The following is a 112694-nucleotide window of genomic DNA, read 5'->3' on the forward strand; positions in this document are numbered from 1 at the left end:
CGTTCAATCCTGATGGCCTCGACGCAGTGACGCGTTCGGTACTGGTGTCCTCGACCGGTTGAGACCGTCGGCGTCGGGGGTTCCCGGAACTGTTTTACGCGCCGCGAGGCGACGGTTAGCCAAGAATGAGTGAGCTTGAGGACGAATATCGCCTCGATTATTTCGAGGAGAACGGGTTCGTGCGGAAGTCCTGCACGGACTGTGGGGCGAACTTCTGGACGCGAGATCACGACCGCGAGACGTGCGGCGAGCCGCCGTGCGAGGATTACGCGTTCATCGACGACCCGGGGTTCGACGAGCCGTACAGTCTGGAGGAGATGCGGGAGGCGTTCCTGTCGTTCTTCGAGGCGAACGACCACGAGCGCATCGAGCCGTATCCGGTCGCGGCGAACCGCTGGCGGGACGACGTCCTGCTGACGCAGGCGTCGATCTACGACTTCCAGCCGCTCGTCACGAGCGGTGAGACGCCGCCGCCCGCGAACCCGCTCACGATATCCCAGCCCTGCATCCGGATGCAGGACATCGACAACGTCGGGAAGACGGGGCGGCACACGATGGCGTTCGAGATGATGGCGCATCACGCGTTCAACGCTCGCGAGGACATCGAGGACCCCGAGCAGTACGCGTACGAGGGCGAAGTGTACTGGAAGGACGAGTGCGTCGAGTACTGCGACGAGTTCTTCGAGTCGATGGGTGCGAACCTCGACGAGATCGTGTACATCGAGGACCCGTGGGTCGGTGGCGGGAACGCCGGGCCGGCCATCGAGGTCATCTACAAGGGCGCCGAGTTGGCGACGCTCGTCTTCATGTGCATGGAGCTCGACCCCGACGGCGAGTACGAGCTGAAGGACGGGAACACGTACTCGTTCATGGATACGTACATCGTCGACACCGGGTACGGCCTGGAGCGGTGGACGTGGATGAGTCAGGGGACGCCGACGGTGTACGAGGCGGTGTACCCGGACATGATCGCGTTCCTGAAGGAGAACGCGGGCATCGAGCTCTCCGACGAGGAGGCGGAGCTCGTGCATCGCGCGGCGAAGCTCGCCGGCCACATGGACATCGACGAGGCCGAGGACATGGAGAGTGCGCGGGACAACATCGCGCGGAAGCTCGACGTCCCCGTGAGCGAGCTCGAGGCCCTCATGGAGCCGCTGGAGGACATCTACGCCATCGCCGACCACTGTCGGACGCTGGCGTACATGTTCGGTGACGGCATCGTGCCGAGTAACGTCTCGACGGGGTATCTGGCGCGGATGGTGCTCCGGCGGACGAAGCGGCTCGTGGACGGCGTCGGCGTGGACGCGCCGCTGGACGAACTCGTGGACATGCAGGCAAAGCGCCTCGAGTACGAGAACCGCGACACCATCCGTGACATCGTTCGGACGGAGGTCGAGAAGTACCGGGAGACCCTCGAGCGCGGCGGTCGGAAGGTCGAGCAGCTCGCCGAGGAGTACGCGCGGAAGAGCGAGCCGATTCCGACGAGCGAGCTCATCGAGCTCTACGACTCGCACGGTATCCAGCCGGATATGGTCGAGGAGATCGCGGCGGAGTCGGGTGCGGACGTGAACGTCCCGGACGACTTCTACTCGCTGGTCGCGCAGCGTCACGACAGCGAGGAGGCGTTCGAGGAGGAGGGGAGCGAGGGCGACGACCGCATCGACGACCTCCCGAAGACGGAGCGGTTGTACTACGACGACCAGCAGCGCACGGAGTTCGAGGCCGTCGTCTTGGACGTGTTCGAGCGCGACGACGCGTTCGACGTGGTGCTCGACCAGACGATGTTCTACCCCGAAGGCGGTGGGCAGCCCGCGGACACGGGGACGCTGTCGGACGACGACGACACGTACACGGTCGAGGTCGAGGACGTCCAGATACGCGACGGCGTCATCCTGCATCGCACGGACGAGCGCCCCGAGAAGGGCGACATCGTCCGTGGCCAGCTCGATACGCGTCGACGCCGGCAGTTGATGCGGAATCACACGGCGACGCACGTCGTCATCCACGCGGCCCGGCAGGTGCTCGGCGAGCACATCCGGCAGGCGGGCGCGCAGAAGGGCGTGGACTCCTCCCGTATCGACGTCCATCACTACGAGCGCATCGACCGGGAGGACGTCAAGCGCATCGAGCACGTCGCGAACGAGATCGTGATGGAGAACACGCCCGTCACGCAGGAGTGGCCGGACCGCCACGACGCGGAGGCCGAGCACGGGTTCGACCTCTACCAGGGCGGTATCCCGCCGGGCGAGAACATCCGCCTCATCCACGTCGCGGACGACGTGCAGGCGTGCGGTGGGACGCACGTCGCGCGGACGGGCGACATCGGGACGATCAAGGTCCGGAACGCGGAGCGCGTGCAGGACGGCGTGGAGCGGTTGACGTTCGCGGCCGGTGAGGCCGCGATCTCGTACACGCAGGAGGCCGAGGACGCGCTCTACGAGGCGGCGGACGTCCTGGACGTGAACCCCGAGGAGGTGCCCGAGACAGCGGAGCGGTTCTTCGAGGAGTGGAAGGCGCGAGGGAAGGAGATAGAGGACCTCAAGGAGGAGCTCGCGGCGGTCCGCGCGAGCGGTGCGGGTGACGCCGAGGAGGTCGACGTCGGCGGGACGCCCGCGGTCGTGCAGCGCCTCGACGCTGACACGGACGAACTCCGGGCGACGGCGAACGCACTCGTCGAGGAGGGCAAGATAGCGGTGTTCGGCTCCGGCGCCGGCGGGAGCGCGCAGTTCGTCGTCGCGGTCCCCGAGGACGCGGGCGTGAACGCCGGCGAGGTCGTCGGCGAGCTCGCGAGCAAGGTCGGCGGCGGCGGTGGCGGCCCGCCGGACTTCGCGCAGGGCGGCGGCCCGAACGTCGACGCGCTCGACGACGCATTAGAGGACGCCGCGGACGTGCTGCGCGCCGTGAAGAACGCCTGACGTCGGTTCACCCGAACGCCTGACGTCGGTTCACGCCGTCGTGTTTTCGTGACGGTTCCACTCGCTTGGTTTCGAGGACGTCGCTCGGGGCGTCGACGCGACGTGGGACGTCCCAAAGCTAGTACGTGAAAAATCTCAGCGGAGCTGAGTTTGCGCAGCGTCGTTGCGTTTGCGACTCTAGTTAGCGGCCTGCTGTTGTTCGGTGAGGTAGGCACCGATCTGGTTGAACTCGTCGACGAACGTGTCGTAGTCGTACTGCTGGGCGTGAAGCATCGAACTCCAGCGCTGGGTGATGCTCGTCAGGAGGCCGGCCTCCGCGATTTCTTCCTCGGTAGCCCCGTTGAGCTCGGCGGCGCCCGAGTGGAACGTGGAGCAGTATTGGCAGTGGTGGGACGACGCGACTGCGAATTGCATGAGCTCGCGGTACTTCGGCGGGATCTCGGTCTCGCCGAGCGTGTACTGCTTGAAGACGGGCCACTCGTGGACGAGCGCGTCCTCCGGGACGGCTGCCATGAAGCCCGGGACGACCCCGAGGGTGTCTTCGATGTCTGTTAACGTATCCTGATAGCTCGTGTTGGTGGTGGGGGTTGCTGCCATAGTGTTGTCTCGTCGGTGAGCCTCTGAGAATGTCTTGCTGGGTCCCGATATCGACGATGAACCAGGGGCGAACTCGGAGATTCGGTGTACGGTACGAGACCCACGGGAATAAACATCCACTATTATTTGGTACAGTTATGCGTTCGTCTCGTTCAGTGACGGGGAGCGGCTCGTACGGTTCCTCGAGGGACTCGAGATCGCTTTCTCCAAGGTCGATCTCGACGGCTTCGACTGCGTCCTCGAGGACCCAGTCCTGCCAGTCGCTCGACCCGAAGCTCATGCACCCAGACAGATCTTGCCCACCGTGAGCCCCGTGTTACCAAGTGTCGTGTACTCCACGTCCGCGGGAGCGATTAAAAAGTTTCCAGAACGCGAACGTCGACGCGAGCGCGGTCGCTGTCGAGCGTTGGAAGGTCGCACCCCCCGAACCGGGGGGCGCGATGAGGAATGATAGTGGCGTATCCCAGTCGGTCACTCGGTGCGTGCCGAGTGTCGGTCAGGAGGCAACGACTGATCCGATTACGCGCAGGGCTCTCGCCCTATGGGAATACTCGGCATCATCCGTCTAAAACCTATTGGCTAAATGAACGGCCGTCGGTCGCGGTGGTCCGAGGTGGGGTCAGGCGTCGAGGCCGAGCGTGGCGGTGGCGGCGTCGGCGACGGCGTCGAGGTGGGGTTCGGGGGCGTAGACGCCGGCGCGCCACTGGACGTCCTGGGCGGCTTGGAGGCCCTGGACGAGCGGGGATTCCTCGTGGAGGCGACGGACGTCGCCGTCGACGACGACGCGCGTGGAGGATTCGGGCATCGAGGGGCGGCCGGGGACGTCGAGGTGGACGAGCGCGGGGTGGAGGTCGGCGGCGGCGGCGACGTCGCGTTCGAGGTCCCGTAGTTCGGCATGGGTGGCGTCGACGACGTGGTCGGGCGTCTCGTCGAGTTCGAGCCAGCACGCGCGCTTGTAGAGGTCGCGCGTCCCGAGGCGGGCGGCGGCGTCGGCGGTCGCCGGACAGTCGCGGAGCGCGGCGAGGAGTTCGTCGTCGGTCATGCGCGCGAAGTCCTCGGCGTGCAGGCTCGTCTCGTCGAGCAGGCGCTCGCAGGCGCGTTCGAGCATCGTGCCGGCGATGCGGGAGACGTGATGGCGGTAGACGGTCGCGTTCATGAGCGCGCGAGCGACGAGCAGCGATTCGGCCGATTGGACGTTCCCCTCGGCGAGGACGAGGTCGCCGTCGACGTACCGCAGCGCGCGCAGGAGTCGGCCCTGGTCGATGGTGCCGTAGGGGACGCCGGAGTGGTGGGCGTCCCGGACGAGGTAGTCCATGCGGTCGACGTCGAGTTCGCCGGAGACGAGTTGTCCGAGCCGTCCCTGGCCGTCGATGCGGTCGGCGACCGCGTCGGTGTCGAGCCCGTGGCTTTCGAGGACGCGCCCGACCTCGCCGGTCGCGATGATGTCGTGGACGTCGTCGTGGTGCCGGCCGAGTCGGCGCTCGATGACGCCCTCGGTCTGGTGGCCGTAGGGACCGTGGCCGACGTCGTGGAGGAGCGCGGCGGCTTCGACCGCTTCCGCACGAGAACCGTCGATATCGAGGTGCCGGCACGCGCGCCGGGCGAGGTGGTAGACGCCGAGGGAGTGCTCGAAGCGCGTGTGGTTCGCGCTCGGGTAGACGAGGCGGACGGTCGAGAGCTGCTTGACGTGCCGCAACCGCTGGAACGCCTCCGTGTCCAGCAGGTCCGCGGCGACGCCCTCGACCTCGATGTAGTCGTGGACGCTGTCCTTGATCGCTCGCATTGGCCTATCGATAGCCGGGTGCGTGCAAAAAGGACGCGAATCGGTCGGCGACCGGTTCTCCTGGTTTCAAGCCTGCGGGCGTTCGAGTCCGTGGTATGCCGACTGTCGAGCGCGACGGAACTGAACTCTACTACGAGACCGCTGGGAGCGGTGAGACGGTCGCGTTCGTCCCCGATATCGGGACGGGCGCGTGGCTGTGGGGCTGGCAGCACGCGGCGCTCGCCGGTCCCTACGAGACCGTGGTGTGGAATCCACGCGGGACGGGCGAGTCGTCGCGGCCGCGCGGGGACCTGTCGATGCGGACGTTCGCGAACGATCTGGACGCGGTCCTCGCCGATATCGGCGCGAGCGCGACGCACGTCGTCGGGTGCGGGCTCGGCGCGATGGTCGCGCTGGAGTACGCGCGCCGGAAGGGGCGAGCGCGAAAGCTCGTGCTCGTCTCGGGTGCTGGGCGCGGCGACGCGTACGACCCCGAGCCGCTGTTCGCGGACCCCGGCGACGAGCGAGCCTGCCGGGAGACCCTCGAGTACGCGTTCAGCGACGACTTCCGTTCCGAGCAGCCCGACGCCCTCGACGACGTCGCGGCGTGGCGCGCCAGCGAGGACGCCGACCGCGAGTCCTGGGACCGCCAGCGCGCCGCGCTCGACGACTGGGACGCCGACCCGCTCTACGAACTGGACAATCCGGCGCTCGTCGTCGACGGCGGCGCGGACGACCTCCTCGACGCGAGCGCGGGCGAACGCCTCGCCGACGACCTCCCACGGGGCGAACGCCAGTCGTTCCCCGACGCCAGCCACTTCGTGCACGCCGAACGCTCCCGCGCCGTCAACGACGCGGTTCTCGGGTTCCTCGATACCGCGGACTGACCCAGCATCCGGCGGCCCCCAGGCCGCCGGTTCCGCTGCTCTCCACTGACCCAGCATCCGGCGGCCCCCAGGCCGCCGGTTCCGCTGCTTTCGACTGACCCAGCATCCGGCGGCCCCCAGGCCGCCGGTTCCGCTGCTTTCGATTGACCCAGCATCCGGCGGCCCCCAGGCCGCCGGTTCCGCTGCTCTCGACTGACCCAGCATCCGGCGGCCCCCAGGCCGCCGGTTCCACGCGCCGTTGTAGACGGCGGCAACGTCTCGATGCGACGCAAGCGTTTTTCCCACGCAACTGTTCGGTTCTGGTGATGCGACGACCCCGTATCGCGTTCGTGGATGCTTCGCACGGCGACCCTGGAACGCGCCGGAACTTCCGGCGCGAGCTCGACGCGGACCTCGTCGAGTTCGACGCGACCGAGTGCGAGCTCCCGTGCGGGTTCGAGTACGACGCGGTCGTGGTGACGGGGTCGCGGTCGTCGGTGTACGAGGACGAGGCGTGGATCGATGGGACGCGCGAGTGGGTTCGCGAGGCGGTCGAAGAGCACGGCCTGCCGGCGCTCGGCGTCTGCTGGGGGCACCAGTTGCTCGCGGACGCGCTCGGTGGCACGGTCGAGGACATGGGCGAGTACGAGATCGGGTACCGCGAGATAGAGCGCGCGTTCGACGACGCCGACGCGGACGTTGACCCACTGCTCGCCGGCGTCCCCGAGTCGTTCACGGCGTTCACGACGCACTCGGATTCGGTCGTGGAACTGCCGCCGGGCGCGACGGAGATCGCGCGGAACGACTACGGGAATCACGGGTTCCGGGTCGGTGACGCGTTCGGCGTCCAGTTCCACCCCGAGTACGACCGCGAGATGGCGCGGTCGGTCACCGCGGGGAAGGACGAGTTGAGCGACGAACGCAAGCAAGCGGTGTACGACGGCATCACCGCGGAGGACTACGCGGCGGCGTGCGAGACGAAGGCGTTGTTCGAGAACTTCACGGCGTACGTTCGCGCTCGCGCCGCCGACGGCGTCGCCGCGGACTGAGCGGTCGCGCGTCCCCTGGCGCGCGGCGGCCGAGAACTGCAAAACTCTTGGTCGCGTATCTCTTCGCTCGTCGTGTGAACGTGGGTTCGATGGTCGTGGCGCTCGGGGAGCGACGAACGCGTCTGGCGGTGTACGTCGCGGTCGTGGTGGTGCTTTCGCTCGCACTGGGGTTCCAGGCGGTGACCGCCGGCGGGACGACGACGACGACGAGCGACGACGGCCGCTGGACGCCGACGTCGACACCGGGCGACGCGACAGGGACGACGAACGGCTCGACCGACAGCAGCGCGACCGACTCGGCGGTTGATCGGACGGGCGTGCTCGTGACCGTGCAGAGCTACGGCGGGTTCGGCCAGAACAACGGTCGCGCGGTCGTCGTGAACGACGGTGGCGTCGTGTGGTCGTTCGCGCCCGAGGACTCGCGCGTGTTCGACGCCGAGATGCTCGAGAACGGGCACGTGCTCGTGTCGTACGCGACGGCGCTCCCGGCGAGCGAGTGCCCGGAGCGCACGCTCGAGTACAAGGACGACCGCTGCGTGCGGAACAACGTCGTGGAACTCGACTACGAGACGAAGGACGAGGTGTGGGCGTACCGCTGGTACGACGCGTTCATCACGCACCACGAGGTCCACGACGCCGACCGCCTGCCGAACGGCGAGACGGCGATCGTCGACATGGGGAACGACCGCGCGTTCGTCGTGAACGAGAGCAAGGACGTCGTGTGGAACTGGTCGGCGCGCGAGCACATCGGACCGGGGAGCGACTTCTGGGAGAAATACGGCGGGCCCGAGCGACCGCGGCCGGAGAGCGACTGGACGCACATGAACGACATCGACCAGCTCGCGGACGGCGACTTCTCGCTGTCGATACGGAACTTCGACGTCGTCCTGGAGGTGAACCGGTCGACGAAGGAGATAGAGCGCGTCGTCGGCGAGGTCCGCGGCGGGAAGGACGTCGAAGGGCGCGAGCCCATCCTGGACGACCAGCACAACCCGATGTGGGTGTCGAGCGAGCACGTGCTCGTCGCGGACTCGGAAGCGGACCGCATCGTGGAAGTGAACGCGTCGACGCAGGCGGTCGTGTGGTCGTACGGCGACGGCCTGCTGTGGCCGCGGGACGCGGACCGCCTCCCGAACGGGAACACGCTCGTGACGAACTCGCTCCGGTACGAGGTCGAGGAGGTGACGCCCGACGGCGAGGTCGTTTGGCGGTATCGGGTCGCGTGGAACGGGAAGCGCGGCATTCCCTACGAGGCCGACCGCGTGCAACTCCCCGAGGAGCCCGACGGGATGCCGACGCTCGGCGACCGCGCGAGCGACGCGGCGACGACGTCCGGGGCGTCGACGTCAACGGGGACGGCGGCCCCCGAGGCCACCGGGGCACCGTCCGAGACTGCGGCGCCGCAGGCGACCGGGAGTGACGGCGGGTCGGGTGCCGGGAGCGATGCGGGCGGGAGCGCCGCGGGTGACGACGGGAGTGGCGGCGGCGTCGTGGAGCGACTCGCCGGGTACGCGTACCTCTACCTCCCGTTCTGGGTCGGTGGGGTCGAGCTTGCGCTCGTCGGCGTCGGCGTCCTCGTGGGCGTCGTCGCGGTGCTCGACGGCGTCGCGTTCGCTATCGGACGGTTTCGCGACGTGAACGCGTAAGGAGGCGAGTGGAGCGCGACGGTGGCTGGCTTGCGCGCGGTCAGCGCGATTCGAGGTCGCGTTCGAGCGCGCGGAGGCGCTCGATGCGGTTCTCCGTACTGGGGTGCGTGCGGAAGAGGCTCCCGACGAACCCCTTCTTGATGGGGATGATGAAGAACGCGTTCATCTCCGATTGTTCGCGGGCGTCCTCGGTCGGGATCTTGTCCATGCGACCGCTGATCTTCATGAGTGCGGACGCGAGCGCGCTCGGGTTCCCGGTGATGGCGGCGCCGCCGCGGTCGGCGGCGTACTCGCGGTACCGCGAGAGCAGGCGGATGAGGAGGAAGCTCACGATCCAGACGACCAGCGAGACGAGGATGGCGACGACGACGCCACCGCCGCCGTTGCGGTTCCCGCCACGGTGTCCGCCGCCGAAGAACGCGCCCCAGCGGACGATGAGAAACGCGAGACTGGAGAGGAAGGAGGCGACGGTGATGACGAGGACGTCGCGGTTCTTGATGTGCGCGAGTTCGTGCGCGATGACGCCGTCGAGCTCGTCCTGATCGAGCATCTGCATGAGGCCCTTCGTGACGCAGACGGTCGCGTTCTTTCGGTTCCGGCCGGTCGCGAACGCGTTCGGGACCTGCGTGTTCGCGACCGCGACGGTCGGCATCGGGAGGTCGGCTTGCTGACTGAGGCGTTGCACGGCCGCGTGGAGTTCCGGGTACTCCTCGCGGGACACCTCCTTGGCGCCCATCCCGTAGAGCGCGATGCGGTCGCTGAAGTAGTACTGTGCGACCATGAACGCGCCCAGGCCGATGGCGATGACCCACCAGCGAGTGCCGAGCGCGACGGTGAGGCCGGCGGCGAACGCGAGGTAGACTGCGAACAGGAGGAACATGGTGATACCCATGCGCGTCCGGAGTCCCCAGTCCGTCTTCCACTGCATGCGTTCACGTAGGCGTCCGACGGGGATAAATCCGGGTATGGCTCGCTTGCGCACGCACCGAGGCCGCGGAGTCGCGCGAAGCAACAAGGTTTACGTCCTACTCGCGCGTTGACGTAACGAATGTCCACCCGCGAGGCTGGACTCCTCGAGTCGAGCATCACGCTCGTCACCGCGGTCGTCGTCGGCGTCGTCAGCGGTATCACGGTGGTCGCGGCACCGCCCGCGCTCACCGAACTCGTCGTGCTGGCGAGCGACCTCGCGGGGACGTTCTACGCGGGCGTCCTCCTCGGGACGATGCTCGGCCTCTTCCTCGCGGGCTTCACCGCGTTCCTCACGTACCGCGTCTACCGCCTCCAGCAGGTGACGACCGGCGAGGTGTCGAACGACATCGGGCCGGGTTTCGCGCCCACGGCCGCCCCCGAGGTGACGTACTCGGGCGCCAGCGACCCGCCGTGGTTCGACATGTACCTCGTCGGCGTCGTCACCGCGCTCGTCGCCGCGGTCCTCACGCCCGTCGTGTACGCGCCGCTCGCCGCCGGCGTCGTCGGGGCGCTCGGGAGCGCGCGGTTGTTCGGCGGGCTCTGAGGCGCACGGCGCCGCGGCGGCGGGTCCCATCGGCGGTTCGCGGCGTCTTCGACGAGAACGGCGAGTCCCGGTGCGAGGACGACAATTTAAACCGGGGGAGGCGCCAACCGGAGTGTGATGAAGGTCGCCGACGTGCCGAACCTCCCCGATGCCTTCCGCGAGCAACTGCACGACGACGGCATCGAGGAGCTGTACCCGCCCCAGGCCGAGGCCGTCGAGGCGGGTGTCACGCGCGGCGAGAACGTGGTGGCGAGCGTGCCGACGGCGAGCGGGAAGACGCTCGTCGCCCAGATGGCGATGCTGTCGCGGGTCGCCGAGGGCGGGACGGCGCTTTACATCGTCCCGCTGCGGGCGCTCGCGAGCGAGAAGGCCGAGGAGTTCCGCGCGTTCGAGGCGTTCGGCGTCGATGTCGGGGTGTCGACGGGGAACTACGAGGGGACGAGCGAGTGGCTCGCGGAGAAGGACGTCGTGGTGGCGACGAGCGAGAAGGTGGACTCGCTCGTCCGGAACAACGCGTCGTGGCTCGGGAACGTCTCGTGCGTGGTCGCGGACGAGGTGCACCTCGTCGACGACCGCGAGCGCGGGCCGACGCTGGAGGTCACGCTGGCGAAGCTCCGACAGTTGACGAGCGACCTCCAGGTGGTCGCGCTGTCGGCAACCGTCGGGAACGCGGAGGTGGTCGCGGAGTGGCTGGACGCCGAACTCGTCGACTCGGACTGGCGCCCCATCGAACTCAAGAAGGGCGTGCACTACGGGTCGGCGCTGCACTTCGAGGACGACGACCAGGTCGAGGTCCGCCCGCGGAGCGGCGAGAAGCCCGAGGCAGCCCTGGTTCGGGACGCCCTGGAGGACGGTGGGTCGTCGCTCGTGTTCGTGAACTCGCGGCGGAACGCCGAAGCCGCCGCACGGAGACTCGGCGACACCGTCAAGCCGTTCCTCACCGACGACGAGCAGGCGCGCTGCGAAGAGCTGGCGGCGGAGATACGCGACGTGAGCGACACGGAGACGAGCGACGACCTCGCGGACGCCGTCGCGAACGGTGCCGCGTTCCACCACGCCGGCCTGGCGAGCGAACACCGCAGTCTCGTCGAGGACGCGTTCCGCGACCGCACCCTGAAGGCCGTGAGCGCCACGCCGACGCTCGCCGCGGGCGTGAACACGCCCGCCCGCAGGGTCGTCGTCCGCGACTGGCAGCGCTACACGGGCAGCGGAATGGAGCCCCTCCCGGTGCTCGAGGTCCACCAGATGATGGGGCGCGCCGGCCGCCCCGGCCTCGACCCGTACGGCGAAGCCGTCCTCCTGGCGAAGAGCCACGAGGACCTCGACGTGCTCTTCGAGGACTACGTCGAAGCGGACCCCGAGGAGCTGCGGTCGAAGCTCGTCGCGGAACCGGCGCTGCGGATGCACGTGCTGTCGACGGTCGCGAGCGGGTTCGCGCGCTCGCGGACCGCACTCGTCGAGTTCCTCCGCGAGACCCTGTACGCCGTCCAGGAGGAGGACCCGGCGCGACTGGAGTCCCTCCTGGACGACGTCATCCGGTACCTGGAGCAGAACGACTTCGTGACCCGGGACGGTGACGAGCTCGCGGCGACCGGGCTCGGGCACACGGTGTCGCGGCTCTACCTCGACCCGATGAGTGCCGCGGCGATCGTGGACGGCCTGAAGGCCGCCGACGGGAAGCCCTCGGCGCTCGGCCTCTACCAGCTCGTCTCTCGCACCCCGGACATGTACCAGCTCTACCTGAAGTCGGGGGACCGCGAGCAGTACACCGAGGAGTTCTACGAGCGCGAGCAGGAGTTCCTCGGTGCGGCGCCCAGCGAGTTCGAGGACGCGCGCTTCGAGGACTGGCTGTCGGCGTTGAAGACCGCGCGCCTCATGGAGGACTGGGCGAGCGAGCTCGACGAGGACACCATCACGACGCGGTACGGCGTCGGCCCGGGGGACGTCCGCGGGAAGACCGAGACCGCTGAGTGGCTGCTGGGTGCGGCGGAGTCGCTCGCGACGGAACTGGACCTCGGCGGGGACGTCGTCGTCGGCGTTCGCGAGGCCAGAAAGCGCGTGCAGGACGGCGTGCGCGAGGAGCTGCTGGACCTCGTGGGCGTCCGCGAGGTCGGGCGGAAGCGCGCCCGCCGGCTGTTCGACGCGGGCATCGAGACGCGCGCGGACCTGCGGGAGGCACCGAAGGCGACCGTGCTCGCCGCACTCGGTGGGAAGGAGAAGACCGCGGAGACGATCCTCGAGAACGCAGGCCGGCAGGACGCCTCGATGAGCGACGTCAGCGTCGACGACGCGCCAGACGAGGTCGCCGCCGCCGCGGCCAGCAGCGCCGGGAGTGCTGGCGGTGCGAGCGACGACGGCGGCGACGCCGAGGACGGCGACGACGACCAGCAGGCGAGCCTGGGTGACTTCTGATGCTGGTACTCGAAGGGACTGCGACCGTGGAGGATTTGGACGCGTTCGTCGCGGCGCTCGGCGATGCCGGCGACGCGCACGACTGCGTGGTGCAGGCGTTCGACGCGCGGTACGTCGCCGACCGCGAGCACCTCGCGACCGCACTCCGGTACGCCGCCCGCGCGCACCGCCGCGGGGACGCCATCGCGCGCGACCCGGCGGTCGAGACGCTCCTGTACGCCGCCGGCCGCCGCCAGATCGACCGCGCGCTCGAGATGGGCGTCGGCGAGGGCGAGGGCGACGTCGCGGTCGTCGTCGCGAGCGACTTCCCCGACGACCCGCTCGCCGAGAGCGACGCCGAGCGCGAGTGCGCGGACGCGGTCGCCGAACTGCTCGACGACGCGACCCTTCTCGTCGACCGCGACGGCGGCGCGGACGGGGCGGCGACCACGGCCGAGGGAGCGACCGCGGACAGCGCGCTCGCCGCGACCGACCCCGAGCGCGTCCGCGAGTTCTTCGACGTCGGCGACGCCGAACTGGCGGCGACCGACGCCACGCTCGCGGACCTGGTGCGCGAACGCGTCGTCCTGCTGTCCATCGACCACTGACCGCGGGACCGAGCGGTTCTCGGGCGTTCGAACCGGCGTAACGCTCAATCCGTCGCGCTCGAACGAACCCGTATGGGCGCGCACCTCGAGGACCCGCTGGACATCGGGTCGGTGACGGTCCCGAATCGCTTGTATCGCGCGCCGCTCCTGGAGTGCGCGGGCAACGGCCCGGACGCGGTCGACGCCCTCGTCGCGGACCTGGAACCGGCCGCGGCGAGCGGCGTCGGCCTCGTCTTCCAGGGTGCGACCATCGTCCGCGAGGAGGGTGGGTGTGCCGCACCGGGGATGACTCGCGTGCACGACGACGACTTCGTCTCGCGGCTCTCGCGGCTCACGGACGCCATCCACGACCACGGTGGGCGGATATTCGTGCAGTTGGAGCACGGCGGGCTCCGGTCGATGGAGACCTGGCACGCCAGATATCGACGCGAACACCCCGACCAGACCCAGCTCGCGGTCTCCCGGCCGCCGTGGCAGTTGCGCGCACTCGATACGGTGGGGTTCCTCGACTACGACCCCGACGTGATGACGACCGCGGACGTCGACGAACTCGCCGCGGACTTCGGGCGGGCCGCAGCCCGCTGCGTGGACGCCGGCTACGACGGCATCCACCTCGCCGGCGCGAACATGGGCCTGCTCCACCAGTTCGCGACGCCGTTCTACAACCGCCGGAGCGACCGCTACGGCGACCGCGGCGCGTTCTTCGAGCGCGTGCTCGACGAGATACGCGACCGCGCCGGCGACGTTCCGGTCGTCACGAAGGTGCCCGCGGAGACGCCCGCCCCGCGGGTCGTCCGCCGCCACCTCGACCTCGAGGACGGCGTCGACCTCGCGGTGCGACTCGCGGACTACGGCTACGACGCCGTGGTGCCCGTGCAGACGAACGTCTTCTGGGACATGAGCATCGTCCGCGGCGCGTACCCGAAGCGCGCGTGGACCGACGAGTCGCTCCAGGACGCGTACGCCGAGGCCTTCGGGAGTCGCTGGCGCGCACTGGGCGTCCGCGCACTCAACCGCCTGCAGGCTCGCCGCATGGACTTCGACGCCCCCTGGAACGCCGAGTTCTGTCGGCGCGTCCGCGAACGCGTCGACGTCCCCGTCCTCTGCGAGGGCGGCGTCCGCGAACGCCGCGAGATGTACCGTCTTCTCGGTGCCGCCGACGACGACCCCGACGCTGCTGGCGGCGACAGCGCGCCCGCCGCGGACGCCGTCGGCCTCGCACGCCCGTTCTACGCCGAACCGCGCCTCGGCGCCCGCCTCCTCGACGACCACGGCCGCGAGCACGTCACCCCAGGAACGCGCGTCGTCTGCGAGTCCTGCAACAACTGCACCGTCCCGCAGGCCACCGGCGCACCCGGCGTCTGCCGGACCCCGAGCGTCCTCCGCGAACGCGGCCGCCTCGAGAAACGTGGTGCGTACGACCCTGACGACGAAAGCCCGAAACCACCCGAAACCGGCAACATAGACGACAGCGGGCCGACAGACCGATAACCCTCCACGCCAAAACTCCAAGGTACTTGCCACCGTCTAACAGGGGGGTGACCTGACACACCAATGCCGCAATGCAACGTCTGCATGGCCGACGTCGACGAGAAGGAAGACACCCACATCGAGGTCGTCAAACCGATGGAGTACAAGGGCGAGACCCAGCAGATACGGCACTACTACTGCTCCGTCGCCTGCCTCATGGAACACGCCCAGGACTGACCGCGCCGACCACGCGCAGACCCCTTCGTTTCCACTGGAGAATCACACGAAGGCGTAACGGTCGATGACGAAATCGAAGAAGTAGTTCCACCAGGATTCGAACCTGGGTCGTTGCCCCCAGAAGGCAACAGGATTGGCCGCTACCCCATGGAACTTTTCTGACACGTCTTCCGGGTGTCGGCTCGCCGGAATCCAGCAGATAGTACCGGCCTTGGATATTTGAGTGTTGCGAATCGAACGAGGTACGCCATCCGGTACCGGGTCACCGGCGCGTCCTCCGCGAGAGTTCCAACCACGCCAGACCCCGATGCTATCGATCGGTGTCCGCATGAACGACGCCCGCATCTCGGTCGTTCAGGCTCGCTCGATGTCGACGCCATCGAGAGTGAACGGGTCGTCGAGCGTACCGGATGCCCGCGGGCAATGCAGTACGCTTCATGGGGTGACGACGAAACCTCCGCGAGTCCCCGGTTCGTGGTCGCTTGAACTCCCGAGACTGTGTTGACATCATTAGTAATTCGTATCGGTAGTTACTGATGATATAACGATTTTTGAGGCAGGGATTTGAACGGGCGGATGCTGTGGTATCCGACAACGCACTGCGCGTGGCTGGAACGCTGACAGTACTGCTTCTCGTGGTCACCGCGTCGCCGGCAGCGGCGGCAGCGGCGGGCGGGGCCGCGACGAGTGACGCACCCGGTGACGGGGACGCGGTCGCCGCGGCGGGCTCGGCGACCGTCGCGCCCGACGGGAACGAGACGAACGCGACGACGCTGACGGTGCTCGCGTACAACGACGTCCAGACGGCGGCGTCGGACCCCGGCCGGATGGGTCGGCTCGTCGGCGTCGTGAACGAGCGACGGGCGGCGCACGACAACCCGACCGTCGTGGTCGGTGGCGGCGACGAGGTGAGTCCGAGTTCGCTGTCGCCGATCAGCCAGTGGCGCGTCCCGGTGGACGTGCTGAACGTCATGGAGCCGGACGCGGAGGTCGTCGGGAACCACGACCTCGACTACGGGTTCGACGCGGTCGGGAACTACAGCGAGGAGTCGGCGTTCCCGTGGCTCGCGGCGAACGTCGTCCACGAGGACGGGAGCTCGATTCCCGGGACGAGCAACTACACGATCGTGGAGCGCGACGGCGTGCGCGTCGGCGTCGTGGGGCTCGTCGACGACGCCATCAAGTCGAAGACGGCGGTCGACTTCGACGAGCGCGGGTATCGCGTCGCGGACTTCGCGCGCGTCGGCGACCGCATCGCGACGACCCTGAAGACCGAGAAGGACGTCGACGTGGTCGTCGCCGCGGCGCACATCGGCGTGCCGGAGTCCGAGGAGCTGGCGCGCGAGAGCGACGCCATCGACGTCATCGTGACCGGCGACGACGAGGTGGCGTACGCGCCGCAGACGACGAGCGGGACGACCATCGTCGAGGCGCAGGCCCGCGGCGCGTTCGTCGGCGAGGTGAACCTGACCGTGAGCGACGACGGCGTGTCGCTCGCGAGCGGTCGACTGGTCGCGGTCGACGAGAACTCGTCGGTGAACGAGACGGCGAAGGCCATCGTCGAGGACGCGCGCGGCGAGCAACTCGAGCGGGTCGCGGGGCGGACGACGGTCCCGCTCGACTCGACGTTCGCGTCGAACTACCACGACGAGACCGCGTGGGGGAACCTCGTCACGGACGCGTTCCGCGCGGAGACCGGCGCCGCGGTGGCGGTCACGAACGCGGGCGGTATCCGCGGGAACTTCGTGATGGAACCCGGGACGGTGACGTACGGCGACGTCTACACGTCGCTGCCGTTCGGGAACTACCTGGTGACGAAGGAGATGACGGGCGAGCAGCTCCGCGAGCTGCTGGCGAGCCAGGTGGTGCCGCGGACGTCGAACTACGGCGCGGAGGCGAAGCTCCAGGTGAGCGGCGTCTCCTACGAGTTCGTCCCCGACGAGAACTCGAGTCAGCCGGTGCAGGACGTACGCGTGAACGGTGAGGCGCTCCGCGAGGACGCGACGTACAACGTGACGATCAACTCGTACATGGCCGGCTGGGGCTTCGAGGACCGGTACGGATGGTCGTTCAGTGACCTGCCGACGACGAGCGTCGACCAGTCGCTGTACGGGTCGGTCGTCGCGGAGTACGTCAACGAGACGACGCCGGTGTCGCCGGCTGACACGAACCGCATCCGTCGCGTCGACCTGCACGTCGGCGAGACGACGGTGCCGGTTCCGCCGGGTCGGTCGGACGAACTGACGGTTCGCGTCGACGTGCCGGCGAGCGTGTCGTCGGTGAACGCGTCGACGGTCGACGTGCAGAACGCGACGACGGGGTCGGTGTCGGCGACGAGCGCGACGATGCGCGACGGCGTGCTCGTCGCGACGTTCGACCGGGCGGCGTTCGAGACCCTGGTCGCGTCGAGCAGCGACCTCGACCTGTACGCGCACTACGACGGGAGCCTGTACGGCGCTGACAACTACTTCCGTGCAGCTATCCTGAACGTCGACCTGGACGTGCCGCCGGGCCATCAGGCCGATGGGCCCGGGAAGGCGTCCGGCGGCGACGAACGCGGGCCGCCGTCGCACGCTGGCCCGCCCGCGCACGCCGGGCCGCCGGCACACGCCGGCCCGTCCGCCGACGACGACGATGACGACGAGGACGAAGACGCTGTCCTTGCTCCTGTGACCAGTCGCGCGGTCGCGGTCTACTGACGGGGCGACGCGGACACCCTCGCTTCTTCACCGATTCGCTCGCGGCGCGACGGGTCACGGCCGGCCCGTCGACGCCGACCGAGCGCGCCGTGTGAACCACTGTTCGTGCATACATCGACGCCTATTTGCCGTGGTCTTGCGCACGGTCGTGTATGTACGTTGGGCGATTCGTCGTCGTCGGTCCGGACGTGGCAGCGTATCGAGTGAGTTCGCGGTCGTTCCCGAACCGCGAGATCCGAGAGCGCGAGGACGCGCTGACGGTGGGGCCGACGGCGAACGCCGAGGAGACGGACAACCCGTACGTGGAGTACAACTGCGTGCGGGAGACGACCGACGGCGCGCAGGCGGTGCTGGGGAACGGGTCGCACGTCGACCCCGTCGTGGAGAAGCTCGACCTCGGGTATCCCGCCCGGGATGCGCTCGCGAGCGTCCTGCTCGCCCTGGACTTCGAGAAGGACGACTACGATACGCCCCGCGTCGCGGGCGTGCTCGACGACGACGGCGACGCGTACGTCGGTATCGTCCGCCGCGACGCGTTGTTGGTCCGGAAGGTCGACGAGCCGACCATCGTCGCGACCTACGAGAGAGATGCGCCCGAGGCGTTCGCGCTCGACGCGACTGACGCCGAGGGTGCGGCCGCCGAGGTGTACGAGCACGCGTTCGAGCACGCGGTCTGCGCCGCGGGCGTGGCGCGGGACGGAGACGGGTTCGAGACCGCGGTCCACAACGGCTGAGGGCGCTCGACGCGCGCCGACCGCGCCGAAGGTCCGCGCGGCAGTCAGTTCAGTCGTCGCCGTGGGCGTCGTGCGCTCGCGTCGCGTCGACGTGGAAGTGCTCGTCGACGTCACCGGCACGGCGGCGCTCGCAGAACTCGGCGGCCGCAGTCCGGCCGAGTGCGACGAGATCCTGGATGAAGTCGGCGTCGCGGTCGAGTTTCGTCGCGTACGAGAGGTCGCGGTCGAGTTCGATGCGGCGGAGTTTCACCTGCTGGAAGTCGCTCTCGGGGAGGTGACCGGCGTCGATCCAGTCGTTGACGCGCTCGAGGAAGTGCAGCTGTTGGTTCAGGGAGATGTTCCCGGAGAGCTCGTTCCGGCGGTCGCGTATCTCGCGGAGCGTCGTCGGCCGGTCGTCCGTGTCCTGTGGGTTGATCTGCACCACCCAGAGTTCCTCGGGTTTCCGGTCGCGGTCGACGTCCATGAGGTCGCGGATGGGTGGGTTGTTCGAGAACATCCCGTCCCAGTGGAGGTGGCCGTCTATCTCGACGCCCGGGAAGAGGTCGGGGATGGCGCTGGAGGCGAGGATGGCGTCGGCGGTCACGTCGCCGTCGACGAACGTCTCGAACGCGCCCGCGTCGACGTTCACGGTCCCGACGGCGAGCCGTGGACAGTCCGAGGTGGCGAGGTCGGGGAACGCGTCGAAGTCGATGTTCGCGGTGAGCGCGCGCCGGAGGCGACGCTGGCCGAGCGCCGCGCCCGGGTTCTGGTAGGGGCTGATGCCGGGCGTCGGATAGCCCGTGGCTTCGACGCTCGACCCCCAGACGGTGACGCCGTTGAGCGCGCGGTCCATCGGCGTGGTCGCCGCGACGTCGTGCCAGACCGCGTCGAGGACGCCCGCGGGCGTCTCGTCGTCGGCGAGCAGACCGTACCACGCGGCGCTCGCGCACACCGCGCCGCCGCTCGTGCCCGAGAGCCCGACGACCTCGCAGTCCGGGTCGTCGAGCAGGACTTCGAGCGCGCCGGCGGTGAACGCGGTGTGGCTGCCGCCGCCCTGGCACGCGATGGCGACCCTGGTGCGGTCGTCGGATTCGGTCGCGTCCTGTTCCGTGGCCTCGTCGACGTCGGCGTTCGGGTCGTCCGCCATCAGTACGTGAAGAGGTGGCCGCCGTCCCACGTGAGGTCGCCGCCGTCGAGGTGGCGGCCGTGCTTGCTGAACCCGAGGACGAAGAGGTTCGCGACCTCGACGGGCTCCATCATCTCCTTGACCTTCGCGTCGCCGAGCATCACGTCCTCGACCACTTCCTGCTCGCTGATGCCGCGCTCCTGGGCCGTGTCGGGTATCTGTTCGGTGACCAGCGGCGTCTTCACGTAGCCCGTGGACACGCTGAACGCGCGGAGCGTGCCGTCGCCCTCGGCTGCGATGGACTGCGTGAGTCCCCGCAAGCCGAACTTCGCGGAGATGTACGCGGCCTTGTCCTCGGTCGCGGTGTGCCCGTGGATGCTCGCCATGTTCCCGATGGCACCGGTTCCACCGTCCGACTCGCGGATGTGCGGCATCGCGTGTTTCGCGAGGACGAACGGCGCACGGAGCATCACCCGGTGCATGAGGTCGAACTTCTCGACGGGGAACTCCTCGATGGGGTCGATGTGCTGGAGGCCCGCGACGTTCGCGACGAACTTCACGTCGCCGAGGTCGGCAGCGGCGTCGACGATGCTCGCGATGTCCTCGTCGACGGTGAGGTCGGCCTCGTGCGTCTCGACGCTCCCGTCGACGTCGAGCTCGTCGGCGCGGTCGACGGCGTCCGCGAGCCCGGCCTCGTCGAGGTCCGTGGCGAGCACCGTGAGGCCGTTCGCGGCGAGCGCGACCGCTGTGGCGCGACCGATACCGGACGCGGCACCGGTGACGATGGCGACGTTCCCCGCCTCGAACGCGGGGTCGTCGACGGTCATGACGTTGTCGTGCGTGACGGGTTCGGGCGCGAAGTCCTCGGAATCGGCGGTCATCGCCTAGACGCGCGCCCGCCGACGGCAAGAATCTACCTCCGGACCGCCCCGAGGAGCGGCCGTCGGACTGTCCCGACGACTGTCCGCCGAACCACCCGGATACCCTGTACATTCACCGGGAGACTGAAAGGGTCGAGTGGCATACACCGAGCGTATGCGTGTCGCCGTCATCTCCGACGTCCACGGGAATCGCGTGGCGCTCGACGCCGTGCTCGACGACATGCCTCGCGTCGCCGGCGTGCTCTGTGCCGGCGACGTCGTCGGCTACGGGCCGTGGCCGGGCGAGTGCATCGACCGCGTCCGACGCGAAGGTGCGACCGCGGTCATGGGGAACCACGACCGCGCGGTCGTCCAGGACTCGGGCTTCCGGTTCAACGACATGGCGAAAGCCGGCGTCGAGTACGCTCGCGACGTCCTCGACGACGACCACTTCGAGTACCTCGCCGACCTCCCCGACGAACGCCTCGCCGCCGGCGGTCGCGTGAAGGTCGTGCACGGGCACCCCGACGACCCCGACCACTACACGCGCCCCCACGAGTTCTCCCCGCGCCTGCTCGACGACGAGGACGTCCTCGTCATGGGCCACACGCACGTCCAGAGCCACGAGAAGTACGGCGAGGGCATCGTGATGAACCCCGGGAGCGTCGGCCAGCCCCGCGACGGCGACCCCGACGCCGCGTACGCCCTCCTCGACCTCGACCGCATGACCGTCGAGGAACGCCGCGTCGAATACGACGTCGACGAAGTGCAAGCGGCGGTCGAGGAGGCAGGACTCCCGAAGCGCATCGGGACGCGTCTCGCTCGCGGCGAGTGACGCCCCTCGACGTCCGTCCCGCTACCGGACGGTAGCCCGACCGCCGGCGGTTCGAATATGTACCGAGTAATTATCCCGCCTATTTTCTCAAAGGTTTTATCAATGATTCTTCTGTACGAACTTCCGTAATATGTTCGAGAACCTGACGGCAAGCGGAGCCGAGTCCGCCGACGAGAAGCAGTCCCTCCTCGAGAGTCGTGCGGATTCCCTCATCGGTGGCGACGTCGAATCGGCGCACGGCGGCATGGTGAAGCGACTGAGCTGGGCCAGTTTCGTCCAGAACGTCGCGTACGTCGTCCCCACGGTGACGGCGGCCGGAACGGGAGCGTCCGAGGACGCGGACGCTTCCGCGTTCGATTCCGACGTCGTCGACTCGGAGATGTCGCTCGACGAACTCCTCAGTACGCGCCAGGACGCCGCTCAGTAGACGCGATCCGACGACGCGTCGGATAGCGACAAGGACGACGGACGGCAGGGCATCACGCCCTTTAATTTCTTGCTCAGGAAGATAAATTACATAAGTAATTGCAGCTTTCTCGTGCATAAGATGGCAGACGTCGCGCGTCGACGCGTTCGGGCCGACGGACGTACCGGAGTCAGGTTGCCACGACGGTCCTCGACGGAACCGACCACGCCCGACCGTTCGACAACGTGCTCGACATGACCCAGCACCTCGCCGAATACGCGCTCGGGTCGGTGTTCCTCGCCTGGACGGGGCTCACGCTCCTGCAGGCGGTCGACCAGACGTTCGACACGAACGCGACGCGACGACTGCCTCGCGTGGTCGCGTTCCTCGTTCCGAACTGGAACTTCTTCGCACCGCATCCCGGCGAGTGGGACTACCACCTGCTGTACCGGCGCGTCGACGCGACCGACGAAGCGCCGAGTTGGAACGAACTCCCTCGCGTGAACCGAACCCGGTCTCGGCTCAAGTGGCTCTGGAACCCGAACATGCACGTCATGAAGGCGCTGTTCGACATCACGCAGGAACTCACGTCGGTGCTGTCCGAACAGGAGGAGTCCCCGGACGATGCGAACGAACGCCCGCCGGACGACGGGAAGCTACGAGCGGTCGAAGATTCCAGTGTGCAACTGTCGCCCCAGTACCTCTACCTCCTGAACTACGTCGTCTCGAACGCCGACCTCGACGGCGCCGCGAAGGTCCAGTTCGCCATCCTCGCCCACAAGCCCCAGGTCGACGACACCGAGCCGATGTTCGTCTCGGGGGTGCACGAGGTATGACCGTCAGTATCGACGAACTCGTCTTCGCCACGTCGCTACTGGCCTCGCTCTACGCGGTCTACTCGGGAGCGGTCCTCTGGACGCTCCGAGACACGTTCTCGGCGGACGGTTTACTCAGTCGAACCGTCTACGCGACGGTCCTCGAACGGCGACCGTTCCTGTCGAAAGCCGGTCGCCTCCTCGAGGCCCCCGGCTACGTCTTCCTCGCTCGCATCGGTACGGGACTCGCGTTCGCCGCCGTCACCCTGTCTCTCGAGCGCTCCGTCTGGTTCGCGGCGTTCCCCGCAGTGCTGTTGCTCACCGACTTCCTGATAGAGCAACGGGTCGTCGCCGGGATGAGCGGTGCGTCCGACATGTCGACGCTCGTCAACTGCTCGCTCGTGCTGCTCGTCCTCTTCGACGGGCGACCGACGCTCCAGACGATCGTCGTCGCGTTCGTCGCCGTTCAGGGCGTGCTCTCGTACTGCGTCGCGGGACTCGCGAAGCTCGCCGGGTCGAGCTGGCGCGACGGCTCCGCCGTCGAACGGATATTCGCCACCGACTCGTGGGGCGACGACCGCGTCCGCGCGCTCCTGTCGAGCAACGACGCGCTACCGCTCGCCATCGCGTGGTCCGTGATGCTGTTCGAGGTCGCGTTCGTCCTCGTCCTCGTCGTCCAACCCGCGTACGCGATGGGGCTGTTCGGGGTCGGCGTGCTGTTTCACTTCGCGAACTCGGCACTGATGGGCATCAACGGGTTCCAGTTCATCTTCCCCGCGACGTACCCGAGCATCCTCTACGTGAACGAACTCCTCCGCACGTCCGGACTCCTGTAGGTATCGGCGTTCGCTCGAGAACGATTCGACGTCGACGCGTCGCTGGCGGCGGTCAGTACCGGTCCTGAACGAGTTCGAGGGTCTTCTCGCGGTCGTCCCAGTCGACGAAGATGGCGACGCTCGTCGCGCTCGTCATCACGTCGTGGATGTTGATGTTCGCGTCCGCGAGCGGGTCGACGATGTCGCGGATGACGCCAGGGCGGTTCGGGAGTTCCCCGCCGGTGACGCGGACGACCGCGACGTCGTCGTCGACGGTGACCGACGACAGGTGCTCCTCGTCGACGACCTCGCGGTGGAGGATGTTCTCCGCGCGCTCCGCTTCGGTCGCGTCGACGTAGAACGTCACCGAGTCCATCCCCGACGAGACCGCGTCGACGTTGATACCGGACTCCGAGAGCGACTTGCTGAGCGTGTGGAACACGCCCGTCTGGTTCCGGATGGCGCGCCCCGCGACCGTGAGGCACGCGAGCGGGCTCTCGCGCATGTCCACGAGGTTCTCGAACTTCCCCGTCACGCGCGTGCCGCCCGAGAGGAGGTCGCCGTGCTGGTAGTGGACGACGCGCACGCCCAAGTCGTCGTCCTTGTAGCTGAGCGCGCTCGGGGCGACGACCTCGGCGCCGCGGAACGAGAGGTTCCGGAGCTCGTCCACCGATATCTGGCCGACGTTCCGCGCGCCCTCGACGACGTGCGGGTCGCCAGTCATGACGCCCTCGACGTCCGTGATGATGACGACCTCGTCCGCGTCCATGTACTTCCCGAGCATCACCGCGGTCGTGTCGCTCCCACCGCGCCCGAGCGTCGTCACCGTGCCGTCCGGGCCCTCCGCGAGGAACCCCGTGATGACGGGCACGGTCTCCGTGAGGTCGCTCGCGACCGCTGCTGCACGCTCGGTCGTCGTCTCCACGTCCACCTCGCCCGCCTCGTTCGTCACCACCGGCCAGTCGTCGACGCCCGGCTCGTAGAACTTCGCGTCGATACCGCGCGCGGCGAGCGCGGCCTTCAGCATCCGGACCGACGTCCGCTCGCCCATCGACACGATCTCCGCGCGGTCGAGCTCGTCGACCTCGAACTGGATCTCGTCGAGGAGCTCGTCGGTCGTGTTCCCCATCGCGCTCGCGACCACCGCGATCTCGTGGCCCTCGCGGACCGCCGCCGCGATCGAGTCCGCCGCCCGATTGATGCGGTCGCCGCTCCCGAGGCTCGTCCCACCGAACTTCGCGACTACGCGCATCCCGCCACCTCGCAACCGTCACCGTCGACGTCCGCACTTCGAAGAGTCATGGCCCCACCTAACCCGCGCCGCGAGATAACTCCTGTCCTCCGGGGAAAGAACTGCCGGTCACCCACGCGCGTATCCCGGAGCATCGCTTCGGTATCAACCGGACGGACCGCTTGGCGTCCACCGGAAGGACCGCTTGGGGGTTCACCCGACTCCGTCGCGCGAGACGCCCAGACTGCCGTCCGGTCGTCGCGGGGAGTTATGGTCGTGCGGTTCGTTAGCAATCGATGATGCGTGTACGTGACGCGGTGGAAGCGGACGCGGAGGCGATGGCGGCGATCGCCGACTCGCCGGCGGACGTGATGCGGAACATCGTCCACGACCGGACGGTCCGCGTCGTCGAACGGGAAGCGAACGCGCGGGACGAGAACGCCGACGCGAACGACGCTGACCCCGACGACGTCGTCGGGTTCGTGAGCTTCGACGTGCGCGGCGACGTCGTTCACGTCACACAGATAGACGGGACGCCCGACGCCTGCGAGTTACTGCTCGCCGAACCCATCCGGTTCGCCGAACACGAGGGGATGCGCGTCGAGTTGCTCGTCACGGACGCGGACGGCGACGTCGCCGCGGCCGCCGAACGCGTCGGCTTCCGGAACGACGGCGCCGGCCCACGGTTCGACGGCGAACGAACCGTCCGGTATCGTCTCTCACCAGCCTGAACGCCCCTCATCGACTTGCGTCCTCGCTCGTCCAAGGTTCCCGACTCGGCGTCCCACGCGGTTAGCTGAACTTCCGGATGGTGACGTCGAGCGTGTCGAGGTCGACGATGGGCGCGTACCCCGAGTCGGGGTCGATGTTCACGGACTTCTGGAAGTCGGTCTGTTCCTGCCAGCACCCGGAGTTGATGGCGAGGACGTTGTGGTACTTCCCGTACCCGAGCTTGTGGACGTGGCCCGTGTGGAAGACGTCGGGGACGTCGTCGATGACGAGGTAGTCCTGCTCCTCGGGCGCGAGTCGCATGTGTCCGCCGTACTGCGGGGCGACGTGACGCTTCTTAAGGAGGTGGTACATCGCCTTGTGCGGTTCGTCGTAGCTCGCTTTCTCCTCGGGGAACTCCGCGATGACCTCGTCGAGGCTCTTGCCGTGATACATCAGCACGGAGACGCCCTCGACGGTTACCGTCGAGGGGTTCCCGACGATGCGCGGGTCGTGCGCCGACATGATCTCGCGGAGGTCCTCGTCGAACCCGGGCTGTGGTTCCGCGAGCCGGACCGCGTCGTGGTTCCCCGGGATCATGATTATCTCCATGTCTCCCGGAACCTGCTTGAGGTACTCGCTGAAGCGCTCGTACTGCTCGTAGAGGTCGATGACGTCGAGTTCCTCGTCCTGGTTCGGGTAGACGCCGACGCCCTCGACCATGTCGCCCGCGATGAGGAGGTACTCGACGTGCTCGGCCTCCGCCGTGTGCAGCCACTCGGTGAATTGCGTCCACGCTTCCGCCATGAACTCCTGGCTGCCGACGTGCACGTCGCTGACGAGCGCCGCCTGCACGTGGCGGTCCGCGGTACTGGGCTTGTAGGTTCGGGGGACGTCCGGGAAGTATAGTTCGTCGACGAACACGATACCGGCGTCGTCGCTGAGCGTCCCCTCGATCGCGATGACCTCGTCGAAGAGAAGTTCGTCGACGCTGTCCGCGAGGTCGCGGTCCTTCGTGACGAGACACGGGAAGACGCCGTTCGTGTCCTCGAGTTCGACGATCCAGTGGCCGTTCTTCGTCGACCGGACGTCGTTCACCATCCCGACGAGCCCGACGTCGCTCCCGCCGACCATGTCCTCGATGCTGTCCGTGGGGCGGTGGTTGACGCGCCCGCGGAGCTTGCTCCCGAGGCGGTCGTAGCGGTCGCGGAACACCTTCACGAAGTCGTCGTACGCACCGGTCCCCGTCGAGTGCCCGGTGACGTCGCCGGCTATCTCGACCGACCGAAGCGCCTCGTCGACCGTCCGCTCGAACGAACCAGACCCCTTCGTTTCAACTGGAGACCGGTTCGGGTTTCGGTCGTTCGAGGTCGTATCGACCTCGTTCGAAGCGTTCGTTCCACTCGAAACAGAGGGGTGTGGTGGCGGGGCGTTCGCGTCGCTTCCACCACCGGGACGGCTGGTTCCACGCTCTCCGTCCAGCACCGCCTCGACGTCCGCACGCGTCACCTTGAACGCGTCCGCCGGGAGCTCGTCCACGACGCGCTCGATCGCCGCCGCGGAATCGTCCGCACTCGAAAGGAGGGTCACCGCCTCGCGCTCCGCGTTGTAGCCGCGGCTCGCCAGTTCGCGAACCACCCGCGCCGGCGCCTCCTGTGGCACACCACTCGAAAGCGGACGGGCAGCAAAAAGGATAGCGGAACAACCGACGCTCCGCGAGCGCGCAAGTCGGAAGCCGCTCACCGGCGCCGCGAGCCGGAAACCGCTCACCGGCGCCGCGAGCCGGAAACCGCTCACCGGCGCCGCGAGCCGGAAGCCGCTCACCGGCCACGCACCGACGCCGCGAGACAGAAGGTTCATTTCGAGGCCGCCGCAACCTCGACCAAGATGAACGGGCACGACCCCGACGACAGGGGCGACGACGCCGACGGGACGTCCGACGACACAGCGGAGCGTCCCGACGGCTGGCCCGACGACTGGACCACCGCTAGCGACGACGCGCAACCCTCGAACGACGAATCCCCCCACTCGAACGACGAATCCCCCCACTCGAACGACGACCCGCCGACAGACGACGTCGCAGGCGACGGCGACGCGACCGTCGACGCGCCGACCGACGTGACCACGAACGACCACGCCACCGCCGACGGCACGGCCCGTGGCGACGAAGCCGCGCCGACCGGCGACCGCGAGTCGACGCTCGGCGAACGCTCCGCGCCAGAGAAACCACCAGCGCACGACGTCGACGACGATCCGCCGACGATTGCCGACGACGGCGTCATCACGTGGTTCCTGAACTCGCCGAACGGGAGCGTCGTGTTCGTCCGCGACGTCGTCTCGAGCGTCGCCGCGGTCGCCGCCATCGGCCTCGTCCTCTTCGCCATCTCCGGCATCTGGCCGCCGCTCGTCGCCGTCGAATCCGGTAGCATGGAACCGCACATGAGCAAAGGCGACCTCGTGTTCATCGTCGACGAACAACGATACGCGCCACAGAGCGCCGTCCAGGACACCGGCGTCTCCACGCACACGAGCGCGCAAGCTGCGAACGGCTACTCGAAGTTCGGGAACTACGGCGACGTCGTCGTCTACCGACCGTACGGCGACCGCGGAGCCACGCCCATCATCCACCGCGCTCGCTTCTACGTCGAAGAAGGCGACAACTGGGTGAAAGACGCCGACCCCGACCACCTCGGCGCCGTCGACACCTGTGCCGAAGTCCCGCGAAACCAGTGCCCCGCCCCCTACGACGGCTTCATCACGAAAGGCGACGCGAACGACAACTACGACCAGGTCCAATCACAGAGCGACATCGTCAAGCCCGAATGGGTCCGCGGCAAAGCCCAAGTCCGCGTCCCCCTCCTCGGCTGGATCCGTCTCCAGTTCGCGAAACTCACCTCTGCAACCACCAGTCCCGTCGCGCCGACCATCCCGGCGAACGGGCCAGCGCTGTTCGCTCGCCTCGGCGCACTCGGTGCCGCAGCAGGCGCTGCCGTCGTCGCCACACGGACCTGAACGACTCACGCGTCACGTCCCGGACGCTGTACGGACCTCCCAAGTACGGCCACTAGTACCTTTCAAGTACGAACACTACCTCCATTCGAAACAGCCGTAATTCGACTTCCCTCCCGCAGAAAGCAACCCCCTTCGTTTCGACTAGAAACCCAACTCGAATCCAGCGGACGAGCGCTCGCACGACGCACAGCACCGAGTTCGGACACCGCGACAACGCTACCGTGATCACGCGTTCGAACACACGTCACGTTCAGACAGAACCGCATACGTTCAGACAGAACCGCATACGTTCAGACAGAACCGCACACGTTCAGACAGAACCGCATACGTTCAGACAGGACCCGTCCGTCAGATAGGACCACAGCTGTCAGATGGGACCGCGTCCGTCAGTTATCGAACCGCGCCTGCACGAACGGCTGGACGTCGTCGATGTCACCCAGCCGCGAATCCGACAACAGGACCGCCTCCGTCTCGTCGATCGGCACCGACAACGAGATCTCCTTCGTCCGCCCGTACCGGCCCTTCGAGACGACGACAGCGTTCACGATACCGAGCATGTCCAGCTCGCTGATGAGGTCCGTGACCCGACGCTGCGTCAACACGTCCGCGTCGATCTCCTCGCAGAGCCGCTTGTAGATGTTGTACACCTCGCCCGTGTTGATGTTGTGCACGCCGTTCTTCTCCAAGCTGATGATGGCGAACAACACGAGCTTCGACTGCGTCGGGAGCGTCCGAACGACCTCCACGACGCGATCGAGCTCGATCTTGTCCTGAGCCTTCCGGACGTGCGCCTCGTCGACGGACTCCGCCTGGTCGCGCTCCGCGAGCTCGCCCGCCGTCCGCAGGAGGTCGAGCGCGCGACGCGCGTCCCCGTGCTCCTGGGCGGCGAACGCCGCACACAGCGGGATGACGTCGTCCGTCAGCGCCTCCGACTTGAACGCGACGTCCGCGCGATGCTGGAGGATGTCCCGGAGCTGATTCGCGTCGTACGGCGGGAACACGATCTCCTCCTCGCCGAGACTCGACTTCACGCGCGGGTCCAGGAAGTCCGTGAACTTCAGGTCGTTCGAGATCCCGATGATGGACACCCGCGAGTTCTGGAGTTCGGAGTTCATCCGCGAGAGATTATAGAGCGTGTCGTCCCCGGACTTCTCGACGAGCTTGTCGATCTCGTCGAGCATGATGACGACCACGCGCTCGTGGTAATCCACCGCGTCGAAGAACACGCTGTACACGCGGTCGGTCGGCCACCCCGTCATCGGCACCTCCTCGAACTCCTCGCGGTCCGCTTCGAGTTGCGCGATACGCTCCTCGACCGCATCCGTCGAGTCGAACTCCGTCTCCGGAAGCACCTCGGACGGCCGCTGCTCCTCGACGTCCTCGAGAAGCGCTTCGAGCTCCTCGATGCGGCCGTCGATGTACTGCTCGTTCTCCTCGATGAACTTGTTCGCGAGCTGCGCGAGCACCCGATACTGGGTGTCGGTGACCTCGCAGTTGATGTACTCGACCTCACAGGGGACGTCGTAGCGCTGACTCGTCGACTCCAGTTCCTGACTGACGAACTTGGCGCTCGCGGTCTTGCCCGTCCCGGTCTTCCCGTAGATGAGGATGTTCGACGGCGTCTCTCCACGGAGTGCGGCGACCAGGATGGTCGCCATCTTGTTGATCTGTTCCTTCCGATGCGGGAGTTCGTGTGGCGTGTACGACGGCCGGAGGACCTCTTTGTTCTCGAAGATCGGTTCGCCGCTCAGGAGGTCGTCGAACAGGCCCGTCGACTCCTCGTCGTCACCCTCGTCGAGGACGACCTCGTCGAGGTCGACGTCGAAGTCACGGTCCTCTCGTCGCGGCTCGGCCGTCGAATCTGTGTCGTCGTCGGACATTACTTGACCCCTTCGTTTCTACTGGAGTTCCCGCCGCCAGAGGGGAGAGCGTGCCGGTAGAGAACCCCGAACGGACCGATTACGAGAGTGGGGCGTACGCGGAACGTCCAGTTGATGCACACGAACCAGATGAAGGGTAGGTACTTAATAGTTGCTCCTTGGGCGTCAGGTTCCGGTGCTGTGCCGCGGACCAGACATCGAACACCAACCTTCACGACCGGACGACGAGTAACCATCACCTTCCAGCGACCGTCGACTGGAACGCTTCGCCCTCGGTCGGTTCCAACGCACGCCGTCACTCTTCTAACGTTCTAGTTCATTCGCTCGCGACGCGTACGCGCGAGCCACAGCGTGAACTTCGAGTGGAGTGTCCCGGAACGACGAGGGGCAGACCGCGACCGTTTCACGTCGAACTCGATAGAACACGGGTCCCTGCGACCGACGCCACTCCGTTGTGCGACCGACGGCACTCCGCACACCAGTCCATCCGCACGTCACCGCAGTCGTGCCAGCAGGTTCCCGGTCGTTGACGCACACCTCGTTCGACGTTGGTGTCGATGAGGCTGTCGCTATCGCTGTCGGCCCAGTTGGCCCAATCAGTGTCGAAGCTCGGAATCGCTGAGTTCTATCGTGCCTGGAGTTGAACCGGTGGGGTCGGCGGTGTCGTTGTGGACTCGAAGCAGGGGGCTAGGTCGGAAGGGGTGAGTCGGGGCGCTTCGGGTGTATCACGGTGACGTGTGGCTCTGTTCGGTCGTTCCCGTCCGTCGAGGCGCTCGCTTCGACTGGAAGACGAACGACGGACGCTCGGAGCGCCAGTCGAGTGCCCTGGGTTCGAGTCGAACGGACGGACGGTGGTCGGTCGAGTCCGATGAACCGCTACAGATGGATGGTGTTCGTTCCGAATCTCGAGGCGTGAGGTGTCGGTCTGCATGGATCGACCGGATCGATGGCGTGACGCAATCAACGAGACGAGGTAAGCGAAGCCGCGACACGAGTGAAGCCGCGACACGAGTGAAGCCGCGATGGATCTGAAGGGGTGTCGGAGTCGGAGCGAGGCGTACTCGGACTTCCCGTCGTGATTCTGGGGGGCGTTGGAACCGCTGGCTCGTTTCGTAGTCGTCGGGGGATTCGGAGTCGTGGACACTGGCGAGGCGAGGTTTGTCGTTCGACTCGAATCGGTGGGTGTTCGTATTGCAGTGTTGTTCGTGCAGGCCGGGAGTATTTCGAGTCGAACGGCCTCGAGAAGCACTCGAGTCGCCGTGTGACGACTGCCGTCGCCGGGGTGCTGCTGCCGGGATGGGGTTCTCGTGTCGTGGCTGCAAACGAAAGAGGGGTCGGGTTGCTCGTCGGAGGTGGGGACCCCCCCACCCCTTCGTTTCGGGTGGAACGCGTGGGAGGGTGGGGTGGGGGAGGGGGGTGTCTAGTAGGGGAAGCATTAAGTAACTACTACCAGAACCATACCCGTAAACCAGAAATAACGCCGTACTTGTTTGTTTCTAGTCTAGTTGTCTAGACAGCTGCTCGATTAATCTAGCTTTCACTAGAATTCCGTCCAACACGTCTCCGGGTTTCTCATCCAGTCCGTGTCGCGAGCCGCCCGAGGCCACCCGTCCCCCACGACCCACCCCCTCCACAACTCGACGTTCCACCCGAAACGAAGGGGTGGGGGGCTGCACTCCGTCGAATGATACCATCCCGCACGCACTCTCGTGTCCTGGTCCGCGTCAGTCGATCGGGAGGCCCAGTTCGCAACGACAGAATCCGGCTGGACCCTCGGCCTTCTCCTTCCGTTCCGGATTGACCTTCTCCTTTCGTTCCGGGCTGCCTTCTCCTTTCGTTCCGGACGGGAAACTGGCCTCGTTGCTCGTCCAGTGGCACTGACATGCATCGACGTTCGTCGATTTTGTCGGAGCGATTCTAGTGAAGTAAAGGGGTCGTACCGGTGCACTTGAAGCGTTGGTGTGTCCGGTAAGTACCGGTTTCGAGGACGTTTAGACGGCCGATTCGTTTCCAAACGTGGTACTATCGTCCCACCCCCAGTTCCAGTCGAACCCTCCGCCATTGTTATAGGGGATCTAACACGTCTGACACAGGCTTAAGTGAATCCAGTGCGGTAGTACGTCCAGACGCACGCAAATCGTCGCGCAAGCACGCGCCGTCGTCCCCGACGACCGGGGAGATGCCGCGCGTTTCGACGGCGTCGACACGACCCCGATTCGGCTCCCACGAGGGTCTCAGACGCACCCCGTCGACGCGGGCTCGGCGCCCGTCGAACCGCAAGGCGAGAGCCGTGTGCCACACACATAACCGAACGCGGACGGGAGGATAGACCAGGATGGGACTGCTATCAGGACTCAAAGACAGCCTCCAACGGGTTACGGACAGCCTCTTCTCGGAGGACGAACAGAAACGCATCGGCATCTACGGACCGCCGAACGCAGGGAAGACGACACTGGCGAACCGAATCGCTCGGGACTGGACCGGGGACGCGATCGGTCCGGAGAGCCACATCCCTCACGAGACGCGACGGGCGCGTCGGAAGGAGAACGTGGAGATCGAGCGGAACGGGAAGTCGGTGAGTATCGACATCGTCGACACGCCGGGTGTGACGACGAAGGTGAACTACGAGGAGTTCCTCGATTACGAGATGGAGAAGGACGACGCCGTGCGACGCAGCCGCGAAGCCACGGAGGGTGTTGCGGAAGCGATGCATTGGCTGCGCGAGGACGTCGACGGCGTCATCTACGTGCTGGATTCGACCGAGGATCCGTTCACGCAGGTGAACACGATGCTCATCGGGATCATCGAGAGCCGGGACTTGCCGGTGCTCATCTTCGCGAACAAGATCGACCTGGACGATGCGAGCACGCAGCGGATCAGGAACGCGTTCCCGCAGCACGAGACGGTACCGCTGTCGGCATTGGAGGGTAACAACATGGACGAAGTGTACGACAAGATAGCGGAGTACTTCGGGTGATCGTGGATGCCTGAAGCCAAAGCATCAGACAACGACGGCGTTCAGATAGATCTCATCAGTGCCGAGCGGATGGATGGCCTGGCGAGCATGGAGAAGATCCGGATGATCCTGGACGGCGTCCGTGATGGGAAGATCGTCATTCTCGAGGACGGGTTGTCGCCGGACGAGGAGTCGAAGCTCATCGAGGTGACGATGACGGAGATCAGTCCGGACGAGTTCAACGGGATCGAGATCGAGACGTATCCGCGGTCGTCGACGAGCGATTCGGGGATCCTCGGTCGGATCATGGGGCGCGAGGAGACGTCGAAGTTGACGGTCATCGGGCCGGCGAACCAGATCGAGACGTTGCACAAGGACGAGACGGTGATCAGTGCGCTGGTTTCACGGAAATAATGCCGCATCAGTGCACGGAGTGCGCGCGGACGTTCCCGGATGGCTCGAAGGAGATGCTGTCTGGGTGTCCGGACTGTGGTGGGAACAAGTTCCAGTTCAAGCCGTCGGACGCGGTGGACGTTGGCGCTGGCGGTGGTGCTGATAGCGGTGACGCTGGTAGCGGTCGCGTTGGTGGCGGTGTCGCTGATGGGTCGTCCGCTGGTGGGGAGGGCGGTGCGATGAGTCGCGCGAAGGCGACGGTTCGCGATCTGATGGGCCGCGGTGATGGCGACGACGGGACTGCGTCGACCGCTGGCGAATCACCGGGTCCCGGACCGTCGACGAACGCTCGCGAGACGTCAACTGCGGGGAACGGGTCGGCGAGTGCGAGTGACGCGCCGACGAGTGCGAGTGACGCGTCGAGTTCGGCGGCGTCCGAGTCGGAGTCCTCGGTGTCGCCTGCCGGCGATTCGTCGTCCTCCAATGACGTCGATGCGGACCGCGACCGTGTGACGCCGTCGGGGAGCGGTGAGTGGCCGAAGTCGGCGACGGAGGAGTACGATACGCCGGCGGAGAAGGCCAGTAGCCGTGAGTCCTACGAGGAGTCGGTTACGACGAGCGAGTCCACGACGTCTGAACGGTCGGTCGACACGTCGGAGTCCGTCTCTGGTGCGTCGGAGTCGTCGGTGAGTGAGGACGAGTCGGTGAGTGAGGACGAGTCGATCACTGCGCAGATGGGTGAGACGGAGGACGATGCGCAGCGGTCGGCTCGCTCGGACGTGGTGTCGCCCGACGAGTTACCGAGTCGTGAGTCGGCCGCTCCGGGCGGAATGCGCGACGATACGGGCGACAACGGGCCGTCTGAGCGTGTGGAGTCGTCTGAGCGCGCGGACCGGCCGCCGTCGAGCGAGGCGGCGGACGTGAAGGACCGGCCGAGTGCGGGTGACGTCGCGAGCGAGCCGGACGACGACTCGCCGAACCTGGACGAGCTCCGCGAGGAGTTGAACAGTCAGTTCGAGAGCATCAAGGTCCTCGACCCGGGGAAGTACGAGCTGAACCTGATGGAGTTGTACGACCGCGAGGAGTACATCATCTCGCTCCAGGAGGACGGCCGGTACGTCATCGAGGTGCCGGAGTCCTGGCGTGGCGACGCGAGCCCGGACTGACCGGGTCGTTCTGGTCGAGTTCGTTCGGGTCGAGTTCGTTCGGGTCGAGTGTGCGGGTTCGCTCTCGACCGTCGATTGTGCTCTGAGCGTGGTTGCGCGTCGTTCTCGTCGAATTGCGTGCTTCGACACGATGTCCCGACACCCCTTCGTTTCGTCTGGAGATTCTTATATCACCACTGGAGGGTCGACTGATTCGCGACCTCGCAAAGCGGTCTCGTGCGCTGCGACCTCGTCGGACGTAATCGGTAAGAGAGTGTGGTCGGTAGTCCCGGGCGGACTCGAATGGTTCGTCTCCGCGACGGTGCGCGTCGGCTCGCGTTCGCGTTCCCGGCGTTGCTCGCACGGCTCGGTGTCGTGGACCGGGAGCGCGGCGACGAGGCGTTCGACCTGGCGTTGCCGGTGATGGTGACGGGTGCGCTCCGGACGTTCCTGCGGACGGCGGACTTCCTGATGGTCGGGCAGGCGATCGGTGCGTCGGCGGTCGCGGCACTCGAACTCGGGTTCCAGTACTACTTCATCCCGTTCGGGTTGTCGTTGGCGTTGACGAGCGGCACTATCAGTGTCGTGTCGCGGTTCGTCGGTGCGGACGAGACGGGGCGCGCGAACACGACGCTCGCGGTGTCGCTGTGGTTGTCGCTCGCGTTCTCCATCCCGATGACGGCGGTGGCGTGGGTGTACGCGGACCCGCTGGTGGCGGTGCTCGCGCCGAACGAGACCGTGACCGAGATGGGGGCGACGTATCTGCGTATCGTGATGCTGTCGGTGGCGTTCCGGTTCTGGAGTATGACGGCGGCGCGCGCGCTCGCCGGTGCTGGTGACACGCGGACGCCGATGTACGTCCGACTCCTGACGCTTCCGACGAACATCGGACTGAACGCGGTCCTCATCTTCGGGCTCGGCCCGATAGCGCCGATGGGGGTGGCGGGCGCGGCGTGGGGGACGGTCGCGGCGAACGTTCTCGCCGCAGCGGTGTTCTTCGTGCTACTGTCGACGACGCGATTCCCGGTTCGGTTACCGCTCCCGGGGTTGCGGTCGCGTGCGGCGTCGACGGACCCGGGGTCGTCGACGGAAATGGGGTCGTCGACGGAAATGGGGTCGTCGACGGAGACGGCGACGACTGGGCGGCTCTGGGATGGTGGCATCGCGCGGGAGGTGGTTCGCGTCGGCCTGCCGCTGGCGGGGACGCGGTTGTCGCGGACGCTCGGCCGGTTCCCGTTCCTGTTCGTGCTGGGGGCGTTCGGGACGGGGACGCTGGCGGCGTACGCGATCGGGCGACGCGTGATGTTGCTTGCGATGATGCCGGCGTGGGGGTACTCGACGGCGGCGAGCACGCTCGTCGGCCAGCGCGTCGGGGAGGGCGATGGCGACGCCGCCGAAGCGGCGGGGTGGGCGACGCTTCGGGTGGCGCTCGCGACGCAGCTCTGTATCGCGCTCGTCCTCGTGGTGCTCGCGCGCCCGATATCGCTGGCGTTCGGCTCCGAGCACGTCGCGGACACGGTGACGTTCGTGCGCGTGTTCGGGCTCGGTGTCGGCGCGTTCGCGGTGTCGCGGACGATGCGCGGCGGACTGCGTGGCGCGGGTGATACGACGTGGCCGTTCTACGGGACGCTCGCGGGTACGTACCTCCTGAAGCTCCCGGTGGCGTTCCTCGCGCTCCCCGCGACGATGTCGGTGGGCGCGCTCGGGTTCGCGTTCACGCCCGGCATCGGCCTGGGCGTCGTCGCGGTGTACGCCGCCATCCTGCTCGACATGTACTTCCGGGCGGCGGTGAACGCCGTCCGTTTCAAGTCCGGGACGTGGCGCGTCATCGCGCGCCAGTCCGAGGTCGGCGCGGACGCTCCCGGGTGAGCTGGACGCCCGATGTCGCTCGCGGCGCGAGCGGCGTGCTTCGAAAACGGTAAGCCCGAGCGGTCGGACGGTCCGTGCATGAGTGACGCTACGAAGATCGTGCTCGTGACTGTCGGTGTGTCGGCCGTGCTCGCGCTCTCGTTGATGGCCGTGACGCTGTCGACGTAATCGGGATGTTCTCTGCGCGCGAGTGCTCGCCGGCCGTCGAGCGGGTTCGCGAGGCGCGAGCGCCGGATGCGGTCGTGGTGACCGCGGGGAGTGACTTCGAGACGCTGCCGCCGGCGCAAGCGGAGGACCTCGGCTTGCTCGTGGACGCGCTCGACCCGGTATCGTGCCCCGAGGAGTGGCTTCCCGAGGATGCGCCGGCGCTGCTCCGTCGGTTCGCGGGCGGGGACTTCACGGTCGGGATGCCGGGGGACGGAAGCGTGGTGTGGACGCGCCAGACGTCGCCGCCGATAGTTATCGTGAAGCCGCGCGTGGAGGGGTCGCCCGAGTCGTTCGTGGACTTCCTGGTCGCGGAGGCGCTCGTCGAACTCGGTATCGACGCACAGGGGGCGCGTGCGGACGACGACGCTTCGACGCCTGCGCCCGAGCACTTCCTGCCGTTCTTCGGGTCGACGTACCCCGACCTGGCGGCGGGGACGACGCTCGGGCCGAACGCGACGTACCAACTCGCGAACGCGCTCTACGAGGGCTGGCTGGGATTGCATACGCGCGACGTGTTCGCGTCGTGGGTGGACGCGAGCGACGAGCGCGCGGCGCTCGGCGAGGCGTGGGTGGACGCGGGCGAGCGCTTGGAATCCCGCCTCGACGGGCTGTCGCGGGAGGTGGCGCGCGGCGAGACGGAGTTCGCGGACGCGGCGGAACTAGCGTGTAGCGGCATCAAGCACGACGTCGACGTGCCGTCGCCGTTCGCGGCGCTCGCGACGGACGCGTACCGCGAGCGCGGCGCGCCGTTCGCGGTCAGGTGGGCGGAGAAGACGTTCGACGCGCTCGCGGACTAGGCGGGCGCGGCGTCGGTGGGGTCACTCGCCGGGGTCGGCGGGGTCACTCGCCGGCGTCGATGCGTTCGAGGACGACGCCGTCGACGAACCGGCCGCGGTCGGTGGCTTTCTCGCGTTCGCGAGCGTCGACGTCGTCCTGGGAGAACGCGCTCTCGTCGACGATGGCGTCGAGGACGGCGTGCACGTCCGCGAGCTCGTCGAGCACGTCGTCGCTTTCGTCACTGTCCGAACCATCGTTCGCGCCCGAGCCCTCGGTTTCGACTGCGTCGGCGTACTCGCGGGCTTCCTCGACGAGCTTCGCGGCGAGGTAGCGCTCGTACTCGCCGCCGTCGACCCGGCGCGTCACGGGCCGGTTCCCGTCCGCGCGGACGACCGCGGGGACGTCGTCGCGGACGAGCTTGTCGTACGCGCCGACGTACTCGTCGGCGGTGTCGCTGGCCGCGGATCTGCCGGCCGTATCACTGTTCTGGGTGTCGTCGTCGGTCATCGAGGAAGCCAGTGAAAGGAGGTCAGTCGGTGAGTTCGACGTTCCCGTCGACGTCGAGGTCGACGACGACGTCGAAGCGGTCGCGGTAGGATTCGACGACGGCGTCGTCGTGGACCTCGTCGGAGAGATGGAAGAGGCCGACGGCGTCGTACTCGGCGAGCAGGTCGAGGAGGCGGCCGACCGCCTCTTCGGTCGGTTCTTCGCCGGCGTAGTACGCGAGTTCGGTGATGGAGTCGACGCTCACGCGGAGTTTGCCGTCGTGGCTGTCGAGGAAGCGTTCGGTCTGTTCGATGATGCCGTCGAGGTCGTCGGGCGCGGAGACGTAGTGGACGTTGTCGCTGGAGCGGCGACTGTAGCCGCGTTCGACGCTGAGGGTGTCGAGGATGACGGCTTTCTCCTCGTCGACGTCGTAGTAGTCGAGTTTCTGGCGGACTTCGCGAGCGGTGGTGCGCGTGGAGATGACGAGGAAGGCGTCGGTGTCGTCTCGGAGGAAGTCGGTGTCGATGCGGTCGGTTTCGCCCGTAGAGGGATGAACGAGGAGGACGCCTGTCCCACCCGGAATGGTGTCCTCGGTGCCGTCTACGGCGAGCGTGTAGTCCATAGGTGTTTGGGACCGGCGGGACAGACTTAGGCGTTCGGGTGCCTGCTTGCGGTTCGCTAGCAAGCGATTGCGGGCGGGTGCGATTGGTCGGGAGCGCTCGGTTCGCGGTCAGAAGACGCTGTCGGCGGTGGCGGCGCCGACGACGCTGAAGATGGCGCCGACGGTGATGGCTTTCCCGGTGGCTTCGGCGACGACGGCCATCGGCGGGTCGGGGTCGGCGAGGATGGCGTCGGCGCCGACGAGGAACGTGGTTGGGGCTGCGAACGCGAGTGCGAGGATGGTCACGGAGCCGTACGCGACGACCATCAGGGAGAGGAAGCGGAGGGGGATGCCGCCGAGTTCGGCTTCGCGGTCGGGGTCGCGGTCGTCGTCGGCCTTGTAGAGGGCGCCGTAGCCGATTCCGAAGACGATGGCGATGGTGACGAGTGCGTGCCAGACGGTCATGTTCGCGGCGAGCACCCAGACCTCTTCGGTGACGACGAACGGGCCGGCGAGCAGGAATCCGCCGACGAGCTGCTGGGCGGTGTCGGCGAGCGCGTACCGTTTCCGTCGGCCGACCATGCCACAGCGGACGCTTCGTGCGTTGAAAAAACCCGTGGGGGCGGATGCGTCCCGGTTGGTCGTCGAGTCGGGTCGTCGTGGGAGCGTGCGGGGTCGAAGCGCCGCGAGTGCGTTCGTCGATGCGGTGAGTGCGTTCGCCGATGCGGTGAGTGCGTTCGCCGATGCGGTGAGTGCGTTCGCCGATGCGGTGAGTGCGTTCGCCGATGCGGTGAATGCGTTCGCCGATGCGGTGAGTGCGTTCGTCGATGCGGTGAATGCGTTCGCCGATGCGGTGAGTGCGTTCGTCGATGCGGTGAGTGCGCGGTCGGGGGCGTGGAGCGAACGGGTTTTGATGCGGGGTCGTGTGGCATCCCGTATGAGTGTTCGCGAGGAGTTCGACGCGTGGGCGGCGGATGGCCGCGACAAGGGCATGGAGGACCGGCACTGGCACACGGCGAAGCACGCGCTGGCGCGGATGCCGGTGGAGCCGGGGGACGTCGTCCTCGACCTCGGGTGCGGGAGCGGGTACGCGGGGCGTGCGCTGAAGGAGGCGGACGACGCGGGGCGCGTGTACGGGCTGGACGGGTCGCCTGAGATGGCGCGGAACGCGCGCGAGTACACCGAGGACGAGGACGTCGGGTTCGTCGTCGGTGACTTCGGGAGTCTGCCGTTCGCGACCGATAGCGTCGACCACGTGTGGTCGATGGAGGCGTTCTACTACGCGAGCGACCCCCACGAGACCCTGCGGGAGGTGCGGCGCGTCCTGAAGCCGGGTGGGTCGTTCTACTGTGCGGTGAACTACTACGAGGAGAACGTCCACAGTCACGGCTGGCAGGATTCGATTAGCGTGGAGATGACGCGCTGGAGTCACGACGAGTACCGCGAAGCGTTCCGCGACGCGGGGTTGTACGTCGCCGAACAGGATTCGATTCCGGACCGCGACATCGAGATTCCGGACGCGGACGCCTTCCCGACCGAGAATTGGGAGACGCGCGAAGAGATGGTGGAACGCTACCGCGAGTACGGGACGCTCCTCACCGTCGGCGTCGCGCCCTGACCGTCGGCGTCGCGCCCTGACCGTCGGCGTCGCGCCCTAATCGTCGGTCTTGTGGCTCGACGCACCAGGTTCGGAGGCGGTCGCGATTCTCGGTTGCGGGAGAGTCCCGATATGCCATAGCTTTAGGCGATTCGGGGGCGTTCCTTGGAGATATGAACGAGGGCGACGGGCGAGCTTTGCGGTACTCCTGGACGGCGAGCGGGTCCGACGAGCCATCCGAACGGTTCAAGATGCTCGTCGGGACGCTCGAGGACGCGGTCTTCGAGCTCGACGGTGACGACCGGCTCGTCGCGGTGAACGACGCGCTCGTTGCGCAGACCGGGTACGAGTCGTCGGCGCTCTTCGGCGAGGACGCGTCCACGCTCGTCGCGGAGCAAGACGAGACCGCGTTCGTCGAGTCGCTCGCGGCGCTCCGGTCGGCGTCGAGCGACGACCCGTCGACGTTCGACGTCCGCGTCGATTCGCCGACCGGCGACCGCGTCCACTGGTCGGTTCAACTCGCGGCCGTGGACGAGCGCGAGGACGACGAGCGCGTCGTGGGCGTGGCGCGGGACGTCACCGCGGAGCGCGCTCGCGCGGAGGAACGCAGGAAGTACGAGCACATCCTCGAGACCGTCCAGGACGGCGTGTACGTCGTCGACACGAACGGTCGATTCACGCTCGTGAACGACGCGTTCGTGGACTTCTTCGGGTACGAGCGCGAGACGTTGCTCGGCGAGCACGTGTCGACGGTCGTCGACGACGAGATCGCCGAGCGCGCGGCCGACCGGGCGGCGGCGCTCGAGGCGGACCGGGCCGAGGACCCGCTGCTGGAGGCGGACGTGGAGACCGCGACCGGCGAGGCGCTCACGGCGGTGGCGTCGTTCGGAATCCTGCCAGGTGAGGACGACCGATTTCATCGCGTCGGCGTGGTCAGGAACGTGACGGAGCGACGAGCGCGCGAGCGCGCGCTCGAGGAGTCAGAGCGACGGTATCGGACGCTCGTCGAGAACTTCCCGGAGGGCGCGGTCGGGTTGTTCGACGAGGACTTCCGGTTCACGGCGGTCGGTGGCGAGTTGATGACGGAGATTGGGACGAATCCGGCCGAGCGCGTCGGCGAGTACGTGTTCGACCTGTACCCGGAGGACGTCGTCCGGGAGATTCGGCCGTACTTCGAGGGAGCGATCGCGGGCGAGAAGCACTCGTTCGAGATCCAGTACAGGGGGCGTGACTTGCTCGCGCACACGCTCCCGGTGAGCGGCGACGACGAGGTGTTCGGTGGGATGCTCGTGGTCCAGGACATCTCGGAGCGCCGGGAGCGCGAGCGCGAGTTGAGCGAGGAACGCGAGCGGTTGGCGGCGGTGAACAACCTCCACGAGGTCGCGCTGGAGGTGAATCGGGCGCTGGCACGGCAGCGGTCCCGCGAGCAGATCGAGGCGGCGGTCTGCGAGCATCTGGGGTCGTCGGATTCGTACACGTTCGCGTGGGTGGGGTCGCTGGAGCGCGAGGGCGTGGGCGCGGACGAGCGGACGCGCGTGGTGCCGTCGTCGGCGACGGACGAGTCGATGACGTTGGAGGCGTTCGACGTGGACCTGGACGCGCCGGTCGAGGAGATGGGGCCGGACGAGCGAGCGATGGCGACTGGCACGGTTCAGGTGTCGTCGACGGTATCGGCGGCGCCAGCGGACGGGTTCTGGCGGGCGCACGCCGAGGAGATGGACGTGGTGGCGGTGGCGTCGGTACCGGTTCGGTTCGAGGACGAGCCGTTCGCGGTATTGAACGTGTACACTGACCGCGAGGATGCGTTCGGCGAGGTGGAGCGTGGAGTGCTGACGCAACTCGGTGAGATCATGGGGTTGGCGATGGCGGCGGCGGCGCGCGCGGAGACGGTGGCGTGGGAGCGCGAGCGCTTCGAGCTCCTGAATCGCCTCATCCGTCACAACCTCCTGAATTCGCTGAACGTGGTTGGTGCGCGCCTGGAGCTGTTGGAGGGGCACGTGGACGAGGCGGTGCTGGGGCATCTGGAGACGGTGCAGGTGCGGACGCGGGAGATGACGCGGGTCGTGGAGACGATCCGGCACGTGATGCAGGCGATCGGGGACGAGAACCACGAGCTGGAGCCGGTGGCGCTCGGGTCGATGGTCGCGGAGCAGGTGGAGCGTGCACGGTCGTCGTATCCGGCGGCGTCGTTCGAGGTGTGCGGTGACCTGAATGAGGTGGGGCCGGTGATGGCGGACGAACTGCTGGGTGAGGTGCTCGAGAACTTGTTGTCGAACGCGGTGGAGCACAACGATGCCGACGAGCCGCGGGTCCGCGTGGGGGTGTCGTCGTCGGATCGGGCGGCGTCGGTGTGGGTGGCGGACGACGGGCCGGGGGTGTCGGCGGAGATGCGCGAGCGGTTGTTCGAGAAGGGCGAGCGTCGGTTCGACAGCCCGGGGTCGGGCTTCGGGCTGTACCTCGTGCGGGAGATCGTGCACGCGTACGACGGGGTGGTCGAGGTGGAGGCGTCCGAGATGGGTGGGGCGCGCTTCGAGGTCACGCTCCCGACGCCGGACGACGCGACGTGAGCGTGGCGGACTGGCGTCGTCGGACGGGCGCGGGACGGGCTCGCGCGCCGAACCAGTCGTGACGGAGCGGTTCGCCGGCGAGATTCTCGACGATTCCCTCGGCTTCGAGTGGAAGCACTGGTGTCTGGAACGACCGGGGTCCTGTGGGTCCAGCGGTGCGGCCGTCAGACCGACCCCAGGTTTACGTCTCGTGTAAACCTCGCTGGGTTTCGGATGGTCCCACGCACGCACCGAGCGCGAACGCAGTGAGCGCTCGGCCTCTCTTCGGCAACGTTTGTTCGAGGAGGGTGCGCGTCCGGCGCACCCTTCGCAGAAAGCGGTTGTTAGTCGTCGCAGGTGGCGTCGGCAGCGTCGGTTTCGGCGTCGGCAGCGTCGGTTTCGGCGTCGCCGGTTACGTCGTTCGATTCGGGTGTTTCGTGGGGGACGCTCATGACGATGGCGTCGCCGGAGAGGACGGTGGTCTCGTCGGGGGTGTCGGTGTGGGTGGTGACGGTGGTGTTGGCGCGGAGCTGGTCGTTGCCGAGGTCTTCGACGATCTCGACGTGGGCGGTGACGGTCTCGTCGGGGCGGACGGGGGCTTCGAACTGGAGGTCCTGGGAGAGGTAGACGATGTCGCCGTCGAGGTCGGCGAGGGCGGCGGAGAGGACGCCGGCGGAGAGCATGCCGTGGGCGACGCGGCCGTCGAACATGGTGTCTTCGGCGTAGTCGGTGTCGACGTGGATGGGGTTGGTGTCGCCGACGAGGTCGGCGTACGCTTCGATGTCGCTTCTCGTGATGGTCTTGGTGGCGTCGGCGGTGTCGCCGACGGATGCGACTGGCATGGACGTGGCTTTCTCTGAGGCGTCATTAGCGTGTCGGGTTAACATGTGAATCAGGAGATTCAGGGTGGTCGTGGGTGATTGGTGAGGTATGCCACGGGTACGGAACGACGGAGTGGAGATCGCGTACGACGTCGCGGGGCCGCCGGATGCGCCGGTGGTCGCGTTCTGCGAGGGGCTGGGGTACGGGCGGTGGATGTGGCGGTTCCAGCGCGAGCGCCTCGCGGACTACCGGACGATCGCGTTCGACAACCGTGGGACGGGCGCGAGCGAGGAACCGGCGGACCCAGAGGCGTACTCTATCGGGGCGTTCGCGAGCGACCTGGAGGCGGTCCTGGACGCGGAAGGCGTCGAGTCGGCGCACGTCGTCGGTGCGAGCATGGGTGGGATGACCGCACAGCGGTACGTTCACGAGTACGACCGCGCCGAGTCGCTCTCCCTGCTCTGCACGAGTCCGGGCGGCGAGCTCGCGGTGCCGACGCCGGCGGCGACCCAGGAGCGGATGTTCGACGTGCCCGAGGACGCGGACGAGCGCGAGGCGATCCGGTTCAAGATGGAGCCGGCGATGACGGAGTCGTTCTGGGCGGCGAACCAGGACCTCGTCGCGGACATCGTCGACTGGCGCCTCGAGAGCGACGCGAGCGAGTTCGCGCGGAACCAGCAGGCGGCGGCGGTCGCCGCGTTCGACGCGACGCCGTGGCTCGCCGACCTCGACGTGCCGACGCTCGTCCTGCACGGGACGGGCGACCGCGTGCTGCCCGTGGAGAACGGCGAGCGCTTGCACGAGCGACTGCCCGAGAGCCGTCTGGAGTTGTACGAGGACGGCGCGCACCTGTTCTTCGTGGAGGACGCCGATGCGGTGACGGCGGACGTCCGCGAGCACGTCGCGGCGGTCGAGGGCGACGACGGGACGACCGAAGCGCCGGACGCGGACGCATGACGGTGCACGGGCACGGGTCGCGGCCGTACGACTGGGTGGGTGACTGGAGCGCGCGCCGACGCTCGCTCTCGCCTGACGCGGTCGGGCTGCGGGACGCGACGACCGGCGAGGCGTTCTCGTACCGCGAGCTGGACGAGCGCGCGAACGCGACCGCTCGCTTGCTCGCCGAGCACGGCGTCTCGAAGGCGTCGCCGGCGGCGGAGCCGGCGCCGGGCCCCGACCAGGTCGGCGACGCTGCGGTCGGCGGCCGCGTCGCGGTGGTGTCGCGGAACCGCCCGGAGCTCGTGGACCTGTTCTTCGCGACGGGGAAGACGGGTGGGGTGCTCGCGCCACTCAGTCATCGGCTCGCGGAGCGCGAGCTCGCCGAGTTGCTCGACGACGTCGCGCCGAGCCTCGTCGTGGTCGAGGGGGCGTTCGACGACGACGTGGCGGGTGCGCTCGCGCACGACGCTTGTGGCTACGACGGGCCGGTGCTCGGGCTCGGCGAGTCGCGCTTCGACGCGTTCGCGGACGCGGTCCCAGACGACCGCTCGCCGTTCGACGGCCCGGACCTCGGGATGGACGACGCGCACATGTTCCTCCACACGGGCGGGTCGACGGGGACGCCGAAGGAGACCGTCCTCACGCACGGCGGTATCGCGTGGAACTCGTTCAACACCATCACGATGTGGGGGCTCCGTCCGGAGGACGCGACGCCGATGGTGTTCCCGATGTTCCACACGGGCGGCTGGAACGTCCTCACGCTCCCGCTCTTTCACCTGGGGGCGGAGGTCGTCATCGCGCGCGAGTTCGACGCCGAGCAGGTCCTCGAGATCGTGGACGAGGACGACGCGACCCTCCTCGTCGCGGTCCCCGCTGTATTGCGGATGATGACGGAGGCCGAGGGGTGGGAGTCCGCGGACCTCTCCACGCTCCGGTTCGCGAAGTCCGGCGGCGGGCCGTGCCGGCAGAGCGTGATGGAGGAATGGTGGTCTCGGGGCGTCGACCTCTCGCAGGGGTACGGCCTCACGGAGTGCGGGCCGAACAACTTCGCGATGCCCGAGGGGTGGGCGCGCGAGAAGGCGGATAGCGTCGGTGTCCCCGGGATGCACGTCGACGCCAGGGTCGTCGACGACGATGGCGAGGAGTGCGAGCAGGGTGCGGTCGGCGAGCTCGAACTCGCGAGCCCGCACGCCGCGGACCGCTACTGGCGGGCGCCCGAGGAGTCCGCGGCGACGTTCGGCGCTCGCGAGGGAGACGACCACGCGTACGTCTCCACGGGCGACCTCGCCAGGGTCGACGACGACGGCTACGTCCACATCGAAGGTCGGAAGAAGGAGATGTTCGTCTCCGGCGGCGAGAACGTCTACCCGGCGGAGGTCGAGGACGTCCTCAGCCAGCACGCGAAGGTCGACGACGTCGTCGTCATCCCCGTACCCGACGACACGTGGGGCGAGGTCGGGAAGGCGGTCGTCGTCGGCGACGAGACCCTCGACCTCGCGGCCGTCGAGGCGTTCTGCGACGGGAAGCTCGCGCGGTTCAAGATCCCGAAGCACCTGGCGTTCGTCGACGAGATGCCGACGAGCGGCCCGTCGAAGATCGACCGTGGCGCGGTCGAGGAGCGGTTCGGCGGGGCGTAAGGCCGCCGATGGCGGTTCGGCGGGACGTAAGGCCGCCGATGGCGGTTCGGCGGGACGTGGTCACCAGGACCAGGACCCGCCGGGGTCGTCGACGCCGCGGACCCGCCTGGCGCCCTGCCAGACCTGGGTGACCCCGATCAGGGTTCCGACGAGGACGGCGACGACCCAGGGAACGGCGTCGAGCGCGCCGCTGACTGCCATCGCGAAGAACGCCAGTCCGATGCTCGCCTCGCCGGCGCCCCAGAGGTGGTGGGACTCGACGCTTGCTGGCGGGCGAGCGCTCGTGATGTAGAGCACGCCAGCGAGCCCGAACAGCGCCACGTAGCTGGCGGTGCCCGGCTCGGCCCACGCTCCCGTGACGAAGACGGCCATCAGCACGCCGAGTCCGAGGAGGACGGCGCCGTAGACGGCTCTGGTTCGCGGCTGCACGGATTCGGCTTCCGCGGCGACGCTGAAAAAGGTCGGTCCTACGGCTCGGGGTGGGCGTCTACGACTCGGGGTGGGCGTACACCATCTCCATCCGGAGTCCCTCCTCGTCCTCGCCGGGGTCGTCGGGGAGCGTCTGGAACTCGCCGGTGAGTGAGCTGGCGGTGACGGCGAGCGCGAACGCGTCGAGGAGGTCGTCGTTCGAGAGCGCGGGGTCGTCCCAGTCGAGGAGCGCGCTGCCGGCGTCGGCGAGCGCGTCGTGGAACGCGCTTCGGCGGTCGCCGTGGTCGTCGGTGACGTCGGGGTGAACGGCGGCGAGGGCGTCGACGCGCTCCCAGTACGCGGCCGCGGGCTGGCTCGACTTCGAGAACCGCATATCCTGGTGGTCGTTGAGCGCCCAGAAGCACACTTCGGGGTGGGCTTCGCGGATGCGGTCCTGGGTCGCTTCGGTGGCGGCGTCGTCGCGTAGCACGCTGTCGACCTCGCGGATGCGATGGGTGATGTTGAACGTCTGCTGCATCAGGCCCTTGTCCACGCACTCCTTCTGGGTCGCGTTCGCCGTGGCGTAGTCGTCCTCGTCGAGGATCTCCCGGATCGGGACGTTGAACACGCTCGACTGGCGGTTCTCCAGGCGTTTGCGCGCTTGAACCTCCGGCTCGCGGGCGGGGTCGTCGTCGGGGAGACCGATGGGGACGTCGACGAGGACGGTGAGGTGCTCCGCGTCGACGGTTTCGAGGTCGCTCCAGAGGTCGGTCCAGAGGGCGCGGAACGCGCTACCGTCGGCGTCGGTGTCGGCGTAGCGATGGACGCTCGCGTACTCGCGGTCGTGGTATTGGACGGCGACCCAGCCGTCGGGGGCGGCGTCGACGCCGACGGCGACGTGTTCGGGCATGACTGCGCGTTCGGATGCGGCGAGGATAAGCCCCCGGTCGTCGCGCACCGAACTGACCTTGGAATACAAAGCAAGGGCGCGTGTCTTGCCGGTTCAGGGGTGTTTCGGGAAGAAAACGCTTATGAACGAACACGTCGATGTTTGTGTAACGGTACCACACGAATCATGATCGACCTCGCGATGGACATGGAGCAGTACGACTGCCCGTTCATCGACACGACCGCCGACCACGACGTCGAGTTCGCGGCCGCGCACTGGGAGTTCCATCCGGTCGCGGAGGAACTCGAGTGCCGGATGGTCGTCGAGAGCCCGGACCGCGGCGCGCTCGACAACGGGCTGTCGGCGCTCCAGTCCCACGAGAACATGCACGACGTCGACCTCCTCGCGAAACAGGAGGGCGTCGCGCACCTCAAGACCGTGATGGCGGAGACGGACGCGATGGGCACCATCCGCGACAACGACGGCTACATCACGGGCCCGTTCTACATCGCCGACGGCTCGGAGACGTGGCACGTCGGGTTCGACCAGGCGTCGAAGGCCGACGGCACGCTCAGCGAACTCGAGCGCGACAACGAGTTCGACGTCGTCGAACGCGACGAGGTGACGCTCCCGCAGATGAACGACGTCGTGCAGAACGCCGCGGCGGCGATGACGCTCGTCGACGGCTGCCGCGAGCTCTCCGACGTCGAACGGCAGACGCTCGAATCCGCGGCCAGCGGCGGGTACTTCGAGAGCCCGCGGCAGACGAACCTCGGGGACCTCGCCGAGGAGTTCGACGTCTCCAAGCCCGCGGTCTCGAAGAACCTCCGCAGGGGCGAGCGGAAGATGGTCGAGCGCGTCGTCGACGCGCTCTCCGAACTCGACGACTGAGCGGCCGCCCGGTCGACACACGGGAGTTCCGCGGTCAACGTTAACACGTTAACGTGGCAGTTCTTGCGGGATGCGAGCATCTACCAGTAGTGTCATGAGTCGCGTACACGTGTCACGAAGGAAGATGCTGGGAGCGATCGCCGCGGCGGGCATCGGGGGCGCCGCCGGGTGTACCACGGGGAACGGAACCGAGACGGAGACCGACGGCGACGGCGGCGACGGCGGTGGCGGGTCGACGACGAGTCAGACCACGTCGCAGGCGGACGTCTCCGCGAGCGGCACCGTGAAGATCGGCGTGATGCAGCCGATGAGCGGCGACCTCCAGTACTACGGGATGCAGGCGATCTGGGGGTTCCTCTCCGGGCTCGCGTACAAGACCGACACCGACCCGCTGACGGGCGTGTCCGAGGGAACGGAGACCATCGAGGACGGGGACGTGACGTGGGAGCTCGTGTTCCGCGACACGGAGTTCTCCGCGGACAAGGCCCAGACGATCGCGACGAACCTCGCGCAGGACGACGAGGTCGACGCGCTGTTCGGCGGGACGTCGTCGGCGGCCGCGGGCCGCATCATCGACACGGTCATCAACACGCAGGAGGTCGACATCCCCTACATGGCGGGGCCGGCGGCGTCCGCGAGCATCACGTCCAGTTCGAAGACGTGCTCGCCGCAGGTGTTCCGCGCGAACGAGAACACCGCGATGGACGCGCGTTCCGGCGGGAAGTACGTCGCGGAGGAGACGGACGTCGAGCGCGTGTTCCTGATGGGCGCGGACTACTCGTTCGGGCGTGCGGTCGTCCAGAACTACAAGGAGGTCCTCGAGACCAACGGCGTGGAGATCGTCGGCGAACGGTTCGTTCCGCAGGGGTACGACGAGTTCGACGGGTTGTTCCAGCAGGCCGTGGAGGCGGACGCGCAGGGCGTCGTCGGCGGGTTCACGGTCGCGACGCTCCCGAACTTCCTGACGGCGGCGGCGAACTACGACGTCCGCGTCTTCGGCGGGTTCGCGACGGAGATCACGAACTCGGTGCTGGGTGGACTGCTGGAGAACCTGCTCGGCGACGACTTCACCGCGCAGGGCATGCGTGACGCCGAGATCGGGCCGTTCACGACGCGGTACCACTGGAACCAGTACGACAACGACATCAACTCGTCGTTCGTCGACATGTACACGTCGGCGTACGGGAAGGTCCCGGACCTGTTCACGTCGGGGACGTTCACGGCGGCGTCGTCGTTCCATCAGGCCGTGCACGCGTCCGGGTCGACGGACGGCGTCGACCTCGTGGACGCGATGACGGGGATGACGGTGACGGACACGCCGAAGGGCGAGGACGGGTACGTCTTCCAGGAGTACAACAATCAGGCGCGCTCGGAGATGACGGTCGCGTATCCGGTGCCGACCACCGACGAGTGGTCGGACCTCTGGGGGGCGAGCATCCAGCCGAGCGACCCGGTGTCGCGCGTCGACAAGGACCAGACGACGATCCCGCGTGGCGGCATGGATTGCTCGCTGTAGGCCATGGGGACGGAACTACTGCGGACGCAGGGACTCGAGAAGCACTTCGGTGGCGTGACCGCGGTCGACGACGTCGATTACTCGGTGTCGACTGGCGAGACGGTCGCGCTCATCGGCCCGAACGGCGCGGGGAAGACGACGTTCTTCAACCTCCTGACGGGGTCGCTGTCGCCGTCCGCGGGAACGGTCGAGTTCCGCGACGACGGCGAGTGGGTGGACGTCACGGACTTCGACACGCACGAGACCGCGCAGGCGGGCATCCACCGGTCGTACCAGGTGACGAACATCTTCCCGACGAGTACCGTCCGGGAGAACGTGCGTGTGGCGGCGCAAGCGCACGGATCGGACACGCATCGGTTCTGGCGGCACGCGGACAGCTTCGAGGACTACCACGCGGAGACGACGCGCATCCTCGAGCGCGTCGGACTCGGCGACCTCGCGGACCGACCCGCGCAGGCGTTGAGTCACGGCGAGAAACGCCACCTCGAACTCGCCATCGCGCTCGCGGGCGACCCCGACCTCCTCCTGCTGGACGAGCCCGCGGCGGGCGTGTCCAGCGAGAGCGTGGACGAGGTCGTCGACCTCATCCGGGACGTCGCGCAGGACCACGCGGTCCTGCTCGTCGAGCACAACATGGACGTCGTGATGGACCTCGCGGACCGCATCACGGTCCTGCATCGCGGCGCGCTCATCGCCGACGGCGAACCGGAGGCGGTCCGGGCGGACGAGCGCGTTCGCGAGGCGTACCTCGGCGGGTACGGGAGCGACGACGACCCGACTGCTGGTGATAGTCGACCGGACGACGCGGGCGACGGCGCCGGCGACGGCGACGGCGATACCGCGGCGACCGACGGAGGTGTCGCATGAGCGCGGACGAGCAACCTGCGACCGATGCGACAGCCGGAGGCGTGGCCGAGAGCGTCGACGCGCCGCTCCTCGAGATGGAGGACGTCCACGCGTACTACGGCGAGAGCCACGTCCTCGAAGGCGTGTCGCTGCGGGTCGACCGCGGGGAGACGGTCGCGCTCATCGGGCGGAACGGCGTCGGGAAGACGACGACGCTACGCGCGGCGCTCCAGTTGACGCCGCCGCGCGAGGGCGTGGTCAGGCTCCGCGGCGAGGACGTCACGGGCGAGCCGACCCACGAGCTCGCGCATCGCGGCGTCGGGTGGATTCCCGAGGACCGCCGGATGTTCGAGGAGCTGACGGTCGCGGAGAACATCGGCGTCGCGGTGAAGGACGCCAGCCGCGTCGACGAGAAGCTCGAGAGCGCGCTCGAGACGTTCCCGGAGCTCCGCGAGCACGAGAACCGGAAGGCGGGCGACCTGTCGGGCGGCCAGCAGCAGATGGTCGCCATCGCGCGCGGGCTCGTCGGCGAGAACGACCTCCTGCTCGTGGACGAACCGAGCGAGGGCCTCGCGCCGCAGATCGTGCAGACGGTCGCCGAGGCCTTAGAGCGCGTGAGCGACGAGGCGTCGCTCCTGCTCGTCGAGCAGAACTTCCCGCTCGCGATGGACCTCGCGGACCGCTTCTACCTCGTCGACAACGGCCGCGTCGTCGAGAGCGGTAGTACGGAAGGCGTGACCGCCGACGACGAACGGATACGGAGGTACCTAGCGTGACCTGCTCGCACGAGCGTCCGGCGTCCGCCAGGACGCCGGTACCGGTGCGGTCGACGGGTCGCACAGCGGCGGGTCGGAGGTGGTCGGCGTGACCTTCGACGTCGCGTCCGTCCTCCTCGCGGCCCTGTTCGACGCGGTCGGCGGACTGCCCGTCGGCGCTATCGTCGGCGACTTCCTGGAGTTCCTGTCGCCGTCGAACCTCGCGGGCGTGCTCGTCGACGGCATCGCGAAGGCGGCGGTGTTCGCGCTCATCGCGGTCGGCCTGACGCTCATCTTCGGGCTCATGGGCGTCCTGAACTTCGCGCACGGGTCGTTCACGATCGTCGGCGCGTACGTCGCGGGCCTGGCGATGGTGCTCATCGTCTCCACCGGCGACGGTATCGTGACGCGCGTGGCGCTGTTCTTCGTCGCGGTCGTCGTCGCGTTCGCGGCGGTCGCGGCGCTCGGCGGCGTCATCGAGACGAAGCTCATCCGGCCGCTCTACGACCGGCCGCCGCTCTACCAGATCCTGCTGACGTTCGGGTTGACGCTCGTCATCGACGAGGTCGTCCGGATGGTCGTGGACTTCTACGGCCTCCAGCCCCGGAGCGCGTGGCAGGAGGCCCTCGGGACGCGCCCGGACTGGTTCCGCGAGAACCACGAGTACTTCGGGCTCACGGTGGAGGGCATGGACCTCTTCGAGATCTTCCTCGGCGTGGTCGTCATCGGCGCGGTCTGGCTGTTCCTCACCCGCACGCGGTACGGGCTGTTCATCCGCGCGGGCAGCGAGGACGCCGAGATGGCGGAAGCGCTCGGCGTCGACGTCCGCCGCGTGTTCACGGTCGTGTTCGGTATCGGCGCCGGCCTCACGGGCGTCGCGGGCGCGCTCCTCATGTGGGACCCCGGCTGGGGCGCGAGCGTCACCGTCGGCGCGGAAGCCCTGCTGCCGGCGTTCGTCGTCGTCATCGTCGGCGGCCTCGGCACGTTCAAGGGAACCGTCGTCGCGGCGCTCGTCGTCGGGCTCGCGGACGCAACGATGACGTGGTGGTTCCAGAACGTCCTCGTCACCATGTCGTGGCTGCCCGAGGTCGTCGTGTTCGCCATCCTCGTCGGCGTCCTCATCGTGAAACCACGCGGCCTCTACGGCGTCCAGGAGGTGGGCGGCCATTAGCCCGCCTGCCTCCGGCGCCGACGACGACCGCGACGGTGTCGCCGAGGACGCGAACGCGACCGCGTCCACGGACGGCGGCGAGACGCCACCAGCGGACGCGCCGGGCGACGACGCGGCCAGCGCGTCCGAGCGCCGGCCGCGCACGAGTCACGGCCTGCTCGGCGGGACGCTCGCGAACGTCCTCGGTGGCGACTCGGCGTTCGCGCGGTACGCGCGGTCGACGACCGCGCACGCCGTCGTCCTCGCCGTCCTCGCGCTCTACCCGTTCGTGCACGCGTTCTTCACGAACCCCGCGACGTTCAACGTCGTCCCCGTCCTCTCGGCGGCACCCGAGTACTGGGCGGAGACGTTCGTCGCCGTCCTCCCCCGAGTGGAGACGATGGTCGCCATCTTCTACTTCGGGCTGTTCGCCGCGAGCTTCGACTTCATCTCCGGCTATACGGGGTACCTGTCGTTCGGGCACGCGGCGTTCTACGGCGTCGGCGCGTACGGCGTCATCCTCGTCGCGAACGGCAAGATCCCGCTGCTGGGGAGTCAGACGCCGTTCATGGTGACGATACTCGTCATGGCGATAGCTGCCGCGGTGCTCGCGGTACTCCTCGGGCTCGTGTCGTTCCGGCTGTCGGGCGTGTACTTCGCGATGATCACGCTCGGGTTCAGTCAGATCCTGTACGTGCTGTTCGCGTCCTGGGACTTCGTCGGCGAGAACCCGCGGGACGGCGTCGCGGTCCTCGACCACCCGGAGGGGTTCGAGATCGGGGTGCCGTTCGTGGACGCGCTGAACCTCCAGATCGGCCAGCTCCAGGGCGACTCCGTGCTGTACGGCCTGGACATGGCGAAGCTCGGGTTCGACTTCCTCGGGTTCGTCGACGTCACGGTCGACCTCGGCGGGACCGAGGTGTCGTACTACATGGTCGGACTCGTCGCCGTCCTGGGGTACGCGGCGATGCAGCGCATCATCCACTCGCCGTTCGGCCGCGTGATGATCGCGATCCGGGAGAACGAGGAGCGCGCTCGCGCCATCGGGTACGACGTGTACAAGGTGAAGCTCGCGGCGTTCGCGATGAGTGCGTTCTTCGGCGCTATCGCCGGCGGCCTGTTCGCGGGGTTCCGGCGCTCCGTCAGCCCGGAGAACTCGCTGTACTTCCTCGTCGCCGGGGACGCCCTGCTCGCCGCCGTCATCGGCGGGTTCGGGACGCTCGCAGGCCCCATCTTCGGGCGGCTGTTCCACATCAGTATCGAGGAGTTCCTGTCGAAGTCCGGGAGCGGCGGCGGCCTGCTCCCGTGGCTCGAACGCACGCTCGGGGACGCGACGATGTCGACCGAGACCGTCGGCGGCGTCACCGTCGGCGAGGGCGTCGACACGTTCCTGAACGGGCACGCCGAGCTGTACGTCGGGCTCGTGTTCGTGCTGTTCGTGCTGTACGTCCCGAACGGCTTGCTCGGCACCATCCGCGTCCGCATGGGCGGGACGGTCGCCGGGCAGACCGCGGCGCGCATCAAGCGCTGGGCGGCCGGCTCGGGGCGCGCCGACGCGGACGCGGCCGCGAGCGCGACCTCGGGCGCGGACGCGGAGGACGACGATGACTGACGGGGCGTCGACCGGCGACGCGCCCGCGGTCTGCCTCACCGGCCTCGGGACGTACGTGCCGAGCATCGTCGTCACCGGGGAGGAGATCGCGGACGCCTCCGGCGTGCCCGAGGACGTCGTCGTGGAGAAGATGGGCGTGCGCGAGAAGCGCGTGTGTCCGAGCGACGACGACCACGCGACCGACATGAGCGCGAAAGCCGCCAGAGAGGCGCTCGACGACGCCGAAATCGACCCCGCCAGTCTCGACCTCGTGCTCTACCATGGGAGCGAGTTCAAGGACCACGTCGTGTGGTCGGCGGCCGCGAACGTCGCGGACCGCATCGGCGCCACCGAGGCGTACGCGACCGAGTCCTACACGCTCTGCGCTGGCGCGCCCATCGCGCTCCGGCAGGTCGCCGCGCAGGTACGCGCCGGCGACGTCGACCGCGCGCTCCTGGTGGCGGCGAGCCGCGAGGAGGACCTCGTCGACTACGAGAACGAACGGTCGAGCTTCATGTTCAACTTCGGGAGCGGCGCGAGCGCGTACGTCGTCGAGGCGGGCGACGCTGCGGCCACGGCGACCGGCGGTGACGAGTCGGTCGCGACCGACGGTGGCGACGCCGCGGCCGCGAGCGCGGAACTGCCCGCGAGCGAGCGCGCTCGCGCGGTCGTCCGCGAATCGGCCGCCGTCACCGACGGCTCGTTCTCGATGGACGTCGTGATGCCAGCCGGCGGCTCGAAGCACCCACCGAGTCGCGAGACCGTCGCGGCTGAGGAGCCGATGCACACGCTCGACGTCCCCGACCCCGACGGCATGAAGGAGCGCCTCGCGGACGTGAGCCTCGAGAACTACCTCGACGTCGCCGACGACGCACTCGCGAAGAGCGGGTACGACCGCGGCGACCTCGACTTCGTCGCGGTGACGCACATGAAGCGGTCGTTCCACGACCTGCTGTTGGGTGAGCTCGGCTGCGACCCCGAGACGCAGGGGTACTACCTCGACGAGTACGGGCACGTCCAGAGCGTCGACCAGGCGCTCGCCGTCGAGGAAGCCCTCGCCGCCGACCCGCCGCGACTCGAGGACGGCGACGTCGTGCTCTTCCTCGCCGCCGGCACCGGGTACACGTGGGCGGCGACCGTGCTGGAGTGGGTCGGGTAGGAGCCGAGTCCTCGGGTGCCGGTGGCGGTACCTTCTTCTCTCCGCCGCGAGTCGATTCGGGTCATGTCTGCGCCTGCGGCCGCGGCGAGCGCGTCCGACGCGAGCGTCCCGAAGCGCCGGCGGCGCGCGTTCGCGGTCGTGGTGTTCGTCGTCGTCCTCGACCTCCTGGGGTTCGGTATCGTCATCCCCATCCTGCCGTTCTACGTGCGGTCGTTCGTCGCGAACGACCTCTTCATCGGGCTGCTGGCGGCGTCGTACTCGCTCGCGCAGTTCGCGAGCGCGCCGTACCTCGGCCGCCTCAGCGACCAGTACGGCCGCCGCCCCGTCATCGTCATCTCGCTGGTCGGTGGCGCGGTCGCGTGGACGGTGTTCGGCGTCGCTGGGGCGCTCTGGCTGGTGTTCCTCGCGCGCATCGTCGCCGGCGCCGCTGGTGGGAACATCGCGACCGCGCAGGCGTACGTCGCCGACATCACGCCACCGAAGGACCGCGCGGGCGCGCTCGGCATCCTCGGCGCGGCGTTCAGCGTCGGGTTCATCATCGGGCCCGCACTCGGTGGCGTCCTCGCCAGCCCCGAGGTCCTCGCGGTCGCACGCGACGTCCTCCCCGGCGTCGTGCCCGTGACGCGGTTCTCGATGCCGAGCTTCGCCGCCGCCGTCCTCTCGCTGGGCGGCGCCGCGGTCGCGTGGCGGTACCTCCCCGACCCCGCGAGCATCTACGACGACCCCGACGCGGCCACAGGCGAGGACGACCCGGACGCCGAGGACGCATCGGAAACGACCCCGTCGGACGCGCCCGCGCCGACGACGCCGGCGCGGCCGTCGACGCTCGTCTCGCAGTTCCGCGACGCGCTCGCGAGCGACGCGCTCCGCGGACTCGTGATTGCGTTCTTCCTCGTGAACGTCGCGTTCTCGGGCGTCACCGTGGCGTTCGTGCCGTGGCTCGCGGACGTGTTCGGGTTCGCGGAACCGCAGGCCGCGGCGTTCCTGACGTACATCGGCGTGCTCGGCGTCGTCGTGCAGGGTGGGCTGGTGCCACGGGTGTCGCGCCGCTTCGGCGACGCGAAGATGGCGGTCGCCGGCCTCGGCATCCTCACCGTCGGCGCCGCGGTCCTGCCGTTCACGCCCGACGTCGGGCGGCTCGCCGACATCGCCGTCGGTGGCTTCGCACCCGCGGTGGTCGCACTCATCGTGCTCCTGCCGCTGATACCGCTCGGGAACGGCCTGCTGTCGGCGGCACTCGGCGCGCTCGTGTCGACGAGCGCGAGCGCGAGCGAGCAAGGGAGCGCGTTCGGCGTCACGCAGGGCGCGGGGAGTCTCGGCCGCACCGTCGGCCCGCCCGTGATGGCGGGTCTCTACGAGTTCGGCGCGCGCTGGTCGCCGTTCGTCGCCGGCGCCGTCCTCCTCGTCCCGGCGCTCGTCGTCGTCGCACGGCGGCGCGTCGACGCGGTGGAGTCGTAGCGCGCTCCCCGGCGTCGCTCGCGCCCGCGACGGCGGTCGTGGAGCGGTACGCTCATGAGCGAGCGGCCGCTATCCGTGCGTCGTGGCGCGCTACTTCAAGTACCCGTGTCCGGGCTGTCGGAGCACGAACGACCTCCACGACTTCGACTGCAAGTTCACGGGCACGCCGTGGTTCGACGTCGAGAAGGCGTACACGGACATCGTCGGCGCGCTCGCGGACGGCGCGAAAGCCGAGGACGAACTCCGGGCGGCGGCACACGGCGACTGGGACTCGTTGCATCAGGCGGCGTTCCAGGAGCTCCGGGCGACGCGACGCGTCGACGAGACGACCGACGAGAGCGGCCGCGAGGTCCTCGAACTCGTCACGCCCGACGAGTACCGCGAACGCCTCGCGCATCCGCCCCACGACCCCGTGAAGACCATCTACGAGGAAGGGAGCGTGCCGGGCGCGCACGACAACAGCGTGTTCGCGATGGTCGCGTACTACGAGATGATCGGCCTGTCGTGGGAGGAGACGAGGGAGAAGGTCGTCGACTGGCTCGTCGAGTCGGGGACGTGGCAGCGCGGCGGGTTCGAGGAGGAGAGTCCGGAGGAACTCGTGGACTCGAAGCGGCACGTCCACGAGCAGGGCTACGGGTGGAAGGAGAAGGCGAAGGCCGCGAAGGCCGTCATCGACCGGCGCGCGTGACGTGATCTCTGCGAGCGATTCTGCCGGGACTGGTGTGAGCCAGTACTTCCATCGGTTCCAGTGACCGTCGCGTCGCCGCTACTGGCGCCGGTGCCTATGGATGGCCGCACGGCACCGCGGCCGCACGGCACCGCGCCTCGCCCTCCCCAGCCGACTCCTCGTTCGCGCCGCTCACTCGTCGCCCCTCGCACGCGTCGCGCCGCCGCGGCTCGCCGCCGCTCGACGCGGCGCGCGGCTCGCGCGCCGACCGCCACGGGGACGACTACTACGCGCTCGGGTTCTCTTTCGCTCGCGGTGCGTTCCAGGCGATGAGCGAGTGCGCCCGCTCGACGGCGTCGAAGCGGTGCCCGAGGCGGACGAGAAGCCGGGAGGCGCGGGGGACTGACGCCGACCGTCGCGCGAGCTCTCAGGCGTTCGACTCGCTCCCTGAACCCGTCTTGCGCTGGTTCCGCGCCCAACCGAGCGCGAACGTGGCGGTTCCGGCGAGCACGAGGAGGCCGCCCGCGAGGGAGAGCCCTGCCTCGCCCAGGACGTCGACTATCGGGTCGTGGAGCACGAGCGTGTTCCCGACCACCGCGGCGAGGAGGCCCGCCCTGCCCAACGCGTCGTCCATATGTCGACGAACGCGAACGAGGGATTTAGGGGTTGGGAACGCGCCGCCAGCACGAAGTGCAGGTTTCTTGTCGCTACCACGAGTAGCGGGCACCATGTCGACCCTCCGGTCCCTCCGTGCGTGGTCGAACCCGGAGTGGCCGTCCACGCCGACGTACGCCGCGCTCGCTCGGTTCGGCGTCCGGCGGAGCGCGTTCGTCGTCCCGTTCGTCGTCGCCCAGATCGCGATACAGTTCCCCGCAGGCGGGTACTGGATGTCGGCGTTCCTCGTCGGTACCGTCGCGTCGTTCGCTCCCGGGTATCTCGCCGGCGCCGCCGTCATGTTCGACGACTACGGGCGGGCCGCGCTCGCCGCCCTCGCGAGCGCCGTCGTCCTCGTCGGGACAGGCGCCACGATGCACGCACTCGACCCCGGCAACGGCTTCGCCGTCGGCCTCCTCGCGTTCGGCGCATTCGGCTCACTCGCCCTCGGCGTCTTCGGGTACACCGCCGCCGAACGCGCGACCTGGGCGGCCGAGGACTGAGCCGGCGCTACCGACGTCAGCGTCGTCGAGAGAAGAACCGCGAGAACCGAACCGACCGTCGTCAGTTCGACTGGATGCGCGGCGCGAGCATGAACGTCACGTGCCCCATGCCCTCGGCGATGTCGAAGTGCATCTTCACGGGGAACTCCTCGCCGAGCTCCATCGTGACCTCCGCGTCCTTCGGGATGGCCTTGTCCATGTCCTTCAGGTAATCCAGCGAGAACAGCGAGTGCGCGTCGGCGGCGGAGAGGTCGATGAGGTCGTCCCGGCCGAGCTCGAGGTGGACGTCGTCCGCGTCGCCCTCCGCGTCCACGTAGAACTGCTCGTTCGACCCGTCGACGCCGAGCGCGATGTGGTCGCTGACCATGTCCGCGGCCTTCACCGCGCGGTTGATGTCCTTCCCTTCGACGACGACCTCGGCGGCGAGGTCGAGGTCCGGGATGTCCGGCTCCTGTCGGATGCTGTCGGGGTCGATGAGCGTGAGCGTGTACTCGAGCCCGTCGATCTGGATGTGGAGCTTCCGCGTCTCCTCGTCGAGTTCGAGACTGACGAGCTGGCCGGCGTCCGCCATACCGGCGATGTCTTCGAGCCGCGAGAGGTTCACGCCGATGAGGCCGCCGTCGGCCTCGTACGACTCGAACGCGTCCGCGGACAGCGACAGGTCGACCATGCCTACGTTCGCGGGGTCGACAGCGCGGATCTCGAGGCCGTCCTCCTCGAGGTGGATCTTGCACTCGTCCACCAGGACGCTCACGGAATCGAGCGTCGTCTTGAGCGTATCCGCGCTCACGATGGCCTTGAACATATTATCTCGTGGTACGAAAGCGGGCCCTAAAAAGACACCCTTTCCGGCCTCCGTGCGGGCGTTCCACGCACTCGCGACGCCCGTCGGAACGCCCCGGTTGGCGCGGCCTCGTCCGGGGGGACGGGCACGCCGACAAGGTGGCGCGTCGCGGTCGAGCACGTCGAGCGCGTCGTGGCGCTCTTGAGGCCGCCACGCGTACGTCCACGTATGACTCGCCCGACTATCGTGTACGACGACGACTGCGGGTTCTGTACGTGGAGCGCGGAGTACGCGGACGCACACGGCAACTTCCACCTGCTCGGGTTCTCGAAGCTCACGCCCGAGGAACGCGCTCGACTCCCCGACGACTACGAGGACTGCATGCACGTGTTCGACGGCGACGACACGTACTCGTGCGGCGAAGCAGCGGAGTTCGTCGCGGCGCAACTCAACACCGCCGAGGGCACCGCCGCGCGCGTCTTCCAGTCGCTCCCCGAGGGTGCGCGACGGCACGTCCGCGACCCGACGTACCGGTTCATCGCGGACCACCGGGATTGGTTCGGGAAGGTCCGCTCGAAGCGACCGCCAGCGCGGGACTGACCGCCTGCTCGCGAGTCTCCTCACCCGTCGACGGTGTCGAGTCGTACGGCGAGTTCGCCACGCACCCACGACGCGAGGTCCTCCACGCGCTCGGGTGCGTTCGGCGTCCAGCGCTCGAACGTCCGAACCGTCTCCAGGAACGTCACGGCGCGATACAGCGGGTAGCGTTCGGCGAACCCGTCCGGGAGCCGGCCGGCGTGGTCGCGGTAGCCGGCGCGGAGCGCACGCCGTAACCGGTCGTCGTCCGCGTCCTCGACGTCGGCGCGCTCGACGTACTGCGCTTCGGCGCGCACGACGTCCAGCGCCGGGTCACCGACCATCGCCGTCTCCCAGTCGACGAGGCCAGGACCGCCGGAGTCGACGAGACAGTTCTCGGGACGCGGGTCGTCGTGGACGAGCGTCGCCGGAGCCGCGTCCAGCGTCCTCGTGGCGGAATCCACTGCGGCGAGGACGTCCGCGACGCAGTCCCGGAATCGTTCCGGGAATCCCTCGTCGACGCGCGCACTGAGCGTCTCCTCGAGGACGCTCGACCACGACCCGCTCGCGAGCTCGAACCCGTCGCGCTCGTCGCTCCACCCGCGGATGCGTGCGTGCCGGTCGAAGCCGTCCGCGACGTGCACGCCGGCGAGTGCTCGCCCAACGGCCCGCAACACGGTCGCTCGCGCCACCGTCGAATCCACCGGCCAGTCGGTCGCGATCGCCGTCCCCGATAGCGCCGCCGTCGCGACGTACGCGGGCGTGCCAGCGGTCTCCACCGCCAGCACGTCCGGGACGCGAACGACCGCGTGCCGGCGTGCGTACCGGAGCGCTGCCGCGTCACGCGCCAACCGCTCGCGCACCCACGGCCCGTCGTCGACCGCGACCTTCAGGAACACCACGGCACCGTCCGCGAACCGGACGCGAACCGTCTCGTTCCCCTCGCTATCCGACCCCGTCGCCGCCGTCGTCGACGCAACCTGACGCTCCGGGAACGCCGACGCGAGCACCCGTTCGACGTCCCCATTCATCACTAGCAATCGACGCCCCCACGACCCAAGTGCGTTCCGGGCCAACATACCACATACAACTGGTGCGAACGCCGTCGCTCACCACGAACCACGCACGCAGAAAGTCGCGAAAGATGGCAAGTCGACGCGACTTCCCACTCTTTCACCCGGACGCGAATAAACGTTTCCTCACCGGATGACCGTTCCCCTGTCCCCGACGGTACTCGAACGCGGGAATCCTGGTCTTTTCTCACCGCAATCGCAGTGTCCTCGTGCCGCCTGCGGCGTCACTCGAACGCCGCAATCCCTGTTGCTGACGTGAATCCCAGATGTTCTCGCAGCGCCTGCGGCGCTACTCGAACGCTGGAATCCCAGTCTTTTCTCACCGGAATCGCAGTGTCCTCGTGCCGCCTGCGGCGTCACTCGAACGCCGCAATCCCTGTTGCTGACGTGAATCCCAGATGTTCTCGCAGCGCCTACGGCGCTACTCGAACGCTGGGATCCCCGGTCTTTTCTCACCGGAATCGCAGTGTCCTCGTGCCGCCTGCGGCGTCACTCGAACGCCGCGATTCCGGTGAGATCCTCCCCGAGAATCAACGTATGGATGTCGTGCGTGCCTTCGTACGTGTACACGGTCTCGATGTTCGCCATGTGCCGCATCGGCGAGTAGTCGCCCGTGATGCCGTTCCCGCCGAGCATCTCCCGGGCCGTCTTCGCGGTCTCGCGCGCCATCCGGACGTTGTTCCGCTTCGCCATCGACACGTGCTGCGGGCGGAGGTCGCCGCGCGCCTTGAGGTCCGCGAGGCGGTGCGCGAGCAGTTGCGCGTTCGTGATCTGGGTCGCCATCTCCGCGAGCTTGCGCTGCTGGAGCTGGAACCCACCGATGGGCTTCCCGAACTGCTCGCGGTCCGTCGCGTACTGGAGCGCGGTCTCGAAGCAATCCTGTGCCGCACCGACCGCGCCCCACGCGATACCGTAGCGCGCTTGCGTGAGACACGACAGCGGGCCCTTCATCCCGCGGACGTGCGGGAGGACGTCGTCCGCGTCGACGTGCACGTCGTCGAGCGCGATCTCGCCCGTGATCGAGGCTCGCAGCGAGAGCTTGTCGTCGATCTTGTTCGTCGTCACGCCCGCCTTGTCCGTCTCCACGAGGAACCCGCGAACGGGATCGTCGTCCTCGGAGCGGTCCTTCGCCCACACGACGGCGACGTCGCTGATGGGGGAGTTCGTGATCCACGTCTTCGACCCGTTCAGGACGTAGCCGTCGCCGTCCGCTTCGGCGTGGGTCTCCATCGCGCTCGGGTTCGAGCCGTGATTCGGTTCGGTGAGCCCGAAGCACCCGACGGCTTCGCCGTGCCCGAGCTTCGGGAGCCACTCGTCCTTCTGGGCGTCGCTCCCGAACGCGTGAATCGGGTACATGACGAGCGCGCCCTGCACGCTCGCCATCGACCGAATCCCGGAGTCGCACGCTTCGAGCTCCTGCATGAGGAGCCCGTACGCCTTCTCGCTGACGTTCGGGAGGTCGTACCCGTCGAGGTTCGGCGCGTAGAACCCGAGTTCGCCCATCTCCTCGATGATCTCCATCGGGAACGTCGCGTCCTGCCAGTGGTCGGCGATGTCGGGGCGCACCTTGTCCTCGACGAAGTCCCGTGCCGTGTCGCGGATGAGGCGTTCCTCCTCGCCGAGGTCAGCCTCCAGTCCGACGTAATCGAGCATACGAAACCTGCGAACTACCGCGTGAAAAACGCTCCTAATCTCGCGCAATCGTTGCCGGTACCGGTCGCACGAGCATACGGCGGCCGTCAGGCCGCCGTTTCGGGTTGATTTGTCGCACGAGCATACGGCGGCCGCGAGGCCGCGGCTTCCGCTGGAACCGCCCGCACGAGCATACGGCGGCCGTCAGGCCGCCGTTTCGGGTAGACTCGCCCGCACGGGCATACGGCGCCCTCACGGCCGCTGTTTCGGGTGGACTCGTCCGCATGGTTATCCGGTGACGTGTATCCGTACCGGGACGAAGTGGATAGTATCCATCTCTGATATTCGTGGCGTAAATTGGCGATACGTCTGCGATTCTGACTATGTGCGATAGTTGAGTATTTGTATATATACTCAGCGGCCGTTCTAGGAGTGAGGTATTTAATGTCCACAAAGCGCGTAGCGGCTGAAGACGACGTCAGAGCGGCATCCGACCGGTTCTACGGGGCACTGGAGGCGATGGCGAACGGGGATGCGAGCTCTATGGCGGACATCTGGTCGCATGCGGACGACGTGACGACGATGCACCCGATCGGTGGGCGAGAGGAGGGCTGGGCGGCCGTCAACGAGTCCTGGACGGGTGTCGCATCGGCGAGCACTGACGGCACGATCACTCGGGGGGACCAGCGCATTTGCGTCGTCGGCGACGGTGCGTACGAACTCTGCACCGAGTCGGCGTCGATGACGTTCGCGGGCGAACCGGTCTCTCTGGAGACGCGGGCGACGAACGTCTACCGGAAGGAGGACGGCGAGTGGAAGATCGTCCACCATCACGCCGACCTCGACGCCGAGTTCGCCGAGATGGTGGCGAACATGGGCGCCTGAACTATCGACGACGCACGAGACGACCGCCCGATTTCACGTTCGAGTACGGGCGCCGCGGTCGGCAGGACGCAGTTTTTCGATCGACGAACGATTCCACGGAGCGAGTGCGCTGCGTCGGCCGGCGACGACTGGCTGGGAGGACTCAGGCGGGGATGTCGTCGACTCGCTGTTCGAACAGGCGTTCGCCGCTCCCCGAGCACTCGACGGTGACGACGTCGTAGCTAGAGCAGCAGGATTCGACGGTGTCCTCGCGGAATTCGGCACGGGAGCCGTCCGGGCACGTCTCGAGGAACACGCGGAGGCCGTTGAGGACGCGGCCTTTGGCGACGGCGGACATGTCGCTCCATTCGGGGTGGCGGTCGGCGAGTGCGCGGGCGCCGGCGACGTCCGCGACGAGTGCGGCTTCGCTCGGCCACTGGCCGATGCGGTGCGGGCCGCGGTTGAGGAGGACGGCGTCGTCGTGCCGGCTGAGTTCGTAGTCGTCGTCGTCGAACCCGAACGTGGCGAGGGCGTCGTCGACGGCGATGTCGTCGATGGCGTCCATCTCGGTCTGCCAGGCGTCGGCGAAGTCGGCGCTGAGGCAGAGGTCGTCGACGTCCTCGCAGGGTTCGACGGCGCCGGCGTCCATGAGGACGCGCTCGGGGTCGACGTCGACGTCGCTCGGGTCGACCGCGTCGCTACCGCCGTCGAGGCCGCTCGCGTCGTCGGGGGCTTTCCCGAACCACGCGAGCATCCACTCGGGCATGTACTGCTTCGTCAACTCGGGCGTGCCGGGGACGAGGTAGCCGCGGAGCCAGATGCTCGCGGCGGCGAGCGCGAGGAACCCGACGGCGGCGCCGGCGGCGACGGTGGTGGACGCGTCGGCGACGATGGTTCCCGCGGCGACAGCGCCCGCGAACGCGACCGCGAGCACGCTGTTGACGACTGTGCACGGTATGCATCGGTTCTCGCCCGTGTACTCTGGTCGCTTGAGCGACTCTAACGCACTCGTTGCCATTACTATCGGTAACGCGACTCGAGTATGAAAAGACAACGCTTCCCTGCCAGGTCGGTCCGCATCGCGACCCCCTCACCGCCACCACGTCATCGGAACGCCGGTCCGACTCGAGGGAATGACAAACCACTTGGGTACTGAAGGCGACACGATCCTGCAATGATACGTGCCCGAAAGCCGAATCGGGAACAGCAGGCACGCCATGAGACGGCTGATTGACCGCTTCGAATCCCAACCTCCAGCGCGACGCGTGCTAGAAGGTTCCGTGTTCTGTGCGCTCGCCTGGGTCGGGTACCGATTGACGATTGGCCAACCCAAGTACGGGCTCGCTGTAGAAGCGCTGCTCGTCGTTCTCTTCTGGTTCGTGGCCTCCTGTCTGCCTAGCCTCAGCAGAAGATACGTGGAGTGAGCAGCGATACAGCGACCTGGTCGCCATCGACTCTCGTGGTCAGTGACGTCGTGCGTGGACGTCGATTCCCTCACTACTCGCGCTCGGGGCGAGAATCGCTCGAAGAACGCCGTGCACTCGGTACCGGAGACGCCACAGTGCGTACTCGAACAGTGGAATACGCGAGAACTCGTGCGACGCCGTCGACCGGCGTCAACCTCCTCACTATGACCCATTGCGACCAGAATGACTTAAAGAACCGTGCCGGTGGTTCGCACGATACGTGTTGGTCGGTGCATCGACGACGTCCCTGGCCACGGTTGGGAGCGGTGGCGGAGTGCGAGCCGTCGCTGTTCGATCGGACTTCGGAGAAACGCGTTCGGCGCCGCGGGACGCGGCGCCAACTTCCTCACTATGACCCATTGCGACCAGAATGACTTAAAGAACCGTGCCGGTGGTTCGCACGATACGCGTTGACTGGTGCGTCGAACATGACGACGGCCGCCGTCTGAATCCGACCCATCTACGCGTCGCTGCCCGATTGGACGCCGTAGAAGCGCGTGCGACGCCGCCGGCCGGCGTCAACCTCCTCACTACGACCCATTGCGACCAGAATGACTTAAAGAACGCCGGGTGGCGGTCGCGACGCCGAGGTCGCGGTTGCTGGCGCGGTCGGCCGAGCGGGTGGTCCGTCAGGACAAAGACCCAGCGCCACCGACGTGTACGCAATGGGCTTGCTGGATTCGATCCGGGCGGTACTGGGGTCGCGCGCCGAGGCGGACGCGTCGCGCGACGCTGACCCCGAGGACCTCTTCGGGATGAGCACGGCGTACATCACGATGGGCGCGGAACTCGGGTGGGAGTCCACGGGGGACGCCGCGCTCTGCTTCGCGGACGTCGACAGCACCGACTTCTCGGACACCGTCGACGAGGTGAAGGCGATCCTCGACGCCGGCGGCGAGGAGACCGGCACGGAGGCGGACTTCCACGAGGATTCGCACGGCTACAACTGGGTCGTCCTCCACGACGACAGCGACCCCGAGGACCTCGTGACGAGCGTGCACTTCGCCGCGGACACGCTCGTCGAGCGCGACTACGGCTCGCGTCTCCTCGCCGCGCTGTTCGCGTTCGAGAACGTGAACGGGGACGGTACCGAGCCGACGCACGCGTACTGGGTGTACTCGTTCCGCCGCGGCGCGTACTATCCGTTCGTCCCGAAGGGGACGAGCGAGCGCGACAGCGGCGTCGAGTTCAAGCTCGAGAGCAAGTTCGGCACCGAACTCGACCTGGAACCCGAGAAGGAGTACTGGTACCCCTACTGGCCGCGCAGCGCCGGCCAGCACCCCTGGGAGTAGCCGCGACCCCACTGCATCCCTCGACCAGCTCTCGGTATCGACGGCGCCGTGCTCACTCCTTGGGCGCTTCCGTGGCGATCCTATCCAGTCGGTCGGTGTTGAACAGTAGCTCCATCCCCGACTCGGTTCGCCTGAACCTGACCGGCTCTCGCACGCCGTTCTCGCGGATCACGTGGAACGTGTAGTCGTCGTGCCCGATCGACGCGGGGAATGCCGGGAGATCCCAGTCGGGGACGTCCCGGTACGAGAGGACGACGTGGCCGCCGTTCCCGGGGCGAACGGTCATCGTCGGACTGCCGCGATAGCCGTCGTAGACGCCCGTGACTGCGTCAATCTTCGCCTGCAGCGAGAGGTAGGGAACGACCGACTCGGGTACTTCGCCGGCGACGATGGCGAGCACGCCCTTGCCGAACGCGTAGATGGGCACGCCGGTCGTGTTCACCGCGAGCGTCACGCCGATCCCTCGTTGGGGGAGATACCCCACGTAGGCGCGGGAGACGCCGGGTGCGCTCCCGCTGTGGTCGACGTACCGCTCACCGAGGAAGTCACTGACGCGCAGACCGTAGCCGTACCCGGCTCGCTGGCCGCCGAGGCGCTCCACTTCCGGTGCCTGGCCGCTTGCCATCGCCGCTACGAGGTCGGCGTCGAGCAGACGCTCCCCATCGAGCTCGCCGTCGTTCAGGAGACACCGGACGAGTGTGGCGACCTCCGTCACCGAACTGAGGATGCCGCCGGCTGCGAACGGGGGACGCATCTCGGCCTGCAGGTCGTGGTCGGTAGCAACGGGCTCGCCGTCCTCGATGGTGTAGCCGGTGATCGAATCCTCCGCCGTCTCAGATATCTCGCCGTACCCGACCTGTGACCGATCCATCCCCAGCGGCTCGAAGATGTTCGACTCGACGTATTCTGTATGCGTCTGGTCGCTCACCGTCTCGAGGATCTCCCCCAGGATTCCGTAGCCCCGGTTGCTGTACATCAATCGGTCGTGATCGGTGATACGACGATCAGCCGCGCTGTTGGCGTGGCGGATCTCATCCGCTCGCGTCACTAGAGGACTCGTCGGGAGTGCATCGTTGAACAGGAGCTGTCTCGTGCCGGCGTAGTCATCGGGCATCCCGGAGGAGTGCGAGAGCAGGTCGTGCACGGTGATCGGGTCGCCGGGAACGTCGTTCCAGAAGTCCACGTACTCGCGGATCTCGTCGTCGAGCGCGAGGTCGCCGCGGTCGACGAGTTGCATGATGGCGACGGCGGTGAACGGCTTCGTCACCGACGCGATACTGTAGAGGGTGTCGGGGGTCGCCGGCGCTCGTGACTCGACATCTCGCGCACCCATTCCGCGCGTCAAAAGGAGGTCGTCGCGATCTAGGACGGCGACGCTCAATCCAGGAATGTCGTGGGTCACGCGCTGGTCGTCGAGGAACGATTCGACCTCGCGGCGCATCTCCGGCGGGAGTCCGTCGGTCCTGGCACCCATGAAATGATCTGCGTAGTATCCTCCCCAGCGAACAATAAACCCCCTCGCTGACTGGCGGCACCAGCTTCGCTTCCCACCAGTCGGCTACCCGAGCGCCTGCCCCGGCTCATTCACGTTGAGTTCGGATGGAGCGGGATACATCCCGCCGGCTGACGACTCGTGCGCTGCGTCGATCACGTTCGCAGTCGCTGCGGGACTCGACACCGTCGCGGTCACTGCTCTCCGCAGTCGCTCCGCGGCCGGGATCGCGGTTCGAAGCGGCCGACCGCGCGAGCCGGCGAATGTGTTCTTCCCGTTTGAATCCTCGCGACGACCTGCCGAGCGCCCGGTTCCGCGCCCGCGATTTCACTTTCACTCTCCTGTTAACGAGGCTTTATACCCCTTGCCGCGCCAGTAGCGTGTATGGCAGACGTCAACCTCGAAGAACTCCCGGGTGTGGGTCCCGCTACAGCAGACAAGCTCCGCGACGCCGGTTACACGTCCTTCCAGGGCATCGCGGTCGCGGCGAGCGGTGAACTCTCGAACCAGGCGGACGTTGGCGAGTCCACGGCGTCGGACATCGTACAGGCCGCTCGCGAGATGGCGGACATCGGCGGGTTCGAGACGGGCTCGCAGGTCCTGGAGCGACGGAACGAGATCGGGAAGCTCTCCTGGTTCATCGACGAGGTCGACGACATGCTCGGCGGCGGCGTCGAGACCCAGTCCATCACCGAAGTGTACGGCGAGTTCGGTGCCGGGAAGTCCCAGGTCACGCACCAGCTCTCGGTGAACGTCCAGCTCCCCAAGGAGCACGGCGGGCTCCGCGGCAGCGTCATCTTCATCGACAGCGAGGACACGTTCCGCCCGGAGCGCATCGACGACATGGTGCGTGGGCTGGACGACGAGCTCATCCAGGCGACGATGGACGACCGCGGCATCGAGGGCAGTCCGGACGACGAGGAGGCGATGGACGAGCTCCTCGAGGACGTCCTCGACAAGATCCACGTCGCGAAGGCGTTCAACTCGAACCACCAGATGCTCCTCGCGGAGAAGGCCCAGGAGCTCGCGGACGAGCACGAGGATTCGGAGTGGCCCGTGCGCTTGCTGAACGTCGACTCGCTGACGGCGCACTTCCGCGCGGAGTACGTCGGTCGTGGCGAGCTCGCGGAACGCCAGCAGAAGCTGAACAAGCACCTGCACGACCTCGACCGCGTCGGGAACCTGTTCAACTGCGCGGTGCTCGTGACGAACCAGGTCGCGTCGAACCCGGACTCGTTCTTCGGCGACCCGACGCAGCCGATCGGTGGGAACATCCTCGGGCACAAGTCGACGTTCCGGATGTACCTCCGGAAGTCCAAGAACGACAAGCGCATCGTGCGGCTCGTGGACGCGCCGAACCTCGCGGACGGCGAGTCCGTGATGCGCGTGACGAACGACGGCCTGAAGCCCGAGTGACCGCCGCGACGGGCTGACCGAACGCGTTCTTTTCCTCGACCGGTCGTGTACGAGTAGTGCATACTTTATCGCCCGTAGCGCCCGGGCTGAGGTGGTGGGGGTGAGTGGCGTGGCGTGGTTCTCTGTTGGTGTCTGGCATGGCACCTGTGTCGCTTGATTCTCATAGTCTTGGAATTACTCTACAAGACTAACCCGTCGGGTCGCGCATCTTCAGGTGTGACCGAATCATGACTGGCTACGCAATCGTCATCGCGACCGAGGACTTCGAGAAGATCACCGCGTCGAGCATCATCAGCTCCGTCGCCGCGGCGTCGGACGTCCCCGTGGACGTGTTCGTCACGATGAACGGCCTGCGCGCGTTCGAGCGCGAGGTCGTCGAGACCCACGACTTCGACATGGGGCCGCTCGGCGAAGCGATGCTCACGCACGAGGACACCGACGTCCCGCTGTTCACCGAGCAGTTCGCGCAAGCGAAGGAAATCGGCCCGCTCTCCGTGTACGCCTGCACGATGGCCATGGAGATGTGGGGGCGCGAACTCGAGGACTACGTCGACGTCTTCGACGGCGAACTCGGCGTCTCCGGCTTCCTCGGGAAGGCCGAGGACAAGCAGGTCATCTTCGTCTGAAGACGCGACGACGCACGCTCAGGACAGGCACGCGAACACTCCAACGAATCCACCCCAAGACAATGACCGAAACCATCACCCCCGACGTAACGATCGACGCACGCGGCGCCGGCTGCCCCGGCCCCCTCATGGACCTCATCGGGAAGATCAAGAAGGCCGACTCCGGAACCGTCGTGGAACTACAGACGAGCGACCGCGGCTCCACGACGGACGTCCCCGAGTGGGTCGAGAAGGCCGGCCACGAACTGCTGGACAGCGTCGAGCACGACGACTACTGGAGCCTGTACGTGGAGAAAGCATGACTCGAATCGTCATCGTCGGGGCGGGCACCGGCGGCGTCGTCCTCGCGAACAAGCTCGCGGACGAACTCCACGCGGAGATCGACGCGGGCGAGGTCGCGGTGACGCTCGTCGACGAATCCCCCGACCACGTCTACAAGCCGACGTTCCTGTACGTGCCGTTCGGGAAGAAGACCGTCGCGGACGCGAGCCGCCCACTGAGCGAGCTCGTCGACCGTCGGGTCGACCTCCGCATCGGGCGCGTCACCGAGATGGATACCGACGCGAAGACGCTCGGGTTCGAGGACGGCACGAGTCTCGAGTACGACTACGCGACCGTTGCCACGGGTGCACGACTCACGCCCGAGGCGGTTCCCGGTCTCGTCGAGGGCGGGCATCACTTCTACGGCCCCGAGGGCGCCGAAGCGCTCCGGGACGAACTCGCGGCGTTCGAGTCCGGCCATCTCGTCCTGAGCGTCGTCGGCGTGCCGCACATGTGTCCGGCAGCGCCCGTCGAGTTCGTCCTGATGGCCGACGAGTGGTTCCGGCAACGTGGAATCCGCGACGACGTCGACATCACGTACACGTACCCGATCAACCGAACGCACGGCCTGGAACCCATCGCGGAGTGGGCGAGCGAGCGCTTCGCGGAACGCGACATCCGCGCGGAGACGTTCTTCAACGCGGAATCGGTCGACCCCGAGGCGAAGGTCATCGAGTCGATGGAGGGCACCGAGCTCGACTACGACCTCCTCGTCGCCATCCCGCCCCACGACGGCCAGCCCCTGATCGCCGAGGCGGGTCTCGGCGACGACGGCTGGGTCGAGGTCGACAAGCACACCCTGGAGGCTGCGCGAGCGCCGGACGTGTACGCCATCGGTGACGCGGCGGACGTCCCGACGTCGAAGGCCGGGAGCGTCGCGCACTATCAGGCGGGCGTGGTCGCGGAGCGCCTCGCCGCGTCGGTCCGCGGTGCGGTGCCGACGGCGACGTACGACGGGAAGACGATGTGCTTCCTGGAAGCCGGGATGGACGAGGCGACGTTCGTCGACTTCGACTACGAACGCCCGCCGGTCGTCCGCGACGAGTCTCGGCCCGTGCACTGGGCGAAACTCGCGTACAACCAGTCGTACTGGCTGACCGCCAGGGGGACGCTCTGAGGTGGTCGAGATGAGTGAACAGGAGCAACGGGCGTTCGAGGCCGTCGACCTCGACGGCGCGGACCGCGAGGCGCTCGCGGCCGCGATCGAGGCGAACCCCGAGGCGGTGGCGCGCTTCCTCGAGCGACTCGACGCCGTGAACGACCTGCTGGACGTCCTCGACCTCGGCATGGGGGCGATGGACGACGAGATGGTGGAATCGCTCGCCAAAACGGGCGGGACGCTCGCGGAGTCCGCGGACGGACTCGCCACGCGGGAGACCGTGCAGCTCGCGGAATCCGTCGGCGCGAACGGGAGCGAACTCGCGGACGCGATGGAGACGGTCGTCGCGCTCCAGCGGTCCGGGACGCTCGACGACCTCGCGGCGATGGCTGACGTCGTCGCGCTCGCGTCCGGCGCGCTCGACGACGAGATGGTGGAGACGCTCGCCGCACGCGGGACCGCGCTCGGCGAGCTCGCGGACACCGCTGCGGAGCCCGAGACGGTCCGCGGGCTGGAGACGATGCTGGAGGCAGTCGGCGACGCGGCCGACGAACCCCCCGAGAGCGTCGGTGTCGTCGGCGCGCTCCGCGCGACCCGCGACCCCGAGGTGCGCACCGGCCTCGGGTTCCTGCTCGCGGTCGCGAAGGCGCTCGGCGCGAGCGTTCGCGACGACGACCGCCCTCAGCGGTGAGGGAGCCGATTCAGTTCCCGAGTTCTTCGACGTCGAGCGTGTAGCGGCCGCCGCCGCTGTACGAGTCGACGAGCACGCCGAGGTCGCCGTCGACGTCCTCGACCGTGATCTGTTCGTCGCTCCGCGGCGTGATCGAACGGAGGTCGTAGTCGTACGTCGTCGGCGTCCGGCCGTCGGTCGTCACGTAGAGGTCGAAGTCGCTGCCGCGACCGCGACCGGAGAGCGTGAGCGTGACGCGGCACGGGTCGCCGGTCTCGGTCGTGTACGTGTAGGAGTCCTCGTCCCACCAGCCGCGGAGCAGGCCGCCGACGCTGTCGGTCGCGGTCTCGTCGCCGCAGCTCCCGCCGGTCTCGTCGACCTGGACGGTGACGTCGTCGCTCGCGCTGGCGCCGTCGTCGTCGACGACGGTGACGGAGACCGTGTGCTCGCCGGCGTCCTCGAACGCGTACGTGAACATCGGCTCGGTGCCCTCGGTGACGAACGCACCGTCGACGCTCCACTCGTAGGTCTCGATGGTGCCGTCGGCGTCGCTCGACCCGGACGCGTCGAACGTCACGTCGCTCCCGACGGGTGCGTCGTCGGCGTCGGCGACGACGCTCGCGGTCGGCCCCTGGTTCGGTTCGGTGACGGTGACCGTCGACTGCGCGTCGTCGCTCGCGCCGTCGTCGTCGGTGACGGTGACGGTGACGGTGTACTCGCCGGCGTCGGTGTACGCGTGCGTCGCGGTCTTCCCGGACGCGGTCGCGCCGTCGCCGAACGTCCACTCGTAGCTATCGATGGAGCCGTCGGTGTCGCTCGACGTCGAGGCGTCCACGGACAGCTCCTGGCCGGTCTGGACGCTCCCGTTACTCAGCGAGAGCTTCGCCGTCGGCGGTTCGTTCGGCTCGGGTTCCTCGCCGCCCTCCTGTGCGAACCCGTGCTCTTCGACGTCGATACTGTAGTCGGCCTCGTCCGCGCCCTTCTGGGCGAGCACGCCGACCTGGAGCGCCTTCGAGGAGTCGATGTCGCTCGAGAGGAGCGTGATGGACTCGCCCGTGAAGACGTCGCGGTCGCTCCCGCTCCCCTGGATGACGAACCCGGTGTACTTCCGGCCCTCGGGGTACGTGAACGAGAGCTCGAGCTCGCAGGGTTCGGTCGTCTGCCACGAGTAGTCGTGACGGCTGATGTCGCGCTGTTCGGCGGTCGGACTGACCGTCCCGCTGAACGAGTCGGTCTTCACGGGGCCTTCGGCGCACGTCCCCGGCTGGACGGTGACGTCGACGCTGTCGGTCGCGGTCGCACCGTCGTCGTCGGTGACCGTCAGCGTGACCGTGTAGTCGCCGGCGCTGTCGTACTCGTGGACGACCTTCTCGCCGGTCGCGGTCGTCCCGTCGCCGAGGTCCCACGACCACTCGCTGACGTAGCCGGCGGCGTCGCTGGAGTCGCTCCCGAGGAACGTCACGCGTTCGCCCTCGTGGGGGTCGGTGATGCTCGCGCGAGCGACCGCATCGGGCGCCTGGTCGTCGTCGCCGGTCGCGCCGACGGCCTTCGCGGCGTCGACCCGGCCCGCGCCCTGTTCCGTCTCGCCGAGGCCGATGTCGACCGCGGTGTCCTTCAGGTGCTGGCGGAGTTCCGTCGGCGACAGGTCGGGGTTCGCGGCCGCCGCGAGCGCGGCGACGCCGGTCGTCGCGGGCGTCGCCATCGACGTCCCCGAGATGCGGTTGTACTTCCCGCCGAACTCGCTCTTCTCCTGGGTCCAGCACGAGAGGACGTTCACGCCGGGCGCGGCGAGGTCGATCTTCTCGCCGAACTGGCTGAAGCTCGCGAGGTTCAGGTTCTCGTCGATGGCCGAGATGGCCATGCACTCGTTGTAGCCCGCGGGGTAGGAGACGCCCTCGGTGCCGTTGTTCCCCGCGGCACAGATGGGGAGGCAGCCGTTGTTGACGGCGTACGAGACGGCGGATTTCATCGTCTCGGAGTACCCGCCGCCGCCGAGGCTCATGTTGACGAGGTCGGCGCCCTGATCGGTCGCCCACTGGACGGCGTCCGCGATGTCCGCGGTCTTCCCGCCCTGTGCGCCGAGTGCGCGGCACGCGAGCAGCGTCGCGTCGCTCATCCCGGCGACGCCGGTGTCGTTCCCGATGCCGGCGGCGATGGTGCCGGAGACGTGCGTGCCGTGGGCTTCCTGGGCGAGGTCCGGCGGGTACGGGTCGTCGTCGCGTTCGGCGTCGTCGACGGTGACGAAGTCACGACCTTTCGTCTCGCCGTACTGGTCGGCGAGGTCGGGGTGGTCGTACATGATGCCGGTGTCGACGACGGCGACCGTGACGTCCGAACTGCCCTGCGTGGCCTCCCACGCGATGGGTGCGCGGACCTGCTGGGGGGCGTACATCTCCTCGAACAGTCGGTCGTTCGGTTCGACCGCCATCGGCTGCCACTTGGCCGCGTTGTCCTCGTGGTACTTGACGTCGGAGTTGTCGGCGAGCCGGGATTCGAACGTGGAGACGTCCATCGTGCTCGCGCTCGCGTCGAGCTCGACGACGGCGTAGTTGAGGACGTCGTTCCGCGAGACGATCTCGGCGCCTTCGGGGAGGTCGTCGCCGGCGAGGATGGTGGCTTCGGCGTCCGCGACGTCGACGGTGTCGCTGAGGCCGACGATGCGTTCGACGCGCTCGGCTGCGTCGTCCGCGCCCGCGACGCCGCCGATGGCTGCCGTTGCGCCCGCTACGCCGACGCCCTTGAGGAAGGAGCGTCGTCCTGCGTCAGGTGTGCTATCTCCAATCACGACACCACGGTCTCGAACGAACGAGGTTAAAATTTATCAAAGCATTGTGCGAAAGTTAACTGCTGGCTAGGTGGATGGTAACGGGAGCCAATTCAACGCTATCTGGCAATAATCGAGACGTGACTACTGCAATGAAGTCGGGGTTCTCGCGGCCGTGCCGCCTGACGCCTTCGTCGAAGCTCGACGGCACCTCCCGGCTCGTCGTGGGGGACGCGGCGTCGTTATGCCCACAGCGAGCGTACCGCTCGCATGCAGCACGCGAGCACGGACGCCGGGGAGCCGGCGACGGTCGACCCGACGGCGGGGTCGTTCCTCGAGACGTTCGAGCGACTCGAGGACCTCGAACGCGGGACCGCACGGACGAACGGCCTCGACACGAGGTACTATCGACGCGGGAGCGGCCGACCCGTCGTGTTCGTACATCCGATGGGGATGAGCGCGACCGTGTGGGCGCAGCAACTCGACGCGTTCGGCGACGCGTTCGACGTCGTCGCGTACGACACGCGCGGCCACGGCCACACCGGCGGCTCCCAGCGCGAGTCGTACACGATGGAGTTGTACGCGCTCGACCTCCGCGCGCTCCTCGCCGCGCTCGACGTCTCCCAGCCCGTGCTCGTCGGCGCGTCCATGGGTGGCGCCATCGCCCAGCAGTACGCCGCGATGTACCCCGACGACGTCGCCGGCCTCGTCCTCGTCGACCCCGTCAGTACCGTCCCGGTCGGGTGGCGCGGCCGCGCCGCCATGGGGTTCGTCACGCTCCTCTCCAGGCTCGACCGCATCGTCTCCTACGACGCCCTCAACCGCCTCCAGATTCGAGCGTACGAGACGCTCGCGCCCGGGTCAGCGGGGAACGCCGACGCCATCCTCGAACTCGTGGCCGCCGACCCGCCCATCGCGCACGACGAACTCGTGAAGGTCGCGGATGCCACCACCGGGTTCCCGCGGAGCGACTTCGACCCGACCGCCGTCACCGCACCGACGCTCGTCTGCTACGGCGACGCCATCCCCGGCACCCTCGCGACGATGGCAACGGGACTCCAGACCCTCCTCGTGAACGCCGACGTGGACGTCGTCACGGTCCCCGACGCCGGCCACGGCTCCGTCGTCGACAACCCCGCGGTCGTCACCGACAGGGTCCGCGCGTTCCTCGACACCGTCGCCTGAGCAGGTAGCGAACGCAACTCGAAAACAGTCGCTCAGGCGTCGTCGGGGACGTCGGCGTCGTCGTCCTCGGTCCGCGTGACGTGCAACCACCTTTTCTCGGCGGCCTCGCCGCTCGCTTCGGCTCACGGGCGATGCCCGTTCGCCATCGAGGCGACTGCGTCGCCTCGCTTCGCTCGCGACTCGACCGCCGGAAAACGTGGGCGAAAAGGGGATGATCAGGCGTCGTCGGGGACGTCGGCGTCGTCTTCCTCGGTCCGCGTGATGTCGACGTCCTCGATGTCGCCCTTGTAGATGTCCGCGCCGTCCTGTGCGACCTTCTCGGCGAGCACGGCGCACTTCACGCGCATCGGCGAGATGTCGACGCCGAGCATGTCGACGACGTCGTCGCGGTCCATCGCGTGGAGCTCGTCGAGGGTCTTCCCGCGGAGTTCGCTCGTGAGCATGCTCGCGCTCGCCTGCGAGATGGCGCAGCCGTCGCCGCGGAACGCCACCGCCTCGATGGTCTCGTCGTCGTCCTCGAGGACGACGTCGATCGTTATCTCGTCGCCGCACATCGGGTTCTCGCCGACGTGCGTGAACGTCGCGTCCTCGATCTCCCCGTAGTTACGCGGGTTCTTGTAGTGATCGAGGATCTGCTGTCGGTACATGTCCGAGCCCATTCCCATCGTTGTGTCTGGGTTGGGTCGTCGGCCGCAAAAGCGTTCCGCAGCACCCCGGAGGTGCCGGAATCGCGACTGTTGCGCGTGCTGCGGTCGGGGTGGCGTGGACGACGGACGGTTCGGCGCGCAACCAGTCGGTCGGCACGTGGCAACGAGCGGTTTGACGCGAGCGCCGCAAGGGGACGGTATGCGCGAGCGAGCGACCGGCCCTCGGCCGACGCGACGGCGCGTCCTCGCGACCGTCGCCGGACTCGGCGTCGTCTGCGGGTTCGCTGCCGCCAGCGGGACGGTTCGAGCGTCGGCGACCGACGACGCGTCGACCGCGGCGGGCGTCGATCCCGAGGCGTCGACCGGTGCGAGCGTCGCTCCGGAGGCGTTCCCGACCGTCGACCCGGCGGGGCGACTCGCTCTCCCTGGAGTCACGGAGGCGGTCGTCGACGACGACGGCGAGACGGTGTACTGCGCGCTCGGCAACGGGTTCGCGGTCGTGGACGCGAGCAACCCGTTCGACCCGACCGTGGCGTTCGTCGAACGCGACCTCGAAGCCGGCGCGGACGACGGGAAGCGACCGATGACGGCCGTCCGGGACGTGAAGGTGTCCGGCGACCGACTGCTCGTTGCCGGCCCGACCGCGCAACCGCGCTTCCTCTCGCAGTCACTGAAGGGGTTCTTCCTGTACGACGTCAGCGACCCCGCGAGCCCGGAGCGCGTCGCGTTCCACGAGACGGCGTTCGGCCCGCACAACTCGTTCGTCGACGGCGACCACGTCTACCTCGCGGGCAGCGGCGAGTTCGGCGAACCGGTCGTCGTCTACGACGTGCGCGACGACGACCCCGAGGAGGTCGCACGCTGGAACCCCGCCGACGCGGATTCGGCGTGGGCGACGGTCCCGGGCCTCTTCCGGAACTGCCACGACGTCTACGTCCAGGACGGTGTCCTGTACGCGGCGTACTGGGACGCGGGGACGTGGGTCGTCGACGTCGCGGACCCGACGGCGCCGACGGCGCTCGCGCACCTCGGCGGCCACGACCCGGCGTACCTCGCTGGCATCGATGGGCTGGCCGCGGAGTTCGAGGAACGACCGGGGAACAGCCACTACGTGCAGCCGAACGCGAACGGGAGCGCGGCGTTCGTCGGGAAGGAGGCGCTCGACGTCCCGCGAACACTCAAGGACGGCGGGCCGGGTGGCGTGGAGTGCTGGGACCTCCGCGCGCTCGACGTCGACGGCGCGACGCCGTCGGTCCGGTCGGTGCTCCGGCCGCCCGACCCTCGCGGGAACCGAACGCAGTCCGGGTGGACGGCGCACAACCTCGGCGTCGACGGTGACCGCCTGTACACGTCGTGGCACGGCGGCGGCGTCCGCGTGTACGACGTCGCGGCACTCGCCGAGCCGCTCCTTCTCGGCGAGTGGCGTGCCCCCGAGCGCACGTGGTTCTGGACGGCGAAACCGCTCGAATCGGGGTTCGTCGCGACGAGCTACCTCGACCCGCGGTACTCGCTGGGCGCGCAACGCCGCGGCGAGGGCGCGGTCCTGTACGTCTTCCCGGAGCCGTCGGCGGCGGACGCGGTGCCGGCGCCGACGATGCAGCGCCGCGAGTTCCCCGACCCCGAGGACGACGAGTGACACGGGATCGCCGGACGCGTCAGTCCTCGCCGCTGGCTTCGCGTTCGAACCGGTCGAGGAAGGATTCGACGTACGCGTGGCGGTCGCGTGCGAGCGCCGCGCCGGCGGCGGTGTGCATGCGGTCCTCGAGGTGGAGTATCTTCTTGTGGAAGTGGTTGAACGACGTCTCGCCGGCGTCGGTGTCGTCCTCGCTCGGCGGCAGGTCGGGGTCGTAGAGCGTGTTCCCGTACTCGCCGGCGTACGCGAACACGCGAGCGACGCCGACGGCGCCGGTCGCGTCGAGGTTGTCCGCGTCGCTCAGGAGTTCGGCCTCGAGCGAGTCGGGCTCGACGTCGTTCGAGAACCGGTGAGCGTGCACGCAGTGCGCGACCGCGTCCAGGAACGCGTCGTCGGTGCGGCCGAGCTCTCGGAGGATGGTTCTGGCTTCGCTCGCACCCCACTCGGCGTGACACTCGATCTCGCCGCGGGACTCCTTCGCGCGACCGACGTCGTGCAGCCAGCCGGCGGCAACGAGAACGTCCCGGTCGACGTCCCGCGGGCGGGCGTGCACGCCGCGCTCGGTCTCGTCCGCGAGGCGCTTCGCGGTCGCGACCACCCGGCGGACGTGCTCGAAGTCGTGACACGGCGACACGCCGTCGAAGTACGATTCGGCGCGCTCGCGGACCGCAGCCTCGTCCAGCGGGGCGTGCATCTCAGGCGAACAGGTCGCGGGCGCCCTCGATAGCCTCGACGAGCTTGTCGACCTCGGCTTCGGTGTTGTAGATGTAGAAGCTCGCGCGAGCGCTCGCGGCGACGCCGAGCCGGTCGTGCAGCGGCTGCGTGCAGTGGTCGCCGGCGCGGATCGCGACCGCGTAGTCGTTCAGGATGCTCGAGAGGTCGTGCGCGTGGACGTCACCGAGGTTGAACGACACCAGCCCGGTGCGGCCCTGCTCGGGGCTCGGGCCGTACACGTCGACGTCGTCCATCGCGGTGAGGCGGTCGTACGCGTACTCCGCGAGGCGCTCCTCGTGACGCTTCACGTTCTCCATCCCGATGTCGTCGAGGTAGTCGATGGCTTCGGCGAGCGCGATGCCCTGCGCGATGACGGGCGTCCCCGCCTCGAACTTCCAGGGGAGGTCGTTCCACGTCGAGTCCTCGAACGTCACCTTCCGGATCATCATCCCGCCGTAGAGGTACGGGTCCATCTCCTCCAGCAGGTGCTCTTTGCCGTAGAGGACGCCGACGCCGGTCGGGCCGCACATCTTGTGGCCGCTGAAGGCGTAGAAGTCCGCGTCGATGGCCTCGACGTCCACGGGCCGGTTCGGCGCGGCCTGCGCGCCGTCGACGAAGAACAGCGCGTCGTGGTCGTGCGCGACGTCGGCGAGGTCGCTCACGGGATTCACGCACCCGAGCGTGTTCGAGACGTGCACCGCCGAGACCATCTGGGTGTCGTCCGTGATGGTGTCGCGGGCGTCGTCCATGTCGAGCTGGCCGTCCTCGGTCAGTCCGATGTACTTGCATTCCGCACCCGTCCGCTTGCATATCTGCTGCCAGGTGACGAGCGCGGCGTGGTGCTCCATCTCCGTGAGGACGACCTCGTCGCCGGGCCCGAGCTCTGCGAGCCCCCACGCGTACGCGACGACGTTCATGCTCTCGGTCGTGTTCTTCGTGAACACCACCTCCTCGCGACCGCCGCTCGCGCCGATGAACTCCGCGACGCGGTCGTGCGCGTCCTCGTACGCGATGCTCGCCTCCTGACTGAGCTGGTGGAGGCCGCGGTGGACGTTCGCGTTGTACTCGCGGTAGTACCGCGCGATCTCGTCGACGACCTGGTCGGGCGTGTGCGACGTCGCGGCGTTGTCGAGGTAGACGAGGTCGTGTCCGTTGAACTCGCGCTCGAGGATGGGGAAGTCCTCGCGGATGGCGGCCACGTCGAGGCCTTCGGCGTCCTGCGTACTCATTACGCGTGTCTAGCGGCTCAGGGGCCTATTGTCCTTCGGTCCCGCGAGTCCGTGCCACACTCGGGGACTGGTAAGTATCTGACCAGCAAACTAACGCAATTACCGTAAACAATATTAGCATCTCAGTGGCCTGAAACGGCTGAAAAGAACGAATGATTAAGTGCGCGGGGTGGAAGTGTTCTACTGATCTAATCATGCAGTATTCGACGCGTTCCGGGTGCAGACTGGTAACCAGGGTGAGGGGGCGTGTTCTCCGCTGAGGACCCGGTCTCGGACACCGAGCAGGACGTCGGGGAGGAACGAGCGACAGAGGACGGCGGGCCGTCACCCGCCTCCGTCGGGACCGGGGAGGCGTTCGGCGTCGTCGTCAGCACCGACCGGTTGACGTCGTTCCTCGCCGCGGGCGACGCGGACGTTCGCGCGTACGCCGCCCGACAACTCGGCGCGCTCGCGGCGGACTCGCCGCGGGACGTGCAGCGCGCCCGCGACGACCTGCTCTCGCGGTTCGATGACGAGCACGGCCGGGTGCGGGTGCGGTGCGCGGAGGCGGTCGCGACGCTCGCCGTGGCCGACCCCGGCGCGTTCGTCGAGGACGTGGACGCGCTCGCGGACGCACTCGGGGACGACCGCGTGGACGTCGTCGCTGCTGCCGTCGACGCGCTCGCGTCGGTCGCAGCACACGACCCGGCGAGCGTGGCTCGCGTCGCGGACGCACTCGCGGCGCACCTCGCCGACGCGGAGAGCCTCGTCGCGGCGCGCGCACTCGCCGACGTCGCGAGCGCGGACCCGGACGCGGTCGCACCGGCGACGGACGCGCTCGCTGAGGCGCTCGCGTTCGCCGCCGTGGACGCGGCACGAGCGCTCGCGAGCGTCGCCGCGGTCGACCCGGGAGCGGTCGCCGCGGTCGCCACCCCGGTCGCCGACGCCGTCGCCGCCGGCCCGCCGGAGGCGCGTCGGGACCTGACGGCGGCACTCGCGACCGTCGCACCGACGCACCCCGACGCCGTCACCGCCCACGCGTCGCTCCTCGAGGCGGCACTCGACGACGAGGACCGCGCGGTCAGCGGGCACGCCACGTCGGCACTCGCCGCGGTCGCCGACGTCGCCCCCGGTCGGGTCGCGGCGAGCACGGGCGCGCTCGTCTCGCACCTCGACGCGACCGACCCCGCGGTCCGCGTCGACGCCGCTCGCGCACTCGCCGCGGTCGCGGCGACCGACCGCGAGGCCGTCGCCGCGGCACCGCCCTCGCTCGCGGCGCACCTCGACGACGAGTGCGTGGACGTCAGGCGTGCGGTCGCGAACGCACTCGCGGTGCTGGCGGCACAGGACGCGGACGTGGTCGCGCCGTTCGTCGCCGACCTCTCGGACGCACTCGGAGATGCGGACGCTGCCGTCCGGGAGGCCGTCGCGGACGCGCTCGCTGCGGTCGCGAACGAGACGCCGACCGCCGTCGCCGACGCCGTCGGCGTCCTCGTCGCCGGCCTCGACGACGACCCCGCGGTCCGGGAACCGCTCGCCGAAGCGGTCGCCGCGGTCGCGACCGCGGCACCGTCGGCGGTCGCGGACCACGTCCAGGACGTCGCCGCACACCTCACGGTCGCTGGCGTCCGCGAACCGCTCGCGGACGCGGTCGCCGCGGTCGCTCGCGACGCTCCGGGCTCTGGGGACGTGGACGCGCTCGCGGACTCGCTCGCGGCCGACGACGCCTGGACGGCTGGGTACGCGGCGAGCGAACTCGCCACGGTCGCCGAGCGCGCAACGGCGACGCTCTCGCCGACACAGGAACGACTGCTCGCGCGACTCGACGACGACGCGGCCGCGGTCCGCACTGCCGCCGCGGCGGACCTCGTCTCGCTCATGGACGAGCGCCCGCACGAACTCGCCGGGACCGTGCCGGCGCTCGCGGACGCGCTCGACGACGACGAGGTCGCGGTCCGCGAGGGCGTCTCGTGCGCGCTCGCGTCGGTCGCGGCAGCCGCACCCGACGCCGTCCGTCGTGCCGGGGCCGTGCCGGCGCTCGTGGATGCGCTCGACGACACCGCGGCGACGAGCGACTGCGCCGCGAGCGCACTCGACGCCGTCGCGCAGACGACGGGCGTGGACGCACGCGAGGACGTTCGCCCGTTCGTCGCGTTCCTCCTCGACCGCCTCGACGACGAGGCTCCGGTCGAACGGCGTCGCGCCGCACTCGCCGTCCCGACCGTCGCACGCTCGACGCCGGAGGTCGTGGCCGCGACGGACGCACTCGCCGCGGCCGTCGGAGACGACGCGGTACGGTCCGCGGCCGCGCGAGCGCTCGCGTCGCTGGCGATCGACGACGCAACGCCGCTGTCCGTGCTTCTCTCGCGCGTCGCCGACGACGATCGGGAGGCGACGCGTGCGGTCGCCGCGATGACCGCGTTCGAGCCGCTCGTCGCGGACCCGTCGGCGCTCACGGACGCGGCGACCAGCCCGGACGCGGTCGTCCGCCGCCGCGCCACGCGCGCCCTCGCAACCGCCGCGAGCGACCGCGACGACGCCACCCCAGCGACGGGCGTCCTCCTCGATTACGCAGACGCCGTCGACGGGGCCGTCAGGGCGCGTGCCGCGAGCGAACTCGGCCGGCACGCGCTCGCCCGCCCGGACGACGCTCGCGCCGTGGTGGCGGACCTTCCGACGCTCCTCGGAGCGGACGACGACCTCGTGCGCGGTTACGCGGCGGTCGCCCTCGTGAGCGTCGCCGTCGACGACCCGGCGAGCGTCCCAGTCCGTGCACTCCCCGACTCGGGCCGCTCGGCGGACGCGGACGACGAGTGGCTCGCGGACGTGGTCGCGTTCGTTCGCGCTTACGCCACCGATGCCGAGGATGCGGCCGCGGCGGCGAGCGCGCTCGCCGACCGGCACGACCACGACGACCCGGCGGTTCGCGCGGTCGCCGCACTCGCCACGGGCGCGTCCGGGACGGCGTGCCCGCGCCATCTCGTCGACGCACTGACGGACGACGCGGTCGCCGTTCGCGCCGCGAGCGCTCGCGGGATCGCCGCCGTCGCGGCGCGCGACCCGAACGCGGCCGCGTCCCTCGCCGGTCGGCTCGTGGACGCGCTCGACGACGACCCGGCGGTCGTCGCGTCCGTCCTCCGCGCACTCGCCGCCGTCGCCCGGGCGTCGCCTGGCGCGATCGCGCCCGACGCGCTCGACGTCGTCGCGCGCCGACTCGCCCACCCCGACCCGCGCGTGCAGATCGCCGCCGTACGCGTCGTCGCTCGCGTCGACCCGGACGCGTACGCCGACGCGCTCGACGAGTGCCGCGAGCACGCCCCCGAAGGCGTCCGCGACGCCGTCACCGCCATCCTCGACGAGTCCACGGACGCTCCCGACGACGCGAGCGACACCGCCGAGGACTCCTGGCTCGCTCGTGCATCCCTGGGGCGCGTCCTCGACGGTGCACTGTCGACGCTCACCGACCGTTTGCCCTGATCCAGGACCGCGACGACTCCGGCACCACGTCGCGAGGCGTCGTGGTCGACCGCTCGCCCGTCGCTGCCCGAAGCGCGCGTTCGGCACCGGCCACGACTGACCGCTCTATTTAATCCTTTCTCCGGGTTCCAGGGCCGTCACCGTCGGTCCCCATTTATAATACCACCCGGCATCAAACCTGTTCACGATGCGACAGAGCGCGGACGACGGTGGTGGTGGTGGTCGGTCCCGGCGCCAGGTGCTGCGTCGAACCGGTGGGCTGCTCGCCGCGGGCACGGCCGCTGCGAGCGCCGGGTGCACGAACCTCCTGCCGCCGGCGAGCCGCGCGATACGGTACGGCGACGTCGACCTCCCCGGACGCGGTGACGCCACCCCCGGCTACCGGCGATGGTTCCCCGCGGAAGCCGAACTGCCGCCGCTCGACGCGGCGGACGAGGACGACCCGTACGGGAACTGGACGTACGCGACGCCAGGCGACCTCGGCGCGGCACAGCTCGGCCGGCCGTTCGACATCGGGCGGAACGTCGCGCAGGCGTCGATGGACTACGTCGGGTACCCGCTGGCGTCGTACGACCGCCTCGTCAGCGTCGGCGCTCTCGGCAGCGTCGCGGAAGCGTCCGTCGACCGCGCGACCGTCGAGCGGACGCTGGCCGACACGAACTACGGGCGTGCCGACGACTACCGCGAGTTCGACGTGTACGACCGCACGGACGTCGACCGACTGCTCGCCGTCTCCACGGACGCGGTCGTCCACACGGCCGGCGAGACCCGCCGGGCGAAAGCACGGGCGCTCGTCGACGCCGAAGCGGGCCGCGTCGACCGGCGCCACGAGGTCGACGCGTCGTTCGCGGCGTACACCGAGCGCGTCGGCGCGCCGCCGACGGTATTGAGCGCGTTCGGTATCGTGAGCGGCGACCTCGCCAGCGCGGTGTGGTTCACGTTCGACGAGTCCTCGGCGTACTTCGTCTACGACCACGCGTTCGCCGACGGCGAGACGCCGTCGAGAGCCGAGGTCAAACGCCAGATCAGCGGCATCACGCGCGGCGACCGGGCGTCGCGCGTCGACGTCACCGTCGACGACCCGTTCGTCCGCGTCGCACTCCAGCTCGACGAGAGCGCGTACATGGACGGCGACGACGGCGACGACTACCGCTCGCTGCCGTTCGTCACGTGGGGCGTCGACCAGGGCTCGGATACGATAACGGTCAGCCACGACGCGGGCGAACCCGTCTCCGTCGACCGCGCCGAGTTCCGCCCCACCGAGGCGCTCCGGAACCCACCAGCGTCGGGGTCGACGCTCGAACCCGGCGACGAGCTCGCGTTCGCGACGGGCGACCTCGCCGCCGACGACATCGAGTTCACGTACAGTCAGGACGAACACAGCCGATCGCTCCTGTTCAGCTATGAGCCAGCAAACGACAGCGACACGTGACCGCCGACCGACGCGTCGGGACGGGACGACCGACCGACCCGAACCGCTCACGCCGACCCTCCTCAGTAGCATGACCGACCCCGCCGACCTGTCGACCGTCGCGGACCTGCTCGCGGACGAGCACGTCCAGCGCATCCTCGCGGCGACGAGCGTCGACCCGAAGTCCAAGAGCGAACTCGCCGAGGGCTGCGAGGCCTCGCTGCAGACGGTATCGCGCCGCGTCGACGACCTCGTGGACGTCGACCTGCTGCGCGAGGAGACGCGTGCGCGTCGCGACGGCCACCACGACGCCGTCTACGTCGCGCGCCTCGACAGCTTCGAGGTCCGGCTGCGCGACGGCGCGCTCGAACACGACGTCGCGCGCATGGACCGCGATATGACCGACGAACTGCAGCGCCTCTGGAGGAAGTTCTAGCTATGACGGGACTCCTCTCGTACGCGGTCGTCGAGATCGCCACACTCGCGCTCGCCGCCGGCTCCGCGATAGTCGGCCTGTTCATCGCGGCGCTCGCACTCCGCGGCGTCCTCCGGGACCGCAGCCGGAAGATGCTGTTCCTGTCCGCGGGCATGATACTCCTGTTCGGTGCAGCGTACGTCACCGCGCTCGTCGGGTCGGCGCTCGTCCGGTTCCACGTCATCTCGCTCCTCCAGCAGAACTACGTGCTGCTCGCCGTTCGCGCCCTCCAGTTCACGGGCCTGTGCTCTATCGCGTACTCGCTCGTCATCGGCGAGTGAGCCGACGACGCCGTGTTGCGACGGTCACGACGACCCGCGGCGGTTCCGGTGGTACTCGACGACGACGCCGACGGCGAGGCCGAGCGGGACGGCGACGAACCGGCTACCAAGCACGTCGAGTCCGGTCCCACTGGCGGTGAGGTGCGTCAGTATCTCGTCGGTGGCGAGGGCGAGCATCGCGAGCCCGATGCCGACGCCGCCGGCGCGCCACGCCGGGTCGGCGGAAACCCTCGGGCGGGCGCGAAGGGTCGCGACCGCGACGAGGAGCGCGAGCGCGTTCCCGGCGACCGTCCGCTGCTGGGGTTCGAGGACGGGGTCCAGTGCGAGTTGTGCGAGTGCACCGACGGAGAGCGTGAGTGCGAACCACAGCGAGAGCACGCGAAACGGGGTGACGTCCGGCGCGTCGGTCTCGTGGGGGTCGGTGGCGGCGTCAGCCATCGATTCCGTGGACTCGTGGCGGAACAAAAGCTCGATGGTGCGGGTCAGCTGTCGCGGTGGAAGACGGCCCACTCGACGCCGCGTCGTCGTCGCTCGACGGGTTCCGGGCACCGTCGCGACGCGCGGCTGGCATCGATTCCGTCCACGATAGTCGGCGTGAAAAATTCGGTGGTCTGGCCGACCGCGCGCGGCGAGCGATTCAGTCGTCGTCACCGGACTGCGTCCGGTTGCTCGACTGACGAAGTCAGTCGTCGTCGGCGGCGACCGCGGCGTCGTCGTGCACTATCTCGTCGCCGAGGACCGTCATGAACTGGCGGAGCCACTCGGCGTGGTCGGGCCACGCCTGCGCGGTGACGAGGTTCCGGTCGGTCGTGACCTCGTCCACCCACGCGCAGCCCGCGCCCTCGACCTCGGCCTGGACGGCGGGGTAGCTCGTCATCTCGTAGCCGTCGAGGACGTCGGCGGCGGCGAGTATCTGCGGGCCGTGACAGATGGCGGCGACCGGCTTCTCGGCGTCGAAGAAGTGCCGGACGGCGTCCAGTACCTCGTCGTATCCGCGGAGGTACTCGGGGGCGCGGCCGCCGGGGACGACGAGCGCGTCGTACTCGGCGGGGTCGACGTCGGCCATCGTCGCGTTCAGCTCGAAGTCGTGCCCGCGCTCCTCGAGGTACGTCTGGTCGCCACGGAAGTCGTGCACCGCGGTCTTGATCTTCTCGCCGGCCTCCTTCTCCGGGCAGACGGCGTGAACGTCGTGCCCGAGCATGTCCAGCGCCTGGAACGGCACCATTATCTCGAGGTCCTCCCCGAAGTCGCCGACGATCATCAGTATCTTCTTGGGCATTGGTAGCACCTGTAGTGGAATACGGTCCGAGAGGCGATAAAGCTCCGTGATGAACGCGTTCGACGGGGTGAGGCGTGGTTGCGTCGGTCTCGCTCGGTCGGTGGGCCGTGTTCGTATGCAGTCGCTACCGGCTCCCTCGGCCGCTGAACCGTATTCACGTATAATGGCCTCTCATCTCGTCTGCCGAAACGTATGACAGAAAATTTCTCACGCGAGTCTGGTGGCGACGGCTACGACCGGAGCGACGTGTTCGACCTGCTCGCGCGCCGACGCTACCTCGCGGCGGCCGCTGGAACGACCGCCGGCCTCGCGTCGCTGAGCGGCTGTCTCAGCGGGACCGGCGACACCGACACCGAAGCCGAGACCGACGAACCACCGGACGAGGACGACGACGAGGACGGGGACGACGACCGACCCGAGGGCGTCTCCGAGGAGGAGTTCGAGCGCGGGCCCGTCCCCGAGGCGTACCAGACCGCGACGTCGCTCGGCGGTGAGACGCGCGATCCGGACGACCTGCAACCGAAGGGGAACGTGAAGTTCTCCGAGTACGACGACGCCCTCGAACAACCGACGCACAAACCGGGGCGCTGCTGTGCGAACTGCGCGGACTACATCCCCGACAAGAACGGCGACCGGTTCGGCGCGTGCGCCGAGGTCGAAGGGTACGTCGACGGCGCCGACTGGTGCTCGCTCTACGAGTCGCTCCCCGAACCGTCGGTCCCGGAGGGGATGAACGAGGGGGACCTCGCGACCGCCGAGGTCCCCGAAGCGTACCGGACCGCGACCTCGCAGGGCGACGAGACGCGCAACCCCGAGCAGCTCAGCGCGCAGGCGGACGTCAGCCTCACCGAGTCAGTCGAAGCGTTAGCGGACGGCGACGCCGAACCCGGGCAGTCTTGCGGGAACTGCGCCGAGTTCATCCCCGACCAGAACGGCGACGGGTGGGGAGCGTGCGCCGCCGTCAAGGGGTTCGTCGCCACTGAGGACTGGTGCGTCATCTGGGAACACGTCAGCGAGGGATGACCGAGAGCGGCGGCTGACCGGGATCGATGCCGACGCTCACCCGAGTCGCAGAACCTGCGCGTGCAGCGTCCCGTCGACCGTGAGCGCCGTGCTCTCGTCGACGACGCCGGCGTCGACCGCGGCCTCGACGGTCTCGGTACCGACGAGGTTCGCGACGTCCGAACGTCGGACGGCGTCGACCGCCGTCTCGGCGTCGACCTCGTCGCCGCCGTAGAACTCCTCGGTCACCGTCAGCGAGATCTCGCCCTCCTCGAACGTCTCCCCGAGGAGGTCCGCGTCGCAGGCCGCGACGAGCAGACCCTCGCTCGTCTCGCGCTCGCTGAGCAGTATCACAGCGGACCACCGCCGCCGCCGGGCCCGCCTCGCGGGTCGTCGCCGTCGACGCGCGGGTCGTCCGCCGGGTCGGGCCGCGGGTCCTCGCCACGCAGTCCCTCGGGCGACCCGCCGGGTGCCTGCCCGACCTGCTCTTCGACCATCTGCTGCTCCATGTCCTCGCGGAGCTCCTCGGCCTCCGCCGTGACCTCCTCGGCGCGCTCGTCCTCGCCCATGTCCTCGAGCGCTCGCGCCTTCTCCTCGAGGATCTGCGAGTTCCGCATCCCGAGGCGGATGGCGTTGTCGAAACACTGTACGGCGTCCTCGGAGAGCCCGCGTTCCGCGAGGAAGAACCCGCGATTGTACCACGCCTGCCCGAACCGGTCGTCGATCTCGACGGCGCGCTCGGAGTGCTCGAGCGCCCGCGAGACGTCACCGGACTCCCAGAGCGCGTACGCGAGGTTCGTCTCCGCGCTCGCCGCGTGCTCTGATTCGTCGTCGATACTGAGCGCCTCCCGGTACGCGCCGATGGCCTTGTCCCACTCCTCGAGTTCGGCGTGGGCCGCGCCCTTGTTCACCCAGCCCTCCTGCGCGAGCGCGTCGTCGTCCGTGAACTGTGCGACGCGCTGGAAGGTGTCGACGGCCTGCTCGTAGCGGTTGATGGCGACGTAGTTCAGGCCGACGTCGAGCAGTTCCTCGGCGTCGACCGCGTCCGCGTTCGTGTTCGCCCGGTCGAGGAGGTCGGTGACGACGCGGCTGTCGACGGGGTCGACCTTCGACGGGTCGACGTCGAGCTCCGGCGGGTCGATGTCGAACTCGGCGTAGGGGTCGTCGAACCCCTGGCCGGAGGAGTACTCGTGCTTGCGGTCGGGGTTCTCCTCGGTCATGGAAGTGGTTTTGGCGACGAGCGCGGGTAAGCCCTTCGCTCGCGCCGTCAACGTCGAACGCGACGCCCTCGTGCGTATCTCCAGTCGAAACGAAGGGGGTTAGGAACCGGTTACCACGCCACGAGGGACCGGGCGTCGTCGACGGCCAGTCGGCTGTCGGTCGCGTGCGATGGCGTCGCCGACGGGCGTGGCCGGTCAGTCCCGTGCGATGGCGTCGCCGACGGGCGTGGCCGGTCAGTCCCGTGCGATGACGTCGACGACACCGTCGAGGTCGAGCGGGACCGAGCCCTTCGTGTAGCCCTCGACGCTCCCGTCGGGGCGGACGCGGTAGACGAGCGCGGGCTTGTGGTGGACGTCCGGGCGTTCCCCGCGGACCGCCGCCCACTGGTCGTCGTGGTAGCTCGAGCAGTCGACGAACAGCGTCACGCCGCCACCGTGCGCTTCGAGCTGGCCGGTGGTCTTCGTCTGCGCGGTCTCGCGGATGGCCGCGACGGGACTGTTCTGCGAGCGGTCCTGGGGCGGGAGCGGCCGGGTCACCTCGACGAGGTTGCTCGTGCCGTCCGGCGATATCGCGCGGTAGTCGAGACTGTAGCCGCCCGCGACGTCGATCTCGGGGACGACGTCGTAGCCGGCTTCGGTGAGGACCCACGCGGCGACGTACTCCGCGACCGCCGAGGCCATCCGCGTCAGGTCGAGGTACTCGCTCGTCCCGAGCTTGCCCGCCATGACGTGGCGGTCGTCGTCGAGGACGCCCGTGTCGAGGACGCGTTCGAGGAACGCGAGCGCGTCGTCCGCGTCGGCGTCCGGGAACCCGCAGGCGTGCTCCGAGAGGAATTTGCGCGTCGTGTGTCGGCCGTCCTTGCTCATGAGGACGGGGAGGAAGAACCACGCGACGTGCGGGTAGTCCGCGGTCCAGGGCGCCTCGACTTCGAGGTCCGCGAGGAGTTCGCGCTGGGCCCAGCGGTGGATCGGGTACGGGACGTCGTCCCAGTCGCGCTTGTCGGTCCGCCAGAGCGCGCTCGGCGTCTCGGTGTTCCCGAGCCAGTACGCTTCGCTGTCGTCGTACAGGAACAGCGCCATGTCGTCGTTGTCCATCTCGAACCGCACGCCAGTCCAGCCGTTCGGTGGCTGGTAGTGGGGCGTGGTCTTCGTCGCACCGAGGTTGTCGTCGAGGTCGGAGAACAACTGCTCGTGGACCTGCTGGTCGGTCCAGCGGCCCTGCGAGTACCGGAATCGAAGGGGGCGTGCCACGTCCCCCGGTACGCCCCCCTGGCACATGAGAGCCACGGCATGCGCGCGCCCCGTGACCGCCGACGGGGCCGGGTCGATGTGGCCTCCCGAGGGTGGTCGAGTCGCCGCGGCCGGCGATCCCGACCCGATACCCTGACGAATCATGGTATGCTGGTACGTACCACCGACAGCTTCAAATGAAGACACCCCTTAGCACGGTGATGGTTACCATGTCGATGGGTGCTTACGACGAGGACGAATACGAACGCCGCGAGGAGAAGTCGACGCACGTCGACGCCGACTTCGACGACGAGCGGACGGTCTACCACGGCGAGGTCGAGTACGACTCGGGCGAATCCACCGAGGAACTCCTCGACCAGTTCAAGGAACTCCAGGAGGAGTAGCCGCGACGCCCAGGGGACGTCGCGGGGGGCGACTCGACGCTGTCACGAGCGATAGCGCTCGCGCTCGGGTCGCACGAGCGACGTGTCGACTCAGGCCGAGACCGTGGCGTCGCGGGCGTCGGCGAGCGTCAGACCGACCGAGAGCGCGGTCGCCGCCGCCACCGCGAGCACGTGCCCGAGCAGCACCACGAGCAGGACCGGTCGGTCGAGGACGAACGGCACGAACACCAGTTGGACGGCGGCGAACGCGAGGTTCAGACCGTCGGCGCGAGCGAACGCGCGACTCCGAGCCGGGTCGAACTCGAACGTGTACGCGCGCCAGACCGCCGCGACCGCCGCCCACCAGCTCGTCCCGATGCGGTAGACGACGTCCCAGAGCACGAGCAGCGTCAGGTACGTCGCGAGCACGGGCGGTTCGTCGCCCAGCAACGCGGTGACGAGCGGGTCGGTCGCGACGCGCGGGTCGTACACGAACAGGTGCGTGACGACCGCGACGAACGCGAGCACGCCCAGGACGACCTCGACGTTCGACCCGAACAGCAAGCGGCGGTAGGACTCCGGCGCGTCGAGCTCGCGGATGCGTCTCGCGTACGTCAACATGAGTGCGCTCCCGATGGCGGCGACCGCGACCGCGGCCGTGCCGACGACGACGCCAGCCCAGAGGCCGTACAGCGCCGCGACGACGAGCACGCCCGCCTCGAACGCGAGCACCTGGATGCCGATGGCGGTCGACGAGTCGATGTCGACGCCAGGGAGCGCCCCGACGATGCTCTCGTACACCCACGCGTCGCCGTACTGCGCGTCGTCGCCGGCGAGCGCGCTCGTCGAGTCGTCGGCGACCGCGGCGTCGTCCTCCGTCGCCTGAAACGAGTCGTCGGCGTCCTCTGCGCGGCGGGTCACTGCAGGCCGGGGCTCCCGCCCTGGAGTGGACTGCCGCCGCTCCCGTTCGCCGACCGGGAGAGCGCGCGGCGGACCGCCGAGTCGAACGGCGTCAGTGCGACGTCGATCTCGTCGGCGAGCCGGTCGTCCTCGACCACGACCGGGTTCTTCAACCCCTCGATGAGGGGATGGGCGACCGATTTCGGGACGTCGCTCACGAGGTCGACCCAGTACGCCGACAGCCGCGGCGTCAAGACCGGCACGGGGATGACGTACAGTCGCTTCCCCATCGCTTCGGCGGTGCGTTCGAGCATCTCGCGGTACGTCAGGACGTCCGGGCCGCCTATCTCGTAGGTCTCACCGGCGGTATGCGGGCGACTGAGGACGCCCGTGAGGTACCCGACGACGTCGCTCACCGCGATGGGCTGACACGGCGTGTTCACCCACCGGGGCGTTATCATCACGGGCAGCCGCCCGACGAGCTGTGTTATCATCTCGAAGCTCACGGAGCCGGCGCCGACGATGATGGCGGCGCGCAGCGTCGTCAGCTCGAACTCGCCCTCGCGGAGCACGCCTTCGACGCTCCGACGGGACGCGAGGTGCTCGCTCAAGTCCTCGCCTTCCTCGCCGAGCCCGCCGAGGTAGATGACGCGGTCGACGCCCGCGGCGTCCGCGGCGTCGACGAAGTTCCGCGCCGCGCGCTCGTCGCGCTCGGCGAAGTCCTCGCCGGAGCGCATCGAGTGCACGAGGTAGTACGCGACGTCGACGTCGTCGAACACACCGTCGAGACTCTCGGGCTCTAAGAGGTCGCCCTCGTGGACCTCGACCTCGTTCCCGGGGTAGTCCTCGCGGTTCCGGACCAGCGCGACGACGTCGTGGTCGCCCGCGATGAGCGCGGGAATCAACTCGCCGCCGACGAACCCCGTCGCACCGGTCACCAGCACGCGCATACTACGAGGTCCGGGCGCCGCCGTCTTAAGAATGCCTCCAACGCGGTCGAAACGAACGGGTTCCGGGGTCGTGATTCACTCCCAGCCGGGCGTCTCGGGCGCGTCCCGGTCTTCCTCGACGCGTTCGCCGAGGCCGGGGTCGGCGTTCGCGGTGGGGTCGTCGCCGGCCGCGTCGCTCCCGGCCGTCGCGTTCGCGGCGCGGGCCTCCCAGTCGTCGATGGCGGCGCCGACCCACGAGTCGGCGTCGAGTGCGCGGTCGCGGTAGCGCTCGTAGGCGTCGTCGTTCCGCGCGAGCATCCCGGGGCTGGCGGCGGCCGCGGTCCCGACGAACTCCGCGCGGTCGTCGGCGGTCGCCTCGCCCGCTGCGATGCGGTAGACGCGGTCCGCGAGCGCGTCCGGGTCGGGGTGCGCGAAGACCTTCCCGCCGAGCGCCTGCGGGCCGAACAGCGGCTCGGCGTCCTCCGGGACCGAGTCCTCGACGAGGCGGTCGCCGGGCGCGCCGAACTCGCGCTCGACGCGCTCGCAGACCGACTCCACCGCCATGAGGAGGTTCCGCCCCGGGTAGGTCGCGCACTCGTCGGGGTAGAGGTCGTCGTCGTGGATGCGACACTGGAGGGTCTCGGGGTCGAGGAACGCGCACGTCGGCAGCCACGACGCTTCGTCCGCGCCGACGGGCGCCACCGGCTTCGGCGGCTTCCGGAGGCCGACGAAGAACGCGGGGCGGCCCGCGATGGCGGCGACGTCGAACCCGTCCACCTCGACGGAACGTCCGGACGCGCCGTCGTCGCCCGCGCCCTCGCCGTCACTCTCTGGGTCGCGCTCCCAGAGCCGCGGCGTGAGCGCGTCCCCGAACCCGGCGTTCACGAAGTCGCGGACCTCGTCGCGAGTGAGCGGCACGAGGTTGTAGACGTCGTCGAGCGGGCGCTCCGGGCCGACGCGCTCGTGGTCGTCCGGCGTCGCCGACAGCGCACGCCAGTCCACGCAGCAGCCCGCGCAGCCTTCGCAGTTCACGCGCATGCCTCCGGGTTCGACCGCCACCGACGAAAGTCTAGCCCGGTGGACACCTGTCGACCCCCGACGGCGTTCCGCGCACCGTCGGCCTACACGCCGAGCCACTCGTCGTCTCGGACGGCATACCCACGCTTCCGGCAGTGTTTGGCCGCCTCTCGACGCACGTCGCGGCTCCCGGGGAGCGCCGCCTTCTCGTGAACCCGGTCGACGATCCAGTCGGCGATGAGGCGGATGCCTTCGTCGTCGTCGTCGGCGTCGATGTCCTCGAGCGCGAGGAACGTCCGCAGGTAGCCCTCGCGTTTGGACTCGGGGAACTCGGGGTCGTCGAGCGTCGCGGCGGCCTCGACGACGCGCTTCATCGCGCCGGCGACCGTCGGTCGCTGCACGCGCTCGCGGACGGCTGTCGGCGAGTCGAACGTCTCCACGTCCGTCTCGGGGACGAGCTGCTTGACGGTGTACGTGTCGTCGGCCGCGCGTACCTCACGGTCGCCGACGGCGGCGACGACGTCCCGCCCGGTCGCGGGGAACGCGACGCCCTCGAGCTCCGTTTCGAGCTCGGCGAGGTCGCGCTCGTCGACCGGTGGCTCGGGTTCGTCCCCGCGCTCCATGGCGGTCTCGACGTCGCGCTCGCGCTGTTGCCTGTCGGCATCGTCCGCCTGTTTCTCGCGCCCTCGCTTGTTGTCTGCCATCCCTTACCATACGTTCGCTCCGGTGATAACGCTGTGCCATAGCGGTCACTTCGACGTCACGTCGTCAGGTCGCGGACCGGCCTCCAAGTTTCATGTACCGGCGCTCGCTTGACGGGGCCATGGGAACGATGCCAGACGCAGTCGCGGTGACGGGTGCACTCGGCGGTGCGGGCCGCTGGGTCGTCGACAGGCTCGCGGCGACGGGCGCGGACGTCCTCGCCATCGACCAGCGACTCCCGGAGGCCGACGGCCCCGAGGACGTGGACTTCCGCGCGGCGGACCTGACAGCTCGGGGCGAGACGTTCGATCTCCTCGACGCGGCGAACCCGGACGCGGTCGTGCACCTGGCCGCGATACCGGACCCGCTGAATCACGCCGGGGGTCGCGTCTTCGAGAACAACGTCCTCAGCACGTACAACGTCCTCGACGTCGCGGGGCGCGTCGGCGCGGACGTCGCGTGGACCTCCAGCGAATCCGCGTACGGCTTCCCGTTCGCCACGGAGATACTCCCTCCGGAGTACCTCCCAATCGACGAGTCCCACCCGATGCGGCCCGAGGACCCCTACGGGACGTCGAAGGTCCACGGGGAGACCATCGCGGACATGGTCGTGCGACGCGACGGCATCTCGGTCACGTCCATCCGCCCATCGTGGATCCAGTATCCCGGCGAGTACGTCGCCCGCGACGTCGCCGACGCGTTCGACCTCGCGGCGCTCGCGGCCGACCCCGTCGGCGCGGTCGGCGGTGGCACCGGGAACTTCTGGTCGTACGTCGACGTCCGCGACGTCGCCGACATGGTCGTCCACGTTCTCGAGACCGACCGCGACGGCCACGAGGCGTACAACTGCCACGCAGAAGACAACTTCCTCGGCGTCCCGACCCGCGACCTCTTCGAGGCGCTGCTGGGCGACGTCCCCGAACCGTGCGATATCGAGGGCGAGCAATCGGCGTTCTCGATGACGAAAGCCGAAGCCGAACTGGACTGGTCGCCGTCGCACACGTGGCGGAGCGCAGCCGACGAATCAGTCGACGGCCCCACCTTCGGCTGACGCGTCCGGCCGAACCGAAGCGGTCTCGTCGGAGAAAGACACTTGCGACGCCAGGCCCGACGTAGAAGCGTGACGACGGACCCCTGCGACGGCTGCGGGAAGCGCGTTCGCGTCGCCGGCGGCATCGGCGACATGTGGACCGCGACCGGGCCCTCCGGCGGGATGACCCTCGAGTTCGACGACGGCAGCGAGGAGTTCCTCTGCTTCGACTGCATCGAAGCGCTCCCCGACGACCCGACGACGAGCGACGTCCCCGGCGATTGAGGCCGGATTCGGGTCGCCTCAGGTGAGGGACGCAACGGCGAGCAGCACGCTCGTGGCGAGACACCCGATGGCCAACCCGACGACGAGCCCGACCTGTACGGGGGTGGACGTCCACGTCGGGACGACGAACACGGCGAAGACGGCGGCCGCGACCAGCACCCACCGGAGTCGGTCGAGCGCTGCTCGTAATCGGTCACTCAGCTGTGTGATACCGATGGTCAACATGAGAATGACGCCGACGGCGACGGGCGGGATGGCGACGTCGCTGACGGCGACGGCCGTTCGATTCAGGCCGAGGACGGTGAGCGCCGCGAGGACGACGGCGGCGACGAGCGTCATGCCAGCGGTTCGTCTCGTCGCTCCGGTCGCGTCGGTCGACTTCGACATCGTGTTCGTCATGGGTTGTGGGTTCGGAAGGTAGTTTCGACCGCGTTAGATGTGGTCGCGGCCGGGGTGGCCGGGGCTGCCACCCTGCGGGACGAGGTCGTCCCAGTCGACGTGCCAGCCGGTGCCGACCTTGGACATGTTGAGCGTCTGCGTCCAGCCGAACGCGCTCTTGTCGAACTCGGTCGCGCCGACGGTGATGGTGTCGACGTCGACGACCCAGGAGATCGCCCACGCGCCTGCAGCGATGACGCCGGCGAGAACGCCGATGACGACGCCACTGGAGAGCGTCGCGCCGACGTACCCGATGAGGGCCGCGGAGACGGCCTGGATGCCGAGGTCGGAGATGTCTCGCGTGAACTCGGCGGTCACGCAGCCCCAGCGGTGCGTGTAGTCGTACGCGCCGCAGTCGCCGTTCGTGCCGCCCCAGGCGTCGGCGCGCTCGATGATCTCCTCCCAGTCGTCGCCGGTGGCGCCGACGGTGCTCTGGACGTCGGCGTGGGTCGTGGTGCCGACGTCGGCGGTGAGCGTGCGGTACTGGGACTCGCTCACTTCGGCCTTCTTCACTGTCCCGCTGTCGCCGACGTGGACGACGTCGGTGAACTGCTTGCCCTTCTTGGAGAGGGCGACGCCGACGTACGTCTCGCCGTCGCGTTCGGAGATGACGGTGATGTCGTCGAGATTGTAGCCGGCGTCGTCGTCCGCGTCCGTTCCTTTTGCGGAACTGACAGTCGGGACGAGGGCTGCGCCGGTTGCTGCGGCACCGTACTTGAGCATCTTCCGTCGACTTTTGTCGACCATGCAGATAGGACGACTTCCGAACAGGTAATATATCTTTATCATTCTATTTGTTTTGGTAATCTCCAACAGGATTTAAAATTACGAATCTGGATGGCTGCACACGTCTTTGCACAGAAACGGGTTTAATCAAGCTAGAGTCCTTTTGCGGATGTCTGGTCTAGTCCTAGAGCTTAGGGATAGCTGTCGAGTGGCTCCTGTCGACGAAGACCACCCGCACCGATTCCTTGCATTCCAAGGGAAACCAATCCAGATATGATAGACTCGAAATAGTGAAGTTCGATAGGTAGTACTGGTATATTGATTGGTCTCGTGGTCGCGGAAGCCGACCGCCGAGACGAAACCGATTTGGGTGCCGTGCGTAATGACTCGATACTGAGAGATGCCCGCCCCTGCTCTCCACGTCGACGGCCTGACGAAGCGATACGGGAACGGCCCGGACGCGACCACTGCCGTCGACGACCTGTCGTTCACGGTCGAACGCGGCGAGGTGTTCGGCCTCCTCGGCCCCAACGGCGCCGGGAAGTCGACCACGCTGGACGTCCTCGTGGGCTACCAGCGACCGACGGACGGACACGTCGACGTGCTCGGACTGGACCCGACGACCGAGCCCGCCGCCGTCCGCGAACGCACCGGCGTCCTCCCGGACGGGTACGGCGTCTATCCCGAACGAAGCGGGCGAGCGCACGTCGAGTACGTCGCGACCGCTCGCGGCGTGGACCTCGATCCGACGACCTGGCTCGAACGCGTGGACCTCGGCGACGCAGCCAGCCGCCCGGCAGGCGAGTACTCCAAGGGCATGCGCCAGCGGCTCGCGTTCGCGATGGCGCTCGTGGGCGACCCGGACCTCCTCGTCCTCGACGAACCGTCGACGGGCCTGGACCCCGAGGGCGTCGCCACGGTCCGCGAACGGATCGAGGCGGCGAGCGACCGCGGGACGACGGTCGTCCTCTCCAGTCACCGGCTCGCACAGGTCGAACGCGTCTGCGACCGCCTCGCGGTCGTCCACGACGGCTCGCTGCTCGCCGTCGACGACCTCGCGTCGCTCCGGAACGCGTACGGACTCGACGCCGACCGGGTGCGTGCCGGCGTCGACACCCGACCAGACGGCGTCCGCGAGCGCGTCAGTGCGGTCGACGGCGTCACCGCCGTCAGCGTCGACGACGACGTCGTCCGCGTCGAGTGCACGGAACGCGCGAAGAAACCGGCGCTCGACGCCATCGAGACGACCGGTGCCACCGTCGTCGACGTCGACGTCGACCGACCCTCGCTCGAGGAACTGTTCCTCCGGATCGCCGACGACGACGCCACTGCGACGGGACACGACGTCGTGGCGCGCACGGGTGAGTCGCGATGACCAGCGTCCTCCGTGGCGCCGTTCACGTCGCCCGCATCGAGGTTCTCGACCGAACGAGCGGCGTGCTCGCTGGACTCGGCGCGGTCGTCCTCTGCGCGTTCCTGGCGCTGCAGACGGTGACGTTGTTCGTCGCACGCGGCGACGTCCTCTTGCCGGCGACGTTCGTCGTTCGACTGGAGACGACGTTCGCGTTCCTGGTACCGCTCGCCGCGACGGTGCTCTCGGCGGCGACGGTCGTCGCGGAACGGGAGACGGGGACGGTCCGACTCCTCCTCTCGGTGCCCTACGAGCGGCGGGCGGTGCTCGCCGGGAAGCTCGCCGGACGAGCCGCGGTCGCGGTCGGCGTCGCCGTCGTCGGCGTCGCCATCGCACTCGCCGGTGCGACCGCCTTCGGCCCGCTTTCGGTCCCAACGGTGGTCGTCTTCGCCGCGCTCACCGTCTGGCTCGCGCTGGCGTTCGTCGCGGTGTCGGTCGCGACGTCCGTGGTCGCGGACTCGACGCGGAGCGCGCTCGGGAACGCACTGGCGTTCGTCGCCGTGTCGACGGTCCTCGGGCCGCTGTGCGTGAACTACCTCGTGTTCCTCGGGGCGACCGAACGGGTCCGACGGTCGATACAGATGCTCTTCCCGACGAGCGCGTACGGAGAACTGCTCTCCGTGACGCTCGCGCCATCCGCGAACGCGGACCCGATGGTGACCGCCGTCGCGTGTGCGTCGGTCGGCTTCTGGCTGGTCGTCCCCGTCGCGTACGCCGTCTCGCGGTTCGACCGAACGGCCATCTGAGGTGACGCTCCACGACCCGTAACGCACTCGACGCTGGCGACCGAACCTGTCGGTATGGTCGCGTCCCGCCGACGGCTCGTGCTCGCGCTCGTGCTCGCAGTCGTCGGCTCGGTCGTCCTCGGCGGCGTCCTCGTGACGGTCTTGGAGCGGTCGGCGGGCGGCCTCGGCGCAGCCGGTGACCCGCTCGTGCTCGCGGCCGTGGTCGGCGTGCTGGGCATCGTCCTCGGGGCGGCGGTCGCGAACGCGCTCGCGGGCCCCGGCGGCCCGACCGGCCCGGACGAGCCGACGGCCGCGGACCAGCGACGCGAGGCGAACGAGTGGAACGACCCGCCGGGCGTCGACGTCGACGACGAGGAGTGAGTCAGGGGCGTGCAGGCGGCGACGACGCGGTCGCCGCGCGTCGCCGGCCAGGGAAGAAGGGCTTTTGCGCGCGGCGTGCTCGATGTACGATAGTGGAGACGGACCGGATCTTCGAGGAGTTCCCCGCGCCGTCGTATCGGGGCGCCCAGGAGCAGGCGCTCCGGGACATCAAGGCGGCGTTCGACGACGGGAACGACGTCGTGCTCGTTCGCGCACCTACGGGGAGCGGGAAGAGCCTGCTCGCCAGAGCCATCGCGGGCTGTGCCGAGAAGGTCGACGAGGTCGCGCCGAGCGAGGCCGCGAGCGCGTACTACACGACGCCGCAGGTGAGTCAACTCGACGACGTCGAGGGCGACGACCTCCTCCAGGACCTCTCGATCATCCGCGGGAAGAACAACTACAACTGCATCCTCCCCGGGGAGACGGAGACGCCCGTCGACCAGGCGCCGTGCGTGCGCGAATCCGGCTACGATTGCTCGATACAGCACCGCTGTCCGTACTTCTCCGATAGGGCTATCGCCTCCAATCGTTCCATCGCGGCGATGACGCTCGCGTACTTCATGCAGACCGCGGGCTCGGAGGTGTTCCGCAAGCGCGACGTGGTCGTCGTCGACGAGGCGCACGGGCTCGCGGAGTGGGCGGAGATGTACGCGACCGTCGAGCTGTCGCCGGAGACCGTCCCGATGTGGGACGACCTGAAGGTGCCCGACGTGGACGGGGACGTCGAGCGCGCGGCGCGGTTCGCGGACAGCCTCCAGGGGACCGCGACCCGGCGGAAGGACGACCTCCTCGTCGAGACGGAACTCACCGCGGAGCAGGCGAAGGAACGCGACCGCCTCCAGGAGCTCATCTCCGAACTCGGGTGGTTCGTGAAGGACTACCGGGACCGCGACTCGGCGACGGAGTGGGTGGTCGACCAGCCCGACGGGGAGGGCTCGCCTGCCAACGTCAAGCCGATGAACCCCGAGAAGTACCTCTCGCACACGGTGTGGGAGCGCGGGAACAAGTTCGCGCTCCTGTCGGCGACGATGCTCGACAAGGACGCGTTCTGTCGCGGCGTCGGCCTCGACCCGTCGCGGGTGACGCTCGTGGACGTCCCGCACACGTTCCCCGTGGAGAACCGGCCGCTGTACGACTTGACGCAGGGGAAGATGACGTTCGAGCACCGCGACGAGACCATCCCGAAGCTCGCGCGCACCATCGTCCAGCTCATGCAGCGCCATCCCGACGAGAAGGGCCTCGTGCACTGCCACAGTTACGCGATACAGGACCGCTTGCGCGAGCACCTCCGGGACCTCGGCGTCGGCGACCGCCTCCGCACGCACGGGAAGGACGACCGCGACGCCGAACTCGACGTCTGGAAGGCCCGTAGCGACCCCGAACTATTCCTGTCCGTGAAGATGGAGGAGGCGCTCGACCTCGAAGGCGACCTCTGTCGCTGGCAGGTCTTGTGCAAGGCCCCGTACCTGAACACGGGCGACTCGCGGGTCGCCCATCGGCTCGAACAGGGCCAGTGGGCGTGGTACTACCGCGCCGCCCTCAGGACGGTCATCCAGGCCTGCGGGCGCGTCGTCCGATCGCCCGACGACAAGGGCCACACGTACGTCGCCGACTCCAGCCTCCTCGACCTCTTCGAGCGCGCCAGGACCGACATGCCGGACTGGTTCGCCGCCCAGGTCGACCGCATGAGCGAGCCGACGCTCCCCGAGCTATCGGCGCGCGAGGCGCTCGCCGGCATGAACGGCGCTCGCGCGAACCCCTCGTCGTCGTTCTCGTCGCAGTCCGGCGGCGGCGACGACGACGGCGACGACGGCGACGACGGCGGCTACTCGCGTGGGCGCCGTCGCTCGCGCAAGCAGGGTTCGGAGATGGCGGACGTCTGGAATCACGACTAACCGCCGGCCGGTCGCGGCGGACGACGACGGCGCGTGCGGTGGTCGCGCCGACCGCTCAGATGAAACTGATGGCGTACGCGACGCCGGAGAGAACCATCATGCCGACCATGAGGACGGCGAACAGCTGTTGTCGGTCCATACGGGCGTGTTCCGCCCGCAGGGATTTGAAGGGTTCGGACGGGTCAGCGCTCGATACGCCTCGTGCGCCCCGTCGACGGGATGGGCGGGACGGCGGTCAGGCGTCGGCGCCGTACCGGTTCGACTGCTCCTCGGGGTCGGGCGTCGTCTGCCGGTAGCGCGTGACGCGGAGGTAGATGTACGCGGCGGCGACGACGATGCCCGCCCACGTCAGGGACGCGGCGAACGCGCTCGTCACCGTCGCGGCGACCTCGCTTGGGGTTCCGCCGAGCGGGTCGACGAACCAGCCGAGGACAACCGCGGCGAGTTCGCCGGCGAGTCGGAAGCCGAAGAGCAGTGCGACGACCGTGGCGGCCTCGCCGAGGACGGCGGACCGATCTCGTTCTGGACGCATCGTACCCTTGGTTTCCCGCTGGCCGATAAAAGGGAGTCGTGGTCGTTCGCGCCGTTCACGACGGTTCAGGCGAGCGTTCGAGAGGCCGTGAGAACGGTTCTAGTCGGCTCACGAGCGGTTTTGAACGACCGAAATGCGGTTCGGTAGCACGTCTAAAGGAAGGGGCCGGCGAGGGCGGGGTCAGTCGACGGTGGCGTCGACGACGACGTGCGCGACGCCCGCGCTATGGGATTTGACGGTCCGGACGTCGTCGATGGTGGCGTCGCGGCCGGCCGCGGCGACGGCGTCGCGGAGCCTGTCGGCGGGGCCGTCCGGGAGTTCAGATTCGTGGACCGCGGCGTGGAGGTGGAGGACGCCGCCGGGTTCGAGCGCGTCGAGCGCGGCGTCGAGGTAGTCGAACGCCTCCTGGTTGCGATCGGCGTCGGTGGAGGCTTCGCCCTGATCAGATTCGTCGTCGCGTTCGCTGACGCCGTAGTACCCCATGACGACGCGGTCGGCGGTCGCGTCGACGTCCCGGCAGTCGCCGAGGATGGCCTGCAGGTTCGCGGTGACGTCGTTGAGTTGCGCGTTCTCGACGAGGTACCGGTACGCTTCGGGGTTGAGCTCGACGGCGGTGACGTCCGCGTCGGCGCGGGCCATCGGGAGCGCGAAGTATCCGATGCCGGCGAACATGTCGAGCACGCGCTCGTCCTCGCTTACGACGTCGCCCATGTGGACGCGTTCGGCCTGGTTCCCCGGGGAGAACATGACCTTCGCGCAGTCGAGCGCGTACCGCGTGCCGTGCTCGACGTGCACGGTCTCGGTGTCGCCCGAGCCCGCGATAACGCGGAGGTCCGGGGTCCGGTGGACGCCCGTGACGCCGCTGCGGACGCAGACCGTGTCGGCGTCGCCGTGGAGTTCGAGGAGGGCGTCGCCGAGTTCCGCGTCGTCGTGGTAGTCGCCGTCGTCGACGAGGACCACCGAGCCGACGACCGCCCACGACCCCGGCGCGGCCGCGACGTCGTCCTCGCTCCAGCCGCGGTCGCGGAGGTAGTCCGCGAGGTCCCGCGAGCGATATTCGGGGTCGGGCTGGCGGACGACGCGCCGCACCTGGGTCTCCTGGGGCGCCTCGGTGACGGGGAGCGCGACGGTGTCGGCGTCGAACGCCCGGACCGCGCGGTCGTCGTCGTAGACGCCTTCGGCGCGCAAGCCGGCGGTCGCGACCTCCGCGCGCGGCTTCACGACGACCGCCGCGAGCGGCGCGTCCCCGTCGGCGCTGGCCGCGTCGAGGGCGCGCGTGGAGTCGTCCCGCTCGCGGTCGTCGCCGTCGGCGTCCCGGTCGCCACTCTCGTCCCCGGTCATTCCTCCGGGAGGACGTGCAGGCCGTTCCGGTGGCGGAGCACGGGGACCTCGGTACCCGCGTCGGCGTCGAGGTAGTCCGGGCGCGGAATCGTCGTGGACTGGTACGTCTCCGGGTCCAGGACTTGCACGGCGTGCTCGTCCTCGTACGCGACGAGCGTCGTCGGCACCCCGTCGTCGATGGTGCCGAGTTTGCGGGCGTCGGGGGCGTCCCCGACCTCGTAGCTGGCCTCGAAGCGCTCGCCGGTCGCGAGCCGAATGCCTTTGAGGTTCCCCTGCACGGAGCGGACGAGGATGGGGCCGTCGTCGTCCTCCGGGTCGATGACGTCCCCCGGCCGGAACTCGGGGAGGCGGACCGCGTACGTGACGCGGTACACCTCGTTCCCGTCCTCGTCCTCCGTGACGAGCGTCTCGTGGTCCTCCCAGTCACCGCCGAACTCCTCGGTGATCTTGCTCGCGACCTTCTTCCCGAGGTTCGTCGTCGAGAGCTTGACGTTCAGGCCGTCGCCGTCGTCCGCCATCTCGGAGACGAACGCGTCCCGCGACCCCGTCGCTTCCATGTCCGCGACGAGTTCGGTCGCGATGGCTTTCGCGCGCTCGACCTCGTCGGTGTCGGGGAGGCGGTCGACGGCGCGGACCTGGACGACGCTCGCGTAGTAGTCGCCCGCGATGCGCCCGCAGCGCTGGCACGTCTGCCGCGCGATGCTCACGGGCACCGTCACGTGCGCTTCGCGGAACTGGCCGCGGACGACGCCGGAGAACGAGCAGTGCATCTTGACGTTGTTCTGGTCGACCTGCTCGGGGTCGACCTGCCACGTGATGTCGTGCGCGTCGACGTGGATGGCGAGCGAGTCGGCGACCTCGTCGATGGCGACGTCCGTGTAGTCCTGCGCGCCGACGTCCACCCAGCGGTTCCCGCGGTGGACGGCGCCGCAGCGCGCGCACACCTCGACGCGGAGGCGGTCGGGCGCGTCGACGAGCTCGAACTGGTCGAAGTAGCAGTCGTCGCACACGCCGACCTCGGACTTCCCGAGCGGGTCGCGCGCCGCGTGCTCGCTCAGTGGTTCGCCGCAGCGCGGGCAGAGCACGGTCGACTCGCTCGAGGCCGCGTCGTCGTGGCCGAGGAGCTCGTCGGCGGGGCCTACGTGGCTGTCGGCGTCGTCGTCCGTGTCGGGTGGGCTGCTGGGGTCGTCGGCGTCGGCGTCCGCGTCGGTCATTACCCGATTCGTACGGCGTTGGGGCCGAAAAGGCTCGCGGTCCGCGCGCGGCGAGCGCGCCGAGGACGCGGTCGGTCGACGCGAGGCGCACCGCGCCGGGCGTCAGAAGTCGGCGAGGCGGATCCACGCGATGACGGCGTGCACGAACCACGCCATCCACGCGCAGAACGCGACGAGGCTCGCGGCGAAGTACGCGGTCGGCGAGCCGACGGCGGCGGCGACGGCGAACGCGGCGACGACGACCGCGAGCGCGAGGACGTTCCGCTCGCGGTGGCGGAGCGCACGCCAGACGGCGTCGGTCGCGGGACGCTCGGTCACGCCAGCGACGACGACGCGACGGCACATAGTTCTGGTCGCTCGCGGGGCGGACTCGCTCGCCCCGACGGTGCCCGCGCCGACCGCGGGTTCAAGTGCGATGCCGGGGCGACGTTCGACAGGCCTTTGCGCCCACGAACCCCATGCCTCTTCCAGTGACAGCGGACGCCGGCGACGACGGAGACGCGACCGAGAACGACGCCGCGAGCGACGCGTCAACCGCGTCGGACGGCGACGACTCCGGAGCCGAGGACGCGCCCGCGTGGGCGGACGTCTTCGGCCATCCGGAACCGTATCCCGAGCAGGAGGACGGCATCGACGCCGCGGTCGACACCGCCCAAGAGGGCGGGTTCACGGTGCTCGAGGGCGCGTGCGGGACGGGGAAGACGATGCTCGCCCTGACGGCGGGCCTGCACCTCGTGCGCGACCCGGATTCGGACTTCGAGCGCGTGATGGTCCTCACGAGCGTCAAGCAACAGCTCCGGCAGTTCGAGGAAGACCTGGAGACGATCAACGCGAACCTCCCGAGCGGGTACGACCCGGTGAGTGCGATGACGCTCGTCGGGAAGGCCGACGTCTGTCCGTACGAGCGCGAGGGCGCGGCCGGGTTCGGCCAGGGGTCGGTGTACGAGCGCTGCGAGACGCTGCGCGAGAAGACCCGCGACCTCACCGGGGAGGGCGGGGAGACGTCGGCGGACTCGCTCGCGGGGCAGGCCCGCAGCCAGCAGGTCGACCTCGCGTCCGGGCCGTCGGCGTCGGCGGGCGCGACCTACCTCGAAAGTGCGGGCACGCCGTCGCCGTACCCGCGCGACATCCCCGAGTACGGCACGGACCGGACGACGGTGGAGTACTGTCCGTTCTACGCGCAGTACCTCGCGGACCTCCCCGAGGACGGCGACGCCGCCGAGGGCATTCCCTTCGACGTGACCGACGCCGGCCTCATGCGGCCCGACGACCTCGTCTCCGCGGGGATGGAGTACGGGACGTGCCCGCACTCGCTGATGGGCGTGCTCCTCAACGAGGTCGAGGTCGTCGTCGGGAACTACTATCACGCGTTCGACCCGACTACGGTCGAGGCGTTCACGGGCGCGCTGCTGGACGAGTCGACGTTCGTCGTCTGCGACGAGGCGCACATGCTCGAACCGCGAGTGCGGGACCTCGTGAGCGACGGCGTCGCCGACCGCACGCTCCGCGATGCGGAAGCCGAACTGACGCGCGTCATCCAGCCGGTCGCGTTCGACGAGGACGGTGCGGGGGACGCCACCCAGCACACGAAGGCGGACGCGGAACTCGTCCGCGGGGAACTCGCGGAGACCGACCTCGACGTCGACGACCTGCGGGCTGTCCGGGACTTCGTTCGGGACCTCCGCGAGGAGCTGTCGCGACGCGTCGAGGCGCATCTCGACCGCGAACACCGCGGGTGGCGTGCGGACCTCGCGGACCTCCCGGACGCCGAGATTCCGCTGCGTGACCCCGAGGTCCCACAGGAGGACGAACTGACGGAGTGGGCGGAGCGCGCCGGGTACGGGCCGAACTTCTGGACGACCGCGGAGTCGGTGGGTGCGACCGCCCAGCGCATCCTGAACGAGCAGGCGGACGAGGAGAAGCAGCGCGCGTGCGCCACCGCCGGGCGCGTCCTGTCGGCGTGGCAGACCCGCGACCACACGCGGTACTTCCGCGAGATAGACCTGGAGCGGACGTGGGACGACGCGGAACCACCCGAGACCTGGCGGCGGGCGTACAACGCGCGCCTCAGCATCCAGAACTGCGTGCCGTCGGACGTGCTCGCCGAGCACCTCGCGGAGTTCGGCGGTGGCGTCCTCATGAGTGCGACGCTCGAACCGCTGGACGTGTTCGCGGAGGTCACGGGCTTGGACGCGCTCGAACGCGAGGGCCGTCCGGTCGAAACCCGGACGTACGGCCTGCACTTCCCCGCGGAGAACCGCGAGAGCTTCGCGGTCGCTGCCCCGAAGTTCACGTACCAGAACCGCGGGCCGACGCCGGAACCGGGTCGCATCGAGCCCGCTGACGGTGGGAACGAGACGCGACGGATGTACGTCGACGCCGTGAGCGAGGTCGCGGGTATCGACGGGAACGCGCTCGTGGGGATGCCGAACTACGCGGAGGCCGCGTGGATGGCGAGCGCCCTCGAGCAAGTCCTCGACAAACCCGTGCTCCTGGACGAGTCGAGTGCGGACGACGCCACGGAGCGCCTGAAGGACGACTTCTTCGCTGGCGAGGGGAAGGTCCTCGTCACGTCCCTGCGCGGCACGTTGACGGAGGGCGTTGACTACGAGGGCGACCGCCTGCAGGCCGCCGTGGTCTGTGGCGTCCCGCTCGTGAACACCGCGAGCCCGCGGACGAAGGCGGTCCAGCGCGCGTACGACGACGCGTTCGGGAACGGGTTCGAGTACGCGCTCACCGTCCCGGCGGTCCGGAAAGCGAGGCAGGCGGTCGGGCGGGTCATCCGCGGCGTCGACGAGGTCGGCGTGCGCGTGCTCGTCGACGAACGCTACGCGCGGGACTCCTGGAACTCGGTCCGCGGGTTCATCCCCGAGGTCGAGCGCGAGGAGTTCCAGCCGGTGAGCCCGGACATGCTCGACCTCGCGATGGACCGCTTCCGGTCGAAACTCGACTGAGTCGTCGACCGGCGCTGGAACGGCTCGTCAGTCGTCGACGGCGACGATGCGGGCGTCCTCGGGGCTGAACCCGAGTTGGACGCTGTCGGTGGTGGGGCGGTCGTCGAGGTGCGCGACGATGCGGGTGCCGTGCCAGTCGGCGTCGACGCGGACGCGTTCGCCGAGGAACGCGGTGTCGGTGACGGCGAGGTCGATGCGGTTCGAGCGCTCGCTGGGGTCGAGTGCGGCGGGGCGGACGGAGACGGTGACGTGGTCGCCGACCGCGAGCGCGCCCGTCGCGCCTACCTCCCCGTCCTCGCCGTCGCCGGCGATGCCACCGGCGACCGCGAACTCGGTGTCGTTCGCGCGGACGCGGACGGTGCCGTCGGCGTCGACGCCGGCGACGGTGCCGTCGAGGAGGTTGTTCTCGCCGACGAACCCCGCGACGAACCGCGTCTCGGGCTCGCGGTACACTTGCTCGGGGGTGCCGACCTGCTCGATGCGGCCGTCGTTGACGACCGCGAGGCGGTCTGAGACGGCGAGCGCTTCCTCCTGGTCGTGCGTGACGTAGACGGTGGTGATGTCGAGTTCGCGCTGCACGCGCTTGACCTGCCGGCGGAGGTGCTCGCGGAGGCGGGCGTCGAGTGCGCTCATCGGTTCGTCGAGCAGGAGGACCTCGGGGCCGGGCGCGAGCGCCCTGGCGAGCGCGACGCGTTGCTGTTGGCCGCCCGAGAGCGACTCGGGGTCGCGGTCCGCGAACCCCGCCATGTCGACGAGTTCGAGGAGTTCCTCGACGCGGTCGCGGTCGGAGCCGCCGCCGGGTGGGTCGGCGAAGTTGAGGCCGTACGCGACGTTCTCGCCGACGGTCATGTGCGGGAACAGCGCGTAGTTCTGGAAGACGACGCCGACGTCGCGGTCCTCCGGCGGGAGGCCGGTGACGTCCCGGTCGGCGAAGCGAACGCTGCCCGCGCTCGGCCGCTCGAACCCGGCGATGGTGCGGAGCGTCGTCGTCTTCCCACAGCCGGAGGGGCCGACGAGCGTGAAGAACTCGCCGTCCGCTATCGAGAGCGAGACGGAATCGAGCGCGGTCGTATCGCCGTACGTCACCGAGACGTCGTCGAGGGTGAGGTCGGTCATCGTTGGCTGCCTCCGGGCGTCGTGGTCCGTGCGGTGGGTCGCGGTCGCGTCGCGCGAGTGCTGTCGGTCATCGGTCGAACCCTCCGAGGTAGCCGCCGAGTCGGTCGACCGCGACGAAGCTCGCCGCGGTGACGACGAGCAGTACGGAGCCCATCGCCATCGCGGGACCGAGGGTGCGGCCGAGGTAGCGTTCGACCGCGACCGGCATCGTCGCGGTGCTGGATTGGGTGGCGAGGATGACGGTGGAGTCGAACTCGCCCATGCTGATGGCGAACGCGAACGCGCCGCCCGCCAGTACCCCGGGCCAGACGAGCGGGAGCTGGACGTCGAGGAGTGCGCGGACGCGGGTCGCGCCGAGCGCTCTGGCGGACTCGACGAGCGCGCGGTCGACCGCCGACAGCTGCGGTTTCACGTTCCGGACGACGAACGGGTAGGCGGCGACGGCGTGTGCGGCGACGACCGCGACGACGCCCGTCACCTGGAGCGTGTACGGCCCGGGGAGGTCGATGCCGAACACGAGCCCGGTGAGGAGGCCGACGCCGAACACGATGCCGGAGACGGCGACGGGGAGCATCGTGAGGGCGTCGACGACGGTCCGCGTGCGCCCGCGGCCGCTGGAGACGACGGCGACGACGACGCCCATCGGGACGGCGACGAGGAGGGTCGCGGTCGCGAACAGGAGCGAGTTCGCGATGGCGTCGAGCGGTTTCGTCTGGAACGCCGCGCCGGTCGCCTGCCGCTGGACGAGGAACGCGTAGTTGTCGAGCGTGAACCCGGCGCCGTCCGTGAACGACTCCGCGAGGAGCGCGACGAGCGGCGCGAGGAAGAGGACGGCGGCGAACGCGCCGTACGCGAGCACGGCGACGCGCTTCGCGTCGAGCGCTCCGAGGTCGGGGAGGAAGCGCTCGCGGTCGACGTCGACGCCCGCGCTCCCGAGGCCGCTCCGGCCGGCCTCGTACCGGAGGTACGCGTACGTGAGCGCGAGCGAGATCGCGGTCTCCATGACGGCGAGGGTCGCGGCCGTCGGCACGTCGAGGTTCTGGGCGGCGTTGTACACCCAGACCTCGACGGTGGCGAGCTGGAGGCCGCCGAGCGCGAGCACGATGGGGAACGTCATGAACGTGAAGACGTACGTGAGGAGCGCGCCAGCCATCACGGCGGGCAGGAGTTGGGGGACGACGACGTCCCGGAACGCGCGTCGACGCGGCGCCCCGAGGCTTCTGGCCGTTTCGACCATCCTGGCGTCGACTGATTCCCACGCGCCGGTGGTGACGCGAGCGACGAGCGGTGCGTTGTAGAACGCGTGCGCCAGGACGACGACGAACAGCGGGTTCGTCTCGAGCAGCGACTGATGGAGGCCGACGACGCCGAGCACGTCGTTCAGGAGGCCGGATTCGCCGAACGCGGCGAAGAATCCGGCGGCGACGAGGATGCCCGGGAGGACGAACGGGAGGATGGTGATCGAGCGCAACGTCTTGCGGCCGCGGAACTCGAACGTCGCGAGGACGTACGCCGCGGGGAGCCCGATGAGGACGCTCGCGACCGTCGAGAGGAACGCTTGCCACGCGGTGAACCCGAACAGGCCGGTTTCGACCGACGGGAGGACGGGCACGGGATACGGAATCGGCCCGAGGGTCGCGACGCGCACGCCGAACCCGCCGAGGAACCCCGCGACTGCGGCGGCATGCTCGCGGAACGCGAACGGCGAGTCGAGGACGCCCGCGAGGTCCCCGACGTAGAAGTCGTCCGTGAACACCTCGCCGAACCGCGCGAGCGATGGCGCACCGTCGACGCCGAACGCCTCCGAGAACACCACGCCCACGGGCACGTACAGGACGAGCAGGAGGACGACCGCGGTTCCGCCGACGCCGACCGCGAGCGCGTGGTCGTCCACGAGCCGGCGGCCGCGAGCGCGGAGCGTGACGTCGGTCGAGGACTGTGACACGGATGCGGAGTGCGGGTGCAGTGATGTTAGGTTCGGCGGTTCGCGCGACCTGGGGCGTGGTCGAGGAACCGACCGCGGAACGCGGCGCCACGTCGACGTGGCGCCGCGAGGGTGTCAGTCAGTTGCTCGCGACGAGTCGCGACCAGTCCTCCACCCACCCGGAGAGGTTCCCCTTCAGTTCGTCGTACCCGAGCGAGACCGGGTTCTCGGGGCGGTACGCGTAGTCGCTGAACTCCGTGGGCAGGTCGACGTGCTCGTCCTCGACCGCGGGGAACTGGACGTTCGAGAGCGCGATCGTCTGCTGGACGTCGCCGCGGAGCACGAAGTCCATGAACGCGTACGCCAGGTCGACCTCGTCGCTCCCCTGGACGACGCCCATCCCCTCGGGGTTCGCGTACCCCTGGTCGTTCGGGAACCCGACCTGGTGCTTGGCCATGTTCTGGCCGTCGCGGTTCGCGTACACCTGGTCCGTGGAGTACGAGACGACCATCGGTCGCTGGTCGTCGAGGTACGCCTTGTAGGAGTCCCACCACGACCCGAGGACCTTCACGTCGTTCTCGAGGAGGTCCTCCCAGTAGTCGAGGTAGCCGTCCGCGCCCTTCTCCGCGATCGTCCAGAGGAGGAACGCCTGCCCGGTGTCCGTCCCTTGGGCGGTCTGTGCGAGGAGCTTCGACTTGTACGGGCTCGTCGTGAGGTCGTCGAGCGTCTCGGGGGCGTCGACGTCGCGTTCGTCGTAGACGAGACTGATGTAGCCCGTGTCGTACGCGAGCGCTCGCCCCTTCGGGTCGCCGAACCCGAGTTCCTCGCGGACGTGACTCGCGCGCTCCATGCGGTCGAGGTCGAGGGTCTGGAAGAGTCGCTTGCTCCCGAGGTTCTCGTCGATGCGGACGAGGTCGTCGACGTTCAGGCCGACGTAGACGTCGGCGTCGACGCTCGCGCCCTGCTTTCGGCGCTGGATGTACTCGTTCAGGCCGTTGCTCGGGACGGTGTACTCGACGGTCGCGTCCGGGTACTCCTCCTCGAAGCGCTCCTTGACGAACTTCCCGGGCGCGTCGTAGCTCTCGCTGGGCGCGTTCAGGAACGACTCGTAGGTCGCGACGCGCACCGTCCCGGAGCGGTCCGGGCTCGCTTCGGTCGTCGTCTCGCTCGTGGTGCTGGTCGCGCCGTCGCCGCTCGTGGTGGCGTCGTCGGTGGGCGGCGTCGTGCTCGTGCTCCCCTCGTCCTGGACGAGGCAGCCGGCGAGCCCGAGCGCGCTCGCGCCACCGGCGGCCTGCAGGAAACGACGTCGTCTCATAACTCGGTGGTTGCACCCTGTGGTCTTAAGGAGCGTGATGTCCGGTCGGAACTGGTATGGAATCGCAATCGCGAGGGCTGCCCGGTTGCGGGGTCACCGAGCAAACGTGCGTCTCTCGTTCGTCCTCCCGAAACCGACGGCCGGTCGGGTGAAGACCGAGAACGGCGTTTCGATCTCAGGAACCGGTCTCGAGCGCGCCGTCGCGCTCGCGCCACTCGGTGAGCGACCCTTCGAAGAAGTCGACGTCCTCGTAGCCGAGTGCGCGGAGGACGACGTACGTGTGACTGATGCGGCGCGCGGTGTTGCAGTAGAGGACGACGCGTTTCTCGGGCGTGATGCCGTTGGATTCCAGGACGTCGCGGAGGGCGGGTTCGGGGAGGAGGCCGCGGGTCTCGTCGTCGACGAGCGCCTTCCAGTCGAGGTTCACGGCGCCGGGGAGGTGGCCGTCCTCGTACTCGTGGTCGTCGCGCGTGTCGACGAAGACGACGCCGTCGGTGCCGTCGGCGCTCGCGTCCGCGTCGCCGGAACCGTTCGCGTTGCGGGCGGCGTCGAGGAGCGCTTGGACGGCGTCGGCGTCGATGAGCGGGCGGTCGTCGGGAACCGTCGCCGCGTAGTCGCTGGCGTCGACGCTGGGTGCGTCGGTCGTCGTCTCGTGGCGCTGGTTGTACGCGGCGTAGTCGCCGTCCAGCAGTGCGACGTCGCGGTGGCCGTACATGAGTGCGGTGACGAGGAAGCGCGCGGCGAACACGCCGTGGGTGTCGTCGTACGCGACGAGGACGTCGTCGCGGGCGACGCCGGCGTCGCGCATCACTCGCGCCCAGGCGTCGGCGCCGGGGAGCATCCCGGCGTCGGCGTCGCCGTCGCTCCGGAACGAGTCGAAGGGGACGTTCACGGCGCCGGGGACGTGCCCGATGCCGTCGTACTCCCAGGCGTCGCGGACGTCGACGACGGTGACGTCCGCGTCGTCGGCGTGTGCGGCGAGCCAGTCCGCGTCGACGGTCCACGGGATGCGGCGGTCGGCAC

103 protein-coding genes and 1 tRNA gene (1 of these 104 running past the window's edge) are annotated in these 112694 nt (G+C 68.8%); 60 read left to right on the top strand and 44 right to left on the bottom strand.

The window, feature by feature from the left end; genetic code table 11:
• The first annotated feature begins 125 nt into the window (after positions 1 to 125).
• A complete protein-coding gene (alaS, locus tag VYJ16_RS06665; RefSeq protein ID WP_336349514.1) occupies positions 126 to 2915 on the top strand; it encodes an alanine--tRNA ligase in 2790 nt (929 codons plus the stop codon).
• A gap of 177 nt (positions 2916 to 3092) precedes the next feature.
• On the opposite strand, the gene VYJ16_RS06670 is transcribed toward alaS, so the two are convergent.
• A complete protein-coding gene (locus tag VYJ16_RS06670; protein WP_336349515.1) occupies positions 3093 to 3512 on the bottom strand; it encodes a carboxymuconolactone decarboxylase family protein in 420 nt (139 codons plus the stop codon).
• Between the two features lie 619 nt (positions 3513 to 4131).
• On the bottom strand, positions 4132 to 5295 hold the full coding sequence (locus tag VYJ16_RS06675; RefSeq protein ID WP_336349516.1) for an HD domain-containing protein: 1164 nt from the start codon (positions 5293 to 5295) through the stop codon (positions 4132 to 4134).
• A gap of 95 nt (positions 5296 to 5390) precedes the next feature.
• On the opposite strand from VYJ16_RS06675, the gene VYJ16_RS06680 reads away from it, so the two are divergent.
• The 3 genes from VYJ16_RS06680 (at position 5391) to VYJ16_RS06690 (ending at position 8835) form a co-directional block, all read left to right on the top strand.
• A complete protein-coding gene (locus VYJ16_RS06680; RefSeq protein WP_336349517.1) occupies positions 5391 to 6161 on the top strand; it encodes an alpha/beta fold hydrolase in 771 nt (256 codons plus the stop codon).
• Between the two features lie 305 nt (positions 6162 to 6466).
• Positions 6467 to 7189, top strand: coding sequence for a type 1 glutamine amidotransferase (locus VYJ16_RS06685; protein ID WP_336349518.1), 723 nt, complete (start codon positions 6467 to 6469; stop codon positions 7187 to 7189).
• Positions 7190 to 7263: 74 nt separating this feature from the next.
• Positions 7264 to 8835 carry an aryl-sulfate sulfotransferase gene (locus VYJ16_RS06690; RefSeq protein WP_336349519.1) on the top strand — a complete coding sequence of 524 codons (1572 nt, stop codon included), beginning with the start codon at positions 7264 to 7266 and terminating at the stop codon, positions 8833 to 8835.
• Between the two features lie 40 nt (positions 8836 to 8875).
• On the opposite strand, the gene htpX is transcribed toward VYJ16_RS06690, so the two are convergent.
• Positions 8876 to 9763 (bottom strand): zinc metalloprotease HtpX, encoded by an 888-nt coding sequence (htpX, locus tag VYJ16_RS06695; RefSeq protein ID WP_336349520.1) that lies wholly within the window; start codon positions 9761 to 9763, stop codon positions 8876 to 8878.
• A 120-nt stretch (positions 9764 to 9883) separates the two neighbouring features.
• Here htpX and VYJ16_RS06700 point away from each other — a divergent pair, with 120 nt between their 5' ends.
• The 5 genes from VYJ16_RS06700 (at position 9884) to VYJ16_RS06720 (ending at position 15054) form a co-directional block, all read left to right on the top strand.
• Complete coding sequence (locus VYJ16_RS06700) at positions 9884 to 10348, top strand: hypothetical protein (protein WP_336349521.1); 465 nt, start codon at positions 9884 to 9886, stop codon at positions 10346 to 10348.
• Positions 10349 to 10465: 117 nt separating this feature from the next.
• Positions 10466 to 12760, top strand: coding sequence for an ATP-dependent DNA helicase (locus VYJ16_RS06705; RefSeq protein ID WP_336349522.1), 2295 nt, complete (start codon positions 10466 to 10468; stop codon positions 12758 to 12760).
• Positions 12760 to 13347 (top strand): KEOPS complex subunit Cgi121, encoded by a 588-nt coding sequence (gene cgi121 / locus VYJ16_RS06710; protein ID WP_336349523.1) that lies wholly within the window; start codon positions 12760 to 12762, stop codon positions 13345 to 13347. Before VYJ16_RS06705 ends, cgi121 begins: the two co-directional genes overlap by 1 nt.
• A gap of 72 nt (positions 13348 to 13419) precedes the next feature.
• Entirely contained in the window at positions 13420 to 14838 is a 1419-nt protein-coding gene (locus VYJ16_RS06715) for an oxidoreductase (protein ID WP_336349524.1), read from the top strand.
• 63 nt (positions 14839 to 14901) lie between these two features.
• A complete protein-coding gene (locus VYJ16_RS06720) occupies positions 14902 to 15054 on the top strand; it encodes a hypothetical protein (protein ID WP_227134142.1) in 153 nt (50 codons plus the stop codon).
• An 82-nt stretch (positions 15055 to 15136) separates the two neighbouring features.
• Here VYJ16_RS06720 and VYJ16_RS06725 read toward each other — a convergent pair.
• A tRNA-Gln gene (locus tag VYJ16_RS06725) sits at positions 15137 to 15209 on the bottom strand.
• A 426-nt stretch (positions 15210 to 15635) separates the two neighbouring features.
• On the opposite strand from VYJ16_RS06725, the gene VYJ16_RS06730 reads away from it, so the two are divergent.
• Entirely contained in the window at positions 15636 to 17753 is a 2118-nt protein-coding gene (locus VYJ16_RS06730; RefSeq protein ID WP_336349525.1) for a bifunctional metallophosphatase/5'-nucleotidase, read from the top strand.
• Positions 17754 to 17905: 152 nt separating this feature from the next.
• Complete coding sequence (locus VYJ16_RS06735) at positions 17906 to 18487, top strand: IMP cyclohydrolase (protein ID WP_336349526.1); 582 nt, start codon at positions 17906 to 17908, stop codon at positions 18485 to 18487.
• A gap of 49 nt (positions 18488 to 18536) precedes the next feature.
• On the opposite strand, the gene VYJ16_RS06740 is transcribed toward VYJ16_RS06735, so the two are convergent.
• A complete protein-coding gene (locus VYJ16_RS06740; protein WP_336349527.1) occupies positions 18537 to 19613 on the bottom strand; it encodes a patatin-like phospholipase family protein in 1077 nt (358 codons plus the stop codon).
• On the bottom strand, positions 19613 to 20473 hold the full coding sequence (locus VYJ16_RS06745; protein ID WP_336349528.1) for an SDR family NAD(P)-dependent oxidoreductase: 861 nt from the start codon (positions 20471 to 20473) through the stop codon (positions 19613 to 19615). Before VYJ16_RS06745 ends, VYJ16_RS06740 begins: the two co-directional genes overlap by 1 nt.
• Positions 20474 to 20627: 154 nt before the next feature.
• Between VYJ16_RS06745 and VYJ16_RS06750 the strand changes: the two genes are divergently transcribed.
• The 4 genes from VYJ16_RS06750 (at position 20628) to VYJ16_RS06765 (ending at position 23344) form a co-directional block, all read left to right on the top strand.
• Positions 20628 to 21287, top strand: coding sequence for a metallophosphoesterase family protein (locus VYJ16_RS06750; protein WP_336349529.1), 660 nt, complete (start codon positions 20628 to 20630; stop codon positions 21285 to 21287).
• Positions 21288 to 21417: 130 nt separating this feature from the next.
• Positions 21418 to 21714, top strand: coding sequence for a hypothetical protein (locus tag VYJ16_RS06755; RefSeq protein WP_336349530.1), 297 nt, complete (start codon positions 21418 to 21420; stop codon positions 21712 to 21714).
• 233 nt (positions 21715 to 21947) lie between these two features.
• Positions 21948 to 22529: a hypothetical protein gene (locus tag VYJ16_RS06760; RefSeq protein WP_336349531.1), complete on the top strand. Its 582-nt coding sequence runs from the start codon at positions 21948 to 21950 to the stop codon at positions 22527 to 22529.
• A complete protein-coding gene (locus VYJ16_RS06765; protein WP_336349532.1) occupies positions 22526 to 23344 on the top strand; it encodes an HTTM domain-containing protein in 819 nt (272 codons plus the stop codon). Before VYJ16_RS06760 ends, VYJ16_RS06765 begins: the two co-directional genes overlap by 4 nt.
• Positions 23345 to 23396: 52 nt before the next feature.
• Here VYJ16_RS06765 and VYJ16_RS06770 read toward each other — a convergent pair whose 3' ends face one another.
• On the bottom strand, positions 23397 to 24575 hold the full coding sequence (locus VYJ16_RS06770; protein WP_336349533.1) for an aspartate kinase: 1179 nt from the start codon (positions 24573 to 24575) through the stop codon (positions 23397 to 23399).
• A 278-nt stretch (positions 24576 to 24853) separates the two neighbouring features.
• On the opposite strand from VYJ16_RS06770, the gene VYJ16_RS06775 reads away from it, so the two are divergent.
• Positions 24854 to 25285 (top strand): hypothetical protein, encoded by a 432-nt coding sequence (locus VYJ16_RS06775; protein ID WP_336349672.1) that lies wholly within the window; start codon positions 24854 to 24856, stop codon positions 25283 to 25285.
• A 61-nt stretch (positions 25286 to 25346) separates the two neighbouring features.
• Here the strand turns inward: VYJ16_RS06775 and VYJ16_RS06780 are convergent, their stop codons facing one another.
• Entirely contained in the window at positions 25347 to 26924 is a 1578-nt protein-coding gene (locus VYJ16_RS06780; RefSeq protein WP_336349534.1) for a DNA-directed DNA polymerase II small subunit, read from the bottom strand.
• A 225-nt stretch (positions 26925 to 27149) separates the two neighbouring features.
• Here VYJ16_RS06780 and VYJ16_RS06785 point away from each other — a divergent pair, with 225 nt between their 5' ends.
• Positions 27150 to 28274, top strand: coding sequence for a S26 family signal peptidase (locus VYJ16_RS06785; protein ID WP_336349535.1), 1125 nt, complete (start codon positions 27150 to 27152; stop codon positions 28272 to 28274).
• Between the two features lie 386 nt (positions 28275 to 28660).
• On the opposite strand, the gene VYJ16_RS06790 is transcribed toward VYJ16_RS06785, so the two are convergent.
• The gene (locus VYJ16_RS06790) at positions 28661 to 30154 is read right to left on the bottom strand and encodes a Cdc6/Cdc18 family protein (RefSeq protein WP_336349536.1); all 1494 of its coding nucleotides are present in this window, start codon (positions 30152 to 30154) and stop codon (positions 28661 to 28663) included.
• A gap of 2335 nt (positions 30155 to 32489) precedes the next feature.
• On the opposite strand from VYJ16_RS06790, the gene VYJ16_RS06795 reads away from it, so the two are divergent.
• From VYJ16_RS06795 to VYJ16_RS06820, 6 genes are all read left to right on the top strand, one after another.
• Positions 32490 to 33131: an Era-like GTP-binding protein gene (locus VYJ16_RS06795; RefSeq protein ID WP_227134152.1), complete on the top strand. Its 642-nt coding sequence runs from the start codon at positions 32490 to 32492 to the stop codon at positions 33129 to 33131.
• A 6-nt stretch (positions 33132 to 33137) separates the two neighbouring features.
• The gene (locus tag VYJ16_RS06800; protein ID WP_227134153.1) at positions 33138 to 33524 is read left to right on the top strand and encodes a DUF2073 domain-containing protein; all 387 of its coding nucleotides are present in this window, start codon (positions 33138 to 33140) and stop codon (positions 33522 to 33524) included.
• Complete coding sequence (locus tag VYJ16_RS22160; RefSeq protein ID WP_379761920.1) at positions 33524 to 34669, top strand: OapC/ArvC family zinc-ribbon domain-containing protein; 1146 nt, start codon at positions 33524 to 33526, stop codon at positions 34667 to 34669. The genes VYJ16_RS06800 and VYJ16_RS22160 overlap by 1 nt, the downstream gene beginning before the upstream one ends.
• Positions 34670 to 34951: 282 nt before the next feature.
• Positions 34952 to 36517: an MATE family efflux transporter gene (locus tag VYJ16_RS06815; protein WP_336349537.1), complete on the top strand. Its 1566-nt coding sequence runs from the start codon at positions 34952 to 34954 to the stop codon at positions 36515 to 36517.
• Between the two features lie 78 nt (positions 36518 to 36595).
• Positions 36596 to 36685 (top strand): hypothetical protein, encoded by a 90-nt coding sequence (locus tag VYJ16_RS22165; protein WP_418934292.1) that lies wholly within the window; start codon positions 36596 to 36598, stop codon positions 36683 to 36685.
• 5 nt (positions 36686 to 36690) lie between these two features.
• The gene (locus tag VYJ16_RS06820) at positions 36691 to 37521 is read left to right on the top strand and encodes a DUF7089 family protein (protein WP_336349538.1); all 831 of its coding nucleotides are present in this window, start codon (positions 36691 to 36693) and stop codon (positions 37519 to 37521) included.
• A 43-nt stretch (positions 37522 to 37564) separates the two neighbouring features.
• On the opposite strand, the gene VYJ16_RS06825 is transcribed toward VYJ16_RS06820, so the two are convergent.
• From VYJ16_RS06825 to VYJ16_RS06835, 3 genes are all read right to left on the bottom strand, one after another.
• Positions 37565 to 38008 carry a nucleoside triphosphate pyrophosphohydrolase gene (locus tag VYJ16_RS06825; RefSeq protein WP_336349539.1) on the bottom strand — a complete coding sequence of 148 codons (444 nt, stop codon included), beginning with the start codon at positions 38006 to 38008 and terminating at the stop codon, positions 37565 to 37567.
• A gap of 22 nt (positions 38009 to 38030) precedes the next feature.
• Positions 38031 to 38609, bottom strand: a complete 579-nt coding sequence (locus VYJ16_RS06830) for a DUF7090 family protein (RefSeq protein ID WP_336349540.1) — start codon at positions 38607 to 38609, stop codon at positions 38031 to 38033.
• A 108-nt stretch (positions 38610 to 38717) separates the two neighbouring features.
• On the bottom strand, positions 38718 to 39170 hold the full coding sequence (locus tag VYJ16_RS06835; protein WP_336349541.1) for a DUF2391 family protein: 453 nt from the start codon (positions 39168 to 39170) through the stop codon (positions 38718 to 38720).
• Between the two features lie 355 nt (positions 39171 to 39525).
• On the opposite strand from VYJ16_RS06835, the gene VYJ16_RS06840 reads away from it, so the two are divergent.
• Together VYJ16_RS06840 and VYJ16_RS06845 are read left to right on the top strand one after the other, a co-directional pair.
• The gene (locus VYJ16_RS06840; protein WP_336349673.1) at positions 39526 to 40206 is read left to right on the top strand and encodes a class I SAM-dependent methyltransferase; all 681 of its coding nucleotides are present in this window, start codon (positions 39526 to 39528) and stop codon (positions 40204 to 40206) included.
• Positions 40207 to 40358: 152 nt separating this feature from the next.
• On the top strand, positions 40359 to 42752 hold the full coding sequence (locus VYJ16_RS06845) for a PAS domain S-box protein (protein ID WP_336349542.1): 2394 nt from the start codon (positions 40359 to 40361) through the stop codon (positions 42750 to 42752).
• A 323-nt stretch (positions 42753 to 43075) separates the two neighbouring features.
• Here VYJ16_RS06845 and VYJ16_RS06850 read toward each other — a convergent pair whose 3' ends face one another.
• On the bottom strand, positions 43076 to 43573 hold the full coding sequence (locus VYJ16_RS06850; protein WP_336349543.1) for a MaoC family dehydratase: 498 nt from the start codon (positions 43571 to 43573) through the stop codon (positions 43076 to 43078).
• An 88-nt stretch (positions 43574 to 43661) separates the two neighbouring features.
• On the opposite strand from VYJ16_RS06850, the gene VYJ16_RS06855 reads away from it, so the two are divergent.
• Together VYJ16_RS06855 and VYJ16_RS06860 are read left to right on the top strand one after the other, a co-directional pair.
• Positions 43662 to 44510 (top strand): alpha/beta fold hydrolase, encoded by an 849-nt coding sequence (locus VYJ16_RS06855; protein WP_336349544.1) that lies wholly within the window; start codon positions 43662 to 43664, stop codon positions 44508 to 44510.
• Positions 44507 to 46129: an AMP-binding protein gene (locus tag VYJ16_RS06860; RefSeq protein ID WP_336349545.1), complete on the top strand. Its 1623-nt coding sequence runs from the start codon at positions 44507 to 44509 to the stop codon at positions 46127 to 46129. Before VYJ16_RS06855 ends, VYJ16_RS06860 begins: the two co-directional genes overlap by 4 nt.
• Before the next feature lie 60 nt (positions 46130 to 46189).
• On the opposite strand, the gene VYJ16_RS06865 is transcribed toward VYJ16_RS06860, so the two are convergent.
• Together VYJ16_RS06865 and VYJ16_RS06870 are read right to left on the bottom strand one after the other, a co-directional pair.
• Positions 46190 to 46558 carry a DUF7994 family protein gene (locus VYJ16_RS06865; protein WP_336349546.1) on the bottom strand — a complete coding sequence of 123 codons (369 nt, stop codon included), beginning with the start codon at positions 46556 to 46558 and terminating at the stop codon, positions 46190 to 46192.
• Between the two features lie 58 nt (positions 46559 to 46616).
• A complete protein-coding gene (locus VYJ16_RS06870; protein WP_336349547.1) occupies positions 46617 to 47447 on the bottom strand; it encodes a DUF429 domain-containing protein in 831 nt (276 codons plus the stop codon).
• A gap of 165 nt (positions 47448 to 47612) precedes the next feature.
• On the opposite strand from VYJ16_RS06870, the gene VYJ16_RS06875 reads away from it, so the two are divergent.
• From VYJ16_RS06875 to VYJ16_RS06915, 9 genes are all read left to right on the top strand, one after another.
• Positions 47613 to 48317 carry a helix-turn-helix domain-containing protein gene (locus VYJ16_RS06875; protein WP_336349548.1) on the top strand — a complete coding sequence of 235 codons (705 nt, stop codon included), beginning with the start codon at positions 47613 to 47615 and terminating at the stop codon, positions 48315 to 48317.
• 124 nt (positions 48318 to 48441) lie between these two features.
• A complete protein-coding gene (locus VYJ16_RS06880) occupies positions 48442 to 49833 on the top strand; it encodes an ABC transporter substrate-binding protein (protein ID WP_336349549.1) in 1392 nt (463 codons plus the stop codon).
• 3 nt (positions 49834 to 49836) lie between these two features.
• Positions 49837 to 50700, top strand: a complete 864-nt coding sequence (locus VYJ16_RS06885; protein WP_336349550.1) for an ABC transporter ATP-binding protein — start codon at positions 49837 to 49839, stop codon at positions 50698 to 50700.
• A 74-nt stretch (positions 50701 to 50774) separates the two neighbouring features.
• A complete protein-coding gene (locus tag VYJ16_RS06890; RefSeq protein ID WP_336349674.1) occupies positions 50775 to 51455 on the top strand; it encodes an ABC transporter ATP-binding protein in 681 nt (226 codons plus the stop codon).
• A 124-nt stretch (positions 51456 to 51579) separates the two neighbouring features.
• Positions 51580 to 52605: a branched-chain amino acid ABC transporter permease gene (locus VYJ16_RS06895; protein WP_379762022.1), complete on the top strand. Its 1026-nt coding sequence runs from the start codon at positions 51580 to 51582 to the stop codon at positions 52603 to 52605.
• Between the two features lie 379 nt (positions 52606 to 52984).
• Positions 52985 to 54196: a branched-chain amino acid ABC transporter permease gene (locus tag VYJ16_RS06900; protein WP_336349676.1), complete on the top strand. Its 1212-nt coding sequence runs from the start codon at positions 52985 to 52987 to the stop codon at positions 54194 to 54196.
• Positions 54189 to 55334, top strand: a complete 1146-nt coding sequence (locus VYJ16_RS06905; protein ID WP_336349551.1) for a 3-oxoacyl-[acyl-carrier-protein] synthase III C-terminal domain-containing protein — start codon at positions 54189 to 54191, stop codon at positions 55332 to 55334. The genes VYJ16_RS06900 and VYJ16_RS06905 overlap by 8 nt, the downstream gene beginning before the upstream one ends.
• A 63-nt stretch (positions 55335 to 55397) precedes the next feature.
• Positions 55398 to 56792: an MFS transporter gene (locus VYJ16_RS06910; protein ID WP_336349552.1), complete on the top strand. Its 1395-nt coding sequence runs from the start codon at positions 55398 to 55400 to the stop codon at positions 56790 to 56792.
• A gap of 82 nt (positions 56793 to 56874) precedes the next feature.
• A complete protein-coding gene (locus tag VYJ16_RS06915) occupies positions 56875 to 57480 on the top strand; it encodes a DUF7474 family protein (RefSeq protein ID WP_336349553.1) in 606 nt (201 codons plus the stop codon).
• Positions 57481 to 57886: 406 nt separating this feature from the next.
• Here the strand turns inward: VYJ16_RS06915 and VYJ16_RS06920 are convergent, their stop codons facing one another.
• The gene (locus VYJ16_RS06920; protein ID WP_336349554.1) at positions 57887 to 58093 is read right to left on the bottom strand and encodes a hypothetical protein; all 207 of its coding nucleotides are present in this window, start codon (positions 58091 to 58093) and stop codon (positions 57887 to 57889) included.
• A 94-nt stretch (positions 58094 to 58187) separates the two neighbouring features.
• Between VYJ16_RS06920 and VYJ16_RS06925 the strand changes: the two genes are divergently transcribed.
• Entirely contained in the window at positions 58188 to 58616 is a 429-nt protein-coding gene (locus VYJ16_RS06925) for a hypothetical protein (protein WP_336349555.1), read from the top strand.
• A gap of 61 nt (positions 58617 to 58677) precedes the next feature.
• Here the strand turns inward: VYJ16_RS06925 and VYJ16_RS06930 are convergent, their stop codons facing one another.
• Positions 58678 to 59421 carry a DNA polymerase sliding clamp gene (locus VYJ16_RS06930; RefSeq protein WP_336349556.1) on the bottom strand — a complete coding sequence of 248 codons (744 nt, stop codon included), beginning with the start codon at positions 59419 to 59421 and terminating at the stop codon, positions 58678 to 58680.
• Positions 59422 to 59628: 207 nt separating this feature from the next.
• Between VYJ16_RS06930 and VYJ16_RS06935 the strand changes: the two genes are divergently transcribed.
• Entirely contained in the window at positions 59629 to 60000 is a 372-nt protein-coding gene (locus VYJ16_RS06935; protein WP_336349557.1) for a thiol-disulfide oxidoreductase DCC family protein, read from the top strand.
• Positions 60001 to 60020: 20 nt separating this feature from the next.
• Here VYJ16_RS06935 and VYJ16_RS06940 read toward each other — a convergent pair whose 3' ends face one another.
• Positions 60021 to 61007, bottom strand: coding sequence for a phosphotransferase family protein (locus VYJ16_RS06940; RefSeq protein WP_336349558.1), 987 nt, complete (start codon positions 61005 to 61007; stop codon positions 60021 to 60023).
• Between the two features lie 531 nt (positions 61008 to 61538).
• Positions 61539 to 62702, bottom strand: coding sequence for an acyl-CoA dehydrogenase family protein (locus VYJ16_RS06945; protein ID WP_336349559.1), 1164 nt, complete (start codon positions 62700 to 62702; stop codon positions 61539 to 61541).
• Positions 62703 to 63125: 423 nt separating this feature from the next.
• On the opposite strand from VYJ16_RS06945, the gene VYJ16_RS06950 reads away from it, so the two are divergent.
• The gene (locus VYJ16_RS06950) at positions 63126 to 63566 is read left to right on the top strand and encodes a YybH family protein (RefSeq protein WP_336349560.1); all 441 of its coding nucleotides are present in this window, start codon (positions 63126 to 63128) and stop codon (positions 63564 to 63566) included.
• Between the two features lie 142 nt (positions 63567 to 63708).
• Here VYJ16_RS06950 and VYJ16_RS06955 read toward each other — a convergent pair whose 3' ends face one another.
• On the bottom strand, positions 63709 to 64563 hold the full coding sequence (locus VYJ16_RS06955; RefSeq protein ID WP_336349561.1) for a DUF8054 domain-containing protein: 855 nt from the start codon (positions 64561 to 64563) through the stop codon (positions 63709 to 63711).
• A 1113-nt stretch (positions 64564 to 65676) separates the two neighbouring features.
• On the opposite strand from VYJ16_RS06955, the gene pspAB reads away from it, so the two are divergent.
• Positions 65677 to 66303, top strand: a complete 627-nt coding sequence (pspAB, locus tag VYJ16_RS06960; RefSeq protein ID WP_336349562.1) for a PspA-associated protein PspAB — start codon at positions 65677 to 65679, stop codon at positions 66301 to 66303.
• Between the two features lie 52 nt (positions 66304 to 66355).
• On the opposite strand, the gene VYJ16_RS06965 is transcribed toward pspAB, so the two are convergent.
• On the bottom strand, positions 66356 to 67777 hold the full coding sequence (locus VYJ16_RS06965; protein WP_336349563.1) for a serine hydrolase domain-containing protein: 1422 nt from the start codon (positions 67775 to 67777) through the stop codon (positions 66356 to 66358).
• 402 nt (positions 67778 to 68179) lie between these two features.
• Here VYJ16_RS06965 and radA point away from each other — a divergent pair, with 402 nt between their 5' ends.
• The 5 genes from radA (at position 68180) to VYJ16_RS06990 (ending at position 71948) form a co-directional block, all read left to right on the top strand.
• Positions 68180 to 69211: a DNA repair and recombination protein RadA gene (radA, locus tag VYJ16_RS06970; protein WP_336349564.1), complete on the top strand. Its 1032-nt coding sequence runs from the start codon at positions 68180 to 68182 to the stop codon at positions 69209 to 69211.
• A gap of 227 nt (positions 69212 to 69438) precedes the next feature.
• Positions 69439 to 69837 carry a hypothetical protein gene (locus VYJ16_RS06975; protein ID WP_336349565.1) on the top strand — a complete coding sequence of 133 codons (399 nt, stop codon included), beginning with the start codon at positions 69439 to 69441 and terminating at the stop codon, positions 69835 to 69837.
• Positions 69838 to 69899: 62 nt separating this feature from the next.
• The gene (locus VYJ16_RS06980) at positions 69900 to 70139 is read left to right on the top strand and encodes a sulfurtransferase TusA family protein (protein ID WP_336349566.1); all 240 of its coding nucleotides are present in this window, start codon (positions 69900 to 69902) and stop codon (positions 70137 to 70139) included.
• Positions 70136 to 71275, top strand: a complete 1140-nt coding sequence (locus VYJ16_RS06985) for an NAD(P)/FAD-dependent oxidoreductase (RefSeq protein WP_336349567.1) — start codon at positions 70136 to 70138, stop codon at positions 71273 to 71275. The genes VYJ16_RS06980 and VYJ16_RS06985 overlap by 4 nt, the downstream gene beginning before the upstream one ends.
• A gap of 10 nt (positions 71276 to 71285) precedes the next feature.
• Positions 71286 to 71948, top strand: a complete 663-nt coding sequence (locus VYJ16_RS06990) for a helical membrane plugin domain-containing protein (protein ID WP_336349568.1) — start codon at positions 71286 to 71288, stop codon at positions 71946 to 71948.
• 10 nt (positions 71949 to 71958) lie between these two features.
• Here the strand turns inward: VYJ16_RS06990 and VYJ16_RS06995 are convergent, their stop codons facing one another.
• Complete coding sequence (locus tag VYJ16_RS06995; protein ID WP_336349569.1) at positions 71959 to 74712, bottom strand: S8 family serine peptidase; 2754 nt, start codon at positions 74710 to 74712, stop codon at positions 71959 to 71961.
• 249 nt (positions 74713 to 74961) lie between these two features.
• On the opposite strand from VYJ16_RS06995, the gene VYJ16_RS07000 reads away from it, so the two are divergent.
• Complete coding sequence (locus VYJ16_RS07000) at positions 74962 to 75876, top strand: alpha/beta fold hydrolase (RefSeq protein WP_336349570.1); 915 nt, start codon at positions 74962 to 74964, stop codon at positions 75874 to 75876.
• A 215-nt stretch (positions 75877 to 76091) separates the two neighbouring features.
• Here the strand turns inward: VYJ16_RS07000 and sufU are convergent, their stop codons facing one another.
• A complete protein-coding gene (gene sufU, locus VYJ16_RS07005; protein ID WP_336349571.1) occupies positions 76092 to 76541 on the bottom strand; it encodes a Fe-S cluster assembly sulfur transfer protein SufU in 450 nt (149 codons plus the stop codon).
• 181 nt (positions 76542 to 76722) lie between these two features.
• Between sufU and VYJ16_RS07010 the strand changes: the two genes are divergently transcribed.
• Positions 76723 to 78159 (top strand): LVIVD repeat-containing protein, encoded by a 1437-nt coding sequence (locus tag VYJ16_RS07010; RefSeq protein WP_336349572.1) that lies wholly within the window; start codon positions 76723 to 76725, stop codon positions 78157 to 78159.
• A 19-nt stretch (positions 78160 to 78178) separates the two neighbouring features.
• Here the strand turns inward: VYJ16_RS07010 and VYJ16_RS07015 are convergent, their stop codons facing one another.
• Both VYJ16_RS07015 and VYJ16_RS07020 read right to left on the bottom strand, forming a co-directional pair.
• Positions 78179 to 78850 (bottom strand): HD domain-containing protein, encoded by a 672-nt coding sequence (locus VYJ16_RS07015; RefSeq protein WP_336349573.1) that lies wholly within the window; start codon positions 78848 to 78850, stop codon positions 78179 to 78181.
• Position 78851: 1 nt separating this feature from the next.
• On the bottom strand, positions 78852 to 80099 hold the full coding sequence (locus VYJ16_RS07020; RefSeq protein ID WP_336349574.1) for a cysteine desulfurase: 1248 nt from the start codon (positions 80097 to 80099) through the stop codon (positions 78852 to 78854).
• 246 nt (positions 80100 to 80345) lie between these two features.
• Between VYJ16_RS07020 and VYJ16_RS07025 the strand changes: the two genes are divergently transcribed.
• From VYJ16_RS07025 to VYJ16_RS07040, 4 genes are all read left to right on the top strand, one after another.
• Complete coding sequence (locus VYJ16_RS07025) at positions 80346 to 83555, top strand: hypothetical protein (RefSeq protein ID WP_336349575.1); 3210 nt, start codon at positions 80346 to 80348, stop codon at positions 83553 to 83555.
• A 187-nt stretch (positions 83556 to 83742) separates the two neighbouring features.
• The gene (locus VYJ16_RS07030; RefSeq protein ID WP_336349576.1) at positions 83743 to 84987 is read left to right on the top strand and encodes a hypothetical protein; all 1245 of its coding nucleotides are present in this window, start codon (positions 83743 to 83745) and stop codon (positions 84985 to 84987) included.
• Positions 84959 to 85402 carry a helix-turn-helix domain-containing protein gene (locus VYJ16_RS07035; RefSeq protein ID WP_336349577.1) on the top strand — a complete coding sequence of 148 codons (444 nt, stop codon included), beginning with the start codon at positions 84959 to 84961 and terminating at the stop codon, positions 85400 to 85402. Before VYJ16_RS07030 ends, VYJ16_RS07035 begins: the two co-directional genes overlap by 29 nt.
• A gap of 2 nt (positions 85403 to 85404) precedes the next feature.
• The gene (locus tag VYJ16_RS07040) at positions 85405 to 85722 is read left to right on the top strand and encodes a hypothetical protein (RefSeq protein ID WP_336349578.1); all 318 of its coding nucleotides are present in this window, start codon (positions 85405 to 85407) and stop codon (positions 85720 to 85722) included.
• 24 nt (positions 85723 to 85746) lie between these two features.
• On the opposite strand, the gene VYJ16_RS07045 is transcribed toward VYJ16_RS07040, so the two are convergent.
• The gene (locus VYJ16_RS07045) at positions 85747 to 86160 is read right to left on the bottom strand and encodes a hypothetical protein (protein WP_336349579.1); all 414 of its coding nucleotides are present in this window, start codon (positions 86158 to 86160) and stop codon (positions 85747 to 85749) included.
• A gap of 244 nt (positions 86161 to 86404) precedes the next feature.
• The gene (locus VYJ16_RS07050; protein WP_336349580.1) at positions 86405 to 87001 is read right to left on the bottom strand and encodes a DJ-1/PfpI family protein; all 597 of its coding nucleotides are present in this window, start codon (positions 86999 to 87001) and stop codon (positions 86405 to 86407) included.
• Between the two features lie 192 nt (positions 87002 to 87193).
• Here VYJ16_RS07050 and VYJ16_RS07055 point away from each other — a divergent pair, with 192 nt between their 5' ends.
• Positions 87194 to 88024 (top strand): high-potential iron-sulfur protein, encoded by an 831-nt coding sequence (locus VYJ16_RS07055; RefSeq protein ID WP_336349581.1) that lies wholly within the window; start codon positions 87194 to 87196, stop codon positions 88022 to 88024.
• Positions 88025 to 88060: 36 nt separating this feature from the next.
• Here the strand turns inward: VYJ16_RS07055 and VYJ16_RS07060 are convergent, their stop codons facing one another.
• The 3 genes from VYJ16_RS07060 to VYJ16_RS07070 all read right to left on the bottom strand — a co-directional run bounded on the left by VYJ16_RS07060 (position 88061) and on the right by VYJ16_RS07070 (position 90474).
• Positions 88061 to 88354 carry a DUF424 domain-containing protein gene (locus VYJ16_RS07060; protein ID WP_336349677.1) on the bottom strand — a complete coding sequence of 98 codons (294 nt, stop codon included), beginning with the start codon at positions 88352 to 88354 and terminating at the stop codon, positions 88061 to 88063.
• Entirely contained in the window at positions 88354 to 89223 is an 870-nt protein-coding gene (locus tag VYJ16_RS07065) for a tetratricopeptide repeat protein (protein WP_379761938.1), read from the bottom strand. Before VYJ16_RS07065 ends, VYJ16_RS07060 begins: the two co-directional genes overlap by 1 nt.
• A 234-nt stretch (positions 89224 to 89457) precedes the next feature.
• Positions 89458 to 90474: a DUF5784 family protein gene (locus VYJ16_RS07070; RefSeq protein WP_336349582.1), complete on the bottom strand. Its 1017-nt coding sequence runs from the start codon at positions 90472 to 90474 to the stop codon at positions 89458 to 89460.
• 209 nt (positions 90475 to 90683) lie between these two features.
• Between VYJ16_RS07070 and VYJ16_RS07075 the strand changes: the two genes are divergently transcribed.
• Positions 90684 to 90857 carry a DUF5786 family protein gene (locus VYJ16_RS07075; protein ID WP_336349583.1) on the top strand — a complete coding sequence of 58 codons (174 nt, stop codon included), beginning with the start codon at positions 90684 to 90686 and terminating at the stop codon, positions 90855 to 90857.
• Positions 90858 to 90947: 90 nt separating this feature from the next.
• On the opposite strand, the gene VYJ16_RS07080 is transcribed toward VYJ16_RS07075, so the two are convergent.
• From VYJ16_RS07080 to VYJ16_RS07095, 4 genes are all read right to left on the bottom strand, one after another.
• Entirely contained in the window at positions 90948 to 91757 is an 810-nt protein-coding gene (locus VYJ16_RS07080; RefSeq protein WP_418934293.1) for a DUF7530 family protein, read from the bottom strand.
• Positions 91754 to 92686: an NAD(P)H-binding protein gene (locus tag VYJ16_RS07085; RefSeq protein WP_336349584.1), complete on the bottom strand. Its 933-nt coding sequence runs from the start codon at positions 92684 to 92686 to the stop codon at positions 91754 to 91756. The genes VYJ16_RS07080 and VYJ16_RS07085 overlap by 4 nt, the downstream gene beginning before the upstream one ends.
• 75 nt (positions 92687 to 92761) lie before the next feature.
• Positions 92762 to 93703 (bottom strand): YkgJ family cysteine cluster protein, encoded by a 942-nt coding sequence (locus VYJ16_RS07090; RefSeq protein ID WP_336349585.1) that lies wholly within the window; start codon positions 93701 to 93703, stop codon positions 92762 to 92764.
• An 83-nt stretch (positions 93704 to 93786) separates the two neighbouring features.
• Positions 93787 to 94386 (bottom strand): DUF5789 family protein, encoded by a 600-nt coding sequence (locus VYJ16_RS07095; protein WP_336349586.1) that lies wholly within the window; start codon positions 94384 to 94386, stop codon positions 93787 to 93789.
• A gap of 119 nt (positions 94387 to 94505) precedes the next feature.
• Here VYJ16_RS07095 and VYJ16_RS07100 point away from each other — a divergent pair, with 119 nt between their 5' ends.
• Positions 94506 to 95435: an NAD-dependent epimerase/dehydratase family protein gene (locus VYJ16_RS07100; protein WP_379761943.1), complete on the top strand. Its 930-nt coding sequence runs from the start codon at positions 94506 to 94508 to the stop codon at positions 95433 to 95435.
• Between the two features lie 69 nt (positions 95436 to 95504).
• Entirely contained in the window at positions 95505 to 95699 is a 195-nt protein-coding gene (locus VYJ16_RS07105) for a DUF7561 family protein (protein ID WP_336349587.1), read from the top strand.
• Between the two features lie 18 nt (positions 95700 to 95717).
• Here the strand turns inward: VYJ16_RS07105 and VYJ16_RS07110 are convergent, their stop codons facing one another.
• Together VYJ16_RS07110 and VYJ16_RS07115 are read right to left on the bottom strand one after the other, a co-directional pair.
• A complete protein-coding gene (locus VYJ16_RS07110; protein WP_336349588.1) occupies positions 95718 to 96086 on the bottom strand; it encodes a hypothetical protein in 369 nt (122 codons plus the stop codon).
• Between the two features lie 45 nt (positions 96087 to 96131).
• The gene (locus VYJ16_RS07115; RefSeq protein WP_336349589.1) at positions 96132 to 96884 is read right to left on the bottom strand and encodes a hypothetical protein; all 753 of its coding nucleotides are present in this window, start codon (positions 96882 to 96884) and stop codon (positions 96132 to 96134) included.
• A gap of 379 nt (positions 96885 to 97263) precedes the next feature.
• Between VYJ16_RS07115 and VYJ16_RS07120 the strand changes: the two genes are divergently transcribed.
• The 4 genes from VYJ16_RS07120 (at position 97264) to VYJ16_RS07135 (ending at position 101275) form a co-directional block, all read left to right on the top strand.
• Positions 97264 to 98238, top strand: coding sequence for an ABC transporter ATP-binding protein (locus VYJ16_RS07120; protein WP_336349590.1), 975 nt, complete (start codon positions 97264 to 97266; stop codon positions 98236 to 98238).
• On the top strand, positions 98235 to 99020 hold the full coding sequence (locus tag VYJ16_RS07125) for an ABC transporter permease subunit (RefSeq protein ID WP_336349591.1): 786 nt from the start codon (positions 98235 to 98237) through the stop codon (positions 99018 to 99020). Before VYJ16_RS07120 ends, VYJ16_RS07125 begins: the two co-directional genes overlap by 4 nt.
• A 54-nt stretch (positions 99021 to 99074) precedes the next feature.
• Positions 99075 to 99380, top strand: a complete 306-nt coding sequence (locus VYJ16_RS07130; protein WP_336349592.1) for a hypothetical protein — start codon at positions 99075 to 99077, stop codon at positions 99378 to 99380.
• A gap of 92 nt (positions 99381 to 99472) precedes the next feature.
• Positions 99473 to 101275: an ATP-dependent DNA helicase gene (locus VYJ16_RS07135; protein WP_336349593.1), complete on the top strand. Its 1803-nt coding sequence runs from the start codon at positions 99473 to 99475 to the stop codon at positions 101273 to 101275.
• A gap of 235 nt (positions 101276 to 101510) precedes the next feature.
• Here the strand turns inward: VYJ16_RS07135 and VYJ16_RS07140 are convergent, their stop codons facing one another.
• The 4 genes from VYJ16_RS07140 to VYJ16_RS07155 all read right to left on the bottom strand — a co-directional run bounded on the left by VYJ16_RS07140 (position 101511) and on the right by VYJ16_RS07155 (position 104680).
• A complete protein-coding gene (locus VYJ16_RS07140) occupies positions 101511 to 101807 on the bottom strand; it encodes a hypothetical protein (protein ID WP_336349594.1) in 297 nt (98 codons plus the stop codon).
• Between the two features lie 180 nt (positions 101808 to 101987).
• The gene (locus tag VYJ16_RS07145) at positions 101988 to 103148 is read right to left on the bottom strand and encodes a class I SAM-dependent methyltransferase (protein WP_336349595.1); all 1161 of its coding nucleotides are present in this window, start codon (positions 103146 to 103148) and stop codon (positions 101988 to 101990) included.
• Positions 103145 to 104362: a 60S ribosomal export protein NMD3 gene (locus VYJ16_RS07150; protein ID WP_336349596.1), complete on the bottom strand. Its 1218-nt coding sequence runs from the start codon at positions 104360 to 104362 to the stop codon at positions 103145 to 103147. Before VYJ16_RS07150 ends, VYJ16_RS07145 begins: the two co-directional genes overlap by 4 nt.
• A 102-nt stretch (positions 104363 to 104464) precedes the next feature.
• On the bottom strand, positions 104465 to 104680 hold the full coding sequence (locus tag VYJ16_RS07155) for a hypothetical protein (RefSeq protein WP_336349597.1): 216 nt from the start codon (positions 104678 to 104680) through the stop codon (positions 104465 to 104467).
• A gap of 311 nt (positions 104681 to 104991) precedes the next feature.
• Between VYJ16_RS07155 and VYJ16_RS07160 the strand changes: the two genes are divergently transcribed.
• The gene (locus VYJ16_RS07160) at positions 104992 to 107316 is read left to right on the top strand and encodes an ATP-dependent DNA helicase (protein ID WP_379762024.1); all 2325 of its coding nucleotides are present in this window, start codon (positions 104992 to 104994) and stop codon (positions 107314 to 107316) included.
• Positions 107317 to 107343: 27 nt separating this feature from the next.
• On the opposite strand, the gene VYJ16_RS07165 is transcribed toward VYJ16_RS07160, so the two are convergent.
• The 4 genes from VYJ16_RS07165 to VYJ16_RS07180 all read right to left on the bottom strand — a co-directional run.
• A complete protein-coding gene (locus VYJ16_RS07165; protein ID WP_336349599.1) occupies positions 107344 to 108432 on the bottom strand; it encodes an ABC transporter ATP-binding protein in 1089 nt (362 codons plus the stop codon).
• A 67-nt stretch (positions 108433 to 108499) separates the two neighbouring features.
• Positions 108500 to 110377: an ABC transporter permease gene (locus VYJ16_RS07170; RefSeq protein WP_336349600.1), complete on the bottom strand. Its 1878-nt coding sequence runs from the start codon at positions 110375 to 110377 to the stop codon at positions 108500 to 108502.
• A 118-nt stretch (positions 110378 to 110495) separates the two neighbouring features.
• Positions 110496 to 111671, bottom strand: coding sequence for a thiamine ABC transporter substrate-binding protein (locus VYJ16_RS07175; RefSeq protein ID WP_336349601.1), 1176 nt, complete (start codon positions 111669 to 111671; stop codon positions 110496 to 110498).
• A gap of 175 nt (positions 111672 to 111846) precedes the next feature.
• Positions 111847 to 112694, bottom strand: partial view of a sulfurtransferase gene (locus tag VYJ16_RS07180; RefSeq protein ID WP_379761951.1) — the 3' portion only. Its footprint extends 76 nt past the window's final position; 848 of the gene's 924 nt are visible here — the last part of the coding sequence; its start codon lies off the right edge, out of view; its stop codon occupies positions 111847 to 111849.

The sequence above is a fragment of the Halorubellus litoreus genome, assembly GCF_037081675.1.
Taxonomy (GTDB): Archaea; Halobacteriota; Halobacteria; order Halobacteriales; family Natrialbaceae; genus Halorubellus; species Halorubellus litoreus.

Excerpts from the sequence above, each read along its gene's own strand:
- VYJ16_RS06945 (WP_336349559.1), bottom strand. The coding sequence starts at position 62,702 with ATGCTCGATTACGTCGGACTGGAGGCTGACCTCGGCGAGGAGGAACGC.
- VYJ16_RS06920 (WP_336349554.1), bottom strand. The coding sequence starts at position 58,093 with ATGGACGACGCGTTGGGCAGGGCGGGCCTCCTCGCCGCGGTGGTCGGG.
- VYJ16_RS07065 (WP_379761938.1), bottom strand. The coding sequence starts at position 89,223 with ATGACCGAGGAGAACCCCGACCGCAAGCACGAGTACTCCTCCGGCCAG.
- VYJ16_RS06685 (WP_336349518.1), top strand. The coding sequence starts at position 6,467 with ATGCGACGACCCCGTATCGCGTTCGTGGATGCTTCGCACGGCGACCCT.
- VYJ16_RS06705 (WP_336349522.1), top strand. The coding sequence starts at position 10,466 with ATGAAGGTCGCCGACGTGCCGAACCTCCCCGATGCCTTCCGCGAGCAA.
- htpX (WP_336349520.1), bottom strand. The coding sequence starts at position 9,763 with ATGCAGTGGAAGACGGACTGGGGACTCCGGACGCGCATGGGTATCACC.
- VYJ16_RS07040 (WP_336349578.1), top strand. The coding sequence starts at position 85,405 with ATGACGGGACTCCTCTCGTACGCGGTCGTCGAGATCGCCACACTCGCG.
- VYJ16_RS06875 (WP_336349548.1), top strand. The coding sequence starts at position 47,613 with ATGATCGACCTCGCGATGGACATGGAGCAGTACGACTGCCCGTTCATC.
- VYJ16_RS07045 (WP_336349579.1), bottom strand. The coding sequence starts at position 86,160 with ATGGCTGACGCCGCCACCGACCCCCACGAGACCGACGCGCCGGACGTC.
- VYJ16_RS22160 (WP_379761920.1), top strand. The coding sequence starts at position 33,524 with ATGCCGCATCAGTGCACGGAGTGCGCGCGGACGTTCCCGGATGGCTCG.
- VYJ16_RS06935 (WP_336349557.1), top strand. The coding sequence starts at position 59,629 with ATGACTCGCCCGACTATCGTGTACGACGACGACTGCGGGTTCTGTACG.
- VYJ16_RS07110 (WP_336349588.1), bottom strand. The coding sequence starts at position 96,086 with ATGTCGAAGTCGACCGACGCGACCGGAGCGACGAGACGAACCGCTGGC.
- VYJ16_RS06940 (WP_336349558.1), bottom strand. The coding sequence starts at position 61,007 with ATGAATGGGGACGTCGAACGGGTGCTCGCGTCGGCGTTCCCGGAGCGT.
- VYJ16_RS06700 (WP_336349521.1), top strand. The coding sequence starts at position 9,884 with ATGTCCACCCGCGAGGCTGGACTCCTCGAGTCGAGCATCACGCTCGTC.
- VYJ16_RS06765 (WP_336349532.1), top strand. The coding sequence starts at position 22,526 with ATGACCGTCAGTATCGACGAACTCGTCTTCGCCACGTCGCTACTGGCC.
- VYJ16_RS07090 (WP_336349585.1), bottom strand. The coding sequence starts at position 93,703 with ATGCGCGTGAACTGCGAAGGCTGCGCGGGCTGCTGCGTGGACTGGCGT.
- VYJ16_RS22165 (WP_418934292.1), top strand. The coding sequence starts at position 36,596 with ATGAGTGACGCTACGAAGATCGTGCTCGTGACTGTCGGTGTGTCGGCC.
- VYJ16_RS07130 (WP_336349592.1), top strand. The coding sequence starts at position 99,075 with ATGGTCGCGTCCCGCCGACGGCTCGTGCTCGCGCTCGTGCTCGCAGTC.
- VYJ16_RS07145 (WP_336349595.1), bottom strand. The coding sequence starts at position 103,148 with ATGACCGGGGACGAGAGTGGCGACCGGGACGCCGACGGCGACGACCGC.
- VYJ16_RS07030 (WP_336349576.1), top strand. The coding sequence starts at position 83,743 with ATGCGACAGAGCGCGGACGACGGTGGTGGTGGTGGTCGGTCCCGGCGC.
- VYJ16_RS07000 (WP_336349570.1), top strand. The coding sequence starts at position 74,962 with ATGCAGCACGCGAGCACGGACGCCGGGGAGCCGGCGACGGTCGACCCG.
- VYJ16_RS07150 (WP_336349596.1), bottom strand. The coding sequence starts at position 104,362 with ATGACCGACGCGGACGCCGACGCCGACGACCCCAGCAGCCCACCCGAC.
- VYJ16_RS06900 (WP_336349676.1), top strand. The coding sequence starts at position 52,985 with ATGGTCGCCATCTTCTACTTCGGGCTGTTCGCCGCGAGCTTCGACTTC.
- VYJ16_RS06670 (WP_336349515.1), bottom strand. The coding sequence starts at position 3,512 with ATGGCAGCAACCCCCACCACCAACACGAGCTATCAGGATACGTTAACA.
- VYJ16_RS06835 (WP_336349541.1), bottom strand. The coding sequence starts at position 39,170 with ATGGTCGGCCGACGGAAACGGTACGCGCTCGCCGACACCGCCCAGCAG.
- VYJ16_RS07015 (WP_336349573.1), bottom strand. The coding sequence starts at position 78,850 with ATGCACGCCCCGCTGGACGAGGCTGCGGTCCGCGAGCGCGCCGAATCG.
- alaS (WP_336349514.1), top strand. The coding sequence starts at position 126 with ATGAGTGAGCTTGAGGACGAATATCGCCTCGATTATTTCGAGGAGAAC.
- VYJ16_RS06750 (WP_336349529.1), top strand. The coding sequence starts at position 20,628 with ATGCGTGTCGCCGTCATCTCCGACGTCCACGGGAATCGCGTGGCGCTC.
- VYJ16_RS06790 (WP_336349536.1), bottom strand. The coding sequence starts at position 30,154 with ATGTCCGACGACGACACAGATTCGACGGCCGAGCCGCGACGAGAGGAC.
- VYJ16_RS07035 (WP_336349577.1), top strand. The coding sequence starts at position 84,959 with ATGAGCCAGCAAACGACAGCGACACGTGACCGCCGACCGACGCGTCGG.
- pspAB (WP_336349562.1), top strand. The coding sequence starts at position 65,677 with ATGGGCTTGCTGGATTCGATCCGGGCGGTACTGGGGTCGCGCGCCGAG.
- VYJ16_RS06785 (WP_336349535.1), top strand. The coding sequence starts at position 27,150 with ATGAACGGGCACGACCCCGACGACAGGGGCGACGACGCCGACGGGACG.
- VYJ16_RS06740 (WP_336349527.1), bottom strand. The coding sequence starts at position 19,613 with ATGGCGGACGACCCGAACGCCGACGTCGACGAGGCCACGGAACAGGAC.
- VYJ16_RS06925 (WP_336349555.1), top strand. The coding sequence starts at position 58,188 with ATGTCGACCCTCCGGTCCCTCCGTGCGTGGTCGAACCCGGAGTGGCCG.
- VYJ16_RS06800 (WP_227134153.1), top strand. The coding sequence starts at position 33,138 with ATGCCTGAAGCCAAAGCATCAGACAACGACGGCGTTCAGATAGATCTC.
- VYJ16_RS06985 (WP_336349567.1), top strand. The coding sequence starts at position 70,136 with ATGACTCGAATCGTCATCGTCGGGGCGGGCACCGGCGGCGTCGTCCTC.
- VYJ16_RS06930 (WP_336349556.1), bottom strand. The coding sequence starts at position 59,421 with ATGTTCAAGGCCATCGTGAGCGCGGATACGCTCAAGACGACGCTCGAT.
- VYJ16_RS07010 (WP_336349572.1), top strand. The coding sequence starts at position 76,723 with ATGCGCGAGCGAGCGACCGGCCCTCGGCCGACGCGACGGCGCGTCCTC.
- VYJ16_RS06860 (WP_336349545.1), top strand. The coding sequence starts at position 44,507 with ATGACGGTGCACGGGCACGGGTCGCGGCCGTACGACTGGGTGGGTGAC.
- VYJ16_RS06720 (WP_227134142.1), top strand. The coding sequence starts at position 14,902 with ATGCCGCAATGCAACGTCTGCATGGCCGACGTCGACGAGAAGGAAGAC.
- VYJ16_RS06855 (WP_336349544.1), top strand. The coding sequence starts at position 43,662 with ATGCCACGGGTACGGAACGACGGAGTGGAGATCGCGTACGACGTCGCG.
- VYJ16_RS06850 (WP_336349543.1), bottom strand. The coding sequence starts at position 43,573 with ATGCCAGTCGCATCCGTCGGCGACACCGCCGACGCCACCAAGACCATC.
- VYJ16_RS07075 (WP_336349583.1), top strand. The coding sequence starts at position 90,684 with ATGTCGATGGGTGCTTACGACGAGGACGAATACGAACGCCGCGAGGAG.
- VYJ16_RS07095 (WP_336349586.1), bottom strand. The coding sequence starts at position 94,386 with ATGGCAGACAACAAGCGAGGGCGCGAGAAACAGGCGGACGATGCCGAC.
- VYJ16_RS06870 (WP_336349547.1), bottom strand. The coding sequence starts at position 47,447 with ATGCCCGAACACGTCGCCGTCGGCGTCGACGCCGCCCCCGACGGCTGG.
- VYJ16_RS06910 (WP_336349552.1), top strand. The coding sequence starts at position 55,398 with ATGTCTGCGCCTGCGGCCGCGGCGAGCGCGTCCGACGCGAGCGTCCCG.
- VYJ16_RS06890 (WP_336349674.1), top strand. The coding sequence starts at position 50,775 with ATGGAGGACGTCCACGCGTACTACGGCGAGAGCCACGTCCTCGAAGGC.
- VYJ16_RS06830 (WP_336349540.1), bottom strand. The coding sequence starts at position 38,609 with ATGGACTACACGCTCGCCGTAGACGGCACCGAGGACACCATTCCGGGT.
- VYJ16_RS07055 (WP_336349581.1), top strand. The coding sequence starts at position 87,194 with ATGACAGAAAATTTCTCACGCGAGTCTGGTGGCGACGGCTACGACCGG.
- VYJ16_RS06825 (WP_336349539.1), bottom strand. The coding sequence starts at position 38,008 with ATGACCGACGACGACACCCAGAACAGTGATACGGCCGGCAGATCCGCG.
- VYJ16_RS07140 (WP_336349594.1), bottom strand. The coding sequence starts at position 101,807 with ATGCGTCCAGAACGAGATCGGTCCGCCGTCCTCGGCGAGGCCGCCACG.
- VYJ16_RS06760 (WP_336349531.1), top strand. The coding sequence starts at position 21,948 with ATGACCCAGCACCTCGCCGAATACGCGCTCGGGTCGGTGTTCCTCGCC.
- VYJ16_RS06990 (WP_336349568.1), top strand. The coding sequence starts at position 71,286 with ATGAGTGAACAGGAGCAACGGGCGTTCGAGGCCGTCGACCTCGACGGC.
- VYJ16_RS06975 (WP_336349565.1), top strand. The coding sequence starts at position 69,439 with ATGACTGGCTACGCAATCGTCATCGCGACCGAGGACTTCGAGAAGATC.
- VYJ16_RS06980 (WP_336349566.1), top strand. The coding sequence starts at position 69,900 with ATGACCGAAACCATCACCCCCGACGTAACGATCGACGCACGCGGCGCC.
- VYJ16_RS07050 (WP_336349580.1), bottom strand. The coding sequence starts at position 87,001 with ATGCCCAAGAAGATACTGATGATCGTCGGCGACTTCGGGGAGGACCTC.
- VYJ16_RS06770 (WP_336349533.1), bottom strand. The coding sequence starts at position 24,575 with ATGCGCGTAGTCGCGAAGTTCGGTGGGACGAGCCTCGGGAGCGGCGAC.
- VYJ16_RS06775 (WP_336349672.1), top strand. The coding sequence starts at position 24,854 with ATGCGTGTACGTGACGCGGTGGAAGCGGACGCGGAGGCGATGGCGGCG.
- VYJ16_RS06715 (WP_336349524.1), top strand. The coding sequence starts at position 13,420 with ATGGGCGCGCACCTCGAGGACCCGCTGGACATCGGGTCGGTGACGGTC.
- VYJ16_RS06880 (WP_336349549.1), top strand. The coding sequence starts at position 48,442 with ATGCTGGGAGCGATCGCCGCGGCGGGCATCGGGGGCGCCGCCGGGTGT.
- VYJ16_RS06815 (WP_336349537.1), top strand. The coding sequence starts at position 34,952 with ATGGTTCGTCTCCGCGACGGTGCGCGTCGGCTCGCGTTCGCGTTCCCG.
- VYJ16_RS06745 (WP_336349528.1), bottom strand. The coding sequence starts at position 20,473 with ATGACCGCCGATTCCGAGGACTTCGCGCCCGAACCCGTCACGCACGAC.
- radA (WP_336349564.1), top strand. The coding sequence starts at position 68,180 with ATGGCAGACGTCAACCTCGAAGAACTCCCGGGTGTGGGTCCCGCTACA.
- VYJ16_RS06680 (WP_336349517.1), top strand. The coding sequence starts at position 5,391 with ATGCCGACTGTCGAGCGCGACGGAACTGAACTCTACTACGAGACCGCT.
- VYJ16_RS07120 (WP_336349590.1), top strand. The coding sequence starts at position 97,264 with ATGCCCGCCCCTGCTCTCCACGTCGACGGCCTGACGAAGCGATACGGG.
- VYJ16_RS06905 (WP_336349551.1), top strand. The coding sequence starts at position 54,189 with ATGACTGACGGGGCGTCGACCGGCGACGCGCCCGCGGTCTGCCTCACC.
- sufU (WP_336349571.1), bottom strand. The coding sequence starts at position 76,541 with ATGGGAATGGGCTCGGACATGTACCGACAGCAGATCCTCGATCACTAC.
- cgi121 (WP_336349523.1), top strand. The coding sequence starts at position 12,760 with ATGCTGGTACTCGAAGGGACTGCGACCGTGGAGGATTTGGACGCGTTC.
- VYJ16_RS06795 (WP_227134152.1), top strand. The coding sequence starts at position 32,490 with ATGGGACTGCTATCAGGACTCAAAGACAGCCTCCAACGGGTTACGGAC.
- VYJ16_RS07115 (WP_336349589.1), bottom strand. The coding sequence starts at position 96,884 with ATGGTCGACAAAAGTCGACGGAAGATGCTCAAGTACGGTGCCGCAGCA.
- VYJ16_RS06955 (WP_336349561.1), bottom strand. The coding sequence starts at position 64,563 with ATGGCAACGAGTGCGTTAGAGTCGCTCAAGCGACCAGAGTACACGGGC.
- VYJ16_RS06885 (WP_336349550.1), top strand. The coding sequence starts at position 49,837 with ATGGGGACGGAACTACTGCGGACGCAGGGACTCGAGAAGCACTTCGGT.
- VYJ16_RS07165 (WP_336349599.1), bottom strand. The coding sequence starts at position 108,432 with ATGACCGACCTCACCCTCGACGACGTCTCGGTGACGTACGGCGATACG.
- VYJ16_RS07085 (WP_336349584.1), bottom strand. The coding sequence starts at position 92,686 with ATGCGCGTGCTGGTGACCGGTGCGACGGGGTTCGTCGGCGGCGAGTTG.
- VYJ16_RS07100 (WP_379761943.1), top strand. The coding sequence starts at position 94,506 with ATGGGAACGATGCCAGACGCAGTCGCGGTGACGGGTGCACTCGGCGGT.
- VYJ16_RS06820 (WP_336349538.1), top strand. The coding sequence starts at position 36,691 with ATGTTCTCTGCGCGCGAGTGCTCGCCGGCCGTCGAGCGGGTTCGCGAG.
- VYJ16_RS07175 (WP_336349601.1), bottom strand. The coding sequence starts at position 111,671 with ATGAGACGACGTCGTTTCCTGCAGGCCGCCGGTGGCGCGAGCGCGCTC.
- VYJ16_RS07125 (WP_336349591.1), top strand. The coding sequence starts at position 98,235 with ATGACCAGCGTCCTCCGTGGCGCCGTTCACGTCGCCCGCATCGAGGTT.
- VYJ16_RS06950 (WP_336349560.1), top strand. The coding sequence starts at position 63,126 with ATGTCCACAAAGCGCGTAGCGGCTGAAGACGACGTCAGAGCGGCATCC.
- VYJ16_RS06735 (WP_336349526.1), top strand. The coding sequence starts at position 17,906 with ATGTACGTTGGGCGATTCGTCGTCGTCGGTCCGGACGTGGCAGCGTAT.
- VYJ16_RS06755 (WP_336349530.1), top strand. The coding sequence starts at position 21,418 with ATGTTCGAGAACCTGACGGCAAGCGGAGCCGAGTCCGCCGACGAGAAG.
- VYJ16_RS07020 (WP_336349574.1), bottom strand. The coding sequence starts at position 80,099 with ATGAGTACGCAGGACGCCGAAGGCCTCGACGTGGCCGCCATCCGCGAG.
- VYJ16_RS06965 (WP_336349563.1), bottom strand. The coding sequence starts at position 67,777 with ATGGGTGCCAGGACCGACGGACTCCCGCCGGAGATGCGCCGCGAGGTC.
- VYJ16_RS06845 (WP_336349542.1), top strand. The coding sequence starts at position 40,359 with ATGAACGAGGGCGACGGGCGAGCTTTGCGGTACTCCTGGACGGCGAGC.
- VYJ16_RS06840 (WP_336349673.1), top strand. The coding sequence starts at position 39,526 with ATGAGTGTTCGCGAGGAGTTCGACGCGTGGGCGGCGGATGGCCGCGAC.
- VYJ16_RS06675 (WP_336349516.1), bottom strand. The coding sequence starts at position 5,295 with ATGCGAGCGATCAAGGACAGCGTCCACGACTACATCGAGGTCGAGGGC.